This is a genomic window from Halorubrum sp. ARQ200, assembly GCF_005435115.1.
Taxonomy (GTDB): Archaea; Halobacteriota; Halobacteria; order Halobacteriales; family Haloferacaceae; genus Halorubrum; species Halorubrum tropicale.
This window is the reverse complement of record NZ_SGTZ01000001.1, coordinates 110745-218216: the sequence shown is the minus strand read 5'-3', so window position 1 is coordinate 218216 and position 107472 is coordinate 110745. Positions and strand designations below refer to the sequence as shown.

At 69.6% G+C, this 107472-nt stretch carries 124 protein-coding genes, 3 tRNA genes and 2 pseudogenes (2 of these 129 running past the window's edge); 55 read left to right on the top strand and 74 right to left on the bottom strand.

The annotated features are described in order from the left end of the window. Positions 1–405: the 5' end (the start) of a Glu/Leu/Phe/Val dehydrogenase gene (locus EXE50_RS01185; RefSeq protein WP_137704128.1), read on the bottom strand. It extends 885 nt beyond the left edge of the window; 405 of the gene's 1290 nt are visible here — the first part of the coding sequence; it begins with the start codon at positions 403–405; its stop codon lies off the left edge, out of view. 172 nt (positions 406–577) lie between these two features. On the opposite strand from EXE50_RS01185, the gene EXE50_RS01180 reads away from it, so the two are divergent. Beyond that, entirely contained in the window at positions 578–1042 is a 465-nt protein-coding gene (locus tag EXE50_RS01180) for a PH domain-containing protein (RefSeq protein WP_137704127.1), read from the top strand. After that, complete coding sequence (locus EXE50_RS01175) at positions 1039–3045, top strand: PH domain-containing protein (protein WP_137704126.1); 2007 nt, start codon at positions 1039–1041, stop codon at positions 3043–3045. Before EXE50_RS01180 ends, EXE50_RS01175 begins: the two co-directional genes overlap by 4 nt. 22 nt (positions 3046–3067) lie before the next feature. On the opposite strand, the gene EXE50_RS01170 is transcribed toward EXE50_RS01175, so the two are convergent. Further along, positions 3068–4213 (bottom strand): acyl-CoA dehydrogenase family protein, encoded by a 1146-nt coding sequence (locus EXE50_RS01170; protein ID WP_121599005.1) that lies wholly within the window; start codon positions 4211–4213, stop codon positions 3068–3070. 177 nt (positions 4214–4390) lie between these two features. On the opposite strand from EXE50_RS01170, the gene EXE50_RS01165 reads away from it, so the two are divergent. Further along, positions 4391–5452, top strand: a complete 1062-nt coding sequence (locus EXE50_RS01165; protein ID WP_053772204.1) for a phytoene/squalene synthase family protein — start codon at positions 4391–4393, stop codon at positions 5450–5452. Between the two features lie 53 nt (positions 5453–5505). Here the strand turns inward: EXE50_RS01165 and EXE50_RS01160 are convergent, their stop codons facing one another. The 3 genes from EXE50_RS01160 to guaB all read right to left on the bottom strand — a co-directional run bounded on the left by EXE50_RS01160 (position 5506) and on the right by guaB (position 9799). After that, positions 5506–7500, bottom strand: coding sequence for a DEAD/DEAH box helicase (locus EXE50_RS01160; protein ID WP_053772205.1), 1995 nt, complete (start codon positions 7498–7500; stop codon positions 5506–5508). A 63-nt stretch (positions 7501–7563) separates the two neighbouring features. Next, positions 7564–8151: a HalX domain-containing protein gene (locus EXE50_RS01155; protein WP_053772206.1), complete on the bottom strand. Its 588-nt coding sequence runs from the start codon at positions 8149–8151 to the stop codon at positions 7564–7566. A 160-nt stretch (positions 8152–8311) separates the two neighbouring features. After that, a complete protein-coding gene (gene guaB, locus EXE50_RS01150; RefSeq protein WP_053772207.1) occupies positions 8312–9799 on the bottom strand; it encodes an IMP dehydrogenase in 1488 nt (495 codons plus the stop codon). A gap of 523 nt (positions 9800–10322) precedes the next feature. On the opposite strand from guaB, the gene EXE50_RS01140 reads away from it, so the two are divergent. The 18 genes from EXE50_RS01140 (at position 10323) to EXE50_RS01070 (ending at position 21134) form a co-directional block, all read left to right on the top strand. Beyond that, the gene (locus tag EXE50_RS01140) at positions 10323–11333 is read left to right on the top strand and encodes a DUF5794 domain-containing protein (protein ID WP_053772208.1); all 1011 of its coding nucleotides are present in this window, start codon (positions 10323–10325) and stop codon (positions 11331–11333) included. 107 nt (positions 11334–11440) lie between these two features. Beyond that, a complete protein-coding gene (locus EXE50_RS01135; RefSeq protein WP_053772209.1) occupies positions 11441–11665 on the top strand; it encodes a DUF5795 family protein in 225 nt (74 codons plus the stop codon). 139 nt (positions 11666–11804) lie between these two features. After that, positions 11805–11979, top strand: a tRNA-Trp gene (locus tag EXE50_RS17095). A gap of 81 nt (positions 11980–12060) precedes the next feature. Further along, on the top strand, positions 12061–12213 hold the full coding sequence (locus EXE50_RS17280; protein WP_199241410.1) for a hypothetical protein: 153 nt from the start codon (positions 12061–12063) through the stop codon (positions 12211–12213). Then, positions 12213–12596: an SWIM zinc finger family protein gene (locus tag EXE50_RS01130; RefSeq protein ID WP_137704125.1), complete on the top strand. Its 384-nt coding sequence runs from the start codon at positions 12213–12215 to the stop codon at positions 12594–12596. Before EXE50_RS17280 ends, EXE50_RS01130 begins: the two co-directional genes overlap by 1 nt. 269 nt (positions 12597–12865) lie before the next feature. After that, positions 12866–13369, top strand: a complete 504-nt coding sequence (locus tag EXE50_RS01125) for a hypothetical protein (RefSeq protein WP_137704124.1) — start codon at positions 12866–12868, stop codon at positions 13367–13369. A 91-nt stretch (positions 13370–13460) separates the two neighbouring features. Continuing rightward, positions 13461–13694: a hypothetical protein gene (locus EXE50_RS01120; RefSeq protein ID WP_137704123.1), complete on the top strand. Its 234-nt coding sequence runs from the start codon at positions 13461–13463 to the stop codon at positions 13692–13694. Next, positions 13691–13885, top strand: a complete 195-nt coding sequence (locus EXE50_RS01115) for a hypothetical protein (protein WP_137704122.1) — start codon at positions 13691–13693, stop codon at positions 13883–13885. The genes EXE50_RS01120 and EXE50_RS01115 overlap by 4 nt, the downstream gene beginning before the upstream one ends. Then, positions 13882–14127, top strand: a complete 246-nt coding sequence (locus tag EXE50_RS01110) for a hypothetical protein (protein ID WP_137704121.1) — start codon at positions 13882–13884, stop codon at positions 14125–14127. The genes EXE50_RS01115 and EXE50_RS01110 overlap by 4 nt, the downstream gene beginning before the upstream one ends. After that, entirely contained in the window at positions 14127–14321 is a 195-nt protein-coding gene (locus EXE50_RS01105; protein ID WP_137704120.1) for a hypothetical protein, read from the top strand. Before EXE50_RS01110 ends, EXE50_RS01105 begins: the two co-directional genes overlap by 1 nt. 67 nt (positions 14322–14388) lie before the next feature. After that, the gene (locus tag EXE50_RS01100) at positions 14389–14781 is read left to right on the top strand and encodes a hypothetical protein (RefSeq protein WP_137704119.1); all 393 of its coding nucleotides are present in this window, start codon (positions 14389–14391) and stop codon (positions 14779–14781) included. A gap of 32 nt (positions 14782–14813) precedes the next feature. After that, positions 14814–15533 (top strand): hypothetical protein, encoded by a 720-nt coding sequence (locus EXE50_RS01095; RefSeq protein ID WP_137704118.1) that lies wholly within the window; start codon positions 14814–14816, stop codon positions 15531–15533. Positions 15534–15724: 191 nt separating this feature from the next. Next, the gene (locus EXE50_RS01090; protein WP_137704117.1) at positions 15725–17425 is read left to right on the top strand and encodes a hypothetical protein; all 1701 of its coding nucleotides are present in this window, start codon (positions 15725–15727) and stop codon (positions 17423–17425) included. Then, complete coding sequence (locus EXE50_RS17090; RefSeq protein ID WP_158293646.1) at positions 17425–17580, top strand: hypothetical protein; 156 nt, start codon at positions 17425–17427, stop codon at positions 17578–17580. The genes EXE50_RS01090 and EXE50_RS17090 overlap by 1 nt, the downstream gene beginning before the upstream one ends. Before the next feature lie 11 nt (positions 17581–17591). Next, entirely contained in the window at positions 17592–19010 is a 1419-nt protein-coding gene (locus EXE50_RS01085) for a hypothetical protein (protein ID WP_137704116.1), read from the top strand. A 26-nt stretch (positions 19011–19036) separates the two neighbouring features. After that, on the top strand, positions 19037–20134 hold the full coding sequence (locus EXE50_RS01080) for a hypothetical protein (RefSeq protein WP_206750609.1): 1098 nt from the start codon (positions 19037–19039) through the stop codon (positions 20132–20134). Beyond that, positions 20131–20892, top strand: coding sequence for a hypothetical protein (locus tag EXE50_RS01075; RefSeq protein ID WP_137704114.1), 762 nt, complete (start codon positions 20131–20133; stop codon positions 20890–20892). Before EXE50_RS01080 ends, EXE50_RS01075 begins: the two co-directional genes overlap by 4 nt. After that, complete coding sequence (locus EXE50_RS01070) at positions 20889–21134, top strand: hypothetical protein (RefSeq protein WP_137704113.1); 246 nt, start codon at positions 20889–20891, stop codon at positions 21132–21134. Before EXE50_RS01075 ends, EXE50_RS01070 begins: the two co-directional genes overlap by 4 nt. Positions 21135–21332: 198 nt before the next feature. Here EXE50_RS01070 and EXE50_RS01065 read toward each other — a convergent pair whose 3' ends face one another. Beyond that, the gene (locus tag EXE50_RS01065; RefSeq protein WP_137704112.1) at positions 21333–21824 is read right to left on the bottom strand and encodes a hypothetical protein; all 492 of its coding nucleotides are present in this window, start codon (positions 21822–21824) and stop codon (positions 21333–21335) included. A 286-nt stretch (positions 21825–22110) separates the two neighbouring features. Then, a complete protein-coding gene (locus tag EXE50_RS01060; RefSeq protein WP_137704111.1) occupies positions 22111–22743 on the bottom strand; it encodes a hypothetical protein in 633 nt (210 codons plus the stop codon). A 177-nt stretch (positions 22744–22920) separates the two neighbouring features. On the opposite strand from EXE50_RS01060, the gene EXE50_RS01055 reads away from it, so the two are divergent. After that, complete coding sequence (locus EXE50_RS01055) at positions 22921–23574, top strand: recombinase family protein (RefSeq protein ID WP_137704110.1); 654 nt, start codon at positions 22921–22923, stop codon at positions 23572–23574. Positions 23575–23635: 61 nt separating this feature from the next. On the opposite strand, the gene EXE50_RS01050 is transcribed toward EXE50_RS01055, so the two are convergent. Then, on the bottom strand, positions 23636–24115 hold the full coding sequence (locus EXE50_RS01050) for a hypothetical protein (RefSeq protein WP_137704109.1): 480 nt from the start codon (positions 24113–24115) through the stop codon (positions 23636–23638). Between the two features lie 4 nt (positions 24116–24119). After that, the gene (locus EXE50_RS01045) at positions 24120–24773 is read right to left on the bottom strand and encodes a hypothetical protein (protein WP_137704108.1); all 654 of its coding nucleotides are present in this window, start codon (positions 24771–24773) and stop codon (positions 24120–24122) included. Between the two features lie 113 nt (positions 24774–24886). Here EXE50_RS01045 and EXE50_RS01040 point away from each other — a divergent pair, with 113 nt between their 5' ends. Both EXE50_RS01040 and EXE50_RS01035 read left to right on the top strand, forming a co-directional pair. Next, positions 24887–25123, top strand: coding sequence for a hypothetical protein (locus EXE50_RS01040; protein ID WP_137704107.1), 237 nt, complete (start codon positions 24887–24889; stop codon positions 25121–25123). A gap of 15 nt (positions 25124–25138) precedes the next feature. Continuing rightward, positions 25139–25366: a hypothetical protein gene (locus tag EXE50_RS01035; RefSeq protein WP_137704106.1), complete on the top strand. Its 228-nt coding sequence runs from the start codon at positions 25139–25141 to the stop codon at positions 25364–25366. Here EXE50_RS01035 and EXE50_RS01030 read toward each other — a convergent pair. Both EXE50_RS01030 and EXE50_RS01025 read right to left on the bottom strand, forming a co-directional pair. Continuing rightward, positions 25363–25818 (bottom strand): hypothetical protein, encoded by a 456-nt coding sequence (locus EXE50_RS01030; protein ID WP_137704105.1) that lies wholly within the window; start codon positions 25816–25818, stop codon positions 25363–25365. The genes EXE50_RS01035 and EXE50_RS01030 overlap by 4 nt on opposite strands. Before the next feature lie 3 nt (positions 25819–25821). Beyond that, on the bottom strand, positions 25822–26160 hold the full coding sequence (locus tag EXE50_RS01025; RefSeq protein ID WP_137704104.1) for a helix-turn-helix transcriptional regulator: 339 nt from the start codon (positions 26158–26160) through the stop codon (positions 25822–25824). A 348-nt stretch (positions 26161–26508) separates the two neighbouring features. Between EXE50_RS01025 and EXE50_RS01020 the strand changes: the two genes are divergently transcribed. Continuing rightward, positions 26509–27603: a site-specific integrase gene (locus EXE50_RS01020; protein ID WP_137704103.1), complete on the top strand. Its 1095-nt coding sequence runs from the start codon at positions 26509–26511 to the stop codon at positions 27601–27603. 60 nt (positions 27604–27663) lie between these two features. After that, a pseudogene (locus EXE50_RS17970) lies at positions 27664–27957 on the top strand (PIN domain-containing protein); the annotation flags it as partial. Between the two features lie 66 nt (positions 27958–28023). Here the strand turns inward: EXE50_RS17970 and EXE50_RS01010 are convergent. The 7 genes from EXE50_RS01010 to EXE50_RS00975 form a co-directional block, all read right to left on the bottom strand. Beyond that, the gene (locus EXE50_RS01010) at positions 28024–28476 is read right to left on the bottom strand and encodes a DUF6653 family protein (protein ID WP_137704102.1); all 453 of its coding nucleotides are present in this window, start codon (positions 28474–28476) and stop codon (positions 28024–28026) included. Positions 28477–28830: 354 nt separating this feature from the next. Next, positions 28831–29031, bottom strand: coding sequence for a hypothetical protein (locus EXE50_RS01000; protein ID WP_053772211.1), 201 nt, complete (start codon positions 29029–29031; stop codon positions 28831–28833). 59 nt (positions 29032–29090) lie between these two features. Continuing rightward, positions 29091–29303, bottom strand: coding sequence for a helix-turn-helix transcriptional regulator (locus EXE50_RS00995; RefSeq protein ID WP_053772212.1), 213 nt, complete (start codon positions 29301–29303; stop codon positions 29091–29093). A 2-nt stretch (positions 29304–29305) separates the two neighbouring features. Next, positions 29306–29731 (bottom strand): hypothetical protein, encoded by a 426-nt coding sequence (locus EXE50_RS00990; protein WP_233561587.1) that lies wholly within the window; start codon positions 29729–29731, stop codon positions 29306–29308. A gap of 181 nt (positions 29732–29912) precedes the next feature. Continuing rightward, positions 29913–30110: a DUF5800 family protein gene (locus EXE50_RS00985; RefSeq protein ID WP_004598428.1), complete on the bottom strand. Its 198-nt coding sequence runs from the start codon at positions 30108–30110 to the stop codon at positions 29913–29915. Positions 30111–30210: 100 nt separating this feature from the next. Next, entirely contained in the window at positions 30211–30447 is a 237-nt protein-coding gene (locus tag EXE50_RS00980) for a hypothetical protein (RefSeq protein WP_137704101.1), read from the bottom strand. 118 nt (positions 30448–30565) lie between these two features. Next, entirely contained in the window at positions 30566–30742 is a 177-nt protein-coding gene (locus EXE50_RS00975) for a DUF5786 family protein (RefSeq protein ID WP_053772215.1), read from the bottom strand. Between the two features lie 143 nt (positions 30743–30885). Here EXE50_RS00975 and EXE50_RS00970 point away from each other — a divergent pair, with 143 nt between their 5' ends. Together EXE50_RS00970 and EXE50_RS00965 are read left to right on the top strand one after the other, a co-directional pair. After that, on the top strand, positions 30886–31875 hold the full coding sequence (locus EXE50_RS00970) for a polymer-forming cytoskeletal protein (protein ID WP_137704100.1): 990 nt from the start codon (positions 30886–30888) through the stop codon (positions 31873–31875). A 289-nt stretch (positions 31876–32164) separates the two neighbouring features. Next, complete coding sequence (locus tag EXE50_RS00965; protein WP_199241333.1) at positions 32165–33046, top strand: hypothetical protein; 882 nt, start codon at positions 32165–32167, stop codon at positions 33044–33046. Positions 33047–33156: 110 nt separating this feature from the next. Here EXE50_RS00965 and EXE50_RS00960 read toward each other — a convergent pair whose 3' ends face one another. Continuing rightward, a complete protein-coding gene (locus EXE50_RS00960; protein WP_053772218.1) occupies positions 33157–33927 on the bottom strand; it encodes a ribonuclease H-like domain-containing protein in 771 nt (256 codons plus the stop codon). A gap of 146 nt (positions 33928–34073) precedes the next feature. On the opposite strand from EXE50_RS00960, the gene EXE50_RS00955 reads away from it, so the two are divergent. Together EXE50_RS00955 and EXE50_RS00950 are read left to right on the top strand one after the other, a co-directional pair. Next, positions 34074–34787, top strand: coding sequence for a glycerophosphodiester phosphodiesterase (locus EXE50_RS00955; protein WP_137704098.1), 714 nt, complete (start codon positions 34074–34076; stop codon positions 34785–34787). A gap of 24 nt (positions 34788–34811) precedes the next feature. Beyond that, complete coding sequence (locus EXE50_RS00950; RefSeq protein ID WP_053772220.1) at positions 34812–35531, top strand: SOS response-associated peptidase; 720 nt, start codon at positions 34812–34814, stop codon at positions 35529–35531. Positions 35532–35603: 72 nt separating this feature from the next. On the opposite strand, the gene EXE50_RS00945 is transcribed toward EXE50_RS00950, so the two are convergent. From EXE50_RS00945 to EXE50_RS00925, 5 genes are all read right to left on the bottom strand, one after another. After that, the gene (locus tag EXE50_RS00945; RefSeq protein WP_053772221.1) at positions 35604–36458 is read right to left on the bottom strand and encodes a ZIP family metal transporter; all 855 of its coding nucleotides are present in this window, start codon (positions 36456–36458) and stop codon (positions 35604–35606) included. Between the two features lie 104 nt (positions 36459–36562). Next, the gene (locus tag EXE50_RS00940) at positions 36563–38020 is read right to left on the bottom strand and encodes a small ribosomal subunit Rsm22 family protein (protein ID WP_053772222.1); all 1458 of its coding nucleotides are present in this window, start codon (positions 38018–38020) and stop codon (positions 36563–36565) included. 20 nt (positions 38021–38040) lie between these two features. Further along, positions 38041–38814, bottom strand: coding sequence for a prephenate dehydrogenase (locus tag EXE50_RS00935; RefSeq protein ID WP_053772223.1), 774 nt, complete (start codon positions 38812–38814; stop codon positions 38041–38043). A 79-nt stretch (positions 38815–38893) separates the two neighbouring features. Next, positions 38894–40213: an MFS transporter gene (locus EXE50_RS00930; protein WP_137704097.1), complete on the bottom strand. Its 1320-nt coding sequence runs from the start codon at positions 40211–40213 to the stop codon at positions 38894–38896. A gap of 100 nt (positions 40214–40313) precedes the next feature. Next, positions 40314–40991 carry a thioredoxin domain-containing protein gene (locus tag EXE50_RS00925; RefSeq protein ID WP_137704096.1) on the bottom strand — a complete coding sequence of 226 codons (678 nt, stop codon included), beginning with the start codon at positions 40989–40991 and terminating at the stop codon, positions 40314–40316. A 114-nt stretch (positions 40992–41105) separates the two neighbouring features. Here EXE50_RS00925 and EXE50_RS00920 point away from each other — a divergent pair, with 114 nt between their 5' ends. Next, positions 41106–41477, top strand: a complete 372-nt coding sequence (locus EXE50_RS00920) for a DUF5779 family protein (protein WP_137704095.1) — start codon at positions 41106–41108, stop codon at positions 41475–41477. Positions 41478–41515: 38 nt separating this feature from the next. Here EXE50_RS00920 and EXE50_RS00915 read toward each other — a convergent pair whose 3' ends face one another. After that, positions 41516–43132 (bottom strand): long-chain-fatty-acid--CoA ligase, encoded by a 1617-nt coding sequence (locus EXE50_RS00915; RefSeq protein WP_137704094.1) that lies wholly within the window; start codon positions 43130–43132, stop codon positions 41516–41518. A gap of 99 nt (positions 43133–43231) precedes the next feature. On the opposite strand from EXE50_RS00915, the gene EXE50_RS00910 reads away from it, so the two are divergent. The 4 genes from EXE50_RS00910 to EXE50_RS00895 all read left to right on the top strand — a co-directional run bounded on the left by EXE50_RS00910 (position 43232) and on the right by EXE50_RS00895 (position 45827). Beyond that, the gene (locus EXE50_RS00910) at positions 43232–43468 is read left to right on the top strand and encodes a hypothetical protein (protein ID WP_053772228.1); all 237 of its coding nucleotides are present in this window, start codon (positions 43232–43234) and stop codon (positions 43466–43468) included. A gap of 180 nt (positions 43469–43648) precedes the next feature. Next, a tRNA-Met gene (locus EXE50_RS00905) sits at positions 43649–43723 on the top strand. A gap of 224 nt (positions 43724–43947) precedes the next feature. Next, positions 43948–44559 (top strand): translation initiation factor IF-2 subunit beta, encoded by a 612-nt coding sequence (locus EXE50_RS00900; RefSeq protein WP_053772229.1) that lies wholly within the window; start codon positions 43948–43950, stop codon positions 44557–44559. 92 nt (positions 44560–44651) lie between these two features. Continuing rightward, positions 44652–45827, top strand: a complete 1176-nt coding sequence (locus EXE50_RS00895; protein WP_137704093.1) for a Xaa-Pro peptidase family protein — start codon at positions 44652–44654, stop codon at positions 45825–45827. Between the two features lie 10 nt (positions 45828–45837). On the opposite strand, the gene EXE50_RS17275 is transcribed toward EXE50_RS00895, so the two are convergent. The 3 genes from EXE50_RS17275 to EXE50_RS00885 all read right to left on the bottom strand — a co-directional run bounded on the left by EXE50_RS17275 (position 45838) and on the right by EXE50_RS00885 (position 49210). Continuing rightward, positions 45838–45990: a hypothetical protein gene (locus tag EXE50_RS17275; protein WP_167551912.1), complete on the bottom strand. Its 153-nt coding sequence runs from the start codon at positions 45988–45990 to the stop codon at positions 45838–45840. Between the two features lie 87 nt (positions 45991–46077). Then, complete coding sequence (locus EXE50_RS00890) at positions 46078–48444, bottom strand: ATP-dependent DNA helicase (protein WP_137704092.1); 2367 nt, start codon at positions 48442–48444, stop codon at positions 46078–46080. Positions 48445–48553: 109 nt separating this feature from the next. Further along, positions 48554–49210 carry an HAD family hydrolase gene (locus EXE50_RS00885; RefSeq protein ID WP_053772232.1) on the bottom strand — a complete coding sequence of 219 codons (657 nt, stop codon included), beginning with the start codon at positions 49208–49210 and terminating at the stop codon, positions 48554–48556. A gap of 138 nt (positions 49211–49348) precedes the next feature. Between EXE50_RS00885 and EXE50_RS00880 the strand changes: the two genes are divergently transcribed. From EXE50_RS00880 to EXE50_RS00870, 3 genes are all read left to right on the top strand, one after another. Continuing rightward, positions 49349–49798 carry a TIGR00725 family protein gene (locus EXE50_RS00880; RefSeq protein ID WP_053772233.1) on the top strand — a complete coding sequence of 150 codons (450 nt, stop codon included), beginning with the start codon at positions 49349–49351 and terminating at the stop codon, positions 49796–49798. 264 nt (positions 49799–50062) lie between these two features. Further along, positions 50063–50263, top strand: coding sequence for a hypothetical protein (locus EXE50_RS00875; RefSeq protein ID WP_053772234.1), 201 nt, complete (start codon positions 50063–50065; stop codon positions 50261–50263). Further along, complete coding sequence (locus EXE50_RS00870) at positions 50260–50475, top strand: hypothetical protein (RefSeq protein ID WP_053772235.1); 216 nt, start codon at positions 50260–50262, stop codon at positions 50473–50475. The genes EXE50_RS00875 and EXE50_RS00870 overlap by 4 nt, the downstream gene beginning before the upstream one ends. Before the next feature lie 41 nt (positions 50476–50516). Here the strand turns inward: EXE50_RS00870 and dph2 are convergent, their stop codons facing one another. Together dph2 and EXE50_RS00860 are read right to left on the bottom strand one after the other, a co-directional pair. Further along, entirely contained in the window at positions 50517–51560 is a 1044-nt protein-coding gene (gene dph2, locus EXE50_RS00865) for a diphthamide biosynthesis enzyme Dph2 (protein ID WP_053772236.1), read from the bottom strand. A gap of 93 nt (positions 51561–51653) precedes the next feature. Beyond that, entirely contained in the window at positions 51654–52355 is a 702-nt protein-coding gene (locus EXE50_RS00860; RefSeq protein WP_137704091.1) for a hypothetical protein, read from the bottom strand. Positions 52356–52460: 105 nt separating this feature from the next. Between EXE50_RS00860 and EXE50_RS00855 the strand changes: the two genes are divergently transcribed. From EXE50_RS00855 to EXE50_RS00840, 4 genes are all read left to right on the top strand, one after another. Then, entirely contained in the window at positions 52461–53120 is a 660-nt protein-coding gene (locus tag EXE50_RS00855; protein ID WP_053772238.1) for an alpha/beta hydrolase, read from the top strand. Between the two features lie 69 nt (positions 53121–53189). Beyond that, positions 53190–53564 carry a YlbF family regulator gene (locus tag EXE50_RS00850; protein ID WP_053772239.1) on the top strand — a complete coding sequence of 125 codons (375 nt, stop codon included), beginning with the start codon at positions 53190–53192 and terminating at the stop codon, positions 53562–53564. A 99-nt stretch (positions 53565–53663) separates the two neighbouring features. After that, complete coding sequence (locus EXE50_RS00845; RefSeq protein WP_137704090.1) at positions 53664–54362, top strand: P-loop NTPase; 699 nt, start codon at positions 53664–53666, stop codon at positions 54360–54362. Between the two features lie 104 nt (positions 54363–54466). After that, positions 54467–55087, top strand: coding sequence for a transcriptional regulator (locus EXE50_RS00840; protein ID WP_053772241.1), 621 nt, complete (start codon positions 54467–54469; stop codon positions 55085–55087). A gap of 24 nt (positions 55088–55111) precedes the next feature. Here the strand turns inward: EXE50_RS00840 and EXE50_RS00835 are convergent, their stop codons facing one another. After that, complete coding sequence (locus EXE50_RS00835) at positions 55112–55372, bottom strand: hypothetical protein (RefSeq protein WP_053772242.1); 261 nt, start codon at positions 55370–55372, stop codon at positions 55112–55114. Positions 55373–55511: 139 nt separating this feature from the next. Continuing rightward, positions 55512–56447 (bottom strand): peptidylprolyl isomerase, encoded by a 936-nt coding sequence (locus tag EXE50_RS00830; protein ID WP_137704089.1) that lies wholly within the window; start codon positions 56445–56447, stop codon positions 55512–55514. A 175-nt stretch (positions 56448–56622) separates the two neighbouring features. Between EXE50_RS00830 and cyaB the strand changes: the two genes are divergently transcribed. After that, on the top strand, positions 56623–57189 hold the full coding sequence (gene cyaB, locus EXE50_RS00825) for a class IV adenylate cyclase (protein WP_053772244.1): 567 nt from the start codon (positions 56623–56625) through the stop codon (positions 57187–57189). Positions 57190–57204: 15 nt separating this feature from the next. Here cyaB and EXE50_RS00820 read toward each other — a convergent pair whose 3' ends face one another. Continuing rightward, positions 57205–57690 carry a MaoC family dehydratase gene (locus EXE50_RS00820; protein ID WP_053772245.1) on the bottom strand — a complete coding sequence of 162 codons (486 nt, stop codon included), beginning with the start codon at positions 57688–57690 and terminating at the stop codon, positions 57205–57207. Between the two features lie 87 nt (positions 57691–57777). Here EXE50_RS00820 and EXE50_RS00815 point away from each other — a divergent pair, with 87 nt between their 5' ends. Next, a complete protein-coding gene (locus EXE50_RS00815) occupies positions 57778–58653 on the top strand; it encodes a CoA ester lyase (protein WP_137704088.1) in 876 nt (291 codons plus the stop codon). 70 nt (positions 58654–58723) lie between these two features. Continuing rightward, positions 58724–59977 (top strand): Glu/Leu/Phe/Val dehydrogenase, encoded by a 1254-nt coding sequence (locus tag EXE50_RS00810; protein WP_053772247.1) that lies wholly within the window; start codon positions 58724–58726, stop codon positions 59975–59977. A gap of 20 nt (positions 59978–59997) precedes the next feature. Here the strand turns inward: EXE50_RS00810 and EXE50_RS00805 are convergent, their stop codons facing one another. The 5 genes from EXE50_RS00805 to EXE50_RS00785 form a co-directional block, all read right to left on the bottom strand. Then, positions 59998–60711 (bottom strand): diphthine--ammonia ligase, encoded by a 714-nt coding sequence (locus EXE50_RS00805; RefSeq protein WP_137704087.1) that lies wholly within the window; start codon positions 60709–60711, stop codon positions 59998–60000. A 95-nt stretch (positions 60712–60806) separates the two neighbouring features. Next, on the bottom strand, positions 60807–61376 hold the full coding sequence (locus EXE50_RS00800) for a hypothetical protein (RefSeq protein ID WP_053772249.1): 570 nt from the start codon (positions 61374–61376) through the stop codon (positions 60807–60809). Positions 61377–61574: 198 nt separating this feature from the next. Continuing rightward, complete coding sequence (locus EXE50_RS00795; RefSeq protein WP_053772250.1) at positions 61575–61919, bottom strand: glutaredoxin; 345 nt, start codon at positions 61917–61919, stop codon at positions 61575–61577. A gap of 73 nt (positions 61920–61992) precedes the next feature. Next, positions 61993–62625, bottom strand: coding sequence for a transcriptional regulator GfcR (gfcR, locus tag EXE50_RS00790; RefSeq protein WP_053772251.1), 633 nt, complete (start codon positions 62623–62625; stop codon positions 61993–61995). Then, the gene (locus EXE50_RS00785; protein ID WP_053772252.1) at positions 62612–63682 is read right to left on the bottom strand and encodes a glucose 1-dehydrogenase; all 1071 of its coding nucleotides are present in this window, start codon (positions 63680–63682) and stop codon (positions 62612–62614) included. Before EXE50_RS00785 ends, gfcR begins: the two co-directional genes overlap by 14 nt. Before the next feature lie 107 nt (positions 63683–63789). On the opposite strand from EXE50_RS00785, the gene EXE50_RS00780 reads away from it, so the two are divergent. The 3 genes from EXE50_RS00780 (at position 63790) to EXE50_RS00770 (ending at position 65510) form a co-directional block, all read left to right on the top strand. After that, positions 63790–64623, top strand: a complete 834-nt coding sequence (locus EXE50_RS00780; protein ID WP_137704086.1) for an NRDE family protein — start codon at positions 63790–63792, stop codon at positions 64621–64623. 74 nt (positions 64624–64697) lie between these two features. Beyond that, a complete protein-coding gene (locus EXE50_RS00775; protein WP_004598213.1) occupies positions 64698–65051 on the top strand; it encodes a hypothetical protein in 354 nt (117 codons plus the stop codon). A 99-nt stretch (positions 65052–65150) separates the two neighbouring features. Next, the gene (locus EXE50_RS00770) at positions 65151–65510 is read left to right on the top strand and encodes a hypothetical protein (RefSeq protein WP_053772254.1); all 360 of its coding nucleotides are present in this window, start codon (positions 65151–65153) and stop codon (positions 65508–65510) included. A gap of 24 nt (positions 65511–65534) precedes the next feature. Here the strand turns inward: EXE50_RS00770 and EXE50_RS00765 are convergent, their stop codons facing one another. The 10 genes from EXE50_RS00765 to coaBC form a co-directional block, all read right to left on the bottom strand. Then, the gene (locus EXE50_RS00765; RefSeq protein WP_137704085.1) at positions 65535–67334 is read right to left on the bottom strand and encodes a Na(+)/H(+) antiporter subunit D; all 1800 of its coding nucleotides are present in this window, start codon (positions 67332–67334) and stop codon (positions 65535–65537) included. Further along, positions 67331–69493 carry a cation:proton antiporter gene (locus EXE50_RS00760; protein WP_137704084.1) on the bottom strand — a complete coding sequence of 721 codons (2163 nt, stop codon included), beginning with the start codon at positions 69491–69493 and terminating at the stop codon, positions 67331–67333. The genes EXE50_RS00765 and EXE50_RS00760 overlap by 4 nt, the downstream gene beginning before the upstream one ends. After that, a complete protein-coding gene (locus EXE50_RS00755; RefSeq protein WP_137704083.1) occupies positions 69490–71118 on the bottom strand; it encodes a proton-conducting transporter membrane subunit in 1629 nt (542 codons plus the stop codon). The genes EXE50_RS00760 and EXE50_RS00755 overlap by 4 nt, the downstream gene beginning before the upstream one ends. Then, the gene (locus EXE50_RS00750) at positions 71111–71623 is read right to left on the bottom strand and encodes a cation:proton antiporter subunit C (protein WP_053772258.1); all 513 of its coding nucleotides are present in this window, start codon (positions 71621–71623) and stop codon (positions 71111–71113) included. Before EXE50_RS00750 ends, EXE50_RS00755 begins: the two co-directional genes overlap by 8 nt. After that, positions 71623–72333: an MnhB domain-containing protein gene (locus EXE50_RS00745; RefSeq protein ID WP_053772259.1), complete on the bottom strand. Its 711-nt coding sequence runs from the start codon at positions 72331–72333 to the stop codon at positions 71623–71625. Before EXE50_RS00745 ends, EXE50_RS00750 begins: the two co-directional genes overlap by 1 nt. Continuing rightward, the gene (locus EXE50_RS00740) at positions 72330–72920 is read right to left on the bottom strand and encodes a DUF4040 domain-containing protein (RefSeq protein WP_137704082.1); all 591 of its coding nucleotides are present in this window, start codon (positions 72918–72920) and stop codon (positions 72330–72332) included. The genes EXE50_RS00745 and EXE50_RS00740 overlap by 4 nt, the downstream gene beginning before the upstream one ends. Beyond that, a complete protein-coding gene (gene mnhG / locus EXE50_RS00735) occupies positions 72917–73249 on the bottom strand; it encodes a monovalent cation/H(+) antiporter subunit G (RefSeq protein ID WP_053772261.1) in 333 nt (110 codons plus the stop codon). Before mnhG ends, EXE50_RS00740 begins: the two co-directional genes overlap by 4 nt. Then, positions 73246–73551 carry a cation:proton antiporter gene (locus EXE50_RS00730; RefSeq protein ID WP_053772262.1) on the bottom strand — a complete coding sequence of 102 codons (306 nt, stop codon included), beginning with the start codon at positions 73549–73551 and terminating at the stop codon, positions 73246–73248. The genes mnhG and EXE50_RS00730 overlap by 4 nt, the downstream gene beginning before the upstream one ends. Further along, positions 73548–74792, bottom strand: coding sequence for a monovalent cation/H+ antiporter subunit E (locus EXE50_RS00725; protein WP_137704081.1), 1245 nt, complete (start codon positions 74790–74792; stop codon positions 73548–73550). The genes EXE50_RS00730 and EXE50_RS00725 overlap by 4 nt, the downstream gene beginning before the upstream one ends. 196 nt (positions 74793–74988) lie before the next feature. Then, positions 74989–76158 carry a bifunctional phosphopantothenoylcysteine decarboxylase/phosphopantothenate--cysteine ligase CoaBC gene (coaBC, locus tag EXE50_RS00720; RefSeq protein ID WP_137704080.1) on the bottom strand — a complete coding sequence of 390 codons (1170 nt, stop codon included), beginning with the start codon at positions 76156–76158 and terminating at the stop codon, positions 74989–74991. Between the two features lie 662 nt (positions 76159–76820). Between coaBC and EXE50_RS00715 the strand changes: the two genes are divergently transcribed. Then, positions 76821–77039: a hypothetical protein gene (locus EXE50_RS00715; RefSeq protein WP_053772265.1), complete on the top strand. Its 219-nt coding sequence runs from the start codon at positions 76821–76823 to the stop codon at positions 77037–77039. Between the two features lie 69 nt (positions 77040–77108). On the opposite strand, the gene EXE50_RS00710 is transcribed toward EXE50_RS00715, so the two are convergent. From EXE50_RS00710 to EXE50_RS00695, 4 genes are all read right to left on the bottom strand, one after another. Then, positions 77109–77291: a hypothetical protein gene (locus EXE50_RS00710; RefSeq protein ID WP_053772266.1), complete on the bottom strand. Its 183-nt coding sequence runs from the start codon at positions 77289–77291 to the stop codon at positions 77109–77111. Positions 77292–77332: 41 nt separating this feature from the next. Then, positions 77333–78487 carry a DUF63 family protein gene (locus EXE50_RS00705; protein WP_137704079.1) on the bottom strand — a complete coding sequence of 385 codons (1155 nt, stop codon included), beginning with the start codon at positions 78485–78487 and terminating at the stop codon, positions 77333–77335. A gap of 91 nt (positions 78488–78578) precedes the next feature. Continuing rightward, positions 78579–79028, bottom strand: a complete 450-nt coding sequence (locus EXE50_RS00700; protein WP_053772268.1) for an Lrp/AsnC family transcriptional regulator — start codon at positions 79026–79028, stop codon at positions 78579–78581. Between the two features lie 55 nt (positions 79029–79083). Further along, on the bottom strand, positions 79084–79848 hold the full coding sequence (locus EXE50_RS00695; protein WP_053772269.1) for a 4-phosphopantoate--beta-alanine ligase: 765 nt from the start codon (positions 79846–79848) through the stop codon (positions 79084–79086). Between the two features lie 151 nt (positions 79849–79999). On the opposite strand from EXE50_RS00695, the gene EXE50_RS00690 reads away from it, so the two are divergent. Continuing rightward, positions 80000–80236: a hypothetical protein gene (locus tag EXE50_RS00690; protein WP_053772270.1), complete on the top strand. Its 237-nt coding sequence runs from the start codon at positions 80000–80002 to the stop codon at positions 80234–80236. Between the two features lie 62 nt (positions 80237–80298). Here the strand turns inward: EXE50_RS00690 and EXE50_RS00685 are convergent, their stop codons facing one another. From EXE50_RS00685 to ribH, 16 genes and pseudogenes are all read right to left on the bottom strand, one after another. Further along, positions 80299–81999 carry a methylmalonyl-CoA mutase gene (locus tag EXE50_RS00685; RefSeq protein WP_137704078.1) on the bottom strand — a complete coding sequence of 567 codons (1701 nt, stop codon included), beginning with the start codon at positions 81997–81999 and terminating at the stop codon, positions 80299–80301. A 93-nt stretch (positions 82000–82092) separates the two neighbouring features. Next, positions 82093–82965 (bottom strand): universal stress protein, encoded by an 873-nt coding sequence (locus EXE50_RS00680; protein WP_241982606.1) that lies wholly within the window; start codon positions 82963–82965, stop codon positions 82093–82095. Positions 82966–83022: 57 nt separating this feature from the next. Next, the gene (locus EXE50_RS00675) at positions 83023–83463 is read right to left on the bottom strand and encodes a universal stress protein (protein WP_121599050.1); all 441 of its coding nucleotides are present in this window, start codon (positions 83461–83463) and stop codon (positions 83023–83025) included. Between the two features lie 174 nt (positions 83464–83637). Continuing rightward, a complete protein-coding gene (locus EXE50_RS00670; RefSeq protein ID WP_137704077.1) occupies positions 83638–85173 on the bottom strand; it encodes a TrkH family potassium uptake protein in 1536 nt (511 codons plus the stop codon). 114 nt (positions 85174–85287) lie between these two features. Next, positions 85288–86790, bottom strand: coding sequence for a TrkH family potassium uptake protein (locus EXE50_RS00665; RefSeq protein ID WP_121599052.1), 1503 nt, complete (start codon positions 86788–86790; stop codon positions 85288–85290). Between the two features lie 5 nt (positions 86791–86795). Then, complete coding sequence (gene trkA, locus EXE50_RS00660) at positions 86796–88133, bottom strand: Trk system potassium transporter TrkA (protein ID WP_053772275.1); 1338 nt, start codon at positions 88131–88133, stop codon at positions 86796–86798. 65 nt (positions 88134–88198) lie between these two features. Further along, positions 88199–89021: pseudogene (locus EXE50_RS00655) on the bottom strand (mechanosensitive ion channel family protein). Further along, positions 89018–89263 carry a YhbY family RNA-binding protein gene (locus EXE50_RS00650; RefSeq protein ID WP_053772372.1) on the bottom strand — a complete coding sequence of 82 codons (246 nt, stop codon included), beginning with the start codon at positions 89261–89263 and terminating at the stop codon, positions 89018–89020. The pseudogene EXE50_RS00655 and the gene EXE50_RS00650 overlap by 4 nt, the downstream one beginning before the upstream one ends. A gap of 94 nt (positions 89264–89357) precedes the next feature. Continuing rightward, positions 89358–89804, bottom strand: a complete 447-nt coding sequence (locus EXE50_RS00645) for an SHOCT domain-containing protein (RefSeq protein WP_137704076.1) — start codon at positions 89802–89804, stop codon at positions 89358–89360. Positions 89805–89881: 77 nt separating this feature from the next. Continuing rightward, complete coding sequence (locus tag EXE50_RS00640) at positions 89882–90388, bottom strand: DUF5797 family protein (protein ID WP_137704075.1); 507 nt, start codon at positions 90386–90388, stop codon at positions 89882–89884. After that, complete coding sequence (gene gatA / locus EXE50_RS00635; protein ID WP_137704074.1) at positions 90385–91689, bottom strand: Asp-tRNA(Asn)/Glu-tRNA(Gln) amidotransferase subunit GatA; 1305 nt, start codon at positions 91687–91689, stop codon at positions 90385–90387. The genes EXE50_RS00640 and gatA overlap by 4 nt, the downstream gene beginning before the upstream one ends. Beyond that, on the bottom strand, positions 91689–91991 hold the full coding sequence (gene gatC, locus EXE50_RS00630) for an Asp-tRNA(Asn)/Glu-tRNA(Gln) amidotransferase subunit GatC (protein ID WP_053772279.1): 303 nt from the start codon (positions 91989–91991) through the stop codon (positions 91689–91691). Before gatC ends, gatA begins: the two co-directional genes overlap by 1 nt. Positions 91992–92069: 78 nt before the next feature. After that, positions 92070–92498 (bottom strand): DUF5788 family protein, encoded by a 429-nt coding sequence (locus EXE50_RS00625; protein WP_121599055.1) that lies wholly within the window; start codon positions 92496–92498, stop codon positions 92070–92072. A 98-nt stretch (positions 92499–92596) separates the two neighbouring features. Beyond that, entirely contained in the window at positions 92597–93100 is a 504-nt protein-coding gene (locus tag EXE50_RS00620; protein WP_137704073.1) for a universal stress protein, read from the bottom strand. Between the two features lie 130 nt (positions 93101–93230). Continuing rightward, positions 93231–94385 (bottom strand): pyridoxal phosphate-dependent aminotransferase, encoded by a 1155-nt coding sequence (locus tag EXE50_RS00615; protein WP_137704072.1) that lies wholly within the window; start codon positions 94383–94385, stop codon positions 93231–93233. 25 nt (positions 94386–94410) lie between these two features. Further along, complete coding sequence (gene ribH, locus EXE50_RS00610) at positions 94411–94815, bottom strand: 6,7-dimethyl-8-ribityllumazine synthase (RefSeq protein ID WP_053772283.1); 405 nt, start codon at positions 94813–94815, stop codon at positions 94411–94413. Between the two features lie 459 nt (positions 94816–95274). Here ribH and msrA point away from each other — a divergent pair, with 459 nt between their 5' ends. After that, positions 95275–95814, top strand: a complete 540-nt coding sequence (gene msrA / locus EXE50_RS00605) for a peptide-methionine (S)-S-oxide reductase MsrA (protein ID WP_137704071.1) — start codon at positions 95275–95277, stop codon at positions 95812–95814. A gap of 390 nt (positions 95815–96204) precedes the next feature. Beyond that, complete coding sequence (locus tag EXE50_RS00600) at positions 96205–96885, top strand: metallophosphoesterase (protein ID WP_053772285.1); 681 nt, start codon at positions 96205–96207, stop codon at positions 96883–96885. Between the two features lies 1 nt (position 96886). On the opposite strand, the gene EXE50_RS00595 is transcribed toward EXE50_RS00600, so the two are convergent. Both EXE50_RS00595 and EXE50_RS00590 read right to left on the bottom strand, forming a co-directional pair. Continuing rightward, positions 96887–99037 carry a prolyl oligopeptidase family protein gene (locus tag EXE50_RS00595; protein ID WP_137704070.1) on the bottom strand — a complete coding sequence of 717 codons (2151 nt, stop codon included), beginning with the start codon at positions 99035–99037 and terminating at the stop codon, positions 96887–96889. Positions 99038–99155: 118 nt separating this feature from the next. Beyond that, positions 99156–99473, bottom strand: coding sequence for a hypothetical protein (locus EXE50_RS00590; RefSeq protein WP_053772287.1), 318 nt, complete (start codon positions 99471–99473; stop codon positions 99156–99158). Positions 99474–99634: 161 nt separating this feature from the next. Between EXE50_RS00590 and EXE50_RS00585 the strand changes: the two genes are divergently transcribed. Then, complete coding sequence (locus EXE50_RS00585) at positions 99635–100708, top strand: NAD(P)/FAD-dependent oxidoreductase (protein WP_053772288.1); 1074 nt, start codon at positions 99635–99637, stop codon at positions 100706–100708. Positions 100709–101281: 573 nt separating this feature from the next. On the opposite strand, the gene EXE50_RS00580 is transcribed toward EXE50_RS00585, so the two are convergent. Continuing rightward, positions 101282–101352 (bottom strand) — tRNA-Gly (locus EXE50_RS00580). Positions 101353–101570: 218 nt separating this feature from the next. On the opposite strand from EXE50_RS00580, the gene EXE50_RS00575 reads away from it, so the two are divergent. Continuing rightward, positions 101571–102095 carry a DoxX family protein gene (locus EXE50_RS00575; RefSeq protein ID WP_053772373.1) on the top strand — a complete coding sequence of 175 codons (525 nt, stop codon included), beginning with the start codon at positions 101571–101573 and terminating at the stop codon, positions 102093–102095. A gap of 14 nt (positions 102096–102109) precedes the next feature. Further along, complete coding sequence (locus EXE50_RS00570) at positions 102110–102394, top strand: hypothetical protein (RefSeq protein ID WP_137704069.1); 285 nt, start codon at positions 102110–102112, stop codon at positions 102392–102394. Positions 102395–102456: 62 nt separating this feature from the next. Here EXE50_RS00570 and EXE50_RS00565 read toward each other — a convergent pair whose 3' ends face one another. From EXE50_RS00565 to EXE50_RS00555, 3 genes are all read right to left on the bottom strand, one after another. After that, positions 102457–104907, bottom strand: coding sequence for a methyl-accepting chemotaxis protein (locus EXE50_RS00565; protein ID WP_137704068.1), 2451 nt, complete (start codon positions 104905–104907; stop codon positions 102457–102459). 60 nt (positions 104908–104967) lie between these two features. Then, positions 104968–105636, bottom strand: coding sequence for a class I SAM-dependent methyltransferase (locus EXE50_RS00560; RefSeq protein WP_053772291.1), 669 nt, complete (start codon positions 105634–105636; stop codon positions 104968–104970). A 101-nt stretch (positions 105637–105737) separates the two neighbouring features. After that, positions 105738–107472 carry the 3' portion of a type II secretion system F family protein gene (locus EXE50_RS00555; RefSeq protein ID WP_137704067.1) on the bottom strand. It continues 467 nt past the right edge of the window, so the window shows 1735 of its 2202 coding nt (coding positions 468–2202); the start codon falls outside the window, past its right edge; the stop codon is at positions 105738–105740.

Here is a 107472-nt window from a genome sequence, read left to right as displayed (position 1 = left end):
GCCGATCATCCGGCGGATCCCCTCGGTGTACCGCCGGGTGAGCCGTTCGAGGTCGCGGTCGGTCAGGTCCTTCGGCTCGCAGATCACGCCGCCCTTCGCGCCGCCGTAGGGGAGGTCGACGAGCGCCGTCTTCCACGTCATCCAGCCGGCGAGCGCCTCGACCTCGCGCTGGGTGACCGACGGGTGGAACCGGACGCCGCCCTTGAACGGGCCGCGGGCGCTGTCGAACTGACAGCGGTACCCCTCGAACACCTCGACTTCGCCGGACTCCAGCTCCACGGGGAGCGTCACCTTCAGCGTGCGCTCCGGGTGCTTGAGCCGCTCGAACACCCCGTGGTCCACGTCTGCGTACTCCTCGGCGCGGTCCATCTGGGCGAGCATGTTCTGGAACGGGTCGTCGGCCATGGCCGGCACGACTCCGTCGCCCGTGATATCGGTTTCGGCAAGTATCGCCTTCGAAAGAGATCCTTTCGCATGGTTGTCGGGCCGAGTTCCACCGGGCGGTTCCGACCGGACTTATACGTCGGGCCCCGCAATCGCCTCCCATGACACACGGACGTGCGACGGGGGACCGTCGATGACGGCACAGACGCTCCACCCCCGAATCCAGATCGTGTGGGTCCTCCGCGCGGTGCTGCTCTCGGCGCTCGTGACCGCCCCGTTCGCCGGCGGCGCGTACCTCGAGTACCTCCCGCGATGGGCGCCGGTCGCAGTCAGCGCCGTCGTCCTGACGCTGACCGTCGGACACGCGCTGCTCCGGTACCGTCGCTGGAGCTACGAGATCCGCGAGGACGCCATCTACCTCGACCGCGGCGTGCTCACGCAGGTACGGACGACGGTGCCGCTGGTGCGCATCCAGCACGTCGACTCGCGTCGCGGGCCGATCGAGCGGACCGTCGGGCTCGCCTCCTGCGTGGTGTACACCGCCGGGTCGCGCGGCGCCGACGTGCGGATCCCCGGGCTGACGCCGGACGGCGCGAGCGACCTCCGCGAGGAGCTGAAGCGGCTGGCCATCCGCGCCGACGGGGAGGACGCGGTGTGAAGCTGGCGCCGCAGTCGGTCCCGTACCGCGCGCTCCAGAAGGCGGCCGGAACCGCCGTCGCGCTGTTCGTGATCGTGAACAGCGGCGGGTTCGGCCTCCCGCTCGCGGTCGGCGGCGGGGCCGCCATCCTCCTCGCGATGTTCGCCTACGAGGTCGCGTACTACCGCCGGTTCGAGTACGTCCTCACCGAGGACACGCTCGACATCTCCTCCGGCGTCATCTCCCGCCGCGAGCGAGAGATCCCGTACCGACGGATCCAGAACGTCGACGTGAGCCGGAGCGTGATCCAGCGCGCAATCGGCGTCGCCGCGGTCGACTTAGAGACCGCCGGCGGCTCCAGCACCGAGGGGTCGATCCGGTTCGTCACGCCCGACGAGGCGACCCGGCTCCGGCGCGAGGTCCAGCGCCGGAAGGCCGGAGGCGCGCGGCCCGAGGAGGCCGGCGAGGAAGCGGCGACCGACGTCGACGCGGTCGAGGCCGGCCGCGAGGACGCGTTCGCGCCCGACGAGGAGGAGCTGTTCGCCATTTCGCCGGGCGAGCTGGCCCTTGTCGGGGCGCTCTCGTTCGACGGGCGCCTGATCGGGCTCCTGGCGTTCCTGAGCTCCGGGTCGTTCCCGGTGCTGTCGAGCTTCCTGCCGGAGGCGTCGGCCGCCGCGCTCACCGCGACGGCGTTCGTCGGCGTGGCGGCGCTGTTCATCGCGTCGTGGCTCATCGGCGCGGGCGTCGCCTTCTCGAACTACTACGGCTTCCGGCTCGCGCGCGCCGGCGACGAACTCCGGTACGAGCGCGGACTGTTCCGGCGGTACAGCGGGTCGATCCCGACCGAGAAGGTCCAGACGCTGCGGATCACGGACAACCCCGCCAAGCGCGCGCTCGGCTACGCGAGCCTCTCGATCGAGACCGCGGGGTACGCCCCCGGACAGAGCGCGGAGTCCGGCAACCAGTCCGCGGTGCCGATCGCCGCGACCGACCGCGTCTACCGGCTCGCACACGAGATCGAGTCGTTCGGCACCCCCGAGTTCGAGCGGCCGCCGAAGCGGATCCGGTGGCGGTACGTCATCCGGTACGCGCTGATCGTCGGCGTCCTCACGGGGATCGCGTACGGCGTGAACTGGTACGCCTCGGCGGCGCTGCCGTGGTACGCGGTCGCCGCGCTGCTCCTCGTCGCGCCCCCCGCGGCGCACCTGAAGTGGAAGCACCGCGGCTACTGGGTCGGCGAGGACCACCTGCTCACGCGGAACGGCTTCTGGAGCCGGACCGTCGCCGTCGTCCCGTACTACCGGATCCAGAACGTGATCGACAGCCGGACCGTGTTCCAGCGCCGGTGGGGCGTCGCGACGGTCGTCGCCGACACGGCGGGGACCGGTTCGCTGACCGGCAGCGACGCCGCCGCTGTCGACTTCGAGGTGGCCGAGGCCGAGGCGTTAGAGGAGACGCTCACCGAGCGCCTCGCGACCGCCGTCGCGGAGCGGCGCGGCGCCGGGACCGACCGCTTCGAGTGGGTCGACGGAAACGTCGACGCCGACGAGAGCGGCGACGGCGACGGCGGCCTCGACGGGGACGCCGGCGAGCGCAACGCGGGCATCGACGGCCCCGCCGAGCCCGGCGCCGACGGGCCCGACGCGGACGTCGACGAGGCGGCGTCCGACCCGACGACGGCGGTACCGGACGCCGACGAGACGACGGACGGCGACGCGCACGACGTCCCCGAAGACGGCGTCGTCCGCCCGGACTTCTCGCCGAGCGACCGCGACTACTCGGAGCCCGCGGAGCGCATCGACACCGGCGAGTACGCGGTCGACCAGAACCCGTCGGACGCCGACGTGGCTCACGGGCCGAACGCGGACGGCGGTCGCGACGGGACGAAGGCGGACGACGACCGCGACGGGGATGGGAAAAGAGACCGCGACGACACGGAGGTCGGTCGGAGGGACGCCAACGGCGACGATCCTGAGGGTGATGGGGACGACCCCGAGGGCGACGGCGCCGATTCGCGGACCTGACCGACGGGACCGATTCGCGGTCCTACTCGTCGAGCAGCTGCTGGGCGATCGTGTTGCGCAGCACTTCGCTCGTCCCCTCGTAGATCTCCGAGAGCTTCGCGTCGCGGTAGAAGCGCTCGGCGGGGAAGTCCTTGGTGTAGCCGTAGCCGCCGTGGATTTGGATCCCCTCGTTGGCGACCTCGCGGGCGATCTCCGAGGCGTACAGCTTCGCCTGCGCGGCCTCCTTGATGTAGTCGTCGTCGCGCATCTTCAGGTCGGCCGCCTCGTGCATCAGCAGCTCCGCGGCGCGGGCCTTCGTGTCCATGTCCGCGAGCTTGTGCTGGATGGCCTGGAAGTCGCTGATCGGGCGGTCGAACTGCTCACGCTGCTGGGCGTACGACTTCGCTTCGTCGAGCGCGGCGCGCGCGATCCCGACCGACCGAGCGGCGATGGTGATCCGCCCGCCGTTGAGCGTCTTCAGCGCGTGGACGAACCCCTCGCCCTCCTCGCCGAGCCGGCGCTCCTCCGGGATCCACATGTCGTCGAACCGCAGCTCCGCGGTCGGACACCCCTTGTCGCCGAGCTTGTCTTCCGTCCCCTCGACGACGAACCCGTCGTCCTCCTCCGGACGCACGATGAACGACGAGATGCCCTTCCGACCCGCGTCGGGATCGGTCTTGGCGAACAGCGTGACCGTGTCGGCGACGGAGCCGTTCGAGATCCAGAGCTTCCCGCCGTTGACGAGGTAGCCGTCCCCGTCGCGCTCCGCGGTCGTCGACATCGCGGGCACGTCCGACCCGGCCTCGGCCTCCGAGAGCGCGAACGCGCCGATGTCCTCGGCGGTGTTCAGGGCGGTGAGGTACTCCTCCTTCTGGGCCTCGTCGCCGAACTCGTAGAGCATGTTCCCGGCCAGCGACGTGTGGGCCGCGACGACGGTGCCGAGCCCGCCGGAGCCGCGGGAGATCTCTTCGAGCCCGATGGCGTAGCTGTGGTAGTCGAGGCCGGCGCCCTCGTACTCGACGGGGAACGGCATGCCCATCAGCCCGAGGTCGGCCATCTCCTCGACCAGGTCCGCGGGGAACTCGTCTGTCTCGTCGATCTCGGCCGCGCGCGGGACGACCTCCTCGTCGACGAACTCCGCGACGGTGTCGCGGATCTGACGCTGCTCTTCGGTGAGCGTGAACTCCATGTCGGAGCGTTCGGCCGGGCGGACTTAGCCGTTTCCACACGGTTGTACACGGGTCGGCGGTTCGTCGGCGCGGACGGGGACCGAGTCGTGCGGTTTCGGCGCCCCGAGCGGCGATCGGCGCACGGCCGCCGTTCCACGAGGGTTTTTATGCGTTGTGCCGTAAACACTGGCAACTGAATGAGCGGACGAGAACACGCCCCCGCCGAGGCCGACCTCGCGTGGTGTCACGAGGCGGTCCAGGGGGTCTCGCGGACCTTCGCGCTGACGGTCGACGTGTTAGAGGAACCGATGGCGTCGCAGATCTGCGTCGGATACCTCCTCTGTCGCGTCGCCGACACGGTCGAGGACGCCGGGCACATCCCGCCGGACGCCCAGAGCCACGTGCTGCGGACGTACCGGCGAGCGATCGACCCGGACGACGAGACCGACATCGCCGAGTTCCGCGAGACGGTCGACGAGTGGCTGCCCGCGGAGCGCGACGACGACTGGACCGTCGTCGCCGAGGCGCCCACGATCGCCGCGACGTTCGAGGAGCTCGACCCGGAGGCGCAGGCGGCCATCGTCCCGCCGGTGCTGGAGATGGTCGATGGGATGGCGATGTTCGTCGACCGCCACGCCACCGAGGGCGGGCTCCGCATCGACGACCGCGACGAGTTAGAGCAGTACTGCTACTACGCGGCCGGCACGGTCGGCAACCTCATCACGAACCTGCTCACCCGCGGCGACGTCGCCGAGGAGCGCGCGAAGCGGCTGCGGGAGACCGCCGAGGAGTTCGGCCTCCTCCTCCAGTTAGTGAACGTCTCGAAGGACGTGTACGACGACTACACCGAGGAGAACAACGTCTACCTCCCCGCCGAGTGGCTGGAGGCGGAGGGCGTCGACCAGGAGCGGGTCGTCCACCCCGAGAACCGCGAGTCGTCCGCGCGCGTCGTCGACCGCACCGCCGACTACGCCCGCTCGTTCCTCGACGACGCGCAGGCGTACTTGGAGACGATGCCCCTCTCGAACGGCAACACGATGGAGGCGTGGACCGTCCCGTACCTGCTCGCGGTCGGCACCCTCCGCGAGCTGGGGAGCCGCCCGGAGGACGCGCTCACCGAGACCGGCGTGAAGGTGTCCAGACAGGAGGTGTTCGCGGTGATGTCGGCCGCGAGCGGCGTCGGTCGCGACTCGCTGGCGGAGCTGCGACAGACCATCGCGCGGACTCCCTTCCACCGCGCGGTCGGGTCGGCGGACTGAACTCCCCCGGGCCGTCGCCGAACGGGGGTCGTCGTCTCGTTATCGTCCCGCACTCACAGGCGCGACCGCGCCCGCGACACCGCCGGGACGCGAACCCCGATGGTCTCTCCGAGGGCCTCGGCCGCGCTCAGCAGCCACTCCGCGCGCTCGACGCGCGAGTCGAGGTCGCCGGGACCGATCCGGTAGCGGTCGACGAGCTCCTCGACCGTCGCGCCGCCGATCCACTCGTCGAGGATCCGCGCCGTCTTCACCGACTCCAGCCACCCCTCGAAGTCGTCCGGGTCGGTCATGTCCGTGGTGAGGCGGGCGGCGTTCCGCCGCGCGAACCGGTAGACGTCGGCGCGCTCGGCGTTGCCGAGGTAGGTGTCCTGCATGTCGGGCGTGTCGCAGATCACCTCGAAGGCGGTGAGCGTGGTCGCCTCCGGGAGGTCGGCGGCGGCGCGGAGCCCGGCGACGATCCGCTCGCCGGTCTCAGGGCGGACGTACTGCTTCGAGGTCGTCTCCCCGACGGCCGTCGCGACGAGCCGGTAGTCCTCGACGCCGCCCGTCTCCCGGGCGACCATCCCGGCCGAGACGAGGTCGTCGACCGCGACGGCGACCGCGTCGGCGAGGCCGCCCGCCCCGGTCTCCCGCGCGTAGAACGTCCCCTCGAACACGTCGAGGATCTCCGTCTCGGTCGCCGCGAAGTCCGTCGCTACCGCGGCGAGGACGTGCGTGCGGAGCGCGCCGGGGTCGGCGAGCTGCGACTCGACGGCCTCAGGATCGCCCTCGACGTAGCGCTCGCGGACCGCCTCGCGCGTGTCGGCGTCGGCAACGAGGACCGCCTCGCCGTGAGGGTCGAGCCCCGGCCGGCCCGCGCGGCCGCACATCTGGTGGACCTCGAGCGTCGGGATCCACGACATGCCGCCCTCCCCGTAGCGGCGCTGGTCGCGGACGACGACGCGGCGGGCGGGGACGTTGACCCCGGCCGCCAGCGTGGGCGTGGCGCAGATACAGGCCACGTCCCGCTCGCGGAACGCCGACTCGACGACCGCGCGGTGGCCCGAGCGGAGCCCGGCGTGGTGGAACGCGACGCCGGCGCGCAGGCAGTCCGCGAGCTGTCGGCCGGTCATGGTGCCGTCCACGCCGGTCGCCTCTTCGGCCGCCGCCGCGGCCGCGTCCTCGACGCCCAGCGCCGCGGCGAGGCCCTCCTCCGCGAGCCGCTCCGCGAGGTCGACCGCCTCGCGCCGGGAGCGGACGAACGCGAGGCACTGGCCCCCGTCCGCGACCGCGTCGGCGACGAGCGCGGCGGTGACCTCGGTCGCGTCGGGGTCGTCGGTGTCGTCGGCATCCCCGTCCCGGGCCTCGCCGCCGTCACCGTCGCCGGCGGTCTCGTCGGGGCCGACGTCGACCGAGAGGCTCGTGCCGTCGTCGAACCCGACCTCGCCGCCGACCGCGACGCCGGTCCGCAGGTCGACCGGGCGCCACTCGGACTCGACGAGGGCGGCGTCGAGCCAGTCCGCGATGGCGTCGGGGTTGTCGACGGTCGCCGACAGCGCCACCGTCTGAAGGTCGGGGTTCCGGCGGCGGAGGGTCGCCAGCGTCACTTCGAGCGTCGGGCCGCGCCGCTTCGCGCCGAGGAGGTGGACCTCGTCGACGACGACGCAGGCGAGCTCGTCGACCCAGGAGGCGCCGTTGCGGATCGCGGAGTCGACCTTCTCGCTCGTGGCGACCACCACGTCGTTGCCGGCGAGCGCCTCGCCGGTCGCGTCGAAGTCGCCGGTGGAGATGCCCACGTCGACGCCGGGCAGCGCCGCGAACGTCTCGTACTTCTCGCGGGCGAGCGCGCGGAGCGGACAGACGTACAGGCCGGGGCCGCCGGCCGTCAACAGCGCGAGCTGGGCGACGAACGTCTTGCCCGACGCGGTCGGTACCGCCGCGACGACGTCGGCCCCCTCGCAGACGCCCGCGTCGACCGCCGCGCGCTGGGGCGGGTACAGCTCGCGCACGCCCCGATCGGCGAAGTGGTCGACGACGGGCTGAGACAGCGGCAGGTCCCGGACGCGCATGTACCGCTCGTTCGGCGGGACCGGTGATAAAGAGTCGGCGGAATCCCCCTCGGCCGCCGCGGGTTACGCGTCGGCGTCGAAGTCCTGAAAGAGCTTCTCGTAGTCCTCGTCGTCGCTCGCGACCGCGTCGCGCGACTCGTCGGCCCGCTCGCGCAGCTCCTCGATCCGGTCGGTGAGGCGCTGGTACTCCTCGTTGTCGGCGAGGTCGTTGGCGCTCTTCTCGGACTCCAGCATCGCTTTCTTCGAGGTCAACGAGAACAGCTCCTGGACCTCCGAGTCGTACTCTCCGCGCCGCAGGAGCCCCTCGACGGTCTCGCGGAGCGTGTCGCTCGTGACGGGCTTGACGAGGTAGTCGTCGAACCCCATCTCCAGGATGTCGAAGTCGGGCTCGACGGCGGTGACCATCGCGACCCGGCAGTCGATGCCGCGGTCGCGGACGGCGGTGAGGACCTCGTCGCCCGAGAGGCCGGGCATCCGGCGGTCGAGGAGGATCGCGTCGACCTCGTTGTCGGCCTCGTCGAGCTGATCGAGCGCCTCGCGGCCGCCGTACGCGGTTCGGACGCGGTACTCGTCGCCGAGCCAGGCGGCGTACAGGTCGGCCAAGTCGGGTTCGTCCTCGACCACGAGGACCAGCGGCGGTTGCTCACTCATGGGTGACGGGAGCGAGGGGGTGTTCGCTCACACGTTTCGTCTCGCCGCTGGCTATATTAAAATACCTCTTCGACGCTGGGGTCGATCGGCGGCGCGGCCGGTCGCGACGCCGTCCGGTCCGGCCTCGGAGCCGGTCTCGCCCGCCGCGCGGCCTCCGCGGTTACTCGCCCGGGCTGTAGTTGGGCGCCTCGTCGGTGATCATCACGTCGTGCGGATGGCTCTCGCTCTGTCCCGCCGAGGAGACGCGGACGAACTCCGCGCGCTCGTGGAGGTCGGGGACGGTCGCGGCGCCGACGTACCCCATCCCGGAGCGCATCCCGCCGGTGAGCTGGTGGAGCTCGGAGGCGAGGCTCCCCTTGTACGGCGTCGCGGCCTCGACGCCCTCCGGGACGAACTCCTCGTCCTCGTCCTCCTCCTTGAGGTAGCGGTCGCCGCCGCCCGACTTCATGGCGCCGACGGAGCCCATCCCGCGGTACTGCTTGTACTTCTTCCCCTGCATCGTGATGACGCGGCCGGGCGCCTCGTCGGTGCCGGCGAAGTACGAGCCGAGCATCACCGCGTCCGCGCCCGCCGCGATGGCCTTGATCGCGTCGCCGGAGTAGCGGATGCCCCCGTCCGCGATGACGGGCACGTCGTGCTCGGCCGCGACGTCCGCGACCTCCGCGACCGCGGTCATCTGCGGCATCCCCGCGCCGCTGACGACGCGCGTGGTACAGATCGACCCGGGGCCGATTCCCACCTTCAGGCCGTCGGCGAAGTCGACCGCCGCCTCGGCGGCCTCGCGCGTCCCGACGTTGCCGACGACCACGTCGGCGTCGACGGTCGCTTTGATCGCCTCCGCGGAGTCCAAGACGTTGAGATTGTGCGCGTGGGCGCAGTCGATGAAGATGACGTCGACGCCGGCCTCGTCGGCCGCGACGGCGCGCTCCTCCTCGAAGGGGCCGACGGCGACGCCGGCGAGCAGGCGGCCGCGCTCGTCGCGGGCGGCCTCCTCGTGTTCGCGGCGCTGTAAGATTCCCTGCATCGTCACCAGGCCGACGAGCCGCTCGTCGCCGTCGACGATGGGGACGCGCTCGATCTTGTGGTCGTACATCAGTTCGAGCGCCTCTCGCGCGTCCACGTCCTCCGGCGCGGTGATGACTTCGTCGGTCATCGCCTCGCGGACGGCGTCGTCCTCGCCGACCTCCAGGTACGGGCGGATGTCGGTGCCGGAGATGATCCCGAGGACGGTGTCGTCCTCGGCGACGACGGGCGCGCCCGAGACGCCCTGCCGCTCCATCACCGCGTCGGCCTCGCGGACGGTGTCGTCGGGCGAGACGGTGACGACGTTCTCACGGCGGATGACGAGCTCGTGGGCGCGCTTGACGCGCTCGACCTCCGCGGCGGTCTCCTCGACGGTCATGTTGCGGTGGAGGACGCCGAGCCCCCCCTCTCGGGCCATCGCGATGGCGAGGTCGCTCTCCGTGACGGTGTCCATCGCCGCAGACAGGACGGGAACGGTGAGTTCGACGTTCTTCGACACGCGGGTGGAGAGGTCCGCGTCGTCGGGCTCGACGCGGCTCTCCTTCGGTCGGAGCAGCACGTCGTCGAACGTCAGCGCTTCCGGAACATCGAGCTTCGCCGAGAACCGGCCAGAATCTGTCGCCATATAATCCGTCACAAGCGCCCGATAAAAAGCGTTGCGAGACGGCACGGACGTGGTGGTTGCTCACAATCAAATCCACGTTATATACAGAATCGTGCCTATTTCGGCGGATTCGGCTGCGACCGCGGTCGGATCGGAGGCGGTGACCCCGATCGTTCGGTCCGCCCGACGGCCGCAGTTCGGGAACCGAGAGATGATCGGTGATGATCGGGGAACGTCGACGTATCGTCATCGAAGCGCTACCATCGCCGTCGAATCATCGTGTCGTGCGGACACGTCTCACACAACCTTTAACGCGACCAAAACTCATATATTAGGTATGGACTCCGACAGTCCCGTGAACGCGCGCATCGCCGGCCAGCCGAACGCCGCTCTCGGCGCCCGCTTTACAGCCGGCAATCCGCGCAAATCCTTTACATGGGCTCGTCGGACCCTTCGCGGCGTGGACTCCGCGTGCTGGTCCTCAGACCATCGCGAGTCGCACGCGTCCCACCGCCACCCCGTCGGTCAGGGCTATCGTCCCTAAATGAGCACCTCACGTCACCCGGTCGCCCTGCGGCTCGAACAGCAGGTCGGGAGCGCGACGAAGCTGCTCGCGACGGTCATGGCCCTGCCGCTCGTCGACGGTATCTTCCCCGCGCTCGTCGTCGCCGGCGTCCTCGGATCTGCCACCGGCGTCGTCGAGACCGGCATCCTCATCTTCGGCGGCTCCGCGACCGCCGCGGTGATCCTCGCCGAGATGGACGGCTCGCGGCGGGAGATGGCGACCTCCGTGCTGCTGATCGGCGCGGTCATCATCCCGGTCGCAGCCGTCGAGGCCGCCCTCGCGCCGACCCTCCAGGGGCTCCTCGACCTGTCCGTCTTCGAGCGGTTCGCGGGGCTCGTCATCCTGACCATCGCCGCCAAGACCGCCAGTTCGGAGGTCGGCGAGTTCCTGCCGAGCCCCGGCGTCATCATCGGTCTGGGTCTCGTCGCGAGCTTCGACCCGTCCGGATTCGCCGTCGAGACCTCGACCGAGTACGTGGTCAACGGCACCGCGGCCGCCGCCGTGGGCGTGGCGTTCGCGCTGTCGATCGCGCTGCTCTCGCCGCACCTCCGCGGCCGCGTCGACATCGACCGGTTCCGGTTCGGCTCCGCGGTCGCGCTGGGCGTGCTCGCCCTACCGATCCTGCTCGGCCCGTTCGACCTCATGCAGACGGACGCGCCCATCGCGCTCGCGGTGCTGGCGGTGACGACCCTGTTCGCGTACGACCCGAGTGCGGACGGCGAGGCGAGCGTCGCCGGCGACGACGCGCCCGACGACGACGCGCCGACGAGCGACCCCTCCGAGTCGGACGAGGGCGACGCGGCCGACGTCGGCGGGGAGTCGGACGCGGAGGCCCCGAGCGATCCGCCGCTCGACGCCCCGCCGGAGGGCCCATCGACCATCGTCGACGACGACGTCGCCGTCCTCGCGAACGGGGGCGACGGGCGAGAGACCGACGACGACGGCGCGGACCCGTTCGCGGACGACGACTCCCGCGCGCCGTGGCTGTGACCGGCGGGTAGCCGCCCGCGGACGGCCGCCCGCCTGAGCGCTTCTCCCGTCGCTCCGATCGCCGCGCGTGTCGCCGGGGTTTAGGCACTCGGCCCCGAACGACCGGTATGTCGAACCGCGTCGTTCAGGGGCGGATGGTGACGCCCGAAAAGCTCGCAGAGCTGGTCGAAGGGGAGCCGGTGCTGGAGGCCGAGTCGATCACCGACGCCGACCGCGACTGCCCGGACTGCGGCGGCGACGTCATCTCGGTCGGATACATGCCGAGCGTGACGGAGTTCGTCACCGGCTACAAGTGCCAGGACTGCGACTGGAGCGCCGACGACCGCGACTGAAACGCTCGACCCGACCCACCCGACGAGCGGCGGGACGGGCAGAGGGCGTCCGGAGCGGAAGCTCCCCGCCGTCCCTCGATCGCTCTCGATCGAAACCCCTTTATCTGCGTTTCAGCAAACTGTTGATGCGAGATCACGCGGGGCTGTGGCCAAGCCAGGCATGGCGACTGACTCCAGAGGCTTGCGCCCGGGACGACACTCCAGACTGATATACCGAGCGGCCGACTGATCATCGGTCGTGTTGACGACCCTCTGGAGTTCCGAGGCGCACCGGAGATATCAGTCGATCGGGGGTTCAAATCCCTCCGGCCCCATTTCCATCTTCAAAGTACCGCAATATTCCGGAGAGAGACCTCTCCGAGCAAACACACGTCGACGGTCGCACGGAGGAGCTCATGAGTCAGTCGACGCTCCCCGACGCCGTCGAAATTACCAACGACGACGAAACGCCGGAGGACTGCGACTGCGAACACCTCAACCCGGAGCGGCTCCCGTGCTGGGACTGCGTGCTTAACGGCCGCAAGGAGATCCCGGAGGTGACCGGTTGATGATGGACCGGCTCACCTTCAGCGAGCTCCGAGAGACGAACGAGGAGCGGTATCTCAAGGTCGACCTTCTCGAGGCATCGATCATCAACGACGACAACCCGGAGCGCTTTGTGGTCCGGCGAGAACCGGAGAGCGACGCTCACGTCGTCGAGCTCGTCGAAGCATACGACGAGTCGTGGGGGCGGTGTTCATGCGACGGCTACGCCTACCACGACGGACCCTGTAGCCACCTGTCGGCAGTCTGGCGGGCGGAGCTCGAGGGGATGCTCGAGATCCCGACCGCCCGGCCGACGGGGATCCACGTCGAGATCCACGGGGCCCAGCAGGAGATCGCGGACGCGGTCGACCGTGCTCCGGTCGCGACAGACGGGGGTCGACGATGATGGCTGTCACACAACCGGGCGGATCCACCGGCTCTGTCATACAGGCAGATCGAGGGGTAGACGGCCAGAGCCGGCGACAGTCAGGAAAATCGCCCGTTTGTCACACAGACGGGGGGGCCCTCGGAAAACGGTGCCCACGTGACGCGCCCCTGCGGGGGCGCGCGAACAGAGCGCCGCGCGCGAGGGGGCGCATTATGCGCCGCCCGAGCGAGCACGCAGGCGAGGCAGAGGCGACGGAGACCACGGCGGCGGCGACGGAGGAGATCTGAATGAGAGTCAACGTGCGGATCGACGACCCGGATATTGTGGAGGCGCTTGAGGATGCGGCGGACGACTATGGGAGCAAGTCGCTGGCGGTGAGGATCGCGCTCCGGAAGGCGTACATTGGCGACGACCTCGAGGATGCGGCGGAGGAGGGGGCGGCAGGGGTACATGAGCTGTCGGCAAAGCAACTCGAGGCGCACCGGGAGCTCCGAGACTGGGCGGGTATCGGTGGATGGATAGAGCTGGAGACGGCGGAGTCGGTGCTGGCGAACAAGCTGAACATCCCGGCTCGAGCGGTCAGGAAGACTCTCATCAGCCCGCTCAAGTCAGAGGGAGCGGTGAAAGTGTCGCAGAGCACGTCGGCGGTCCACGTGGTTGTGGGCCAACTGCCAACGACGTCCGAGACGAGCGAGGCGGTCGATGCTACCAACGCCTCAGACGAGCCGGCGGTGGCGACGGACGGCGGGGCGACGTGGGAGGAGCTCGAGGCGGCGGAGGGCGGCCGATGAGTTCATGGCCGTGCCCGCGGTGCCTCGCGCGGTCGTCGCCGTCAACGACGACGTGCCGGCGGTGCGGGCTGGAGATCCCGGAGGGCGGTCGATGAGCCGCCCGAGTAACGTCGTCGGGAAGGCTCCGAACGTGGACCTCCGGGGTCAGACGGGCCCGGATATCCTCGAGGGGCGGCGGTCGGACGAGCACCGGGTCGTGAATGTAACGTGTTTAACATGCGGCCTTGAGGATCAGCTCCTCATGGAGCCGGGACGAACGCACCCGTGGTCGCACGACGCCCGCAACGCGAGCCACATGGTCGAGTACCACGAGGTGGGCCGATGATGGGGCCCGCGCAGGGAGCGGCGACACAGGAGCTACCAACGCCGCCGTTCGACATCGACGCTCACCTCGAGGAGATCGCTCGAGCGAAGGAGCTCGAGGAGCCGGGACGGACAGAGTGGGACGCGCGGCTGGCGGCGCGGCGAGACGAGCCGACAGGCGCAGAGGTAATCGACATGCTGGAGGATCTATGAGACACCGACACCAACGACGGCGGCGGGGGACAGAGGCAGGATCGACGGCGGTCGTGCTCGGAGGGGCGTGGCTGGCGCTGGCGGTGCTGTGGGCGCTCAACATAGCCACGATGCGGCTGGCGGCATACGCACCGCTGCTCGAGCCAGGGCCGGGAGCAGGGACGTGGCTGCTGGCGGGGACGACGGTGGCGCTGGCGACGGTGACGGCGGGAGCGGCGCGGCACGTGTGGGGGCTGATCTGATGGAGCTCGACGACCTCGAGGGGCTGGTGGCGTTAGACGACCGGACGGTGACGACGACGGGGAGCTCGGCGCTGGTGTCGATACCCGGCGCGGCGTCCCTCGGGCTCGTTGACAAGTCGTCGACGACCGCCTCGGTATCGGTGCGACAGTTGGACGACGAGATAGTGGTGACGGCTCGGATAGCGCTCGATTAGATCGGATTCAATCGAGTTCCATTTTTTGGGTGGTACTTGACCCGCGCCTCGGTAGCGGCGAGTACCGATGGTGAAAGGTAAAATCGACACACCGGACCTGGCGGCGCTGACGGCGCTGCCGATCTTTGCGGGGATCGAATTGGGCGTTTGGAGTCTCGAGCTCGACGTATTCGGCGGGTTCTCGTTCAACCAGACACTCGCGACGCTGGGCGGGGCGGACATCACTCTCTCGTTCGTCGCAGTGCTGGCGTCTCTCGCGGCGCTCGTCGCGCAGGGGCAGCTGTCGCGCGGCGACTTCGGCGATGAAGAGTGGTATGTAATCGCCGGATCGATGGCGATCGTGCCGCTGACGGTCTTCGTGCCGGCCGTACAGGCGCTCGTCGGGATGGCCGACGTGGTCCCGCTCGTGCTGTGGACCGTCATTAGCGGGGCGGCGGTCTACATCTCGTACCAGGGATGATGAGAGGCGCAATCAAGGCGCTCGTGGCGCTCATGGTGCTGGTCTCGGGGCTCGGCGTGGGGTCCGTGGCGGCCGAGACGCCGGAGCAGGCGCTCCAGGTGGTCATCGAGGAGATCGACGCTCAGGCGGGCGACACGGTGACGATCACGGTGGAGGGGCCGACGGGCAACACAGCCGACATCAACCGGACGATCGTCGACGTGGCGGACCCGACGATCATGGGGATCTGGCTCGGAGTCGACGAGCTCGAGGCGGCAGGCATCGACATAACGACGATCGACACCCCGGCCGATTACTTCATCACAGCGACTCATGACGAGTCTTCTGTCGACTTTGTGGACGTCTACGCCGCGGCCGACACGCTCGAGGAGACGGTGGCGGTCGCCAACACGACAGAGGAAATCTCAGTCGACTACACGCCTAACGTCTCAGACGATACGGCGCAGGTCGACCTCTACAACGCCAGCTCAGGCGCGTACGTCGCGACGATCGTCGACGAGCCGGCGGCCAACGTGACGGCAGGCGAGGCGGTCACCGGCACCCTAGACCTGACGACACTGTCGCTCGAGGAGGGCGAGTATATCGTCCGCCCAGTTAATCCGGCACCCGGCTCGGAGATCGTCGTCGGAGTGTTCGACGAGGCGGCTGGCGGCGGCGGGACGAGCTCGGGGAGTGGCCTCGAGGGAGACACGTCGATCTACGTGATCGGCGCGGTAGCAGTCGTGGGGCTGTTGCTGATCATGCGGGACTAACACCCCTCAGACACCCATTTATGACAGGATCAGACGCAGATGGACGAGAGGCAGAGACTTACCAACTATCCCGACGCGGGCTCATGCGGGCGGGAGCGGCGGGAGTGACGGCAGTCGGGATCGGTGCGACGGCGACGACGCCGGCAGCGGCAGACCCGCTAAGACCCAACACGACGGGTCTGTACCCGTTGATGGCGCTCAGAGCAGTTTACGGCCACATCTTCGGCGGAGGCGGCAAGCCGACTCCGACGGCGGACGAGGTAAACGGCGACATCACGGCGCTCCGATCCAAGCAGGTGCTCGAGACCAACGACCGGGAGCAGCAGGCGCTCGAGCAGCTCCGGTTTGATTACGGGATCGGGGGCACGGCGCAACCACTCGAGACCAACGCCGGAGCGGCTCTGTGGTCGGCCGTGGAGGACTCGATCGCGCGCTCGAGGATCGACGCGCTGCCGGAGACGGAGGCGGTCGACCGGGCTCAGGTGGCGGTCGACGAGCAGGCATCGATCACGTCGTGGAACGTGATCGACCTGTGGAACTCCTACTTCATCGACGCCGATCGCGCGGAGGCGATCAAGGCGAGCATCGAGGATCACGGGGTGGCAACACCCGAGACGGGGTCGTTTACCACGCATGGCTCGAGCTCGGGGACGGCCGACGTCTCTCTCATCGAGCCGATCGTCGAGACGAGCTCGGGCGTATACGTCTGGACGGAACCGCTGTCGGAGGTGACACCGGCGTGGCTGTCGCTTGAGGGGGTCGAGGATCAGACGGGAGACACGGTCGAGGTGGCGGACCTGTATGTGGTCCGGTACGCGGTCGATGGAGAGGTGGTCGACATCACGGACCCATCGACATCGCCGCCGCCGCTGGTCTCAGATCACCCCGACTACGCGGCGGAGACGATCGTCGAGCCGCAAATCTGGCAGCAGATGCTAGATCTGCTATGGACGCTCAGAGACGACGTGACGGCTAATCTGACGAGCACGGTCGACTCGATTTACCTGCGGCTCGACACGGGGGACCTCAAGCCGACAGACATCATGAGCGCGCAGACGCTCCTGACGGAGTTTGACGACGGCCAGGGCGAGCTGTCCCCATCGGGAGCGGTGGCGGCCATGGCGGCGCGCGGGTACTCGATGCCGGAGGACTTCGAGAGCGCGGTCACGATCGCCCACCCAGGCGTGGAGGGCGAGATCACGGGCTGGCTGTTCGTCGACGCAGCGGTGGACGGACTCGTCGCGACGGCGGGGACGACGATCCAGCCAGATCAGTACGACGGGGCCCAGATCGTCTATTTCTCGGAGGTAGACAGCTCCACCGAGACGGCGATGCTGTCGGGCGAGGAGCCGCTCGAGATCGTCGATTACTCGGGAGAGACCTCGGAGACCGTGAGTTACCTCCCGCGCCCGGCGGGCTCGAGCTATAACGACGATCGGATCTGGTTCGGCGACTCCGAGCTGCCGGATCGGTTCGGGGTCGACATGTCGGATGCGATCAGGATCACGGACGAGTCAGGCACCACGGCGGTCATGGGTGCGGGCAACTTGTCAACGTCGGGATTCCGGGCTGACGCCCCGGACGCGGCGGCCTTCGAGCTCGTCTTTGACCCGTCGCTCGAGGACTCAGATGGTTTCTCGGTCGAGCTCGTCTCCGGACTCACGTTTGACGACCGCTCGCAGCAGTTTGTGAGTGACCCGACCGATCCGGCTCAGACGCGCAAGCGCCTCGAGGGGATTGAGGGGGCGTGGGGCGAGATCAAGGTCCAGATCGAGACGATCGAGGGCGCTGGCGGAGGCGGCGGAGGCGGCGGAGGCGGCGGCTGGGGACCGGTCGCACTGCTGGCGGGTGCGGCGGGTGCGCTGGCGCTGCTGCTGGGAGGTGGGCGCTAATGGCGGCTCCGGCGCTGCTGCTGGCGGGTCCGGTGGCGCGGCTCGTCGGAGTGGTGCTGCTGATCGGGGCGGTCGTGCTGATCGCTCCGGAGGCGCTCGAGTCGCTCGAGGGGATGCTCAACGACGCGATCCGGTCGATCGCACTCCCGTTCTAACCTCTCCTCTCATGTTTTCCAACAAATCGACGATAGCGGCTCTGACGTTGGTAATTTGCCTGCTGTCGGTGGTCCCCCTCGCGGCGGCGACTCCGGCTCCGGCGACTCCGGCGGCGAATGAGACGGCGGTCGACGACGGCGGCCAGGGCGACGACGACAGCATCATCCACCAGTTTAGCTCCGGCGAGGAGCTCGTCGACGTGACGTTTAGCGACGGGGAGGCGGCGGTGACGCTGAGGTCTCCGGAGTCTGCGACGACGATGGCGGTCTCGGAGGGCGTGATGGACGGGTCGGGCTCGTTTAGTTACGAGCAGATCCGCCTGATGCCGGGAGAGGAGCGGACGCTCCGTCTCCCCGTCCGTGAGGAGGCGGTGGCGGTGACGACGAGCTCTGCGGGCTACTACTACGAGGGCGACGTGGGCTTGTTGGTCGTCTCGTCGACGCCGACTGAGGAGCTCCTCCAATTGGCGGCGCTCTCGGGCGTCTCCGGCTCGGTGGTGGCTCTCGGGATAGTGATCGGGATGCTGCGCCGGCGTCACGAAAACAGCTATAAGGAGCTGTTTAGCGACGAGCGGGTGCGGATCGAGGAGGATCCGATAGAGGGGATCTGGGAGTGGGTGCTCTCGTCGCTCAAGTCGACGGCGCGCTCAAAGTACCAGTTGGCCCTCGCGGCCGCAGCGGGCGCGTACGGGCTCGCGGTAGCGACGGGGGTGGTAATGGGCCCCTTTGAGACGTGGACGGCTCTGAGCGACTCACAGCGGCTCCTCGTGGTGGGGACGCTCGCGGCGACGATCGTGGCGCTCCTCCCGGTGTATCTCCTCGTCGCACGGATTTGGGATCCAAATCGGGAGTTCGTGCTAGATCTAGACAGCAGAGACGTCTATGCGGCGGCTGGCGGGGACAAGTCGGGAGGGATCGCGGCATACTCGGCTCCACCGTCGCGGATCGCGGACCTCGAGGTGGATGGGAGCATGACGACGGTATCGACGCCGGGGGGCCGGTGCCACCTCGTGCGGGAGCTCGAGCCGACCGCCAACACGGCGGCAGCAAATCCGCCGTACCTCGAGGACGACCGGGAGGTGTCGCTTGAGGCGAGCAAGATCGAGCAAAACCGGCAGTCTCTCACGGACCTAGCGACGATCGGGCGGGACCTACTGGCGAGCATGACGACGTTTAGAGTCACCGCCGACACCGCGGCTATGAAGGACATCGATGCGGGGCTCAGAGAGACGGTCTCGGCGGGGTCGGACTCGCTCGAGGACGTGCTCAGGGACGCGGTCGCGGGGACCCGCTACGAAGGCACTTACGACACGACGACAGCGATCGACAGCGACGACACACATGAGGATACCAACGACGACAGCGACGGCGGCGAGCGGAGAGACGACGACGGCGGCTCAGAGGATACCAACGGAGGGGACGAGTCGTGAGTAACGGCGGATGGAAGTCGGCAGAGGTGGCCGACACGCTCCGGAGAGGCGACTTTGAGGCATCGATCGATGCGGTGCTTAGCGACGACGAGCTGGCGGGCGACGTGATGCTCCGGCTCGAAGACCAGGGGATCGAGGATGGACCGCTGGGGATGCTTCTCCGTCGGCAGACGAGCTCCGATATGCTCCGGTCGGCGCGGCGGTCGAGCGACGTGGCGAGCATGTCGGCGGCGACGGGGCTGAGTGACTCGCGGGTCGAGGCGACAGGGTACGATCTGTTGCTCAAGCGGTGTAAACCGGCGGCTCAGCAGATCTTGATAAAGGGCCCTAAGGGGAGCGGTAAGACGGTGCTCGGGATCGACATCGTCCGGCGACTGTTTGCCGAGTTTGACGGCGAGCTCTCCGTGGCTACCAACGTCAGGGGACCGGACGAGCACGAGGCAGTGACCTTTGTCGAGACGATGAGCGGGTTGCTCGAGTGGGTCCGAGACACGAAAGGCGAGAAGATAGCGCTCATGGACGAGTGGTCGACGACGATGAACGCCCACGCGCACCCCGGCGGCGACGTCCGGTCGACGGTGAGTCGGTTTGTCAACGCGCTCCGGAAAGGGACGGGAGGGAGCACGAGACTGCTGATAATCGGCCACGAGCACGACACGGACATAGCGGCGATCCTGCGGACGCAGGCGGACGTTGTGATCCACAAAGCGGGGAAGGCGGACGAGGGGCTGGCGGATCAGGCGGCGGTGTACGACGGTTGGCAGAGCTACGTCAAAGACGACGAGGCGCTCAAGATCCGCGGTCTCGCAGACGTGCCGGCATCGTCGACGTGGGGAGCGGACACGAACTATTTTGCGTATTTCGAGCCGGACCTCGATGCTCCTCGAGAGCAGATCAAGCGAGGGAAGCTTGTCAAGGACTGGCAGCAGTATCAAGACGAGGCGCAGGAGGAGCAGGAGAGCGATCTCGAGCGTATCAAGTGCCGAGGGAGTAAGAGTGGCGGCGGTGGGTGCGGACAGCTTACGGACCACGTGAGCGGGTTCTGTGGGTACCACCGCGACCAGTGGAACGGCGACGACGACCCGCGGCGGGTTACCAACGACGAGGGAGACGACGACACATGAGTACGATAGTGACGCGACGGATCGAGGGATCAGGCCCCTACGCTTACAGGGTGACTTACCGGTCGGCGGACGGGCGACACCACTGGGAGTACCTCGGGCCGGTCGGCGCGGTCGACCCGGAGGGGCTCACAGATGAGGAGACGGCGCAGCTCCGGGAGGAGGGCTTTGGGCTGGCGAGGCATCGGGTGACAACGAGTCACGACCTCCGGCGGCTCGAGGTAGCCAACGGGCTCCGCGATCGGCTCAAGGAAGGCGTGCTGGCACCGACAGACGATCGTCGGTCGACAGTCGTGGAGCTGGCGGAGGATGCGCCGACAACCGCCCGGCAGCTGCTTGAGGCGGAGGCGGAGGATATGGTCCAGGAACTCGATAAGGGAGCCGGACAGGCGGCTCTCACTGAGGCGGAGAAGGGACGGATCGACTTTACGGAGACGACGATCCCAGAGGCGCAGGCGGCGAAGGCGGCGATCCTCGATGAAGGGATTGACGATTGGACCTCCGTGTGGTCGGAAGACCTGACGGGAGTCGGAGAGGCGCGACAGGCGGCTCGAGACAACCGGCAGAGCATCGGCGGCGACCGGCTCGATAACGAGGAGGGGCCGGACGAGAGAACGACGAGCAACGACGAGATGCGCTCCGAGGCAGAGAAGCAGGCGCTCAAGTACGCGAAGGAGGGGGACGCCGACGCCCGAGCGTATCTCCTCGAGGAGCGAGGATGGACGGCTAGCGAGATCGAGACGACACCGGTGGCAGCATGACCGACAACAGCGATACTACCAACGATGGAGGCGGCGGACGGACGAGCATGACGCTGGCCTGTATCAAAGGCCGAGAGGAGACGCGAGAACGGCTCAGAGAGCTCGGATTCAGCGAGGAGGAGATCGCCACGATGGAACGACACCACGGCCCCGTCGAGCTGGCTCGAGGCGTGACGGACGGGCTCCGGTGGGTGCGGGAGAGGGACGACGATGTGACGACGATCGTCGGCGGCGAGTCGTGAATTACCAACGAGTGGCCCGCACGGCTCCTCGAGGATCGGCCGCCTCGCGCGCCCGCACGCAGACCGGGGGAGAGATGCCCCCCCCACACCGTTTTTCCAGTGTCCTTCCAACGTCTCCCACACACCGTTTTTCTAGCGTTTTCCCGTAGTCCTGAATACACAGTCGTTCACAAGCGATATAAAATCGGTATTAGTCTACTAAGCAGGTACTGCGATCAACATCCCAAAGTAACTGTAAATGGTGTTCTCTGAATCGCGTATGTTAATTTTAAGACTCTTTTCTTCATCGATTTCAGCGGTACTCGTTCCTATGCTGGTCTTCTCAATGAGGTTACTATCGCGGTCACGCCAATTGACGTCACCGGAGATCTCAACAGGTCCCCCAGAGCCGTTAGATATGATGATTTCTAATGAATATCCGGTACCGGTGGCTGTGAGTGCCGATTCAGCAGAGACGTTTTTTGCGGGACCAACAACGTCAACTACACCGATAATATTTGAACTAGAACTGGATTGGCTCTCATCAACTGAAGAACGATCATCTTTCGAACTGGAAGTGGATTCACTCTCAGTACTGGGGCCGGGCTCATCCCCACCAAGGCACCCAGCGGTGGCGGCTAAAGAACTGACGGCAACCACTTTCCCGGTCGACTTGAGTACACTGCGTCGTGTGTCTATTTTTTTAACCACTGTATTTAGCTCCGCTTAATCAGCATATTTAAACTCTACTTACGGATTATCAGAAAAGATAGTTTGGATGATGTTTCTTCCTCTCTACCACGACCTCTAAGTCGCTTAACTCCCTGACAATAACTCAAACCCTTCACACCGTCTTTCCAGTGTTCCCAATCAGCTCCATTATTCATAGACCCCCCTCATTATTCATCACCCCCACACCGTTTTTCCAGTGTTCTATGGACATACCTATCCACTGTCAAAGTGGACAGATCATGTAACATAGATCAGTTTGGTGCGATCAATTCTCGGAATCGTTGGCAAGTTCTATCCCATCAAACCGACGAACCAGCAAACGCAGATCAGAATCATGCTCTCTACCGGTGATTACACAGGCGGTTTCGTATTCGTTATTTTCTGAGATTTCTGCGATCCTATTCATCATATAGATATTACGCTCAGCGTGAACCGCAGAGAGATACGCAATTATGACTGAGATAGCACCAGTAATTAGTGAAACTATAGCAAGGAGGATCCCAATAATTCCAAAGGGGAGATAAATGAGAACAGCAGGCATAACTAGCAAGGACCAGTTTGCGAGACCCCAATCACGATATTGAGATCCTATTATTGAGTGAACAGGTTTGTCAACGTAGTATGGTTCTAAATCATATTCCTCTTGAAAGTATTCGACAATCTCCTCATCTGTTTTGAGAAAATTCGAGAATAACCAAATGAATTTTAGCACCGATTTCAAGCCCACGAGTAAAAGCGGAGCAGCGACCCAGTTGATCGCCACCTCTTTTTTTCTGTGATTTGAGACTCTGTCCTCTAAGAAGACAGCGTCAGGCTCTCCTATATTGTCCTCAATCGCTTCCACTCGGTCTTCAACATCTGTACCAACATGAGTTCCACCGCTAATGTAGATCTCCATGTATTCTGTTTAGAAATGAATTATAATCGCACTTATCTTTCGGGTTTTCTGAATTAGTGAGAGTGTTGGTGTATTTGGGATCCATTATTCATCGACCCTCTGTGAGAATACGGGTGTTATCTCACAGGCTGTTAGAAATAGCCCGTCTTTAACTACTCTCTACCTGTGGGAGAAGACATGGGTCAAATCGGGATCTACGTGCGGGTGTCAACAGAGGATCAGAGTGTGGAGCGACAACTCGAGGCGACGACAGAGTATGCGGATAGTCGGCTTGATGCGGGAGTCGACGAGCTCGAGATCTACAGAGACAAGTCGACGGGAACGGACACGGAACGGTCAGGGTACCAGTCGATGATGGCCGACCTCGAGGAGCTCGAGACCGTCGTCGTCAAATCGATCAGTCGGATCAGTCGTTCGATCCGAGACCTAGATCGGACGGCAGAGCGATTTGAGGAGGCAGACACAGAACTACGGATCATCGACGAGGGCCTCGAGCTCAAGCCTGGCGACGAGGATCCGTATCAGACGGCGCTGTTCCAGTTGTTAGGCGTCTTTGCGGAGCTTGAGGCAGCGATGATCAGGATGCGGACGAGGGAGGGGATCGCGGCGCGACAAGCTAACGACGACTATCACCACGGGAGAGCCCCGCTCGGATTCGAGAAGGCGGACGGCCGGCTGATAGAGGGGAAGAACTACGATCACGTCGTTACCGTGCTCGAGATGGTCGCTAAAGATGAGATGAGCAAACGCCAAGCGGCTCGGGAGCTCGACACGACGCGGTCGACGATCGGATCGGCGCTCGAGGAGAGACCGGGGTTATACGGTCTCTGAGAGTCGTGTGTGGATTCCAGCGAAGTAACTGATTATCGCTTGGATTCCGCTCCGCGACCGCTCAGATATCTGGCCCAAAATTGGCGAGCCACTCAACCTCGTCTCGGTTATCTCGGTACCTTCGTACGTGGGTTGAAACTTCGCTCCGCTTATCGAGCCCCAGCTCGTCTTTGACTTCCTGGTGCGTTCTACCCGCCTCAATTAGGGCGACGACCTGCGCCTGTCGCTTTGCTACTCCGCCCTTCTCCCGAAGCTCATCGGCGCGGTCTTCCCACGTCTGTTCAGAGTTGTCGCTTGACCAACCGCAATTCGGGCACGTTACAATACCAGTGCCCCGTTCCGCCACAGCCACGTCGCAGTAGCACTGGCGGCAATGGACACCCGTGTGGTAGGCGTAGTCGTCGGTGATGAATATCGGCGACACGTGTGGATCAGCCGGATCGCCATCTCCGAACAGCGGCTCTGCGTCCTCTGGAACGAACGCCTCGATGTCGTCGGAGATCGACGTTCCGAGTCGGGATTCGTAATCGGTTTTGCTCATTGGTTTAGTAGGTGTGGGTTCGTCGGGTCTCGATCTCGCCCTCAGGCGTTGCGACTCGGGTCACGTGATCGAGGTTGCACTCTTTCGAGGAGTCGTTGCAGTAAGTCGTCGTTTTGCTGATGACGACTTCTTCCCCGATCTCGGCAGATTCTTCGAGAGCATCTTGATCCTTATCTTCGTACGCGAGTAGTTCGTCGGTGGGCTCCGGTTCGCTGTCCTCGCGGAGTTGCTCGATCTCGTCTTTGTTCTCCCCAACAGGGATCTGGGGCTTCTGCCGGTCGCCCTGAACGCGGTGGACTCCGAGGTTCAGCACGTCAATGCCCTTGTACGTCTCAACGAACGCCGACGTTCGGTCGATGTTGATCGCGGGGGACTCGACGCCGACGAACAGCGTACCGTTTTCGGCGGTCACGGTGACGTCTGCGCCGCGCTCGGTCGTGAACGTGACCTCGTCCTGTCCGCCGTCAGCGACCGCAACGGGTGCGCTGTCGGTCTCGGCAGGGGAGACCTTTCGCCAGGTCACGAAGTGTCCTTTCGCGTTCCGCACGACGTAGACATCCTGTCCGTTCCACGTTTCGAGCGTTCCGAGTTCTTTGGCCGGGTCGTTCGCTGTTTCAACTTTGGTGGTGAGTTCTTCAGTCGTCATCTGTCTTGCCACACATAGGTGTATGGCAGTATGCCACTTAACCCTTGCCATACAAATCTGTGTGGCATAGACATATCTCATTGGTAACATTATAAGTCCCATTTGAACACTAATCAGGCGATAACGTGTCGGGGGCCGCAGAACGGGACGATTCGACGGACGGGGTTCATATTGACTTCTCCGAGACTGTCCACATCGACGGCCGACTCATCGAGGGAGAGAACTACGATCGAGTCGTGACCGTGCTCGAGATGGTCGCTAAAGATGAGATGAGCAAACGCAAAGCGGCTCGGGAGCTCGATACGACACGGTCGACGATCGGATCGGCGCTCGGGGAGAGACCGGAGTTATATGGGGTCTGAGGTTCGTGTGAGGATATGAACAAAGAAGAATTTGAGGAGGCGCTTGAGGAGGCAAAAGAGAACAATTTTGAATTGGGTGAGCCAGAGGAGGGGGGAAGTTTCGAGGAGGGTGGAGAGTTACAGGATCCGTTTGAGGAGGCAGATCAAAACAATTTCGAGCTGGGTGAACCAGAGGAAGACGGGGATTTCGAGGAGGGTGGAGAGTTTCAGAATCCATTTGAGGAGGATTCAAGCGACAACTAGAGCAGCTGAATCGGTAAGCCGATTAGAATAAGTATTACACCAACCGTCCGAATCTTGGTTTTCCCGTTTCGGATTGACCGATCAATCTGATACCGGAGCTTGTCGAACGTTTGTTCTTCAATCCCCGAGATCTCCTCATCGCCTTCATAGGCTCGAACTGTATGGATCATCCCTCTTCCCCCCACTTCTGCGGTACCTGCTAACACTTTCAATTTAGTTATATTTCCATCCAGTTTGTTCTCTTTACTGACTAGCGTATTCAGCTCTTCAAGCGTATCATCAAATCCAGTATCGGAGTTTTTGAGCTCCCCCGCTTCTAATTCTTCTAGTCCCCTCAGCAATCTTCCTGGTCTATGTAGTGGCTCAAGATAGGCAATTCCCGGAATCGTAATAGTGAGCGCCCCTAGAAGGTATACAATGCTCCCGACAACCACTGGGTCAATCTCATTCATGAACTACTCTTGAGAGATCTTATCTAACAAATCAAGATACATCGCCTCATAATTTCGAACTCCCCGCTCAGGATCTATATCCTCCATGAATTCCCCTCTCTCAGCATCATAGCCCCCAGCTAGGTAGTATCTCCCTTCTCGGGTGATTGTATAGACGCCATTCCCGAGAGAATTCAATAGATCGTGTTCTGATAGAGTTCGGAGCCTCCTCGAGATATGCTGTTTAGATACGTGAACGTAGTCAGATCGAGCGATCTCTGAGGGTGAGCCGGATCCGTTTTCCTCGATATACTCGAGCATCCGATCGTCCCATATCGTCATCCAATCTCCCGATTTTCGCATACCAGGTCTAATGTGCCATGGTCGATAAAAGGTGACAATATAATTTATCGGAGACACCAGTAACTATATGTGACACAGGCTCATCTGTGTGGGTGCCCACCGATAGCTGGGATACGAGACACTGTTGGTCTGTGATGACCGGGCCCGCTGGCACGGGCCCGTTGAGGTGGCGCAAGAACGCATGTACCGCGCCACGACGGGGCCACAAAAGCCCCACCGATTTGAGGCACCGACACCACTAACAAGTATCGACGACGGCCGCTGCGCCGTCTGTCACGGTCCCGCGGACGGAATCGACGCGATCCTCGAGCTCCCGACCTGCCGAGGATGCGCAGCTCGGAGGAGTCGATGAGTCGGGCGACACGGCGAGACTCTCCCGACCTCAAGATCGAAGAAGCGATCGAGAAGTTCGTCGCTCGGAATCGACCAGACTGGAAGGGAGAGACCGAGCGGACCTATCGCAAGAGCCTCGATACGTTCGAGACGTTCGCCGAAGAGGCAGAGATCGACACTCTCGGCGACATGGATCTGTGGTCCGTCGGGGATTACACGGATTACCTACTCGGTCGCGATTACGCCAAGATCACGATACAGAGTAAGCAGAAGCAGACACGTCGCTGGATCAAGTGGCTCGAAGGGCAGGGACTTGTCAACGTCGGCACGCACCTTGCGATCGAGCCCCTCAAGCTCGAGGACGCAGAGCAGACGAGCTCGGACACTCTCGAGCCGGAGGAGATCAAGTCGTACCTCGTTTACTACCGCGAGGCACCCCAGTGGCGGGCGACCCGGCGACACGCGCTCCTCGAGGTAACCGGCCACGTCGCACCCCGTCGCGGAGGTATCAGGGCTCTCGATGTCCGGGATTGGGATTCGGAGGAACGGACGCTCTCGTTCCGGAATCGCCCGGAGACCGGGACGCGACTCAAGAAGGGAGACCAACACGAGCGCAAGGTCGTGCTCGCTCCTGAGCCGGCTCAGATCCTCGATGAGTTCGTGGCAAAGCATCGACTCCGAAAACACGACGAACACGGCCGCTCCCCGCTCTTCGCGAGTCGTCAGGGCCGGCCGACAAAGTCGACGATAACGAACTGGATCTATCAGGCAACGCTCCCGTGCGTCAAGCAGCAGTGCCCTCACTCCCGAGAGCCGCATAAATGCGAGTGGGCGGCTAAGCAGACGATGGCCTCTCAGTGTCCGTCGTCGTCGAGCCCGCACCCGATCCGTCGCGGGTCGATAACGTGGCAGCTGAACCTCGGTCGAGACCTCGAGGACGTAGCAGAGCGAGCAGCGACGACGCCGGACGTGCTTAGGCGGTATTACGACAGGCCCGACCTAGACGCCGCTCTCAGGCGGAGGATCACCGACTTCGAAGGGATCGACATCACGGAGCACAGCGAGCCGACCGACATCGACGGCGAAATCAACGACGAAGAAGACCGATAATGACCCGACAAGACCGCAGTAATCACTCCGATCAGTCAGCGAAGCGGGAGACCGGTATCCCTCCGGCCCCATAGCGGTCTCCACTCTAACGTATCACTTCTTAGTAATAGGTATTCGAGGAAAAACAGGTCCGTAGCCGGGGAGGAGAGCACGCGCCTCCACGTCGAATCGCTGACGGCGGACGCGTTCGCGACCGCGAAGGACATCTTCCGGCAGCACGAGCGATCCTCGTTCGTCGACGCCTGTATCGTCGCGTACATGCAGGTCGAGGGGCTGGGCTACCGCTACGCGTTCGACGGCGACTTCGACGCCGCCGAGGACGTGTACCGCCTCGACGTCGCGGCCGACCCGTAACGGCAGGAGTGACCGAGGGGCAGCAGATGCTACTCGCTCGCGGTCGTCGACGCTGACCAACGATCGCTATCGCTCCTCCGGTCGGTCACGGGCGTCGTACCGCCGGACCAGCGCGCCAACATACCATAACTTCAGCGCCATCGAGAGCGCGCCGGCGAGGCCGGCCCGGAAGGGGCGCCGGCGGTACGCGGCGACGAACGCGTACACCGAGACGGGGACGTTGAGCAGGTTGAGCCAGTTCGGGTACGTGATGTCGAAGACGCCCGCCTTCTGTTCGCGCGTCCACCAACGTTCGGCTAACACCACGCGGGTCATCCACGCGTCGTCGTCGTCCGGCGGCGGGAAGAGGATCGGATTCGCCACAGTGAACAGGAGTGCGGCGCCCGCGAATCGCCACTTTCGGTGATAGACAGCGAAGAGGAGCGCCGGCAGTAGGACCGTTCGACTCCAGCCGCTCTTCGGATTGGAGTGACGACGCCAGAACCGTTCTTCAAAATCGTCCGGCAGAGTGGGGGCCATGGTCGGGATTTCTCTCCGAGCGATCAAATAGTTTCCTTCGAGGCAGAGGGCGTCTTACCACATCCGGACGGGGTCGCTCACGTGGCACTGCGACCGCGGGCTCCCGATCGGCGTGGTCAGCGAGCGCGCCGACGCGGACCCGGACACGTTCAAGCGCTACTACCACAAGGCGGACCGGCACCGGAAGTCGCAGAACGTAGAGAGGAGTACACCGCGGACCTCGATATCGCCGGGACCGGCGAGGAGGACGCCGACTCATGACGACGACCGCGGTTCAGGTCCCTGTGGCCCCAAACTCTGCTGCCGCGTCCGGCGAGGCGACCGACACCGACGACGAAAGCGAGTCGACCCGGGTCAGCGACGCGCCACGATCCGCCCGGCCATGAGGCCGACGAGCCCGATCATACCCGCCATCGCGAGGTAGAGTCCCAGCCCGATCAGTTCGCCGTTCGCGCCGTTCACGCCCGCGAGGCCCAGGAACACGACGGCGATGACGGCGTGGAGCGCGAACACGCCGGACGGGACGTTCACTCCGAGATCGAATCCGATGTCCATGTCGTTTGCTTCGGCGGGCGTCGGAAAAAGTCGTCCGGTCGGACCGCGCGACGGCGGCGCTACGATCGCGGCTCGTCGGGCAGGTCGAACACGTCTTCCACGCGCGCGTCGAACTCACGTGCGATGCGCCAGGCCAGCTCCAGCGAGGGGTTGTACTCGCCCTTCTCGACGTAGAGGACCGTCTGCCGAGTCACGTCGACGCGGTCGGCCAGCTCGGCCTGCGTCAGGCCGGCCTCCTCGCGGAGCTCGCGGACGCGGGTGTCGAACTCCACGGTTACGCCTCCACGCCCCGCCGCCGCACCCAGGCCCGTGTCCCGTGAGCGACGGAGGAGACGCAGATCGCGACGGCGGCCCAGACGACCACGACGCGGGCCTGCGCGTAGGCGGTCTGTGCGATACCGTCGAGCCCGCCCGTCGCCTGTAGCGCGGACCCGACGAGGAAGACGGCGAGCGAGGCCCCGAACAGCAGCATCGCGGCGCGGCTCGCGGCGGTCCGCGTGATCGCTCGGGTGCGCTCGTCGGTCGGCGTGTACCCGACGCGGTCGGCGACCGTCCGGCTCACCGGGAAGAACGCGACGAACAGCACCGCGCCGCTGGCGATGATCGGAGCAGATTCCCGGGCCAGTCCGAGGTTGAGCGTCAGCACCGTGACGAGCATGTGAACGGCCCGTCCGATGCGGTACTTCGTGCGAGGTCGCATTCGGTTGTCACCTCTATGTGTTAGTTCGATCTAACGTTATATATTTCTTACTCCGATCGGCGAGACTGGCACCGTCGCTCGCGAGGGGCAGGTCAGATCACACAACGAGAGCGGATTCGACGAAGCGGTACCGACTCGGTGTCGTCAGAGGAAGGCCCGGCGAACGAGCAGCCGGCCTCCGCTACAGCACGTCGCCGATCCGGACCGGCTCGCCGTCCAAGTCCGGATCCTCGGCGACGATCGTCAGCACCTCGTGGTCCGTGACGTCGCGGTACGACTTCCCGGTCGCCTCCTCGATCAGCGTCTTCTCTAACTCGAACTCGGTGCCCTCGTAGACGACGTCGACCCCGCGGTCCGTGAACGTCAGGTCCGTGCTCATCGGTTTAGAGTACTCCGCGCGAGGTGATAAGGAACGCGCACCGCCGGAGGCGGTCGTCGCACGTCGGGGACACCGGTATCGACCGCGCGCCACGCGGATCTCAGGTGGCGTCGCAGGCTGCGTCGTGGCCTGACTCGCAGAGTCGTTCGAGCATCTCACACGCCTGTCCGTTCCCGCTCGCGCAGAGTCGACGCGCGAGCGCGACCGTCGCGGCGGAGGCCTCGTCGCCGTGGTCGGTGTCGGCGGTCTCGGACCGGTCCCCGCGTCGCCGTCGGTTCCGGCGACCGCGGCGCGTCCGGCGGCCGACCCGACCCACTCGGTTGCGGTTCCGTGCCATATGGTACCGAAGCAGCTGGAGGATCATAAATCCGAACTGGGCGTGCGAACGACACGCACACCCGCGACGACGACTCGCGCCCGCGGCCCAAGGAGCGCAGCTGAGGAGAGGTGGGGACTCAGTCGTCGTCGTCGCGCATCTCGGAGAGGCGGCCGACGAGGTCGTCGGTGTCGGCGTCGCCCTCGATGGTGACGTCGCCGTCGTGGTCGTTCTCGTGGACGTTCACCGCGTCGTCCTCGTCGGTGTCGACGTCCTGATCCGTCTGTTCGCTCTCGTCGTACGATCCGAATCCCATGGGCGAGATACCGACGGCGCACTGAAAAGCGCGGCGACAGGGGGCCGCCGCGGGAGGCGTTCACGTTCCGCGCGGCGCTCGCGTCGTCCGACGCGTGTCCGACGCCCCGCACCGTTTATACGCTCGGGGCGACTGCTCCCGGTGTGTCGCTGCGAGGAGACGGCCCGATCGAGGAGCTCGCGATCCCCTCGGAGACGACCGTCGAGGAGCACGACGTCGTCGTCGACGGCGACGTGCTCGTGGGCGGGCAGTCGACCGTCGGGCTCGGCGTCCGCGGCCGCAACGTCGCGATCGGCGAGCGCGTGCGCGTGGGCGACGACATCGAGGCCGAGGGCGACTGCCGGCTCGACACCTGGTGTTCCGTCGACGGCAACGTGCTCGTCGGCGAGGACGCGTACCTCGGCGAGCGGGTCACCGTCACCGGCCGGTTGATGGTGTCGGGCAACCTCGACATCGGCGACGACGTGACGGTCGAGGAGGGGTTCGAGGCCAACGGCTGGATCGTCATCCGCAACCCGGTGCCGACGATCGTCTTCTACTTCATCGTCCTCTCGCAGCTGCTGCGCGTCGGCGAGACCGACGCCGCCGACGAACTGGCGGAGGCGCTCGCCGACGGCGACGACGTGCGGGATCCGCTGTTGGTCCCGCGGAACGCCGAGATATCCGACGACGCGTGGCGCGTGTCGACGCCGGCCACCGTCGGCGACGACTGCCGCCTCCACGGCAACCTCCGCGCGGCGTCGATCCGCGTCGGCGAGCGCAACGAGGTGTTCGGCTCGCTGCGCGCCCGCGAGGACGTCACCGTCGGCGCCGACACGGTCATCCACGGCGACGTGACGACCCGCGGCGGGACCGTGACCGTCGAGAGCGGCGCGCGCGTCCTCGGTGACGTCTCCGCGGGCGATCTCGTGGTGTACGACGGCGCGGAGATCCAGGGCACCCTCCGGGCGCGCGGCGAAATGAAGCTGATCCAAGAAGCGGAGCGGGCGAGCGAAGACGACGGGGTCGAGTCCGATGTACCGGACGAGGCGGCCGCCGAAGCCCAGACCGACGCCGCGGACGCCGAGGAGGCCGCGACGGTGACCACCGACGCCGGCGCGGCGCCCGGGACGGTCGAGTCAGACGACTCCTGACCCGTTGCGCCGGACGTGTTTTACCCGCCGGGGACGCAATTCAGAATGCGGTTCTTAGCGACGAAAGCGGCGTTTTTCCCGCAGGTATTTTTCAGACAGTTTATGCCGGAACCCCCGCGGCGATCGACGTTTAACGCGGTTTTATCCGATTTAATTTCACGTCAGTTCTAAACGACACAAGGCACTTACAACAGGCACCGAAAGCCTCGGGTGCGTCATGAGCCGACCTCTGACGGCGACCCGCCGCGCGACGCTGGCGGGACTGGGTGCGATCGTCGCATCGGGAAGCGTGACGGGTGTCGCCGCGGCCGCGGAGAGCGACTGGACCGTCGAGGCGACCGAGACCGACAGCACGCTCCACGACGTGGTGTCGGCGAGCGCCGGCCGCTTCGCGGTCGGCGGCGGCGGCGTCCTCACCGCGCCGGCGGCCGAGGGCTGGCGGACGCTTCGCGCCGGCGGCCCGACCGGGAACGGCAGCAACCTCTACGGGGCCGCCGTCACCGACGACGGCGAGCGCGTCTGGTTCGTCGGCGCGAGCGGCGCCATCGGCGAGTACATCCCCGCGACGGACACCCTCGTGGACCACTCGGCGCCGATGGACAACACGAACAACTACAACGCCGTCGCCGTCACCGGGCGGGCCGGCGAGGCGAACGTCTACGTCGCCGGCGACTCCGGGAAGATCTACTACAGCTTCGAGAACGGCGCGGCGGGGACCTGGGACTACGTCACGCCGGGCAGCGGCTCCGCGCTCCCCGCGATCGACTTCCACGGCCCCCGAAGCGGGCACGCGGTCGACACGAACGGCCGCGTGTTCGTCACCGACGACGGCGTCACCTGGAACGCCATCGGGATCGAGGACGCCGACGTGACGTTCTACGGCCTCGACAGCGACGCGCCCGACGACGTCGCCGTCTCCGGCGGTAACGGCGCCGTGCTGACGTACGACGGCGCGAACTGGACGCCCGACGCGCTCGGCGACGCCGATCTCGTCGATGTCGAGACGGACGGCGAGGCCGGCTACGTCGTCGGGAGCGGCGGCGTCGTCCAGGAGCTCACCGCCGACGATCGGTTCGCGCTCGACACGCCGACCGGCGAGAACCTGAACGCGGTCGACGTGGACGGCGACGCCGTCGTCGTCGGCAACGGCGGGATCGTCCTGCGCCGGTAACCGCTTCGGCGGCTCCGACCGCGTCGGCGTCGACCCCGCCGGCGTCGACCGAGGCGGCGGCTCCCATCGCGACGGTCCATACCCGCCGTTCGCGACCTATCGGGTCCCTCTCAGTCGCCGTCTCCGTCCGGGGCGGTGACGAACACCTCGTCGTCCAGGCGGTCGCAGACCGTGTCGGCGAGCGTCCGAAGGTTCACGGTGTCCTCGCGGTTGTACGAGACGAGCGTCTCCAGCGCCTGGTCGCTCCCCCGCTCGTACTCGCGCCAGAGCCGGACCGCGTCCCGGCCGGAGATGTCCGGGCGGTCGCGGTCGATCCCGATCTCCCTCTCGATGGGCTTCAGCCCGCCCGAGAGGCCGATCCGCTTCGCGGGGTACATCAGGTCGAGGTGGGGGGTGTCGATCTCGACGTCGAAGGAGGTCTCCAGGAAGGGCACGTCGAAGCGCGCGCCGTTGAACGTCGCGAGCAGGCTGGCGTCCGCGAACTGCTCGCGGAGGCGCCGCGCGGTGAGGTCCTCGCCCGCGACGAGCGTCGTCGTCTCGCCGCCCTGATGGAAGCTGACGGTCGTCACGCGGTCGCGCCGCTCGTCGAGCCCGGTCGTCTCGATGTCGAAGAAGCAGGTCTCCTCGCGGAAGTTCTCGTAGAGCCGCCAGCGCTCGCCCGAGGGGAACGCCCGGTCGAAGTAGGCGGCGTCCCCGTCGTCGAGCCGCGCGAGCGCCTCCGCGATGAACGACTCGATCCGGTCGGCGGTCGTCGCGCCCACGCCCGCCACGTCGACGGCGGGGTCGAACGACTCCCACGTCGTGACCCCTCGCTCCCAGAGGCGCCGTTCGGTCGTCTCGCCCACCCCCTCGACGGGGATGAAGCTGTTCTCGATGCGCATGTCCGTCCCCGAGCGGCGCGCGGGCAAAAAGCCGACGGGAGCGGCCGCGCGGCCGACCGCGAGCGAAGAGCTAACACGCCGCGGTACCGATGCGAGCCCGTGAACGACCGATCGAACGAGGCGACCGATACGTCGAGGGGGGCCCGATGAAGCGGGCGGGCCCCGACGGCGTCGCGCTGATCGGCCACCGTGGCTGCGCCGGCCAGTACCCGGAGAACACGGTCGCGGCCGCCGAGCGCGCGGCGCCGCACGTCGACGCCGTCGAGGTCGACGTGCGCCGGTGCGCCAGCGGCGAGCTCGTCGTCTTCCACGACGCGGACCTCGACCGGCTGACCGGCGCGTCCGGGCGCGTCGCGGACACGGACTGGAAGGCGCTGCGCGAACTGACGGTGCTCGACTCCGGCGAACCGATCCCGCGGCTCGGCGAGGCGCTCGCGGCCGTCCCCGAGGGGATTGGCGTCAACGTCGAAATCAAGGAGCCGGAGACCGCGCTCGACGCGCTCGCCCTCGCGCGGCGGACCGACACCGAGGTGCTGTTCTCGTCGTTTCGCCCGGAGGCGCTGGCGTCGCTGCGCGACCGCGACCCGGCGACGGACCGCGCGCTGCTCGTCGCGGACGCGGCCCCCGAGCGCGCGGTCGAGCGGGCGACGGAACTCGGGTGCGTCGCGGTCCACCCGCCGATCGACCTCGCGACCGAACCGGGCTTCGTCGAGAGGGCGCACGAGGCGGAGCTGGCCGTGAACGGGTGGACCGCGGCCGATCGGGTGGACGCCGAGCGACTGGTCGCGGCCGGCGTCGACGGGGTCATCGCCGACCGGTGGGACCTGCTGCCGGAGGCCGACCGGTCGTCGCGGAATTAAGTGGTCTCGCGGCAAGCGATCCGTATGTGCGGCCGCTACACCCTCTTCACCCCCGCCGCCGACCTCGAAGACAGGTTCGGCGCGGCGTTCGGCGACCACGAACCCAGCTACAACTGCGCGCCCGGGCAGTCGCTCCCCGTCATCCCTGACGCGGACCCGTCGGCGGCGACGCGGATGGAGTGGGGGCTGACGCCCTCGTGGGCCGACGAGTCGTTCGACCTCATCAACGCCCGCGCGGAGACGGTGCGGGAGAAGCGGAGCTTCACGGACGCCTTCGAGCGCCGGCGCTGCCTCGTCCCCGCGGACGGCTTCTACGAGTGGGTCGGCGGCGACCGCGGGTCGGGCAAGACCCCCTACCGCGTCGCCTTCGAGGACGACCGGCCGTTCGCGATGGCCGGCATCTACGAGCGGTGGGAGCCGCCGACGCCGGAGACGACCCAGACCGGGCTCGGCGCGTTCGGCGGGGGGTCGGGCGGAGGGGAGAACGAGAAGAGCGACGACGGACCGATTGAGACGTTCGCGATCGTGACGACGGAGCCGAACGACCTCGTCGCCGACCTCCACCACCGGATGGCGGTGATGCTGGAGCCGGGCGAGGAGGAGGCGTGGCTCCGGGGGGATCCGGACGAGGCCGCCGCCCTGCTCGACCCCTACCCGAGCGACGAACTGACCGCGCACCCGGTGTCGACGCGGGTGAACTCCCCCGCGGTCGACGCGCCGGAGTTGATCGAGCCGGTCGGGTGAGTCGCGTCCGCCGGAGTCGGTCCGTCGGGTACGGACGCGCCGTCCGGGGGGACGGCCTCAACGGAGGCGCGGTCAGGCCGCCAACGAGATGTCCAGGTACAACATGGTGATAACGCCGACCATGAGTCCGAGGGTCGCCACGCGCTCGTGGCCGCTTCGGTGCGTCTCGGGGATGATCTCGTCGGAGATGACGAACAGCATCGCCCCCGCGGCGAACCCCATCGCGTACGGCAACAGGGGCGCGACCGCCGCGACGGCGACGGCTCCGAGCACCGCCAGCGGAATCTCGACGACACCGGCGCGTATCCCCGCGAACGCGGCGTAGATTCGGCGGTCGAGGCCGGCGTTAATCGCCGCGACGGAGACGGCCAGCCCCTCGGGGATGTTCTGGATACCGATCGCGAGCATCAGCGACAGCGCGCTCCCGAGTTGCGCCGGATCGCCGGCGGCCGCGCCGAACCCGACGCCGACCGCGAGCCCCTCGGGCATGTTGTGTAGCGTGATGGCCAGGACGAACAGGACCACCCCGGTTACCCGGTCGTCGCTGACCGGTAGCGTCTCTCCGGGGTTCGCCGCGTCCATGCGACGAGAACCGGTCAGCAGGAAGTGGGCGTGGGGAATCAGCGCGTCCGCCCGATCCAGAAACAGAGCGCCGACCCCGACGCCGATAAGCGTCGGGATCGGGTTACCGCCGGAGTACTCCTCGACGCCGGGGATGATCAGGCTGGTGAACGCGGCGGCGAGCATGACGCCGGCGGCGAAGCCGAGCATCCCGTTGAGGGCTCGCTCGGACGGGCTCCGCCAGACGAGGACCAGCGACGCTCCGGCGAGGTTCAGCAGCGCGATGATGACGCCGCCGACGAACGCCTGTGCTACCGAGGAGGTACCGGCGATACGGACGAACGCCTCGGTGATTTCGACCGCCATCTGACAGCGATAACACGGGGGGGTTGATAAGTCTACACCGGAGACGGTCGCCCGTGGCGCCCGGTGACGAAGCTGCGCGCCCGTTCCCCACGCCCTCCGCCGGCTCAGCGGGCGACCAGGTCCACGACCGTCTCGTCGTCGACGACGACGTTGTACGCGCCCTCGTCCTCGTTCCAGAGGACGAGCCCGTTCTCGACGAAGACGACGGACCCGTAGCCGGCCTCGCGGAGGTCGCGGTTCAGCGCGGTCTCGCGGGTACAGACGAGGTAGTGGTCGGTCGCCTGGGAGCCGTCGCCGACGCGGTAGACGGCGTTGTCTCCCTCGCTCAGGTCGTGGCTGAGCTTCACCGCGAGCAGGTTCACCCGGTCGGTGACGTGCCGCTCCGACTCGGCCATGCGCGCGCACCGCTCCGCGCTCGCCTCGACGTCGACGCGCCGACGGCCGTCGGGGCGGAGGATCGAGTAAGCGAACTGTACGTCGACGTTGACGAACTCGCCCGGCTCGTCGGTCTCGCCGCGCGCCGCCGCCTCGTCGAGCCGGCGCTGGAACGGCGGGACCGCGAGGTCGGGGGCCACGTCGAACGACCAGCCCGGGTCGGTCGGGACCGCGTCGGGCCACAGGCGGAGCGCCGGCGAGTATATCTCGGCGTCCCGACCGGGGTGGCCGCCGGACGCGACGACCTCGCGCTCGACCCGGCGGAGCCCGGTCGCGGTGTTCCGGTCGGCCGGCGCGAACGCGACGACGCTGCCCTCGGGCGCGAGCGCGTCGACCGCGGCGCCCGCGACCGCAGCGGGGTCGGCGAGCTCCGAGAGGACGTTGCCGAACAGCACGAGGTCGAACGGCTCGTCGGTCGCCGGGGCGGGCTCTTCGCCCCCCTCGAGCCCGAGGAACGACTCGGCGGTCGTCTCGTGGACCGTCGCGCGGAAGTTCCGGCCGGTCTCCTCCAGCAGCCGGTCGAGGACCTCCGTCGCCGCGCTCGGCTCGACCGCGTGGTAGTCGACGACGGCGTCGTCCGGGAGGTAGTCGTGGAGCCCGAGCGCGGGCCCGCCGACGCCGGCGCCCACGTCGAGGACGCGGAGCGTGCGGTCGAGCAGGCCGTTCTCAGTCAGGTCGTCGAGGACGTACCCGACCGTCGCGTAGTACGCCGGGAGGTGGTAAACGGCGTAGCCGAGCGCCGCGACGCGGTCGTACTCGACCTCGTTCTCGTAGAGGTAGTCCGTCTTCATCCGGCGGACGCGCTCGCGGAGCTCGGCGCCCGACTCCCCGCGGTGCCAGTTCGCGCCGTACTCGCGGACCAGCAGGTCCTCCAAGGCGAACGAGTACTCGTCCGGGAGCGATTCGGGCGCCCAGCCCGGCGGGTCGACGGGCGCCTCCTCGACGGGGACGAACGCCCCGTCCTCGCGCTCGCGGAGCCGGAGGTCGAACGCCTCCTCGCGGAGCGTCTCGCGGACGACCGCCGGGTGCGGCGTCCCTTCGATGTACTCCGCGATCTCCTCGGGGTCGATCGGTCTGACGTTGCGCAGGTAGTTCGCGTTGTTCCGGACCGCGGTTCTGTCGATCATTGGTGTCTCGTCGCGTCGTCTCACTCCAGCCGCTCTCTCCCCTCGCGGTCGCCGCGGGCGCGCTCGTACAGGGCGGCGAACGCCTCGTCGTCCGCGTCCGCGATCGCCGCCGCCGCGTCGGCCACGTCCTCGGCGCCGTCGAAGGCGCGCTGTATCTCGGCGTACACCGCGGGCGACCCCTCGGTGACGGTGTCGGCCACGTCGTCGAGCGCGGCCGACACTGGGGTGTGGAACTCCTCGCGGACCGGCTCCGCGGCGAGCCGCCACGCGAGCACCGCCGCGTGCGCGCCCGCCTGAACGGTCTCCATCGCGCCGTCGTGCTCCGCGGCGGTCGTCTCGAAGACCTCGTTGCCGCCGGCCTCGATCGACGCGGTGAACGCCTCGACCGCCGGGCCGGCCTCGTCGACGGCGACCGCGACGTTGCCCGGGACGCGCGGCGGCGCGAACAGCGGGTGGTAGCTCGCGCGTTCGAGGCCGGGAGCGTGCTCGCGCATCGCCGCGAGCGCGTCGGTCATCTCGCCGGAGACGTCGACGATCGCCCGCTCGGCGCGCGGCGCGTACGCCTCGACCGCCGCCGGCACCGCCGACATCGGCACCGCGAGGCAGACGGCGTCGTGGACGGAGTCCCCGTCGGCCTCGACCGTCCGGGCGTCGCGCCCGGCCGCGGCGTCGGCCGCGACGGTCGGGTCGCGGTCGGCGAACGCGACGCTCGCGTCGACGGGCGCGGCGTCGGCCGCGACGGTGTCGGCCGCCCAGCGCCCGATCTCACCGGCGCCGACGACGAGGAGGTCCATCGGTTACGAACATGCAGGCGGCGAGTCGGTTAAAAGGACTCGGCTCGCCGCGGCGAGGGCGCGGCCCCTCGGTCGTCGCTCACCCCTCCGCGCCGACGCGCCCGAGGGCTCCGGCGCCGGGCGCGATCGACCGGACGGCCGGGAGCAGCGCGAGCGCGATCAGGAGTTCGAGGCCGCCGACGGCCAGGAACGCGGGGGTGTACCCGAACGCGTCGGTCGCGCTCCCGCCGATCAAAAAGCCCGCGAGGAACCCGAGGGACCCGAAGACGTTGAACAGGCCCATGGCGGCGCCGCGGACCTCCGGCTCGACGAGGTCCGTGACGAGCGCCATCGTCGCCGGCGCCATCAGCGCCCCGCAGACGCCGACGAGGACCATCAGCGCGGCCGCGGCCGGGTAAACCGGAGCGACGCCGACGCCAACGGTGACGACGCCGTACGCGAGCGACCCGGCTACCACGGGTAGGAACCGTCCGATCCGGTCGGAGAGCGCGCCGAACGGCGACTGTAGCAGGGCGAACGGCACGAAAAAGAGCGCGAGCGTCGCGCCCGCGCCGGTCGCCGACAGGCCGAACGTCGCCGGGTCCTGGAAGTAGTACACGCCGACGAGCGCGAAGAACCCGGCCGTGAGCCGGTCGACGAACCCGAACGCGAGGGGGACGAGGAGCCCCGGGGTCCGGCGAGCGCGCGCGAGCACGTCGGCGAAGCCCGCCGTATCCCCGCCGTCGCCGGCCGCGCCCGCGTCGCTGCCGCGGCCGGTCGGGGCCCGGTCGTCGACCGTCGCCGACAGCAGCCCCGCCGCGGCCAGCACGGCCCCGCCGGCGTACACCGGGTAGAGCGCGCCGAGGTCGGCGAGCCAACCGCCGACGACCGAGCCGACCGCCGCGCCGAGGCCGATCGCGAGCCCGGCGGCGCCCATGTTGCGCCCGTTGCCGCCCCGTAAGTCCATCAGGAGGGTGATGGACAGCGAGAACGCCCCGATCGTCAGGGCCCCCCCGACGACGCGGACGAGGAGCGCGGCACCGAAGCCGAGCCCCAGGGCCGGCAGCGACGCGAGCGCGACGTACGACCCCGCGCCGCCGAGCGCCCCGACGACGATCAGCGGGACCCGCCGCCCGAGCGCGTCCGAGAGCGCGCCCCAGACGACCGCGAACGACACGAACGCGCCGCACTCGGCGACCAGGAACCACATCCCGGCGTCGATGCCGGCGGGCGCGCCGAGCGCGACGACGAGGTCGGGCACGCCCGGGTAGAGGAGGACCTGCGAGATCAGCACCGCGAGGACGACCGCGCCGAGCCGCCGGCGGTCGGCGGCGTCCGCGTCGCCCCCGACGGCGTTCGCGTCGACCGAGCGGTCGCCGGCGGCGGCCTCGGTCGCGGGGGAGGGGTCGGGGTCGCTCATCTGCGTATAAAACGGGTCGAACGGTCAAAAGACCGACGCTCTGGGAAGATCCACTCGGAGACGGGCCGCTCGCGGCGCTCTCCGGCCGGTCGGCCGCACCTCAGAGTTCGGACTCGATCGCGGCGGCGATCGACTGGGCCCCGTAGCCCTCTTCGACGGGACTGCCGTTCACGAAGATGCTCGGCGTCCCCTCGACGCCCATCGACGCGCCCTCCGCCCGGTCGTCGGCCGACGCCTGGCCGAACGCCGCGAACCGGGCGTCGGACAGCACCGCACAGGGGTCCGCGCCGGCGGCCTCCGCGGCGGCGCCGAGCGTCTCCCCGCTGTATCTCTGCTGCGACTCGTAGGCCGCCGTGGCGAACTCGAAGAACGCCTCGTCACCGTTCCGGGCGCCGACGCCGCGGGCCGCGCTCGCGACGGGGACCGCCCACGTCTCGTCGACCGGGATCGGGAAGTCCCAGTGCTCGTACCGGATGTCGCCGGGGTCGATGTACTCGTCGCGGATGACCGGGAAGTGGTCGAGCTTGTAGCTCGCGCAGTGCCCGCAGGTGAAGTCCTCGAACGCCTGAACGACCACGTCGGCGTCCGTGTCTCCGAGGGTCGGCCGGTAGTCGAGGTCCGGGTCCGACGGCTCCGTCAAGTCGCAGTCGTACTCGCCGGTGTCGAGTTCCACGCCGCTGAGGTCGAGGGTCGTCCCCCCGCCGCCGAGACACCCCGCCGCGCCGACGACGCCGACCGACGCCGCGCTCGCGAGCAGGGACCGCCGCGTGCGTTTCATATCGTCTGCTGGGATCGGCGCGCACTTAACCGCTCCGCGACCGGGCGGCGGTCGGTGTGGGGCGAGGCCGCCCCGCTCCCGAACGCTTTTGCCGCCGCCTGTCGACCCCCACGTATGAGCGACTGGGACCTCGACCTGCGGGACGCCGAGGCGAAGATGGACGAGGCGTTCGCGGCGGCGGGCGACGTCGTCCTCGGCGTCTTGGACGGCACGACCGACCCGGAGGAATGGGTCCGCAGCGTCGACTACGGGAACACCCTGGTGTTGTCGATAGACGGCGACCTCAACGAGCTCGCCGCCCCCTTCGCGCGCGACGTGAAGGACATGGACGGGGAGCTGATGCACTTCCGGGGCTTCCTCGTCGTCACGCCGCCGGGCGTGAGCATCGACACCGACCGCCTGAGCGACTCCGGCGGCGAGGAGGCGAGCGGAGCGGACGACGCCGAGGCGGGCGACACGGACGAAATCGACGAAGGCGAGGACTGAGTCCGGGCCGAACGCCTCCCGACCGCGGCGAGCGACCGCTACCCCTCGCCGACCATCCGCTCCTCCTCGTCCCACTCGCGCTCGCGCAGCTCGTACTTCTGGATCTTCCCGGTCGCGGTCGTCGGGAGCTCCGCGACGAACTCCACCTCGCCGGGCGTCTTGTAGTCCGCGACGCGCTCGCGGACGAACGCCTTGAGCGCCTCGGGCGTCGCGGCCGCGTCGTTCGGGTCGCCGCCCTCTGGGACGACGAACGCCTTCGGGGTCTCGCCCCAGCGCTCGTCCGGGGCGGGGATGACGGCCACGTCGGAGACGACGTCGTGTTCGAAGAGGGTGTCCTCCAACTCGATCGAGGAGATGTTCTCCCCGCCGGAGATGATGATGTCCTTCTTGCGGTCCTGGATCGAGACGAACCCGTCCTCGTCGACGACGGCGAGGTCGCCCATGTGGTAGTACCCCTCTAACCGCTCGGAGAACGCCTGCTCGGTGGCCTCGGGCTTGTTCCAGTAGCGGTCCATCACCTGGTTACCGCGGACGACGATCTCGCCGATCGTCTCGCCGTCGGCGGCGACGTCCTCGCCGTCCTCGTCGACGACGCGCACGTCCGTGCCGAGGTAGCCGATCCCCTGGGTCTTCTTCACCGCGAAGCGGTCGTCGGCGCCCTCGTCGAAGTGGCGCTTCGCGTCGGAGGTGGTGATGAGCGGGCCCGTTTCGGTGGCGCCGTACACGTGTTTGAGATCCCACCCGAACTCCTCTTCGACGGTACGGATCGTCGCCTCCGGCGGCGCCGCGCCCGCGGTGGCGACCCGCACGTCGTTGTCGCCGGTCGTCTCGCCGCCGTGTTCGGCGTAGTGGTCGCCGAGCATGTTGAGGACGGTCGGCGCGGCACAGAAGTACGACACGTCCTCCTCGCGGATCCGCTCGAACGTCTCCGCGACGTCGACGCCGCGGGTACAGACGTGCCGGGCGCCCATCCCCGTGATCGCGTAGATGTGGCCCCAGCCGTTGACGTGGAACATCGGCAGCGTCCAGAGGTAGACGTCGTCGTCGGTGATCTCCTGGTGGATCGAGATGAGGTACGCGTGGAGCGTCTCGGCGCGGTGCGTGCGACAGACGCCCTTCGGGTCGCCGGTGGTCCCCGAGGTGTAGTTGATCGTGATCACGTCGTCCTCGTCCATCTCCGGGCGGTCGTAGGCGTCGGGGTCGGCGTCGTCGAGCGCCGCGTCGAACGACTCCCAGTCGCCCTCGACCGCGTCGGCGTCGTTCGTGAGGAACGTCTCGGTCGGCACCTCGTCGCGGATCGCCTCGACGTTCGCGGCGTACTCGGCGTCGGCGTAGATGGCGTCGACGCCCGCGTCCGAGAGCATGTACGAGAAGTCGCCCGGCGTGAGGCGGTAGTTCAGCGGCGCGTGGATCGCGCCGACCTGCATCGCGCCGTAGGCGGCCTCCAGGTGGTAGTGCGTGTTCGGGTCCAGCACGGCGACCCGGTCGCCCTTCTCGATGCCGCGAGCCTGAAGCGCGGCGGAGAATCGGTCGGCGCGGTCGCCGAGCTCCGCGTACGTGTACCGCGTCCCGTCGACCGCCAGGATCGCTTCCTCGTCGGCGTAGTGGCGGCGCGCCCGGTCTAAGAAGTCCGTCGTCAACAGCGGCTTGTTCATCGTCTATCACTATCGATGATGTGTAAAATCATTTGCGGCCGCCGCAAGGGAGCGACAGTCGCGGGAGGCTTTTCACGGTCGGCCGCGCAGCGTGTGGAGATGACCGACGAGACCGGCGGATCGCCGCTCGGCGAAGGGTACGTGATTCCGATCGCCGGGCTGCTGGCGTTCGCGTTCGCGCTGATGGCGGGGCTCACCGCGCAGCGGGCGCTCTCGGGCGACCCCGCCGACGTCGGGGTGACCGTCGGCCTGGCGCTCGTCGCGGTCCTCGCGCTCCGGATCCGCACGAAGGCCGTCGCGGCGCGGGAGGGCGACGCGGAGGAGACCGAGGCGTGACGGGCGGGAGATGAGTGAAACAAGCAGGGCAAGCGTGGGACAGGGGCGGGACAGGAGCGGGGATGGGCATCGATCACGGCGGCCGGCGCGAGGGCGCGCGACCGCCGTGGACGCGTGGACGAATCGCACACCGGCGGCGGGATCAGAACCCTTAACAGTCGCACGCGATTTTGCTACGGTAGCGGGATGGGATAGCCAGGAGATTCCGCCGGGCTCATAACCCGGAGATCGGTAGTTCAAATCTACCTCCCGCTATTTTCTGTCGACGACCGTGAACGCCGAGCGTAGCGAGGCGCGAGCGCCGTCGTCGACGAGATAGCCTCGGAGAAGGCTTGAACCAGGGAACGGAGTGGCCGTGGTTCAAATCTACCTCCCGTTACTTCTGGCCGACTGTCGGCATCCTACTGCTGGCTCCGCCCTTCGGAGTCGCGGCCACCGAACCCGGAAGCGATTTCCGTCGCGCTGTCGTTTTCACGCGTATGGATTACGAATCGAGCCTCGACCGCGCGATGGATGAGGTACCGGATCTGGGCGGCTCCGACGAGCGGCTGTCGGTTCCGGACCCGGAATGGCAGAAGGACGGGGCGTTCACCCGCCTGACGAACCTCTCCGCGATCGCCGACGCGCTGAGCCGCGAGCCCGAGCACGTCCACTCGAAGATCCAGCAGGAGCTGGGCACCGCCGGACAGTACGAGGACGGCCGCGCCCGCTACAGCGGGAACTTCCGCGAGCGCGACTTCCAGGCCGCGATCGACTCGTACATCGAGTCGTTCGTCACCTGCTCGGAGTGCGGCCTCCCGGACACGCGACTGGAGACCGAGAACCGGACGCCGATGCTCCGCTGTGAGGCCTGCGGGGCCTTCCGGCCGGTGGCGAAGCAGAACACCTCCAACACCCAGCGGCAGGAGGACGCCGTCGAGTCGGGCAACACGTATGAGCTCGAGATCGTCGGCACCGGCCGCAAGGGCGACGGCGTCGCCGAGCGCGGGGAGTACACCATCTTCGTCCCCGGCGCGCAGGAGGGCGAGACCGTGACCGCCTACATTAAGAACGTCTCCGGCAACCTCGCGTTCGCCCGCCGCGAGGACTGAACCGCCGGCTCGGCCGCCGCACCGGGAGCGTCCCCGCGGGGCCGCCGTTCCGCTACCCGACCGTTTATCGGCCCGTTCGCACATCTTGAGGCATGGCCACGAAACTCCCCGAGTCGGCCTTCGACGACCGGCTCGCCGCGGTCCGAGACCGCCTCGCGGCGACCGACGCCGACGCCGCGACGTGGGTGGGCGCGACGGCGATCGAGTACCTCACCGGCTTCCACCACATCCAGACGGAGCGGCCGGTGGTCCTCGCGGTCACCGACGACCGCGTCGAGATCACCGTGCCGCGGCTGGAGGTCGAGCGCGTCGAGCCCAACCCGCGGATCGACGCCGTCCATCACTACTTCGATTACCCCGGCGGCGAACCGGTCTCGGTCGCCGTCGAGATGCTGGACGGGCTGGGCGCGGACGCCGTCGCCGCGGACGCGGACGGGCCGCCGGGCGTGATGGGGTACGAGGGTCCCGCCTTCTCCGAGTCGCTCGACGTCGAGACGCAGTCGTGGGTCGACCGGATGCGCTGGGCGAAGTCCGACGCCGAGGTCGACCTGATCCGCGAGTCCGCGAAGTGGGCGAACCTCGGCCACCGCTACCTCGCCGACTACTCCGAGCCGGGCGCGCACCCGGCGACCGTCTCGCAGCGGGCGTCGACCGACGCCTCGCGCGCCATGCTCGACGCGCTCGGGGACAACTACGCCGTCCGCGTCCGCGGCGACGGCCCGGTCCACGCCGGCTACATCTCCGGCGAGGAGACCGCGCTCCCGCACGGCCACACGCCGAACGAGCGGCTCGCCGAGGGGGACGTGCTCGTCACCGGCGCGACGGCGAACGTCGACGGCTACCGCTCCGAGCTGGAGCGGACGATGTTCGTCGGCGACTACGACGACGAGCAGGAGCACTACTTCGAGCTGATGTTGGAGGCGCAGACGCTCGCCATCGACGCGCTGGGCCCGGGCGTGCCGGTCGCCGAGGTCGACCGGGTCGTCTGGGAGTACTTCGAGGAGCAGGGCGTGACCGACCTCGCGCAGCACCACGTCGGCCACAACATCGGCCTCGGCGCCCACGAGCCGCCGTACATCGACCGCGGCTGGGGCGAGCGGTACGACGGCGACGACGCGGTGATGGCGCCCGGACACGTCTACACCATCGAGCCCGGCCTCTACACGGACGAGTACGGCTACCGGCACTCGGACACGGTCGCGATCACCGAGTCGGGAACGGAGCGGCTCACCAACTACCCGCGCGACATCGACTCGAACGTCGTCTGAGCGCGGGCGCTCAGGCGATCCGCTCGACGGCGACCCGGTGGCCGGTGTCGGCGACGTGGTCCCGACCGAGCGCCTCCGCGTCCGTCGAGGCGTCACAGAGGCGTTCGAGGGGACACTCGCGGCAGACGACGTGGTAGCGCTCGGCTTCGAACGGGGAGTACATACCCCCTATACTCTCTCCCGGAGCATAGTTACGAGCAGCGTACCACCCCGATAGCAAGTCCCTACCACGCGGCGAGGGGCGCCCGCGTCACTCGGGCGTCGCCGAGGAACGCGACTCGAACCGGTCGAGGGCGACCTCCAGCATGTCCGGGCTGACGGGCTGATACTCCTCGCGCTCGTGTTCCGGGAGGAACTCCCTGACGCCGTTCCACGAGTCGCGGGCGTAGCGCGCGTCGAGCAGGACGCGGACGCCCCGCTCGTCGGGCCCGCGGATGACGCGACCGACAGCTTGCCGGGCCTTCCGGACGGCGGGGACCGTGAGCGCCGTCTCGAACCCGGACTCGAACCGGCGGTCGTAGGCGGTGATGACCGCTCGCGTCTGCGGCCGCGCCGTGTTGATGATCGGGACGCCGCAGACGACGGCGGCCGCGAGGCGGTCGCCGCGGTAGTCGACGCCCTCGGTGAGCGTGCCGCGGAGGCTCGTCACCAGCACCTTCCCCTCGCCGGCGAAGAAGTCGTCCTTCAGCGACTCCGTCTCGCGGTCGCCGGAGGACTCGTCGAGCAGGACCGGCTTGTCGAGCCGCGCCGAGAGCGACTCGGCCATCCACGTCGCCTCGGCGTAGCTCGGGGTGCCCACGAGGACGTTCCCGTCGCGGCGCGCGACCGCGGCCGTCGCGTCGAGGTGGGCGAGCCGCGTCGGGTTCTCCTCGCCCGGCGCGCCGCGGTTCTGGTGGGTGAACTTCGGCGCGTCGACCGCGAGGCTCGCGCGGTTCTCCGCGGGGAACGAGAGGCCGTACGTCCGCTCGACGACCGGGCGACCGCGCTCCGCGAGGTGGTCGAGCCCGGTCACCTCCCGGAAGAGGTCCATCGGCTCCAGCGTCGCGCTCATGAGGACGCCGCCGCCGAACTCCGCGAGGCGGTCGCCGATCGGCTCGCTCGGCAGGCAGTTGTGGAGCGCGAGCCGCGCGTTGTACGCCCGGCGCCACGAGTCGGGCGGCTCCGTCTCGTCGAACGTCCGTTCGAGCTCGATAGCCCGGAAGAAGTCGGTGTGGCCCTCGCGGTACCAGGCGTTGAGGGTGCGGCCGACGCCCGGGGCCGCGCGCTGCTTGTCCTCCTCCTCCAGCGAGTCGAGGACGCGCTTGACGACAGCCCCCACCTGCTCGGCGCGCGCCCAGACCTGCTCGCCGTACCCCTCGCGGTCCGCCCACGCCGTGATCTCGTCTTCGCCCGGCTCCTCGGGGTCGCGGAGCGGGATCGCCTCGTCGTCGAGGTCGCGCATCGACGCCCGCCAGTCCGGGCGCTCGCGGTCGAGGTGCGCGGTCACGCGGCGGTCGAGTTCGCCGCGGAGGTCGGCGTAGAACTCGCGGACGGCCTCGATCTCCTCGACGGTCACGTCCGCGTCCGCCAGTTCCCCTCGGACGAGCGCCGCGTCCTCGGACTCCGCGCCCGCCGACTCGAACGAGAGCGGCTGGACGACGCGGGTGAGCTCGTTCTCGGCGTCGCGGAGGCTCGCGTCCGCGACGGCGTCGCTGACGAGGTCGCGGACGCGCGGTTCGAGCATGTGGGCCTCGTCGCAGACGACGAAGGTGGAGTCGTCGAGGAGCGCGCCGGTGAACGTCCCGGTGGTCACGGGGTCGAACGCGTGGTAGTAGTTGCCTATCACGACCTCGACCTCCGGGACGAGCGCGCCCATCACCGAGTGGGGACAGGAGCCGTGTCCCGCGGCGAGCCGGACCAGCTCGTCGGCGTCGACATGGCCGAGCTCGGTGACGTCGAACGGGACCGCCTCGGCGGGGTCGCCGTCGTCGGGGAGGTCCTCGAGGAAGCCGGCGTAGAACGGACAGAACTCGACGTCGTCGTACTCCTCGGTGTCCGGACGGTACGGGGTGGGCTCGCCGTCGACGGAGAGGTAGTCGGCGGCGGGCCCGTCGGCGGGCGAGCCGGCGTCGGCCCCCGAGTCCACGAGCCCGACCTGCTGGCTGCGCGCCTCGCTCACGAGGTTCGAGGTCGTCGTCGCGCCGCCGTCGCCGACGAGGTTGCGGGTTCGCTCGCGGAGCCCCTCGCAGCGCTCGTAGACGTTCTCCCGGTCGATCCCGCCGCGGTTCTCTCTCGCGTACGGGCAGACGTCCGCCTTGCCGACGAGGGTGAGCCCGGAGACCGGGTCGTACCCGTCGGGGAGGTCGTCGTTTATCGTCCGCAGGTCCGTCTCGAACTGGCGCAGCTGCTGTTTGACGCTGGTGAGGACGAAGACGCGCTCGAAGTCGGAGTCCGGGTCGCGGACGCGGTCGAGGCCCGCGGTGAGCGCGAGCATCGTCTTCCCCGTCCCGCAGGCGCCCTCGAGGGCGAGGAAGCCGCCGTCGGCGGCGGCCTCGACGGCGGCGTCGATGCCGTCTGCCTGTTCGGGGTACGGTTCGGAGTGGCCGAAGAGGTCGGCCCACGGGGGCGAATCGGTCACGAGGGCGAGTTACGCGCCATCCGAGTTAAACGCTTCATCGGCGGCACGGCGCGCGCGGTCCGCGACGCGTCGCTGTCGAGGGTGAGGGTGGCGCGGGGGCGGGGCGGCCTCACTCCACGATGTCGTGGAGGTCGGAGAGCCGCTCTATCTCCCAGGTCGGCCAGACGTTCAGCTCCCAGTCGCGGCGGTGGGGACGGCGGATGAACGCCGAGTCGATGCCGGCGTTCTCGGCGGCGCGCACGTCCGACTCGTTGTCGCCGACGAACAGGGCGTTGTCGGCGTCGAGGTCGCCGAGCGCCTGGTCGATGTAGTGGGGATTCGGCTTGCGGAGTTGGAGCGAGTGGATCGTCGGCTCGCGGCCGTACGCGGCCCCCATGCGGTCGAAGCCGTCGAAGTGGTCGACGAGGAAGTCGACGGTCGCCTGCTGGTTCGACGAGACGATCCCCATCTGGACGTCGAGGTCCTGGAGCTCGTCGAGGTCGTCGTACGGGGTCTTGCGCCCCTCGCGGGCCTCCTGCTGTTGGGCCCGCGACACCACGTCGTCGCGCGTCCGCCAGAACGACCCCGGATCGAGGTCGTACGTCTGACAGACGGTGCCGACGCTACCGGGGGTCGCACCGATGGTCATCTGCTCTACGTCGTCCGGATCGGGCTCCTCGACGCCGCACTCTTCGAACGCGTCCCGGGTCGCGTCCCGGAGCACGTCGAAGCGCGTGCGGCCCACGAGGACACCGTCGTTGTCGAACACGACGGTATCGTACGTCATAGCACCCATTCACGGTGAGGCGGGATAAGGGTTTCAGTGGCGGTCTCACCGGCGAGAATCGACGCGAGGCGGTCGCTCTGCGCCGATCGAACGGGTCCTCCGGTCGGTTTTACCCGATCGCGGGGCGTGGGTCCCCGCATGCGCGTCAGCGTCATCGGCGGGAGCTCGGTCGGTCCGGAGACCGCGGCGGTCGCGGAGGCCCTCGGCGAACGGCTCGCGGAGCGCGGCCACGTCGTCGTCTGCGGCGGGCTGGGCGGCGTCATGGAGGCGGTCTGCCGCGGGGCCCGCGCGGCCGGCGGCGAGACGATCGGGATCCTCCCGACGGACGACCGCGCGGACGCGAACCGGCACGTCACGACCCCGATCGCGACGGGGATGGGCCACGCTCGCAACGCGCTCGTCGTGATGAACGGCGACGCCGCGGTCGCGGTCGACGGCGCGGGCGGCACGCTCTCCGAGATCGGGCTCGCGCTCGCGCAGGGGCGCCCCGTGGCCGGGCTCGACACGCACGCGGTCGACGGGGTCGAAGCCGTCGACTCGCCCGCGGCGGCGGTCGAGTACGTCGAGCGGGCCGCGCGGACGGACTGACGGGGTAGGGTCGACGCCTGACCGCCGGTCGGGTGTGTTATCAGAGACGTCCGGGGCGGAACCGCGGTGTACAGCTCCGGCACCGCCGGTGGCTCCGACCGAACCGCTCGCAGTTCGCCACGCCTCGACGAGCGCACCGGCGCTCGGCGACGTCGGACCCGTCTCAGCCGTCACCGAACGTGGCTGCGGAGTCGACTCCGGGCACGTACTCTCGTAATTAGATGTAATTAAGATTTATCAGGCCGCGGCGAAACGGATCCGGCAATGAGCGACTACACCACGATCTCGCTGCGGAAGGAGTTCGTCGCGGACGTGGAGGCGTACATCGAGGACGAGCCGTTCGGCTCGGTCAAGGAGTTCGTGAAACACGTCGTCGTCCAGGAGATGGAGTCCGACGAGGGCGTCTCCGAGGCGGAGGCGAAACAGATCGCGCAAAAGCTCCGCGAGCTGGGGTACATGGAATGAGCGGGCGGCACCGGTCGGCCGGGTCGAGCGCTCTCGACGAAATCGAGCGCGCCGACCTCCTCCTGCTCGCCATCCCGCTCGCGTTCTGCGCCGCGTACGCGGCCGCGTCGCTCGTCGCCCGCGGGTACACGGTCCCCGTCGCCGGCGGCTCGCTCGCGGCCGGCGCCCTCGTGGTCGACGGGCTCTTCGTGAACCCGCCGGACGAGGCGTAGTCCGGGCTGCCAAAAAGGCCGAAAGACGCTTGCGAGCCGGCCTACCAGGTGTCGTGGAACGTGTCGAACTCGATCGAGTCGAGCGGCTTCTCGCCGATGGCGGCCTCGTACTCGCCGGGCGTCAGCATCGGCTTGTGGAAGCGCGGGCCGTCGTCCGTCGTGATCCGCGGACAGCCGGTGTTGACGAACGCGTCCATGTCGAAGTTGCGCAGGCGGTCCGGCGTCACCTCGTCCATGGTGATCAGGTAGGCGTTCTCGTTGTTGTCGACGATCTCTTGGGCCTTCTCCCAGCGGCCCTGGCCGATCTTCGTACAGAAGATGACGCCCCACTTCTCGGCGTCCATCGCCTTGTGGACCGCGGCGTATCGCTGCTTGAGGAACTGGTCGTGCTCGGCGATCGACACCGCGTTGTTGACGGGGTCGGCGATGATCACGCGCTTGTCCGGGTGCTCCATCGCGAGCCCGACCGGGTGGAACTTCCCGCCGCCGACGTACAGCACCTGCTCGGCGTCGATGTCCGCGGAGGCGTAGTTACAGCCGAGCACCTGCCCCTCCTTGGTGAGGCGGTCGTCGCCCCGGCGGGTGTGGACCTCGTAGCCGCGCTCCTCTAACCAGTCGGTCATCTCCTCGAAGCGGTTCATGTGCTGGGCCGTCGTGACGAGCCCCACGTCGGCGTCCTCCTCCGGCGGCGCCAGCTCCTCGGCCAGCGCGTCCTCCATGATCGGGAACGGGTCGACGTTCGAGAAGAGGGGGACGTAAACGATGCTGTCGGACTCCTTCATCGGCGTGTGGCCGAAGTGGACGAACACGTCCGTCCGCCGCATCAGGTACGTGTCGAGGTCGCAGGCGCCGTAGCAGGGCTGCCCGGAGAGCATGAACGTCACGTCGTCGGGCGCGACCTCGCGGAGGTCGTCGGCGACCTTCGGGCCGCGGCGCTTCAGTCCCTCGGGGAACTGTAGCCCGACCTTCGAGGCGTCGCGTTCCTCGATGGCCTCGAGGATCCGGTCGAGTTCGTAGTCCCACTCGCGGTCGTGTTTGAGGGCCATCCCCGTCTTCGTCAGGTCGCCCTCCGTGGAGCCGCTCATGTCGAGCGAATTGTGCGGCAGGACGGTTAAACGGCGCGTTCGACCCCGAGCGTCGTTCCGGGCGGTCGCGACCGTCGCTGCCCCGCCGGGAGTTCAGGGGCCGTCGCCGGCGAGCAGTCGGGCGATCCACGCCCTCGGGCCGGGGAGGACCGCGCCCGCCTCGACCGCGACCGGATCCCGGTCGACATCGAACGGCGCCCGCCCGGCGTCGTCGCGTGCGGCGTCCCGAGGGGACCAGACTAACTCGGTGTCGGACTCGCGCTCGGGCGCGTCGCCGCGGACCGTCCACCCGGGCTCGCCGCGGACGGTGAGGCGGTCGGCGGCGAGGTACCGCGCGCCCTCGCCGCCCACGACGAACGGAGTCGAGGGCGAGGCGGGCGTCAAGGGGGTGAAGACCGTGACGCCGAGGTGTCGCTCCGTCGCGTTCGGGTCGCGGTAGTCGACGACGAGCGTCTCGCCGTCGAGCCGGGCGCTGAGGTCCCTCGGCTCCGCGACGCCGTCACGGGCCGCCTCGGCCGCGACCGCGCGACGGAGGCTGTCGTTCGCCGCGAGCGCGTCCGCGCCGGCCGCGAGGTCGGCGCGCGCCCGCCAGGTGGTCGAGCCGTTCGCGTGAATCGTGACGGTCAGTTCGCTCTCGCTGGCGACCACGCGCTCGCCGCTCGGCGCGGTCCGGTCGAGGTCGCAGACGCCGCACACCGGCGTCGGCGGGGCGCGGGCGTCGACGGCCGGGACGGCGACCGCCGCGGTCGCGCACAGGAGCAGTGCGACCAGCAGTGGGAGGGCGCGGGGACGCATGCGACCGGAGCTACTCCGGGAGCCGGCAAGTATCCTGTGGCGCCCGAGGGGGCCGCGCTGCCGCGGCCGACGGACCTAACCGCCGCCCTCGCCAACCGCGCACCGATGACCGACGTTCCGCTCGAACACGTTCACGTCGCGCCGGACGGCGAGGCCGACGGCGAGCCCGCGCCCGCCGTCTTCGTCCTCCACGGCCGCGGCGCCGACGAGGAAGACTTGCTCCCCGTCGCCGCCGAGCTGCCGGGCGACCGCCACGTCGTCAGCCTCCGCGCGCCCGACCCGCTCCAGGGCGGGTACACGTGGTACGAGCTCGACCTCTCGGCGGGCGGCCTGGAGTCGAGCCAGCCGGACGCAGAGGACTTCCGCCGGAGCCTCGATCTGATCGTCGAGAGCGTCGAGGGCGCCGTGGACGCGTACGGGCTCGACGCCGACCGGATCGGCCTGGTCGGGTTCAGCCAAGGCGCGATCACGAGCCTCTCGCTCCTCCTCGAAGCGCCCGACCGCTACGCCTGGGTCGTCGCGCTCCACGGCTACCTCGCGGAGTCGCACGCCGACCTCGATCCGGCGGGGATCGACGGCAAGCCGGTCTTCGTCGGCGCGGGCGCCGGCGACCGCGTGATCCCCGAGTCGCGGACGCAGGCGGCGGTCGACCGGCTCGAAGCCGTCGGCGCCGACGTCGCTCACGGGAGCTTCCCGGGCGGGCACGGCATCGGCCCGCAGGAGCTCGAAGCGGTCGTCGAGTTCGTCGGGTCGCAGACGGCGTAGGGCACGCGGGAAACCGACTCGGAGCCCCGGCTCCGGCAGGTTCAAACCGCTCGCCCACGACGTTCCGGTATGAGCGTCGAACAGGTCTCCATCGAGGACCTCGGCCGAGAGCTCGGCGAGCGGATCGCCGAAACTCCGGAGTACGAGCGCTTCGAAGAGGCGAGAGCCGCGGTCCAGCGCGACGAGGAGGTCCAGCAGCGAATCGACGAGTTCGAGCAGCTCCGCGCGGAGTTCATGCAGGCCCGGCAGACCGGGCAGGCGACGAACGCCGAGCTCCAGCGCGTCCAGGAGGCGCAAGACGAGCTCCACTCGATGCCGGTGATGAGCGAGTACCTCGACGCGCAGGACGACCTGGAGGACACGCTGGAAGCGGTCAACGAGGCCATCTCGGAACCGCTCGCGGTCGACTTCGGCGGCGAGGCCGGCGGCTGCTGTCAGGACTGACACGCGGATCGATCCCGTCGGCGACTGCGGCGGAGAACTCACCGCACCGCGGCGCGTCGCCGACCGACTCCCTATCCCGGATCCCGACCCACAATCGCCGTGATAGCCGTCGCCGGCGGGAAGGGCGGAAGCGGAAAGACGACAACTACCCTCGGGCTCGCCCGCGCGCTCTCGCGGCGCGGCGCGCCGGTGGTCGCGGCCGACGCCGACTGGGACCTGCCGAACCTCGCGCGGTTGGCCGCGGAGACCGGCACGGAGTCGCCGGCGGCCGACGCCGGCGGCCACGTCGACGGGACGGGGGCACGGACCGTTCTCGGCGCGGTCCGCGACGCGGCTCCGCTCCGTCCGGACCGCTCGGGCCCGACAGTCCTCGCGGCGCCGGACGCGCCGCGGTCGGTCGACGCCGGCGCGACGTTCGACGCCCTCGCGGGGGCGACGCCCGACGGGGCGCCGGTACTGCTCGACAGTCCCGCGGGCGCGTCGCCGGACGTGGCCGCGCCCCTGCGGGCGGCGGACCGCGCGCTGATCGCGACGCCGCTCAGGCGCGCCGCGCTCCGCGACGCCGCGAAGACGGCGGCGATCGCCCGGCGGCTCGGCTGCCCGGCGGTCGGCGCGGTCGTGATCGGGGAGGCGAGCGTGCCCGACCGAGTGGCGAGCCTGCTCGGCTGTCCCGTCCTCGGGACGGTCCCGGACGGCGGCGGCGCCCCGCTGTCCGACCCGGCCGTCCGGAGCGCGTACGACGACCTCGCCTCGCGGCTCTGCGAGACCGCGGCGGCGAGCGGATGGCAGGTCGCGTGAGGATCGCGCCCACCGGCGACGCCGGAACGGCGGACGACGGGGTCGCGACCGGCCGAGAGGGCCGCCATCGACAGACCCAAGCCTCCACGGGCGGCAGCGATCGTATGGAGACGCTTCCGACTGGGATCTCGGTGCTGGACCGACAGTTCGGCGGGGGGCTCCCGAGCGGTAGCGTCGTCGTGTTGAAGGCGAACCCGGACAGCCAGTCCGAGCTCATCTTGGACCGGTTCGCCAGGGTCCGCCGGTGCCGCTACCTGACCACCGTCCGCTCCGCCGACGCGGTGGAGGCGTCGCTGAGCGGCGACGGCGACGAGGAGACGACCGTCGAGGCCCCGACGGAGGCCGGCGACCTCGACGAGGCCGCGGCGCTGACCGGCGACCTCCCCGAGGCCGGCACGCTGATCGTCGACTCCGTGGAGCCGCTGGAGGACGGCGCGGCGCCGGCGGCGTACGCCGAGTTCCTCGGCGACCTGCGGTCCCGGGTCGACGACGCCGGCGGTGTCGCGCTGCTCCACGCGCTCCGCGGCGGCGAGGACCCGCGGACGCGGCGGGTCACGGAGCAGGTCGCGGACGTGGTGTTCGACCTGCGCACGACCGTCGCCGGGACCGAGATCGCGAACCGCCTCGTCGTCCCCAAGTTCCGGGGCGGCGCGGCCCTCGAAGAGCCGCTGAAACTGAAGCTCACGGACACGGTCGCGGTCGACACGAGCCGCGACATCGCCTGACGCGCTCGGCCGCCCCGACGCGGATTACGGCGCCGCGGACGCGAGGACCACGAGGACGCCCGCGAGGGCCGCCGCGACCGCCCAGTTCCGCGCGGTGTCGAACGCGCCGTACGGCCCGCCCTTCCGCGAGAAGAGGTACAGCGCGTAGACGGCGAGCGGCGCCAGCGTCGGCAGCGTCGCCACGGAGACGACGCCGGTGAAACTCGACAGCAGCGCGACCGCGACCGTCGCCGCGCCCGCGACCCCGGCGACGACCGCGTCCTCGCGCGCCCGTTCGATCTCCATACTCGGTGTGGACGCGGCGGCGGCCAAAAGGGATCCGTTCGCCGGACGCCCGCTCTCCGCCGGGTCGTGCGACTCGTGCGCGCCGGGGCCGCGGCTCGGCGAGAGAAAAAACGGCCGAACCGAGGCCGGCAGAAGCGCGTTACTCCTCGTCGATCTCGTCGACGATCTCGTCGGCGTCGACGTCGACGTCCTCGAGCGCCTCCTCGATGTCGACGTCGCCGGCGCCGGCGCCGCCCATGCCGCCCATCATGCCGCCGAGACCGCCCATGCCGCCGCCCTCGATGACCTCCTCGATGACCACGCGGTCGAGGTCGAGGCGGTCCATGAGGTCCTGCGCGATCTGCTGTTTCTGGAACATCCACTGCTGGTTCATCTGCATCGCCTGCGTCGCCGTGACGTAGAGGACGTCCTTCTCGACCTCCTCGGTCTCGACGGTCTCCTCGCCGTCGTCGTCCTCGGTGACGGTCTCCTCCTCCTCGGTCTCCGTCTCGATGCGGACCTCGGGCGCCTCCTGGAGGTACATGCCGAGCATGCCGGACGCCTGCTCCTCGCGGTCGTCGATAACTTCGATGATCTCGTACTCGTACTCGAGGTCCTCGCCGGCCAGCGGGTGGTTGAAGTCGACGCGGGCGCGCCCGCCGATGATCGTCTCGAGGTGGCCCTGCTGGTTGTCGATCTGGACCTGCGCGCCGGGGTAGCGGCTGTCCTCCGGGATCTTGTCGGCCTTGACCGTCTCGACCTCGTCGGGGTCGTACTCGCCGAAGGCGTCCTCGGCGGGGACGTCGACCGTGCCTTCGTCGCCGACGGTGCCGCCGATGAACGCCTCCTCGACGGAGGGGAACACGTGGCCGGCGCCGAGCGCGATGATGCGGGGCTCGAACTCGTACTCGTCGACGTCGATCTCGGCGTCCTCGGCCGTCTCCTTGTCGGTCGTGTCGATGACGCGGTCGTCGTCGGCCGTGCGGATCGTGTACGCGACGCGGACGAAGTCGCCGTCTTCGAGTCCGTCGGCGTCAGTCTCGGTCTCGGTCTCCTCGGCCTCCTCGGCCGCGTCCGCTTGCTCCTGATCGCTCATACCTGAAGGTCACCTGTTACACCCTTAAGAAGCACGGTTCGGCCCGAAGCCCGCCGGCGAACGGGAGACAGCGGCGGGTCGGCGGACGACGCGCCCCCCCAACGGCCGGCGGTGCCGTCCCGGACCGCCGCGGAGTCCCGCGCCGCTTATGAACGCCCCGGCCGCACCCTCGAGCATGTACGAGGTCGAGATCAAGGTCCCGGCCGACCTGGACGCGACGCGGGAGCGCCTCCGGGAGGCCGGCGCCGAGCGCGTCGACGCCCGCCGGCAGCGGGACACCTACTACGACGCGCCGCACCGCGAGTTCGCCGAGACCGACGAGGCGCTCCGGATCCGCCGCGAGGTCCCGCTCTCGGACGGCGCGGCGACCGACGAGGAGACGGCGACGGTCACCTACAAGGGGCCGCTCCTCGACGACGCCTCGAAGACGCGCGCCGAACACGAGACCGGCGTCGACGACGGCGAGGCCCTCGACGCGGTCCTCTCGGGGGTCGGGTTCGAGCCGGCGGCGACCGTCGAGAAGCGGCGCGAGTTCTGGTCGTACGACGGCTTCACCGTGACGCTCGACGCCGTGACGGGCCTCGACGAGTACGTCGAGATCGAGCGGGCAGTAGAGACGGAGGCCGAGGTCGACGCGGCGCGCGAGGCGGCGGTCGCGGCGCTCGACCGGCTCGGCCTCGACGCGGCCGAGCAGGTCCGGACCTCGTACCTCGGGCTGCTGTTGGCCGCGGCGGACGACTGAGGCCGAAGGACCGCGTCAGTCGTCCCCGTTTCTCCCGTCGTCCGCCGGCCGCTTCTCCGAGAGGACGGTCCGCTCGAACTCGCAGACGAGGACGTCGTCGTCCCCGTCGACGATCTTGAACGCCTCCACGCGCATCGTGACGACGCCGCGCTCGCCGTCGCTCGTCTCCCGCTTGTCGGTGACCGTCGACCGCGCGCGGATCGTGTCGCCGTGGAAGACGGGGTTCGGGTGTTCCACCTCGTCGTACGACAGGTTCGCGACGATGGTCCCGTCGGTCGTCTCCGGGATGGAGAGGCCGACCGCGAGCGACATGGTGTACAGGCCGTTCACCAGGCGCTCGCCGAACTGCGTCTCGGCGGCGAAGTCGGCGTCGAGGTGGAGCGGCTGCTGGTTCATCGTCATGTCGCAAAAGCGCTGGTTGTCCGCCTCGCTGATGGTCCGCCGCTTCGCGTGGTCTATCGTCTCGCCGACCGCGAACTCCTCGTAGTACAGTCCGGGCATGGCCGCCCGCTCGGCCGGCGCAGTGAAATCGGTACCGCTCTCGGCTCGGCCGGCGGCTTTTAGCCGTGCGCCCACGGACCTCCGCACATGCCACGCCGAAGCCTGCTGTTCTCGCCCGGCGACAGCCCCGACCTCATGCGGAAGGCGCCCGGGGCCGGCGCCGACGTGATCTGCTTCGACCTCGAAGACGCCGTCGCTCCCGGTCGGAAGGACGAGGCGAGGGCGGCGGTCCGCGACGTGCTCGCGGACCCCGCGTTCGACCCGGACGCCGAGGTCTGCGTCCGGCTGACCGCCGAGTCGCCCGCGGCCGACCTCGACGGGGTGCTGGGGACCGGCGAGGGCGAGTCGAGGGAGAGCGGACCGGACGGCGTCCGCCTCGACGCGGTGATGCTCCCGAAGGTCGAGGCCGCCGACCGGGTCGAACGCGTCGCCGCGCTGTGCGCCGAGCGCGGGCGCGACCCCGCCGTGTTCGCGCTCGTCGAGACCGCCGGCGGCGTGCTCTCGGCGCAGTCGGTCGCGGCCGCGAACGCGACCGACGCGCTCGTCTTCGGCGCCGAGGACCTCGCCGCAGACGTGGGCGCGACCCGGACCGACGAGGGGACCGAGGTGTTGTACGCCCGGGGACATGTCGTCCTCGCCGCGAGCGCGGCGGGCGTCGACGCGCTCGACACGGTGTTCACGGACTTCTCCGACGAGGCGGGGCTCCGCGAGGACGCGGCGTTCGCGCGGCGACTCGGCTACGACGGGAAGCTCGCCATCCATCCCGCGCAGGTGGGCCCGATCACCGAGGCGTTCTCCCCGGACCCCGAGGACGTGGAGTGGGCCGAACGGGTCCTCGACGCGCGCGACGAGGCGGAGCGGGAGGGGAGGACCGTCTTCCAGGTCGACGGCGAGATGATCGACGCGCCGCTCGTCGCGCAGGCGGAGCGGATCCTGGACCGCGCGCCCGACGCCGACCGGTAGCGTCCGCCCGCTGCGGGGATTTTCCGGGCCGTCCGTCACAATTAACCCCCGTCCATCAGCACGTACAGGTATGTCTTCTGAGGCGAACCCGTTCGAGAGTCTGCGAGAGCAGGTGGACGACGCCGCGGCGGTCGTCGACGCCGCCCCGGGCGTCATCGAGCGCCTGAAGAATCCGGAGCGAGTGCTGGAGACGAACCTCACGTTCGAGCGCGACGACGGCTCGCTGGAGACGGTTCGCGCCTACCGCTCGCAGTTCAACGGCGACCGCGGCCCGTACAAGGGCGGCATCCGCTATCACCCGGGCGTCACCCGCGACGAGGTGAAGGCGCTGTCCGGCTGGATGGCGTACAAGTGCGCGGTCGTCGACGTGCCCTACGGCGGCGGGAAGGGCGGGATCGCCATCGATCCGGCCGACTACTCCGAAGGGGAGTTAGAGCGCATCACCCGGGCGTTCGCGACCGAGCTGCGCCCCCTGATCGGCGAGGACCGCGACATCCCGGCGCCGGACGTCAACACCGGCCAGCGGGAGATGAACTGGATCAAAGACACCTACGAGACCTTAGAGAACACCACCGCGCCCGGCGTCATCACCGGGAAGGCGCTCGACTCCGGCGGCAGCGAGGGCCGCGTCGAGGCGACCGGCCGCTCCGTCGCGCTGTCGGTCCGCGAGGCGTTCGACTGGCTCGGTCGGGACCTCGACGGCGCGACCGTCGCCGTTCAGGGGTACGGCAACGCCGGCTCCGTCGCCGCCGCGCTGATCGACGACCTCGGCGCGAGCGTGGTCGCGGTCTCCGACTCCTCGGGCGCGGTCTCGGATCCCGACGGGTTCGACCCCCGCGACGTGAAGGCGCACAAGTCGGAGACCGGGTCGGTCACCGGCTACCCGGGTACCGACGCGCTCACGAACGACGAGCTGCTCACGCTCGACGTCGACTGCCTCGTCCCGGCCGCGCTGGAGAACGCGGTCGACGAGGACCTCGCGACGGACGTCGCCGCCGACTTGATCGTCGAGGCGGCGAACGGGCCGCTCACGCCCGGGGCCGACGACGTGCTCGCCGGGCGCGACGTCCACGTCGTCCCCGACATCCTCGCGAACGCGGGCGGCGTCACCGTCTCTTACTTCGAGTGGGTCCAGAACCGACAGCGGTTCAGCTGGACCGAGGAGCGCGTCAACGACGAGCTCGAACGAGTGATCACGGACGCCTTCGACACGTTGGTCGACACCTACGAGTCGAACGAGGTCGACACCCTCCGCACCGCGGCGTACGTCGTCGGCATCGGTCGGATCGTGGACGCGTACGACCAGGCCGGTAACTGGCCGTAGCGGTCGCCGCCCCCCCGCCCTCACTCCAGCGACGCGTCCCGGATCTCGACGTGCCCCCGGTCGCCCTCCCACACCGCGTCGTAGGTGAGGGCGATGCGCCGGTCCATGTGCGGGCCGTCGACGACGTACGTCTCGAACTCGCCGCCCTCGCCCAGCGGGTGGACCCCGTACTCCTCGCGGAGCGCGAGCAGGTCGTCGAGCGCGTCCGCGTCGAAGCGCCGCCCGAGCCACGACTCGTCGAGCCCGTACGCCGCCACCTGAACGATCCGGATCTCGAAGCCAGCGTCGAACATCGCCTCCGCGAGCTCGACCGGGTCCCGCTGCCACAGCGGCGCGAACAGGTCGATCCCGAGCCGGTCGCACATCGCCTGAATCCGGTTCGTCTGGAACTCGCTCTCGACCGCGCCCGCGGTGACGCCCGCGAGGTCGATGTCGTCGTCGGCCGCGAACTCGCGGAGCGCCGCCTCCATCGGCTCCAGCTCGGCGTCGCCTTGCGCGCCCGCGTCATCAACGTCGTCCGCGCCGAAGTCGTCGGGTGACACCTCGACGAGGTCGATCCCGACGCTCTCGGCCGCGAGCGCCGCGAGCTCCGTCGCCGGCGTGTGGTACATGTACGAGTCGCCGGCGGGGTGGACGGTCAGCAGCCGCGAGACGTCGAGTCCCTCCTCCAGCGCGCGGTACAGCGCCCACGAGGAGTCCTTCCCGCCGGAGAAGAGGCTCACCCAGTTGCTCATGACTCCGGGAGGGAGTCGCGCGGATAAAGGGTCGGCGGTCGGTCCGCGCTGGGACGCGCCGCCGCGAGGCCGCGTCTCGCGGGTCTGACGCGCCGTCAGTCCGAGATGAACTCGTTGTCGCGCCAGTTGACGCCGCCGTCCCCCTCGCCGGTGCCCTGCGGGCTCTCGACGACCTCAATGCTGGCGGGGCGCGGCTCGCCCTCGACGATCCGCGTCGCCTCCAGGTCGCCGTCCTCTTCGGTGATCGCGGTCAGCGTTCCCTTCTCTGAGAGGGTCGCGATCTTGCGGAGCACGAGGAACATCGGGTACTGGAGAGCGGAGTTCTGGAGGACGGTCTCGCGGTCGCCCTTGAAGCAGGCGAACTCGACGAGCTCGGAGGGGATCTCCTCTTCCTCGTCGTCCATCCACTGCGGGCCGCCGGCGCGGGGCGGCTCCTCCTCCCAGACGCGGGTCTCCGTGACCGACGCCTTCAGCTGCGCCGTGGGGGTGTACTTGCTGATCGACTCGTCGTCGGACAGGGCCTTGATGATGAGTGTGTTGTTTCGACGCGTGATGTCGATGTCGTCGATCTCCTCCGGCAGATCGGGGTCTTCGTCGAAGTACGTCTCTACGTCTTCGAGGGGCAGTTCGAGCGTCGAATGAAGTCGGAACACGCGGCCTGTCATTGTTTGTGGGATGCAGTGGGGTCGAACCGGTGGTCACGGCGGCAGCGGCAACGGCTGCACCTGCCCTATGTAGGCACCGTAGGTTTATATGGACTGCCCTTCGAGATGTGCGGATCGGCGCGGCGATCGGACGGGGTCACCGCGACGGGCCCACCGGTATCGCCGCGGGACCGAGTCGAATGTTACGCGGAACCCGGCTCACTCGGCGCCCAGCTCCGCGGCGAGCTCGCCGCGCTCGTCCAGCTCGGCGAGCACGTCGCTCCCGCCGACGAACTCGCCGTCGACGAACGTCTGCGGGATCGTCTCCCAGCCGCTGTGGGACTCGAGCGCCTCGCGGTACTGCGGCAGCGCGGGCAGCACGTCGACGGTCTCGAACTCCTCGACGTGCTGGGAGATCAGTTCGACGGCGCGCTGCGAGTAGCCGCACTGCGGCATCAGGCGGTTCCCCTTCATGAAAAGCACAACGTCGTTGTCGGCGATGGTCGCCTCGACGCGCTCCTCGATCGCTTCCGGGTCGGCGTCCGTTCCGGGGCTGAAGGTCATGACATCTCGTACGCGTCGGCGAGGCAAATGGGTTCCGCACGGGGCGTCCGCGCGCGGGCCGCGGGCGGCGCGCCTACTCGTCGCGGTCGACGCGGACCACGTCGACGAGCGAGTACACGGGGACGCCGTCTATCTCGTCGTACCCCATCTTGTCGACCAAGACGACGCACGCGACGGGCTCGCCGCCCTGCTCGCGGATCGCGTCGATCGACTCCCGCATCGTCGTCCCCGAGGTGATGATGTCGTCGACGACGTAGCAGTCGCGGTTCCGGATCGCGGCGAAGTTCCGCGAGAAGCCGCCGCCGTGCTCGTCGATGTCCCCCTCCTCCCACTGGTGTTTCGCGGGGGCGTACGTGCCGAGGTCGGTGTCGAGCCGGTCCGCGACCGCGGTGGCGAGCGGCGCGCCCGCCTTCTCGATGCCGACCGTCAGGTCGACCGCCTCGCCCTGCTTGACGAGGAGGTCCGCCATCGCGCTCGCCGCGTAGCCGAGGCGGGTCGAGTCGCGCCCGAGCGCCGACCAGTCGACGTGGATGTCGGCGGAGGCGGTCGCGTCGGCCGCTTCCGCGCTCTCGGCGCCGCCGCCGCGCTCGACGAGCCAGCTCGCCGTCTCGCGGGAGACGTTCAGCTCGTCAGCGATCTCGCCCTTCGAGAGCCCCCGCTCCGCGAGCTCGGCCGCGCTGTCTATCAGGTCGTCAACGTTCTTCATACGCGGCGAATTCGACCGCCGTTTTAATAGTCGTGTCGTCATCCGCGAACGCGGCCTCGAAGTCGTCGAGCCCGTGGACGCCGGTCACGAGATCGCCCAAGAACTCGTCCGAGAGGTCCGAGAGCGACTCGACGGCGGACTCGAAGTGACCGTATCCGGAGTTGACGCTGCCGACGAGCGCCTTGTTGTGGAGGACGAACTCGCGGTGGAGCCGCCCGCCGTCGATCTCGAACTCCCAGTCGCCAGGGACGCCGAGCAGCGCGCCGACGCCGTTGGGCGCGAGCGCCTCGATGGTCTCGAACGCGTGCGGGGCGTACCCCGTCGCCTCGAAGACGAGGTCCATGGGCTCGTACGCGCCGGGCACCTCGGGGATCGGCGTCTCGTTGGAGTTCACATACGTCGCCCCCAGCGACTCGATGATATCGATCGTCGGGTCCGGGCGCTCGCGCCGCCCGAGACAGTAGATCCGCTCGAACTCCTCGTCGAGGGTCGCGACGGTCAGGAGGCCGAGCGACCCGTTGCCGAGGACGAGCGCGGACTCGGGCTCCCAGCGGAACGCCGACCGGCTGGCGTACGCGTGGTCGATCGCCTTCTCCGCGATCGAGACCGGCTCGACGAGGAACCCCCACTCGGCGAGCGCGGGCGGGATCTCGACTAAGAACTCCGCGGGGCTGGTGAAGTACTCGGCCATGAACCCGTGCGCGCCGACGATGCCGCGCTCGTGGTACTCCCCCTCCGGCGCCATGTCCGGCTCGCCGCGCGCGAAGTACTCGTTGGCGCCGTTCGGCGGCCGGCGGACCGTCGGAACGACCACGTCTCCGACCTCGAACGGCGTGTCGTTGGGGTCTTCGACCACGCCGACGGCCTCGTGGCCCAGCACGAGGTGGTCCTCGCCCGCGGGCGCCCCGCCGTGCCCGCCGGCGATGACCTCGTGGTCCGTCCCGTCGACGCCGACCCGCAGGGTCCGGACGAGCGCCTCACCGGGCGCGGGCTCCGGTCGCGGCTTCTCTGTCACGACCGGTTCGTCGGCTCCCTCGTAGACGGCTATCGCGTTCATGTCACGACCAAGGCGGTCAGCCACCAAAAGATTTCTTTTGTTGCGAGTAAACCTGCGCTCCGAGTCCCCCCGAGAGAGTTTTCACTCGGTCCGGCGTACGGATCGCCGTGTGTACCCTGACCCTGGCGTGGCGGACGTTCGGCGACGCCCCCGTCGCGCTCGCCGCCACCCGCGACGAGACGCTCGGTCGCCCGAGCGAGCCCCCCGCGGTTCGCGGCCGAACGAGCGGTGACGGCGGCCAGGCGGGCGACGGCGGCCGCGGAACGAACGGCGACGCCGACGGGCGCGTCCGGTACGTCGCTCCGCGCGACGCGGAGGCCGGCGGGACGTGGATCGGGGTCTCCGAGGGCGGCCTCGTCGTCGCCGTCACGAACCGGTGGCTCGACGCCGACCGCGATGGCGACCGCTCGCGCGGGCTGCTCGTCCGCGACTGCCTGACGGCCCCCTCGGCCGAGGCGGCGGTGCGAGCGGTCGAGCGCGAGCTCGACGAGCGCGACTACGACGGCTTCAACCTCGTCCTCGCGGACGAGCGGGCGGCGTTCCTGCTGGCGTACGACGGCGCCCTCGCGGTGACCAGACTCGATCCGGGCGTCCACGTCGTCGGCAACGTCGGCGGCGTGGTCAACGGCGCGGAGCGGTTCGCGGTCCCCGAGCGGCGGCGGGCGTTCGGCGAGGAGCGCGCCGACAGCGCGAGACGGATCGCGGCCGCCCTGGTCCCGGAGCCGGGCGAGGCGGGCGCGTCGTGGCTCGACCGCGCGAGCGGCGTCCTCGCCGACCACGAGTACGGCGCCTGCCTCCACGGCGACGGGTTCGGCACTCGGTCGTTCACCCGGATCCGGACCGGCGACGAGCCCGAGATGGCGTACGCCGACGGACCGCCCTGCGAGACGGCAGCGGAACCGGTGCCGCTCCCGGCCGACTTCGCGACCGGCCGCCGGTGAGACGGCCCCTGTGCGGCCGCGGGACGTGACGATCGGAAAGCCAGTTTTAAGCGATTCGGGGGGCGTGAGAGAGTATGAGCGCGTCCGAAATCGAGTCCGACCTGTCGGCGGACGAGCGCGCCGGCCTCGAACTCATCCGCGAGACCGGCGGCATCCACCAGAGCGACTTCTGGAAGGAGCTCGACGTCTCCTCGCGGAAGGGGAGCCGCATCGCCGAGTCCTTGGAGGAGGCCGGGGTCATCCAGCGAGAAGACACCGTCTACGACGGCCACAACACCTACTACTTAGAGCCCGCGCCGCGCGACCTCGACTTTTCGCTACTGATGGCCGACGACATGCTCTCCCCGTTCATCGGCGAGGAGGAGGTCGACGCGCAGGCCGACGCCTTCTCGCAGTGGATGATGAACCTCGCGTACGAGGAGTACTGAGGCCGACTCCCGGCGCGTCGTTCGCCGCGCCGCGGCCCCCTTCTCTCTGTCTCTCCGCTGCGCCGACCTTTTTAATGTCCCGCGTTAACCGGTCACTCGATGAGACGCGCCCTCCTCCCTGCGCTCGTCGTCGGCCTCCTGGTCGGGGCCGGCGTGTACCAGATCGCGCCCGACGTCGCCGCGTCGCTCGCGACCGCGGCGGTCTACGCCGGCGCCGCCTACTTCTACGTCGCGTTCGACCTCTCGCTGCTCGCGGCCGCGCCGCGGTTCGACGACCGCGCGGACCGAGCGGGGTACGGCCTCGGCCTCTTCGGCCTGAGCGCCAGTCCGATCCTTTTCAGTCACTACGCCGGCGGCGACGACGCCGCGGTCGTCGGACTCGTCGTCGCGTTCCTCGGCGCGGTCGCCTTCCTCACGCTCAGCGAGCAGGCGCGGCGGCTCGACGACGAGGCGACGTGAGCGGCCGGGGCGGCGCGCCCCGGCTCAGCCCAGCAGGAAGGCGAACAGCGCGATTCCGGCCGCGAGCGTCAGGAACAGCACGCTCCGACCGATGCCGGAGCGGATCTCGGTGTCGATCCCGGCCCGCGCGAGCGTCTCCCGCGGGCGTGTCGCGGTCCGCATCGTCGCGCCCGCGAGCGCCATCGTCGCGCGGTCGACGGCGGCCCACAGCTCGGTGACGCCCCACACCGAGCCGCGCCCGACGTAGAACGCCGCCGGGAACAGCACGCGGTCGACGTCCGGCATCCGGTGGGCCAGCCAGCCGAGCGGGCGCTTCAGCGCGAAGAAGCCGACGAACCCGGCGACCAGCAGCGCCGCGCTCTCGGTCAGGTGGCTCCGACTGTACGGCTTGAAGTACACCTCGTCGCTGAGGATGAGGTCGGTGAACGGCATCACCTCGATCAGCTGGGTGTAGAAGACGCCGAAGAAGACGCACGCCCCGGCGGCAAGCACCATGCCGACCGTCTGGAACGGCGTGGCGTCGTCGGGGGTCAGCGTCGCCGAGCCGTGGAAGAACACGTAGTAGCCCAGCTTGATGAACGACATGAACGTCCCCACGCCGCCGAGGACGAGCAGCCACCAGAGCAGCCCGCTGTCTAAGAGCAGGACGTACTCGTGGACCTCGTGGGCGGAGTCGAGCACCATCCCCTTCGAGATGAAGCCGTTGAACCCCGGCACCGCCGTAATCGAGGCGGCGCCGACGAGGTAGACGACGAAGGTGACGGGCATCACCCGCCAGAGCCCGCCCATCTCGCGGATGTCCTCGACCCCGGTCCGGTACACCACGACGCCGACCGCCATGAACAGGAGGCTCTTGTAGAGGACGTTGTTGAACAGGTGCGCGAAGCCGCCGACGACCGCGAACTCGCCGACGGCGGTCGCGAGCCCGAAGCCGGCGAGCATGTACCCGAGCTGCGCCTGAATGTGGTACGACAGCAGGCGGCGCGGGTCGTACTGGAGCAGCGCGAAGAACGCGCCGTAGACGGCCATGAACCCGCCGAGGTAGGCGAGCCACATGCCGCCCTCAGGGAACGCGCGGTACATCACGTAGGCGGCGGTCTTGGTCGTGAACACCGAGAGGAACACCGACGCCGCGACGTGCGGGCGCGGGTAGGTGTCCGGCAGCCAGCTGTGGAGGAAGATGAACCCGCAGTTGATCCCGATGCCGACCGCGGCGAGCACCGTCGCGGCCAGGTGGATCCCGGCCGTCGCCGAGAACAGGAAGATCTCACCGGCCGGCACGCTCCCGAGCATCGACACGCCGTGAACCACCACCGCCGCGAGCAGGATCGTCCCGCCGGTCCCGTGGAACAGCGCGTAGCGGTAGCCGGCCCGCACCGCCTTCCCGCCGTGCTGCCAGACGAGCAGCGTCGAGGTGACGGCCATCAGCTCCCAGAAGAAGATGAGCGTGAGCCAGTCGCCGGCGTAGATCGTCCCCACCGTCGAGGCGACGTACGTCAGCGCGAACGCGGTCACCCACGTCGGCGCCTCGCTGCCGTAGGCGTACAGCACCGCCGCCGTCGCGAGGAAGCCGACGACGACGCCCATCAGCAGCGAGAACTGGTCGACGTTGAAGAACACGACCTCGAAGCCGAGGAACTGCGTCGCGAGGTGCGCGCCGGTGCCGCCGTCGCCCAGCAGCACCGCCTGGACGAAGGTGAACGCCGTCGCCAGCGCCGCGACCGCGTGCCCCGCCCGCCGCGGCAGCGCCAGCACCGCGAGCGCCGCGAACGCGACGAGGACGTACGGCGGAATCGAGGTCAGGAGGCCGACGGGCGCGGTCACGGGCGGACCACCCCCTCGGGGAGCCGCGCGTCGACGATGAGCTCGATCAGCTCCAGGAAGCCCATCTCGTAGGGGATCACGCCGAGCAGCACCGCGAGCGTCATCGCGGCGAGGATCGGCCCGAGCGTGAACCACGTCGACTCGCGTCCGCGGAGCGCGTCGAGCCCCGCGATGTGCTCCCAGCCGCCCGGCGGCGGCCCGCCGTGGTGGCCGTCGTCGTGCGTGTCGGCGTCGTGCCCGCCGTGCGGCTCGTCGTCGTGGTCGCCGTGCGGGTCGTCGGGGCCGCGCCCCTCGTCGTTGACCCGGTCCGCGTCACCGACGTCCGCCACGTCCGCGTCCGCCGGGCTCGCGTAGCCCCGACCGGGACCGAACGGCACGTCGGCGTCGGACGGCCGCTGGTCGACCGCGTAGTCGCCGGTGTCGACGCGCTCGGCCGGCTCCGAAAAGTCGCGCTCGGTCGCCGCGAAGTCCGGCCGGACGACCCCGTCCTCGTCGGTCGGGAGGTCGTCGAGGTCGGCGTCCGGAACCTCGGAGTCGTCGACGCCGTCGGGCGCGGACGAGGGTCCGTCTGCGTCCTCCGGCGCCGGTCCCCCGGCGTCCGCGACGATGTCGTCCACGTCGCCGGCGGGCTCCGCGTCGTCGTGCTCCTCGTCCGCCTCGTCGCTTCCATCGTCCGCGTCGTCACCCGCGCGGCCGCCGTCCGTCGCCGCGACGATCGACCGCGACTCGCCGCCGAGCGGGAAGTCCACGAGGGGCTTCGCGTCGTGGGCGTCCTCCGCCTGGAAGAAGGCGGTGTAGATCACGGGCCAGAAGTACGCGACGTTGAGCACGCCGGAGAGCAGCAGCGCGCCGGCGAGGTAGTACGCGACCGGGGTGAAGTTCATCCCCATCCGCACCCCGCCGATGAGCATGTAGTACTTGCTGACGAAGCCGGCGAGCAGCGGGATCCCCGCCATCCCGAGCGAGGCAACCGTGAACGCCCCCATCGTCAGGGGCATCCGCTTGCCGATCCCAGCCATCTGCGAGATGTAGTCCGTGTGGGTGGACACGTGGATGTTGCCCGCACAGAAGAACAGGGTGAGCTTCATGAACGCGTGCGCCGGGATGTGGAGGAGCGCGCCCACGAGCCCGTACCACCCGAAGAGGCCGAGCCCGAGGATGATGTAGCTCAGCTGGCTGATAGTCGAGTAGGCGAGCCGGCGCTTCAGGTGGTCCTTGCGTAAGGCGATCAGCGAGGCCGCGGTGAGCGTGATCGCGCCGATAGTCGAGAGCACGAGCCCGGCGGTGAAGCCGAGCGGCAGCGAGAGGTCGAAGACGAGCTCCGGGCCGAACACGTCGAGGACGACGCGCGAGACGCCGAACGCGCCGGACTTGACGACCGCGACCGCGTGGAGGAGCCCGGAGACGGGCGTCGGCGCCACCATCGCCTCGGGGAGCCACTGGTGGAGCGGCATGATCCCGGCCTTCACGCCGAACCCGATCGCGAGCAGGAAGAAGGCGAGCATCGCCAGCCCGGGGTCGGCGTTCGCGAGCTCCGCGATGCCGCCCGCGGTGAAGTCGACGCTGCCCGCGAGCAGGTAGACGAGCGCGGTCCCGGCTAAGACGAGCACGCCGCCGCCGAACATCGTGTACGCGAGGTACTTGCGGCCGGCCGAGCGCGCCTCGGCCGTCTCGTCGTGCGCGACGAGCGGGTACGTCGCGATCGACAGCAGCTCGTAGAAGACGAATATCGTCACGAGGTTGCCCGCGAACGCGATGCCCATCGTCGCGGCGAGCGACACCGCGAACGCCGCGAAGTACCGGGTCTGGTTCGGCTCGTCGAGGCCGCGCATGTAGCCGATGCTATAGAAGGAGGTGATTATCCACAGCCCGCTGGCGAGGAACGCGAACAGCATGCCGAGCGCGTCCGCCCGGAGGGCGAACTCGATCGGCGCGCCGACGCCGGGCAGGAACGCGCCGGCCGACCACTCGAAGGTCCGACCGTCGAGGACCGCCGGCAGCATCGAGGCGACGATGCCGAACTTCGCGAGCGACGCGACGAGCGTCCACCCCTCGCGGACGTTCGGCGAGCGGTGCGACGCGACGATGAGGAACGCCGCGACGAACGAGACGAGAACCGCCAGCAGGGGTCGTGGGTCCTGAAGTACAACGTCAGTCATGCGAACACCTCCGTGATGAACGGGCCGAACCACTCCGCGAGCGAGAAGCCGCCGAAGCCGAGGCCGACCGCCGCCACGACCGCCAGCGCGAGCGCGAGCAGCGGCGCCGTCGGCACCCGGTCGGGGACGAGCGACGACCGCGGCGCGCCCTCGACGGGCGCCGGGAGGCCGTCGGCGGTCTTCGCGACGGAGCCCTCGCCGCCGTCTGTCGCGGCGGAGTCGCCCGCGCGGCCACCGCCGGCGGCCGCGCCGTCACCGGGCACCTCGCCGTGGTCGCCCGGGAGGCCGGCGCCGGCGAAGTAGAACCGTTCGAGCAGCCGCGCGACGTACGACAGCGTGAACAGCGTGCTGACGAATATCGCCGCCGCGACCGCGATCCCGACCGCGCCGCCGCCGGCGAGGCCGGCGTCGACCGCACCAACGCCGATGTACCACTTGCCGAGGAAGCCGATCGACGGCGGGATGCCGACGAGCGCGAGGCCGAGCACGGCGAGCGCGCCGGACGTGTACGGGGCGGCGCGCGCGGCGCTCGCGAGGTCCTCGATCCGCCGGGTGCCGTAGCCGAGCGCGAGCAGCCCGATCCCGAGGAACAGGCCGAACTTCATGATCGCGTGGCCGATCAGGTGGACGATCCCGCCGAGCAGCGCCGTCTCGTTCGCCAGCGCCACCGCCGCGCCGATCATGCCGAACTGCGCGACAGAGGAGTACGCGAACATCCGCTTGAGGTTCGACTGCATCGCGGCGAGCGCGGAGCCCGCGACGATCGAGACCGTCGAGACGACGAGCAGCGCGGTCGCGATACCCCGGTTGGCCGCGAGGAAGTCGACCGTGAACACGGTGTACGTCACGCGGATGAGCGCGTACGCGCTCGTCGTCGAGACCAGCGCGGCGACGATCGTCGTGACCGAGTCCGGCGCCCGCTGGTAGGCGTCCGGCTGCCAGGAGTGGACCGGGAAGATGGCGATCTTCAGCGCCAGCCCCGTGGCGATGAACGCGTAGCTCGCGCGGACCAGCGGGTCGCCGTAGCCGGCCTGCGCGACGATCTGCGCCTGGACGTCGAGCATGTTGAGCGTCCCCGTCGCGAGGAAGACGTAGCCGACGCCGAGCAGGTACAGCGAGGCGCCGACGGTGCCGACGACGAGGTACTTCAGCGAGGCGTACGCGCTCGCCCCCGTGCGGTCGGAGGCGATGAGCGCGTACGTCGTCAGCCCGGTGATCTCCAGGAAGACGAACAGGTTGAACAGGTCCCCGGTGAGCGTCATCCCGGCGAGGCCCCCGACCAGCAGGAGGTAGGCGCTGTAGAAGGGGTTCCCGTGGGGGCCGGCGGCCCGCGCGAACGCGAGCGTCGCGACGGAGACCGCGGCCACGAGCAGCAGCACCGCGACCGACAGCCGGTCGGCGACGAGCTCGATCCCGACCGGCGGGAGGAAGCCGCCGAGCGCGTGGTCGAACGGACCGTTCAGCACCACTTCCGCGGCGATCGCGGCCGAGATTCCCGCCACGGCGGTCGTTCCGACCGCGGCGACCGGCCAGCCGACGTGGTCGTACCGCAGGCCGAGCGCCAGCGGCAGCGTCGCCGCCACGATGGGGACGACGATCGCGAGCGGGAGGAGGACGTCAGTCATCCGTCTCACCCCCCGTCTCGGGCGACTCGACCGCGCCGTCCGCCCCCGACGCACCGGGCGACCGCCGCGACGGGATCGACCCCTCCTCGCGGAGCAGTCCGCGGAGCGTGTCGGTCCGCAGCGTCCCGTACTCGTCGTAGATCCGGATACACAGCGCGAGCCCGACGGCGGTGAGGCTCACGCCCACGACGATGGCGGTGAGCACGAGGACGTGCGGGAGCGGGCTGACGTAGAGGCCGCCCTCCGGCCCGCCGGTCGGGACGATCGGGATCGACCCGCCGTCGACGTACGCCGAGGCGATGAACAGCAGGAAGATCGCCGTTTGGAACAGGTTGAGACCGATGATCTTCTTCACCAGGTTCGGGTTCGCGATCATCATGTAGAGCCCGATACACAGCAGCACCGCGAACGCGACGTACGCGTGTCTCGTCGCGAGCACCTCGACCGCGCCGGTTGCCGAGGCGAGCGTCGAGGCGGCAGCGCCGGCGCCGAGCGGGGGCGACACTAGCGCTCACCCCCGTCGGTCACGGCCGACCCCGGGGCGCCCGGGTCCGACCCCCCGTCGTCTGTCGGGGCGGTCGAGCCGGGGCTCTCGCCCTCCGCGTCGGGCGACGCCTCGGCCGCCGCGTCGCCGCCGACCTCGTCGTCGAAGGCGTCCGCGTCGGCGAACCCGCCGGCGTCGCTGAACCCCTTCGCGAGGACGAAGAACAGGCCCATGAGGACGCCGGCGACGATGGTGCCGATCCCGAGGATCTCGACGCCCTCCATCCCGTACTTGACCGGGTCCGGGATCGGGAGCAGCTCGTACTGGAGGAACGCGCCGCCGAGCGCGACCGGGACCAGCCCGATGCCGGCGAACACGAGCGCGCCGCCGACCGCGAGCGCGACGACGACGGTGTTCGCGAGCCACTGCCGGGTGGCCTCGATGCCGAACGCGAACGCGATCATGAACACGACGGCGGCCACGATGGCGCCGCCCTGGAACCCGCCGCCGGGCGAGCCGGCGCCATGGAAAGTGACGAACAGACCGTAGGTGAACGCGAACGGCGCGACGATCTTCACCGTCGGCATGATCACCTGGCTCTCCGTGTACGGGGTGCCCTGCCGGCTGTCCGAGTCGAGGCGGCCGTCCTCTCGGGGCGGGCGGTCGCGACCGAACCCGCCGTCGGAGTCGGTCTCGGCGTCCCCGTCGGGACCGGCGTCTGTGCCGCTCATGCGAACACCTCCCGATGGAGGACGATGAGGGCGGCGATCCCGGCCGCGAACACGACGACGGCCTCGCCGAACGTGTCGAACCCGCGGAACGCCGCCAGTACGGCCATCACCGCGTTCTCGACGCCCGTCTCCGCGTACGTCTCCGCGATGTACCACTGGGTCACGTCCGGGTTCGACCAGATCGGCGCGTCCGCGGACCCGACCGCCGGGATGTCGGCCATCGTGAGCATCAGCCCGGCGAACAGCAGGCCGGCCGCGCCGGCCGCGGGCAGGTTCACGGACTCGAAGGCCGCCTCGTGGTCGATTCGGGTGGTCTTCGCCAGCGTGAGCAGCAGCAGCACGGTCGTGACGCCGGCGGAGATGGCGGCCTCCGTCATCGCCACGTCGGGGGCGCGGTAGAACGTGTACAGCGCGGCCATCCCGAGGCTGTACGCGCCGAAGATGATCACCGCCGCGAGCACGTCGCGCGCCAGCGCGGTGAACAGCGCGGTCAACACGACGAAGACGAACAGGCTCGCCTCGACGGCGGTGACCTGCGCGACGACGGGCGCGCCGAGGGGGCCGGCCGCCGCGAGCGCCCCCGTCATCGGCGGTCGTCCCCCTCGACCCACGGCACGATTCCCTCCTCGAAGGCGGCCCGGGCGATGGCGTGGGCCGCGGTCGGGTTCGTCACGAAGATGAAGAACAGCAGGAGCACCGACTTGAAGCCGGCCCCAGCCAGCCCGACGGTGAGCGCGACGGCCGCGAGCCCGAAGCCCGCGCCCAGCGTGTCGGCCTGCGAAGCGGTGTGCGCCCGCGAGTAGACGTCCGGCAGCCGGAGCACGCCCACCATCGAGACGAACGAGAAGAACAGCCCGAACAGGGTGAGGGCCACGATCAGCCAGACGCGGGCCGTCTCCAGCGTCGCGGCGGTCACAGCACACCACCCCGCTCGACGGTGAACTTCGAGATGGCGATGGCCATCAGGAAGTTGAGCAGCGCGTACACTAAGGCGATGTCGAGGAACGTCGGCTCGCCGAGCGCCGCGCCGAGGATGGCGAGGATGACGACGGTGTTCGTCCCGAGGACGTTCACCGCCAGCACCCGGTCTTGCATCGTCGGCCCGACGACCGCGCGGTAGAGCATGCCGACCGCGAGGACGGCGAAGCCGGCGGCCGCGACGAGCAGGAAGTCGCCGAGCGTGTAGCCGGCCGCGAGCGGCGCGTCGACGAGGCTCATCGGTCGATCACCCCGTCGGCGTCGGTCGCGTCGGCCGGCGACTCGGCCTCACCGCTCGCCTCGGTCGCCTCGACCGCGCCGCCGTCCGCGGCGGCGATAGGCAGTTCCTCGGTCGCCTCGTCGCCCTGGAGGATCGCCACGTCGTCGCGCTCGCGCGGCGTCGGGAGCCGCGCCGACCGGCGCCCGTAGTAGACGAACCGCGTCCACCGTTCGAGGGAGCCGTCGAACAGCCCCTCGCGGGCCCACGGGAGGAGCGAGTGGACGTAGAGGTCGCTGTCGCGGGCCCGGACGGTGAGCGTCCCGGGCGTCAGCGTGATCGAGTTCGCGAGCGTCATCAGCGGGAGCCCGCTCCCGACGATCACGCGCATCCGGTTGAGCGTCGGGTCGATCGGGAGGCGCGGGTCGAGGATGACCCAGGCGACGACGAGGTTCGCCTTCACGATTTCGAACAGCAGCACGGGGACGTATATCAGCCCCCGGACGATCCGCATCGGGGTCCGCGGGATCGCCGGGTTCGAGTCGAGGCTCACCCGCGAGAGGGTGATCGAGACGACCGCGGCGGTGGCGAGGCCGGTCACTAAGTCGAACCAGTAGGTCGGGTCTCCGAGGAGGAGGTAAAACGCCAGCGACAGGCCGAACAGCGCCACGAACCGCCCGGTCGTGGCCTCGGTCCGGAACCGCTCGCGGCGCGTCGGCCGGTCGACGGGGGCTGTCTCGACCGACAGCGGGGTGTTCGAGAGCGCGAACTCCAGCGGCTGGAGCAGCGTCGTGTTCCCGACCGGTGTGTACTCGGGGTCCAAGACGACGCGGTCGGCCCCGTTGGCCTCGGCGTACTCCGCGAGGACCCGGACGTAGTCGTCGGCGCCGAACAGGTAGTCGTCGTCGCCGAGCACCGCCGAGACGACTTCGACCTCCGAGGCGGCTTCCGCCTCCGAGTCGTCGAGGTCGGCGGTCGCCCACGACGTGACCCGTTCGAGCACGCGCTCGGCCGCGGCGGCGCGCTCGTCGCTCTCCGGGTCGCCGTTCCGCCACGAGGCGAGCTCGACGAAGTGGACCGCCGAGGCGCCGTCGGCCGCGGCCGCCTCCGCGACGTGAGCGACCGTCGAGCGGAGCGTGGAACTCGGCTCGACCGGAACGATGACCGCGCCGGCCGACGCCGACTCCGCCGCCGCGGCCGTGGCGTCGGCCGTCGGCGCGTCGTCGTCGGTGACCTGGCCGGTCGGAGGGTCGCCGTCAGCCACCCACCACACCTCCCACGGAGCCGTGCGTGACCGTCTCGTTACACATGGGTTACTCTATCCGTGTGGTTACCCTACCGCCCCAAAACAGTTTGTATCCGCGGTGACCCTGCCGGAGGCGGGCGATCCGGTCCGCACGGCCCGCGGCCCGCGCGAGGGCGTCGCGAGCGCTCACGCGAGCAACCGGGCCGGCCGCCGCTCACGCCGACGCGTCGAGCGTCGCCGCGAGCCGGTCGGCGATGCGCCCGGCGACCGCGTCCTTCGACCCCGCCGCCTCCGCGGGCTCGGTGCCCGCTTCGCCGACCAGCAGGACGCGCGTCTCGTCGTCGCCCATCACGCTCGCGTCGTTCGCGACGACGAACGCCAGCCCGACGCGGTCCCGGATGCGCTCGGCCTCCGCGACCATCGCCGCGTCGTCGCCCGACGTCTCGGCCTTGAACCCGACGATGGGGAGGTCCGGGTACGCCTCGCGCACCGAGTCGATGAGCTTCGGGGTGGGCTCTAGGTCCAGCGACAGCGGCGACCCGGACCGGATCTTCTCGCCGACCGCGTCGGCGGTGAAGTCGGAGATGGCGGCCGCGGAGACCAGCGCGTCCGCGGTCGCCGCCGTCCGCCGGCAGGCGGCCATCATCTCGTCCGCAGTCTCGACCGCGACCACGTCGGCGTACGGGACCTCGGGCCCGTCCTGGACGAGCGTCACCCGCGCGCCGCGGACGTACAGCGCCCGCGCGACCGCCCGGCCGGTCTTCCCGGACGCGCGGTTCGTCAGGATGCGGATCGGGTCGATCCGCTCCTTCGTCGCGCCCGCGGTGACGACGACGTGCGTCCCGGCGAGCGTCTGCGGCGTCGTCGCCCGCGCGACCTCGGTGACGATGTCGCCCTCGGCCGCGATCTTCGCCTTCCCCTCCTCGATCCGGGGATCGGCGAAGCGGACGCCCCACGACTCCAAGCGGTCCAGGGCGTCCAACACCCCGGGGTGGTCGTACATCGGCTCGTGCATCGCGGGCGCCATCACGACCGGCACGTCGGCGCCCAGGGCGGTCGTCGCGCAGGTCGTCACGGGCGTGTCGTCGACCGCGGCCGCGACCTTCCCCGCGGTGTTGGCGGTCGCGGGCGCGAGCAGCAGCACGTCGGCCCACCCCTCGCGGCCGCAGAGCTCGACGTGTTCCACGTCGCCAGTGATCTCGGTGACGACCGGCTCGTCGGTGGCGAAGTCGACCGCCCACGGGTGGACGATGTCCGTCGCCGCCGGGGACATGACGGCGCGGACGCTCGCGCCCTGTCGGCGCAGTTCGTGCGCGAGTTCGACGACCTTCACCGCCGCGATGCTCCCCGAGACGCCGAGCGCGACGTTGACCCCGTCCAGCATTACCGAGTCCGTTCCGCCCCCGACGGCTTATATGATGCCGTTGCGGAGCGGGGTCGGGTAACCGGCCCCAGTGCGTTCCCCAGAAAATCATTTATAAAGGGATTTGGTGGCGCGTGCCTGCGAGCGACCGCCACCGGCGGCCGCGAGTCAGCACGCGCGAGGGAGTCGGCCGACCGTAGGGAGGCCGACGAGGCTGGGGAGGCGCGAGGCGCTGTGCGGGTGCGGTCGGGCGGGACTCGAAGGGGCAGTCGCGAGGCGGGCGCAGGCGATGTAAGCACCGCAAGGAGCGAGTGTAACGAGCGACGGAGGAGCGCAACGAGCGTGCGCCCGCCTCGCGACTGGGGCTTCGGTGGTGTTCACGTCAGTCAGCGGTTCATAAGCCGAGTCGTACAGCCTCGCGACTGGGGCTTCGGCGGCGTTTGTGGCGACCGCTAGTATATAAATGGAATCAGCATTAGGCCGAGCTTCCGGGGCTACAGGGACGGTCGCCCGTCGTCCCACGCACCGCCGTGTATAGCTGAGTGGCTGGGGTATCACGGTAATGCCGCCGTTGAGATCCACGACGGAAGAGCTGGTCGCGCCCCGTCGCGATCGACTGCTGAATTCACGAATCGTACGGTGTAGAGAAAATTATTTACACAGACATATTTTCATTATTATCTATGCCCTCCACGAGTCCCACCTGGTTCCACGGGTACGTGGACTGGTACGTCCGGGGCGTGATCTGGTTCGTACAGAGTGCGCTCGTCGGAGTCGTTCTACTAGCGGTTCTCGGCACCGGCGGACTCTCCGGGGTCGTCAGCACGGCGTCAACCGGACTGATCACGGCGCTCCTCCTCTTCAGACAGGTCGATAAGCACATCCGACAAGAGATGAAGTGACCGGAGCGCGCGCACCGCCGAAATCCGCCACGTGTGGCCCGTCTCGGTCAACCCGTAATCGCTGCGTGCCTACCGCTCGGCGAGTTCCAAGACGACCGCGCTAATCAGAGTCGCGCCACCGATGCCGATACCGGCCGACGTGACGGAGTTCCCGTATCCGACGGCGCTCGCGACCGCAGCAGGGACGAAGATCCAGAAGCCGGTCTGGACCGCGAGCGTCCGAGCCGAATGATCGACGATCTTGGAGGGCATGCGTCGTCATTCCGCTAGAACACACGAATTTCTTCCGGTCCTCAAACACCGAACGTCGCGCGCAGCATGTCCCGCGTGCCGGGCCCGAGCCCCACGGCCAACACCGTGATGAGCAGCAGCAGCGTGTAGCGCGGCGACTCCTCGTACATCTCGCCGTTGAACACCCAGACGACGAACGTCGCGGCCGCGAGCTTCACGAGCAGGAACGGCCACGCGTCGCCGGTGACGGAGACGATCGACTCCGGCAGCAGCCGCCCGGTCCAGTCGACGATCAGCGCGTTGACGACGTGCTTCGGGACGAGGTTCGCGGTGCCGGTCAGCGCGGGCATCCAGTTGAGCCCGATCACGTTCGCGACGCCGTCGATCGCGTGTCCCCAGATGATCACGATCCCCGCGGCGCCGGTGCCCTGGCGGATCGTCGCGATCCGGCGCGTCGCCAGCGCCCACGTGACCGCGGTCGCTGCGGTCGCGATGACGAGCGTGGGGACGAGCACCTGCGGGTAGAAGGTGACGTAGCCGGTCGTGGCCGCCAGGTACGCGAGGTAGCCGACCGCGAGCGCGAGCCCCGCGGTCCCCAGCGCGAACAGCGGCCGCGCGTAGTCGTCGACGACGCCGCGGCGTTCGAGGCCGTACGCCGTCAGCACGCACGCGAGGGTGAACAGGAACACCGTGAAGTAGATGAACGGGCTGATCAGCACCGCACTCGCCGGGAACGCGATCAGCGGGTCGACGCCGGCGGCGGTCGCGGCGACGCCCGCGTCCTCGACCGTCCGCATCGCCCCGCCGAACAGCATGAACGGGAACAGCGCGTAGAAGAACCGGAGCTCCGTCGCGATGTCGAGCCGGCGGAGGAGGAAGACGACGCCGATCAGCATCGCCAGCAGGATCACCACGTAACTCACCGTCGAGAAGGTCGTGTACCCCGGCGCCGCGACGACTTCGCCGGCGCTCCGCGCCACCTCGCACGCCGCGCTGCTGTCGAGCAGTTCCGTGCCGCCGGCGTCGCGGACCGCGCACTGCGCGCCCTCGCCGTCCGCGACCACCGGCCCCCAGAAGTAGCGCCAGAGGAACCGGTCGTAGACGACGCGGGGGAAGACGACGGATCCGACCGCCAACAGCGCCGTGACGCCGCCGACGACCGCCGCCCACGCGCGCTCCGGCGACGGGTCGAACCCGTCCGCGAGGCCTGTGCTCATGGTCACCGTTCGGGGAGGTCCCGAGTTGAGGGTTCCGGTCGCGCGCGACGCGGTCGATCGGTCGGGCCGCGGGGCGCCCCGCCGCGCCGGCCTACAGCGGCGGCCCGGCCCGCTCGTAGTCGGTGCCGAGGATGACCATCGTCTGCGAGCGCGAGAACCCCTCGGTCTCCGCGATCCGCTCGAACATCAGCTCCCGGAGCCGGTCGGTGTCGGCCGCGACGACCCGGAGGATGACGTCCCACTCGCCGGTGGTGAGGTGGATCTCGCGGACGCCGTCGATACCGCGGAGGCGTTCGAGCGCGTCCTCCTCGCGGCCCTGCTCGACGCGCAGGCCGACGAACGCGCCGACGCCGTACCCGACCGCCTTCGGGTCGATGTCGGCGTGGTACCCGCGGATGACGCCCGCCTCCTCGAGGCGGCTGACCCGGTCGTGGACGGTCGCGCTCGACATGTCGATCCGCCGCGCGACCTCCGAGAACGGGGTCCGCGCGTCCTCCTGGAGGATTCGCAGGATCGCCCGGTCCGTCTCGTCGAGTTCCATATGGGAGCGTACGGGGGGCGGAGGCTTTTGCTTTCCGGCGGGAGGAACGCGCCGCCTACGAGCCGTCCGCGTCCGCGAACGACCCCTCGCGGATCGCCGCCTCCGCCGCGTCGAGCGCGGCGGCGGCGTCGAACTCGTCGACGATCCCGCGGAGCGCCTCGGGCGTCGCGTCCGCGAGGTCGCGCGCGTGTGCCGCGACGTTCGGCACGGCCCGAATCAGGTTGTCGATTATCGGCACGTCGGCCGTGCGCGGCGAGCGGCTTCCGGGGTTGAGGTCGATCACGATCTCCGTCTTCCCCATCGCGTCGAGCGCGGCGGCGCGGTCGCCGTCCTCTAAGGGGACCACGACGACGTCGGCCGCCTCGATCCCGTCGGCGTCGACGACGCCGCGCGCGTGGTCGAGCCCGGGGATCTCGCCGTCGCCGGCGAGTCCCTTCACCTCGTCGGCGCCGTGCTGGCGCAGGTGGTCGGCGATCCGCCGGACCCGCTCGTCGGTGTGGTTGAACAGGTTCACCTCGAGGTCGGCGGCGACCGCCGCGGCCAGGTCGACCGTCTCGCTCGGCGCGAGGGCGGCGACGTTGCCGTTCACCGAGATCACGGGGCGCTCGGCGAGCAGGAGCGTCGCGGCCGCGGCGCGCGCGGCGGCGTCGGCGCTCGGCAGCGTGCGCTCGCCGAGGAGGTAGTCGAACGCCTCGCCGCGCCCCTGCGCGATCAGCCCCTGCTTCGAGGTGATCCCCTTCTCGACGCCCGCCTCGATCCGGTGGCGCGTCACGAGCGACGCGTACCGCGGGTGGTCCTCGGGGACCGCCGTCTCCGTCATACCCGAGGGAGGCGACGGATCGATTAAAATGGACCGTTCGCGGTCGACGCCGCCGGGCCGCTGCTACTCGCCCGCTCGCCGGCCTCGCTCGCCCCCGCCGCGCCGAACGGATGGCACAACTAAGTTTCTGGAAACCGAAACGCCGCGCGTGATGAATCGGACTGGGAAGTACACGGTCGTCAGAGCGTGTAACGACCACGGGGCGATCACGCTCCGTGAATACCCGCGCAACGGGACGCTGTACGTCGTCGAGTACGACGACCCCGACGTGGAGGCCGAGCTGTCGTCGCTCGACGCCGGCTCGGTCGTCGAGCTCGACCTCCGACGGGCGGGGCGCCGAGGGAACGCGTGGTGCGCGGAGTCCGCGCGTCCGGTCGAGACGGCGTAGTTCGCAGTTCGCGGAGCCGCGCGGCCGACCGACCCGTCCGGTTTCGTTCTCCAGTTCCGCCGTCAGGCGACGCCGATCCGCTCGCGGTACGCGCCGTGTTCCGCCTCGAACACCTCCATGATCTCGCCCATCGTCGCGTACGCCTTGACGGCCGTGACGATCTCGGGCATGACGTTCTCGCCGGCCGCGACCGCGTCGCGGAGGTCGTCGAGCGAGGCCGCGACCGCGTCGTCGTCGCGCTCGGCCTTCACCGACTCCAGCCGGTCGAGCTGCCGCTCGCGGGTCGTCTCGTCGACCTTCAGCAGGTCCGGGCGAGTGTCCTCGTCGATCTCGTAGGCGTTGACGCCGACGACCGTCTCCTCGCCGTCGTCGACGCGCTCCTGGTACTCGTAGGCCGACTCCTGGATCTCGCGGTGGAAGTACCCCTGATCGATGCCGCGGAGGACGCCGTCGCGCACGGAGCCGTCGCCCATCTCCCGGATCTCCTCGATGTAAGCCATCGCCTCAGCTTCCGTCTCGTCGGTGAGGCTCTCGACCGCGAAGGAGCCGCCGAGCGGGTCGACGATGTCGGCCGCGCCGGACTCCTCGGCGATGATCTGCTGGGTCCGGAGCGCGACGCGGACCGCCTGCTCGGAGGGGAGCGCGAGCGCCTCGTCGAAGGAGTTGGTGTGGAGGCTCTGGGTGCCGCCCAGCACGCCCGCCAGCGCCTGAATCGTGACGCGCGCGACGTTGTTCAGCGGCTGCTGGGCCGTCAGCGACTGCCCCGCGGTCTGGGTGTGGAACTTCAGCTGCTTCGAGGCGTCCGCCTCCGCGCCGTACCACTCGTCCATCACGGTCGCGTAGATGCGGCGCGCGGCGCGGAACTTCGCGACCTCCTCGAACAGCGAGTTGTGCGAATTGAAGAAGAAGGAGAGCTGCGGGGCGAACTGGTCGACGTCGAGCCCGCGGTCGAGGCACGCCTCGACGTACGCGAACCCGTCGGCGAGCGTGAACGCCAGCTCCTGGACCGCCGTCGACCCCGCCTCGCGGATGTGGTAGCCCGACACGGAGATGGGCTTGAACTTGGACGTCTCCGCGACCGCGAACTCGATGGTGTCGGTCACCAGGTCGAGGGAGGGCTCCGGCGGGATCACCCACTCCTTCTGCGCGATGAACTCCTTGAGCATGTCGTTCTGGAGGGTCCCGCGGAGCTCCTCGCGCGGGACGCCGCGGCGGTCGGCGAGCGCGACGTACATCGCGTAGATCACCGGCGCGCTCGGGTTGATCGTGAACGAGGTCGACACCTCCGCGAGGTCGATGCCGTCGAACAGCACCTCCATGTCGCGGAGCGTGTCGACCGCGACGCCCTCCTTGCCGACCTCGCCGAGCGACATCTTGTCGTCCGAGTCGATCCCCATCAGCGAGGGCATGTCGAACGCGGTCGAGAGGCCGGTCTGCCCCTCGTCGATCAGGTAGCGGAACCGCTCGTTCGTCTCCTCGGCGGTGCCGAACCCCGCGAACTGGCGCATCGTCCACGTGCGGCCGCGGTACATCGTCGGGTAGACCCCGCGGGTGTACGGCTCCTCGCCCGGGAACCCGAGGTCCTCGTCGTAGTCGAGGTCGGCGACGTCCTCTGGGGTGTACAGGCGGTCGACCTCGCGGTTCGAGACGGTCGCGAACCGCGACTTCCGCTCCCCGTGGCGGTCGAGGGTGGGGTCGAGCGTTGCCGCCTCCCACGACTCCTTCGCCTCGCGGATCGCGGAGAGCTCCTCGTCGTCGTACATACCGCCCGTTACCCGCCGGTCGGGTATAAATATTCATTATATTTTGGAGGGCCGGCGGCGCGAGCGACCCCGGAGACGACTGCCTCACCGCGCTCAGCGACCCCCGAACAGCCGGTCGCGGAGCGACCGCGGCGTGGGACGCTCCGCGAGCAGCACCGGCACCTCGAGGGCCTCGACGGCCGCGAACGCGAGCGACCCGCGGACGATCCGGGAGAGGAGGCCGCGCTCCGTGGCGCCGACGATCACGAGGTCGTACCTCTCGCCGACGCGGCCGATCGCCGCCTCCACGTCGCCGGTCTCGACGCGCAGGTCGGCGTCCCCGAGGCCGTGCCCCTCGGCCCAGCCGGCGAGGAACTCGCGGCCCGCCGCCTCGTCGCCCTCCTCGACGACGTGTAACAGCGAGACCTCGGCGCCGACCGCCGCCCGGAGCGCGAGCGCGACCTCGGCGGAGAGGTCCGACGACGGGCCGCCGGCGGTCGGCACGAGCACGTCGGCGGGGTCGAGTCGCCGCCCGTCGAAGACGAGGAAGTCGCAGGGGAGGTCGCGGGCCAGCTCGTCCAGCGAGCCCTCGACGCGCCCGCCCGCCAACCGCGCCCCGCCGTAGCCCATCACTACGGCGTCGGCGCCGGTCGCCCGCGCGGCGTCGAACACCTCCTCGATCCCGCGGTGCGAGAGGATCGTCTTCGTCTCGACCGGCGCGTCGAACGGCGCCGCGTCGGCGACGGCCGCCGAGAGCAGCTCGGCGGAGGACCGGTCGAGCCGCTCCCGGTTCGCGGCCGCGTTCTCCAGCGAGGTCTGGTCGGGGACGGTGACGACGTGGACCGCGAGGAGGCGGGCGTCCCGGCGGTCGGCCACGGCGCCGGCGAGCGCGACGAGCGCCGCCTCGGTGCGCGGGTTCGAGAGGGCGACCATGACGACGGGGCGGTCGTCGCCGCTCCCCGTCGGCCGGTCGTCGCTGTGCGGCATCGGTCGATCCACCGCGTCAGCGCGCCGACGACCCGCTCTCGCGGGCGCGACGGCGGCTCATTCGTCCGCGTCGGCGCGGGGGAGCGCGATCACGGGCACCGGCGCGTCGGTCGCGATCTCGGCCGACAGGTCCCCGGAGAGGAGCTGGACCAAGCGGTTCCCCCCGCGCGGCTGGTAGGCGATCGCGCTCGCGTCCACCTCGTCCGCGGCGTCGAAGATCGCCTCGACCACGTCCCGGGCGTAGGCCGTGTGCTCGGCGGCGTCGGGGAACACCGTTCTGACCGCCGCGTACGACTCGGCCGCGAGCTCCTCCGACTGCTCGACGGGGGTCTTGTCCGGGACGCCGTCCCCCTTCTCGACGACGTGAAGCGCCGTCACCCGCGCGGGGTCGTAGGGGTCGAGCGCCCGCGCCGTTCGCAGCGCGTCCTCCTCGTTCGCGACCGGGAGGAGCACGTGCCCGAGCAGGTCCTGGCCGCCGGTGTCGTCGGGTCCGTCCATGCGAGGTAGTACGGCCGGCGGCGCTTAAGAAGGTGACCTCGCGTCCTCGGGCGTCGCGTCGTGCGGCTCGCCGGTGACGCACCGCGCACCCATGGAGGCGCGCCGGGGACCGCAGCGCGGTTCACGAGGTACGCCGGCTACACACCGCGCGGTCCACCCGGACGCCCCGAGAGTCTACTGCTCGTCGACGCCGGCGACGAACAGCGCGAGCACGGGGACGATCTCCAGCCGCCCGATCCACATCAGCCCGATCATCAGCAGCTTCGTCGTGTTCGGCAGGAACTCGTAGCTCCCGAACGGACCGAGCGGGCCGAGCCCCGGCCCGATGTTGCCGATCGTCGCGAGCGACGCCGCGAGCGCCTCCGTGCCGGTGAGCCGCTCGCCGATCCGCGCCGTGTCGAGCTCGATGAAGACGGCCGAGAGCGCGAACACGAGGAAGTACAGCAGGGTGAACACGAGGATCCCGCGGATCACGTCCTCGTCGACGACCTCGCCGCCGAGCCGGACCGGCCGGACCACGTCCGGGTTCGCCGTCGTGTACAGCTCGCGACGGAGCGTCTTCAGCAGGATGAGCCAGCGGATCACCTTGATCCCGCCGCCGGTCGACCCGGCGGAGCCGCCGATGAACATCGCGAACAGCAGGAGGAACTGGGTCTGGGTGTCCCACTCCGCGAAGTCCGCGGTCGCGAAGCCGGTCGAGTTCATCAGCGACGCGACCTGGAACACCCCCTGCCGGAGCGCGTTCTCCGGGACACCCTCCGTGACGCCGCCGATGTCGGTGGCCGGCGCGCCGCCGTAGAACAGCCCGACCGCGAGCACGGCCGCGAACGCGGTCACCAGCCCGAGGTAGATCCGGAACTCCGTGTTCTCGAACATCTCCCGCGGGTCGTCCCTGAGCACGTACCAGAACAGCGCGAAGTTCACCCCGGCGATCACCATGAACGGGACGAACGCCCACTGCACCACCGGCGAGAACGCGCCGATGCTCTCCGCCTCCGGCGAGAACCCGCCGGTCGGGAGCGTGGAGAACCCGTGGGCGAATGCGTTGTACAGGTCCATCTCCGGCGCGTACCCGGTGCGACCGAGCAGCGCCAGTATCGCGATCAGCGCCACGGTGAACGCGAGGTAGATGAGCCAGAGCGCGCGGGCCGTCTCGACGATCCGGGGGGTGAGCTTCTGGAGCCCCGGCCCCGGCGCCTCCGACTCCATCAGCTGGGCGCCGTTGACCGCCAGCTGCGGCAGGATCGCGATCATCAGCACGATGATCCCCATCCCGCCGAGCCACTGTGTGAGCTGCCGCCACATCAGCACCGCGTGGGAGTGCCGCTCGAAGCTGATCTCCGCCGTCGCGGTCGCGCCCGTCGTCGTGAAGCCGCTCATCGACTCGAATAGCGCGTTCACGGGGTGCGCGAGCGCGGAGTGGGTCCCGTAGCCGGCGATCACGTACGGGATCGCGCCGACGACCGCGGCAGTGAGCCACGCGAGCGAGACGACCGCCAGCGCGTCCCGGGGGCCGAGCTCCGGCTCGTCGTCGAGCCGTTCGAGCCCGGCCCCGACCGCGACAGCGACCGTCATCGACGCCGCGAACGCGAGCGCGTCCTCGCCGTAGATCAGCGCGACGACGAGGGGGACGGCCATGGACGCCGAGAGGAGCTTCACGATGCTCCCGGTGTAGCTGAGCGTCGCCCGCGCGTCGATGGTCCGTGTCACGAGTGTTCCTCGGGGGTTCCGATACCCGTCGTAGCAGGCCGGCGCGACAAGAAGCCGTCGATGGGCGGACCCGCCGCGGGCGGCGAACGGCGGACCGCAGCGGGTCAGCGCCGGTCAGGAGGTCCAGAACGCCTTCGTGAACAGCACGAGGACGGGGATGATCTCGATCCGGCCGATCCACATCAGCACGACCATCACGGCCCGCGTGCTCAGCGGGAACGTCGCGAAGGTGCCGTACGGCCCCGCGTCGCCGAACGCCGGCCCGATGTTGAGGAACGTCGTCGCCGCGGCGCCGAGCGCCTCGAACTCGGTGACTCGGACGTTTCCTCGCTCGGCGTCGACGACGATGACCACGGCGAGCAGGAAGAACAGCACGATACTGAGGAGGAGGTACGCGTAGATGTCGCGGATCGCGGCCTCGTCGATCGCCTTCCCCGAGATCCGGACCGGCCGGACGGACTCGGGATGGATCGCGGTGTAGAGGTTCCGCCGGAACGACTTCAGCGCCACCAGCCATCGCAGCGACTTGATCGAACACGTCGTCGATCCGACCATGCCGCCGATGAACATCCCCATGAACAGCATGTGCTTCGCCGCGGGCGCCCACTGCACGTAGTCGGTGCTGGCGTACCCCGTCGTCGTCACGATGGAGGCGACGTTGAAGACGGCGTGGCGTATCGTCGCCTCGGCGCCGAACGTGGTGCCAGGATCGAGGAACAGACCCACGGCGACGATCGACGCGAGCGTGCCCATCGCGCCGATGTAGAAGTGGAACTCCTCGTTGCGGAGGAGGCGCATCGGCTCGCCGTTGATTGCGAAGTAGATGAGGACGAAGCTTGTCGAGCCGATCACCATGAACGGGACCACCGCCCACTGGATCAGCGGGTGAAACGCCCCGACCGAGAGCGGCTCCGGCGAGAAGCCGGCCGTCGCGACCGAGGTGAACGCGTGCGCGACGGCGTTGTACAGGTCCATCTGCGGATCGACGGCGAGGCCGAGCAGGAAGTAGACGACGATCGCCAGCCCCGTGAGCCCGAAGTAGATCCCCCAGATCAGCTGCGCCGTCCGAGAGATCTTCGGCGTGAGCTTGTTGACGTCCTGGGTCTGTGACTCCGACTCCATCAGCTGGGCCCCGCCGACGCCGATCTCCGAGAGCACCGCGGTCGCGAGGATGAGGATGCCGAGCCCCCCGAGCCACTGGATCACCTGCCGCCACATCATGACGGACCGCGAGTGGAGTGAGAAGTCGCGCAGCACGGTCGCGCCCGTCGTCGTCAGCCCGCTCATCGACTCGAACATGGCGTTGACCGGGTGCGCGACCGTGCCGACCCCGGCCACGACGAATGGGATCGCGCCGACCGCGGCGACGAGGAACCAGATCAGCGCCACCGCGAGGAACGCCTCCCGCGGCCCGAGGTCCGCCGCCGGGTCCCGCGTCGACCGGAACGCCGCGCCGAGCGCGAGCGAGACCGCGATCGCCGCGAGGAACGGGACGGGCGACTCGCCGTAGTAGAACGCGATGAGGAGGGGGAACGCGAGCGGGACGGGGAGGGCGGCGAGGACGTCGCCGGTGAGTCCCACGCTGGCCCGCCACCCGACGCGGATGCTGGTGCTCACGGGACTCAGGCCATCGAGGCGATGTCGCTTACGGAGTCGGCCTCCACGAGGAGGATGACGTGGTCGCCGGCCTGAAGCACCGTGTCACCGCGGGGCGTGACCAGCCGGCGGTCCCGGGTGATCGCGCCGATGACGAACCGCGCGTCGCTGTCGGCGACGATCTCCGAGATCGGCCGGCCGACGAGCCCGCACCCCTCGGTGAGTTCGAGTTCGAGGACCTCCGCCTGGTCGTTCTCCAGCACGGCGATGTTCTCCGCGACGCTCTCGTAGGTGAACCGCGTGATCTCCTCGGCGGTCACCGTGCGGGGGTTGACGGCGATGTCGATGCCGATCTCCTCGAAGACGGTGACGTAATCGGGGCTGTCGACGACGGCGATCACGCGGTCGACGCCGAGGCGCTTGGCGAGCACGGAGATGAGCAGGTTCTTCTCGTCCGAGCGGAGCGCCGTGACGACGATGTCGGCCTCGTCGACGTGCTCGCGGGTGAGGAACTCCGTGTCCGTCGCGTCGTGCTCCATGACGACGGTTTCCGGGAGGTTCTCCGCGAGCCACCGCGCGCGGTCGGGGTCCTGCTCTATCAGCCGCGGGCTGAAGTCGCGCTCCTCCAAGAGCCGGGCGGTCTGGTAGCCGATCTCGCTGCCGCCGACGACCACGATCTCGTCGGCGCGGTCGGGCGTCGCCTCCGGCGCCACGTCGGTCGCGAACGACTGGACGCTCTCGGGGCTCCCGATCACCACCGCGCGGTCGCCGACGGCGATGTCGGTGTCCCCGCGGGGGATGACCATGTCGCCGTTCCGGAACAGGCCGACGAACGTGAGCGACTCGAAGCGGTCCGCCTCCGAGACGGTCTGTCCGGCGACGGGGCTCCCCTCGGCGATTTCGAACTCGGCCATCTGGACGAGGCCGCCGGCGAACGGGTCGACGTCGACGGCCGCCGGGAGCCCGATGACGCGGACGATGTTCTCCGCGGTCAGCAGGTCCGTACACACCATGAAGTCGACGCCGAACGCCCCCTCGCTGCCCTCCCACGTGCGGAGGAAGTCGGTGCTCTTGACGCGGGCGATCGTGAACCCGTCCCCGAGCGTCTTGGCGGTGCCGCAGGCGACGAGGTTCGTCTGGTCGTCGTCGGTACAGGCGATGACCATGTCCGCGCGGTGGACCTCGGCGGTCGACTGGATCTCCGAGGACGTGCCGTCGCCCGCGATGGTGAGGACGTCGAGTTCGTACTTGAGCTGTTCCGCGCGGTCCGGGTCGACATCCACGACGACCACCTCGTGGTCCGACGCGAGACTCGCGGCGATGCTCGTCCCGACCTCGCCGGCCCCGATGACGACCACGTACATGGGCACACCCAGTTACCGGACCCTCAAGTTCGTTACTATCGGCCCCGCCGGGCGCGGCCGCTTCGTCAGTCGTCCCCGCCGAACGACGCGGGGTCCGTCCACTCGTTGCGCCCAGAGACGGTCCGCTGCGGGAAGGGGATCGAGATCCCCTCCTCGTCGGAGCGCGCCTTGACGACCTTCACGTAGTCGGCGCGCGCCTTGACGAAGTCCGCCCGCGAGGAGTCGTCGATCCAGATCCGCGACTGGAGCCCGACGTAGGAGTCGGCCAGCTCGGTGAGCCGGACCGACGGCGCCGGGTCTTCGAGGATGGCGCCGCTCTCCTCGGCCTCCTCGACGATGATGTCGGTCGCCTTCTCGACGTCGTCCTCGTGGGCGATCCCGAAGACGCACTTCAGGCGGAGCGCCTTCTTCGCGACCGGGTTCTTCACCACGTCGCTCGTCAGGGCGTGGTTCGGCACCGTGAGCAGCTCGTTGTCGAACGTGCGGACGCGGGCGACGCGGAAGGAGATGTCCTCGACGACGCCCGAGTTGCCGTTCCGCTCGGTCCGGTCGCCGATGCGGAACGGCTTGTCGGTGTAGCTGAACACGCCAGCGACGACGTTCTTGATCACGTCCCGGAGCGCGAAGCCGATCGCGAGCGTGACGCCGGCGAACAACACGAGGAACGCCAGGATCTTCTGGAGCGGGCGCTTGGCGTGCTCGTCGAGCCCCCGCCTGTCGAAGACCCGCTTCACGGGGGGTGACGGCCGCCTCCTAGAGCAGGTACGTCGCGACGGCGACGAGGAAGATGGCGGCGTCGACGACGAGTTCCGTCACCGGTCCGAGGTACGGTCGGAGCGTCCCCGCGACCGCGACGACGCCGGAGGGCCCCGCGGCGGCGCTCGTCAGTGGAGCACTGCCGTGTTCCCGCGCGTCTCGATCAGGTCGGCGCCGACCGCGTCGGCGAGCTCCTCGGCGAGCTCGTCGGTCGTGGTACCCCCGCGGGCCGCGCGGAGGAACTTCACCTTCACCAGCTTCCGGTCGTCCAGCTGGTCGGCCAGCTCGTCGACGACCGAGTCGATGCCGTGCTTCCCGACCCAGACGGTGACGTCGAGGTCGTGCGCCTCCTTCCGCAGTTCCTGGTCGCTCATACGCGGTCGAGTCGGTCGCGCGCATTGAAGCTTGAGGTTCGGTCGCGCCGGGCTCGCCGCCGCGACACCGCCCGCCGCGACGCCGTCGCCCCGATCACCGCTCGCGTTCGACGTCGCGCTCCCGGTCGGCGGCCCGGTTCCGCTCGGCCCACTCGGCGGCGTCTTCGGGGGTCTCGGTCTCTAACAGCCGGTCGAGCTTCCGCTCGAACTGCTCGTCGGTGAGGTCGCCGTTCGCGTAGCGGGTCCGCAGCCGTTCGAGGGCGTCCGCGGTGTCGGCGGACTCGTCGTCGCTGTCCGCCGCCTCGCCGTGTCTGCCCCACAGGGGATCGGTCTCGTACTCCTCGAAGTCGGACTCTCCGCCCTCCTCGTCGAACAGCATCGAGACGACCGGAACGATCACGATGTAGCCGAACAGCATGAACCCGAGCCACCAGTCGAACCCGAGCAGGAGGGCGGCGAGCCACGTCCCGGTGACCGTCGTGGCGGCGATGCCGCTCGCGTTGCGGCGGAGCCGGTCGCGGAGGGTCTCGTCGTCGGCCATCGCCGTGACGGTCTCCGTCGCGGTACAAAGTCGTATCGCCGACCGGCGACGACCGGACCGCCTGGGGGACGGAACGCCTACGACTCGATTTCGACGGTTATCTCGTCGCGGTCGACCGCCAGCCGGAACGTCGGCACGGTGCGGTAGACGACCTCGACGACGTTCTTGCGTTCGAGGCTGCGGAGCGCGCGCCGCACCGCGTCGACTTCGGGGTCGACGTCGTACGCCTCTCGGAGCGCGTTCAGCACGCCGACGACGGACTGCGAGCGCTCGTCGGGCCCGGCGAGCACGTCGACCACGCGCGACGCCAGCTCGGGGACGCGGATCGTCTCCGGCACGCCGCCGCGAGCGACCGCGTCGGGCTCGACGCCCGGCTTGACGTCGACGAGGTCGTTGGCCTCCGCCGTGGCGCGGATCAGGCTGTCGTCGTCGCGGTAGTAGTACTCCTTCAGGTGGGTCTCCAGGTAGCCGTGGACCTCGCTGCCGCTCTCCATCTCCCACGCGTCCTGGAGCTCGCCGTTCTTCGTCGGCTGGAGGCGGACCACGTCGGCGAGCCGGTCGCGTTCCTCGTCGGTGAGGCTCATCGCTCCTCGACCGCGCTCGCGGCGCGGACGATGGCCTCCTCGCCGAACTTCGGGCCGACGAGCTGGAGCCCGACCGGGAGCCCGTCCGCCTCGCCCGCGGGCACGGAGATCGCGGGGAGGTTCGCGAGGTTGACCGGCGTCGTGTTCGCGTCCGCGAGGTACATCCGCAGCGGGTCGTCGAGGCTCTCGCCGAGCTCGAAGGGGAGGACCGGCATCGTCGGCGACGCGACCACGTCGACGTCGTCGAAGGCGTCCTCGAAGTCCCGACGGACCCACGCGCGGGCGTCCTGCGCCTTCTCGTAGTACTTGTCGTGGTAGCCGGCCGAGAGCGCGTACGTGCCGAGCAGGATCCGGCGTTTGACCTCCGCGCCGAACCCCTCCTCGCGGGTCTCCGCGAACGACTCGTTCCAGTTGCCGTCCGCGTCGCTCCGGTGGCCGTACCGGACGCCGTCGAAGCGCGCGAGGTTCGAGGAGGCCTCCGCCATCGCGATCACGTAGTAGGCCTGGACCGCGTGCTCGACGGAGGGGAGCGAGATCTCGGTCGTCTCCGCGCCCTGCGCCTCTAGGTCGTCGATCGCGGCCTCGACCGTCTCGACGACGCGCTCGTCGGCGCCCTCGAACAGCTCCGTGGGCACGCCGACCGTCAGGCCCGCCACGTCGCCGTCCGCGGCCGCGGCGTAGCTCGCGTCGGGGTCGGCGCCCTCGACCTCGCGCAGGTCGCGGGTCGTCCCGTCGTTGGGGTCGTCGCCCGCGATGACGTCGAGCGCGGCGGCCGCCTCCTCGACGGTGTCCGCGATCGGGCCGATCTGTTCGAGGGAGTTCGCGTACGCGATCAGGCCGTACCGGGAGACGAGCCCGTAGGTGGGCTTGATCCCGACGACGCCGCAGAAGGCGGCCGGACAGCGCACCGAGCCGCCGGTGTCGGAGCCGAGGGCCACGTCGGCCTCGCCCGCCGCGACCGCGGCCGCCGAGCCGCCGGAGGAGCCGCCCGGGACGCGGTCGGTGTCCACCGGGTTCCGAGTGGGGCCGAACGCGGAGGTCTCGGTCGTCGTCCCCATCCCGAACTCGTCCATGTTCGTCTTGCCGACGACCGTCGCGCCCGCCTCGGTCAGGCGGTCGACGACGGTAGCGGAGTAGGGCGGGACGTAGTCCGCCAGCATCTCCGAGCCGCAGGTCGTCCGGATCCCTTCGGTGGAGATGTTGTCCTTCACGGCGACGGTTTTGCCCGCCAGCGGGCCGTCGGCGTCCGCGTCGCCCTCGATCGTCGCCTCCGTGACGAAGGCGTTGATATCGGCCGCCATTACGACACCTTCGGGCCGACGAAGAAGCCGTCCTCCGTCTCCTCGGCGTTCGCGAGCGCCTCCTCCTGGGAGAGCCCCTCGCGGACCTCGTCCGGGCGCATCACGTTGACGAGTTCCTCCTCGCGCTCCGTCTCCGGGACCTCGTCGAGCGCGGCGAAGTACTCCAAGATGTCGCCGAACTGCGCCGCGAACTCGTCGACCTCCTCGTCGGCGAGCCGCACCCGCGCGAGATCGGCGACGTGTCTGACCTCCTCGGCGTCGACGGCGGCCTCGCCGTCGTCCGACGCTGCGGTGTCGCTCATACCCGAACGTACCACGCGGGCGGCGAGTAAGGGTTTCGGAAGGGGGCCGGCGACGCCGGGTCGTGGCGGGACCCGGAATCACCGGACCTGATCGACGAACGCGAGCCAGCGCTCGTGGCCCGCCAGCGTGTCGGCGTGGTGCTCGTCGGCGAACCCCGGCCGGCGGATGCCCTCCAAGGCGTTGAGCGCGCGGTCGATGCCGACGACCTCGTCGGCGAGCGCCTCGGCGGTCTCGCGGCCGAGGGGGTCGCTCTCCAGCCGCTCGACGCGCCGCGCCCGCTCGGCCCTGAGCGACTCGCGCGCCGCAGTCACCTTCCGGTCGAGCGCGGGCGGGACCGCGTCGACCTTCCGGGTCTCGACGATGAACGCCGACAGGTCGACGGCGCTCCCGTCTATCTCGACCTCGTCGGGCACGCTCGCGCCGACGGTCGCGCTGGGGCTGTTCACGCGGTCGAGGAGGGCCTCGCGAACGCCGTCGTCGATCGCCGTTCGCTCCGGGTCGCTCATGGGTTCGCGTGGGCGACGGAGCCGGGAAAAATCATCGGCCGCCGGTCGGATCGGCCCGCCGGCGTCCCGCGTCCGCTTCGGTCGTCCGGTCCGTCGCCTCACTCGTCCTCGTCCGCCCGCACCGTCATCACCGGCACGTCCGAGAGCCGGACGACCTTCTCCGCGACGCTGCCGAGCAGGTACCGCTCGACGCCGGTCCGGCCGTGCGTCCCCATCACCACGAGGTCGGCGTCGGCCTCGTCGGCGTAGCGCAGTATCACCGAGTGGGGCGTCCCCGACTCGACCGCGGTCGTCAGGTCGACCTCGCCGGTCGAGGCCTGGATGAGCGCCTCGGCGTGGTCGGTGAGTCCGGCCTCGACCTCCTCGGGGTCGGGCCCGCCCCCGTGCCGTCCGATGTAGCCCTCGTCGGGCGACCGCCCGCTCATCGCCTGCGGGTCGTCGTCGAGGAACGCCCCGCTCAGGCCAAGCCCGCCCTCGCGGGTGTCGATCACGTGTAACACGTCCACGCTCGCGCCGAACTGCGACGCGAGCGCCCCCACGTGCGCCGCCGCCGCCTCCGATCCGGCGCTCCCGTCGGTCGGGTACAGTATCCTGTCGTACATCGTACCACCAAGTTGAAACTTCGAGGAGCGGGGTGAAAAACGCATCGCAGCCCCCGTTCGCGGCCGATCCGCGAGTTCGTCCGGTCGGCGAGCGGGTGAGACCGCGGCGTCCGCGGGCGGGCTGGCGGGGTTACAGCAGGTCGTTCGAGACGAGGCGGTCGACCGCGTCGCGCAGTCGCTCCTCGCTCGCGGCGTAAGAGATGCGGGCGTAGCCGGGGGCGTTGAACGCGCTGCCGGGGACGCAGGCGACGGCCGCCTGCTCGATCGCCGCCTCGCACCACGCCTGATCGTCGTCCGCGACGGGGATCATCATGTAGAACGCGCCGTCGCCGACGTCGACGTCGACGCCGTGCTCGTCGAACAGGTCCACGAGGAGGTCCCGGCGGTCGGCGAAGGCGTCGCGCATCTCCTTGACCGACGCCTCGGTGTTCTCCAAGGCCTCGATCCCCGCGCGCTGGACGAAGTTCGTGGCACAGGAGACGGAGTGGGAGTGGAGCTTCCCCGCCTCGCCGACGAACTCGTCGGTGGCGTGGAGGTAGCCGAGCCGCCAGCCGGTCATCGAGTACGCCTTCGAGAAGCCGTTGATCGTCACCGTGCGGTCGGCCATCCCGTCGAGGCTCGCGAGCGAGACGTGGTCGGCGTCGTAGACGATGCGCTCGTAGATCTCGTCCGAGATGACGGCCACGTCGTGCTCCACGGCGAGGTCGCGGACGCCCTCCAGGGCCGCCTCCGAGAACACCGCGCCCGTGGGGTTCGACGGGGTGTTGACGACGAGCAGCTCGGTGTCGTCCGAGACGGTCTCGGCGAGCTCGTCGAGGGCGGGCTCCAGCTGGAAGCCGTGCGGCGCGAGGTCGACGCGCGAGAGGTCGGCGCCGGCGAGCTTCGCCATCGCCTCGTAGGAGACCCACGCCGGGTCGAGCAGGACGACCTCGTCGCCCTCGTCGATCAGCGTCTGGAACGTCTCGTACAGCGCCTGCTTGCCGCCGGGGGTGACGATCACCTCGTCGGCGTCGGCCTCGATCCCGTTGCCGCGGAGCTTCTCCGCGATCGCCGCCTTCAGCTCGGGCACGCCGTTCGAGGAGGTGTACCCCGTGTGGCCCGCGTCGAGGGCCGCCTTCCCGGCCGCGACGACGTTCGCCGGGGTGTCGAAGTCGGGCTCGCCGACCGAGAGGTCGACGATGTCCGCGCCCTCGGCCTCCTTCTCCGCCGCCAGGTTCGATATCGCCAGCGTCGCGCTGGGCTCTACGCGTCCGATCCGCTCCGAGAAGTCGTATGCGTCGCTCATGTGTCGTGTGTGATCGTCGTGTCCGTCAGTCGAGTTCCGTCGCGAGGTCGATCGCGGCCGCGGCCGCGTCCGCCCCCTTGTCGATCCGCTCGCGCGCCTCCGCGCCGGACATCCCCGGGCCGCTCACGCCGAAGGTGACCGGCGTGTCCCGGTCGAGGCTCACGTCGGTGAGCTTCTCGGCGGTCGCGTTCGCGATGACGCGGTCGTGGTCCGTGTCGCCGGTGACGATGGCGCCGACGACCGCGACGGCGTCGACGTCGTCTCGGCGCGCCAGCCGGTCGGCGGCCAGCGGGCTGTCGTACGCGCCCGGCACGCTCAGTTCGTCGACGACGACGGCGTCGCGGTCGGCGGCCGCCTCGCGGGCGGCCTCGGCCATCGGCTCCGTGACGGAGTCGTTGAACCGCGCCACCACCAGTCCCAGCGAGACCATACGCGACGTGGAGCGGGCGACGGCAAAGGTCTACCGTTCGACCGCAGGGTTGCCGGGCGAACGCGTTCGGGACGGACTGGGGCGGTCGACTGATCGGTCATGAATCGACCTGCGGTGGCGCGTGCCTGCGAGGTCGCACCGCGGCCGAGCAGCACGCGCGAGGGAGTCGGCCGACCGCAGGGAGGCCGACGAGGCTGGGGAGGTGTGAGGTGCGGTTGCGGTGCGGTCGGGTGGGGCTCGAAGGGGCAGTCGGGAGGCGGGCGCAGGCGACGCAAGCACCACAGGGAGCGAACAGAGTGAGCGACCGAGGAGCGCAGCGAGCGTGCGTCCGCCTCCCGACTGGGGCTTCGAGGTGTTCCCCGACGAGTTAGCAGCGATCGGTTATGAATAAACGAACGAGTCGAGTCTCGGCTTTCCGGCCACGCGCCATTAATACGTCTCCGACGCCAACACGAGTCCATGACCGACACCGAGACCGCGACGGTCGGCGGCGGCTGCTTCTGGTGCGTCGAGGCGGCGTTCAAGGAACTCGACGGCGTCGAGCGCGTCACCTCCGGCTACGCCGGCGGCCACGTCGAGGACCCGAGCTATCGGGAGGTGTGTACCGGCAACACCGGCCACGCCGAGGTCGTTCAGGTCGAGTACGACCCCGAGGCGCTCTCTTACGAGGAGATCCTCGAGATCTTCTTCACCGTCCACGACCCGACCCAGCTGAACCGACAGGGGCCGGACGTGGGCACCCAGTACCGGTCGATCGTCCTCTACCACGACGACGAGCAGCGCCGGATCGCGGAGAACTACGTGGCCGCGCTCGACGAGGAGGGCGGCTACGACGAGGAGGTCGTCACGGAGGTCGAGCGGCTGGAGACGTTCTACCGCGCCGAGGAGAAACACCAGGACTACTTCGAGAAGAACCCGGCCGACGCCTACTGTACGATGCACGCGCAGCCGAAGGTAGAGAAGGTCCGCGAGCGCTTCCGCGAGAAGGTGAAGGCGTAAGTGACGGGACGGAACACCGCCGAAGATCCAGTCGCTCACTTATAAATAGCTGAACGCGGACCGCCGGTGAACACCGCCGAAGCCCCAGTCGCGAGGACTCGCGCGGCTCGTTGCGCGCTTCACTCGGTCGCTCACTGCGTTCGCTCCCTCGTTCAGTGCTTACGTCGCCGTGCTTCGCCCTCGCGACTGCCCCTTCGAGTCCCACCCCGCACCGCGACCGCACCTCACGCCTCCCCAGCCTCGTCGGCCTCCCTGCGGTCGGCCGACTCCCTCGCGCGTGCTCCTCGCGGCCGCCTTCGGCGGCCACTCGCAGGCACGCGCCGGGATCCCAGTACAAGTCCTCGCGTCGCGCCACAACCTATTCCCTCTCGCCGGCCGAACCCATCTCCGATGAAGGTCGGCCTCATCTCGGACGTTCACGCGAACCTCCCGGCGCTGGAGACGGTCCTCGACGACATGCCCGCCGTTGACCGGATCTACTGCGCGGGCGACGTGGTCGGCTACAACCCGTGGCCGGCCGAGTGCGTCGAGCGCGTGCGCGAGGTCGCGGCCGCGACGGTCCGGGGGAACCACGACCGCACCGTCGAGAGCCCGCACCGGTACAGCGCCAACCGGATGGCCGAGGCCGGCCTCGAGCACGCGAAGGCGTCGCTGTCGGCCGACCAGCGCGAGTGGATCGACGCCCTCCCGCGGACGGAGACGTTCGCCGGCGACCGGTACCTGCTCGTCCACTCGCACCCCGCCGCCGAGCGCGAGGACGCCTACGTCTACCCGGAGGAGTTCCCGAACCTCGACCGGCACATGGGCGAGTACGACGGGATCGTCCTCGGCCACACCCACGTTCAGGGGTGCCGCGACGTGGCCGGCGGCTTCGTGTGCAATCCGGGCAGCGTCGGCCAGCCGCGCGACGGCGACCCGCGGGCGGGCTACGCCGTCCTCGACACGACGGCCGACGGAACCGACGCGGTCGAGACGTATCGCGTGGAGTACGACGTTGACCGCGTCGCGGAGGCGGTGCGCGAGGCCGACCTTCCCGAGACGACGGCGGAGCGCCTCTACGAGGGCGAGTAGATCAGGCGTCGTCGTCGCGGTCGCTGATCTCCACGCCCAACCGCTCGTAGCAGAACGCCCACGAGTCCGTCTGCTCGTCGACCACCATTGAGGTCGGCTTCCCCACGCCGTGCCCGGTCGCCGACTTCGTCCGGAGGAGGAAGGGCCCGCCGTCGGCCTCGTTCTGGAGCCGCGCGGTCATCTTCCGGGCGTGCGAGGGGTGGACGCGCGTGTCGCTTGCGGCCGTGGTGAAGTAGACAGGCGGATACGACTCGTCAGCGTCGACGTTGTGGTACGGCGAGTACGCGCGGAGGTACTCGAACGCCTCCGGGTCCTCCGGGTGGCCGTACTCCGTCGTCCACGACTCCCCGAGCAGGAAGCGGTGGAACCGGAGCATGTCCAGCAGGGGGACCGCACACTGCGCGGCGGCCCACAGGTCCGGGCGCTGGGTGACCACCGCGCCCACCGAGAGCCCGCCGTTCGACCCGCCGGCGACCGCCAGGTGGTCAGTGTCGGTCAGCCCGGACGCGCAGAGCGCCTCCCCGGCCGCGACGAAGTCGTCGAAGGTGTGCTGTTTCTCCGCGAGCATCCCGGCCTCGTGCCACGGCTCGCCGTACTCGTACCCGCCGCGGGCGCACACCGCCGCAAACGCGCCGCCGTCCGCGAGGAACGGCAGCCGGAACCGGCCGAACGACGGGGTGATACTGTTCCGGAAGCCGCCGTAGCCGTACAGCAGCGTCGGGCGCGGGCCGTCGACGGCGGCGTCCTCGCGGTAGCAGACGAACACCGGCACCTCGGCGCCGTCCGTCGAGTCGACGAACCGCTGTTCGACAACGAGGTCGTCAGGGACGGGGAGGTCGACGGAGTCGACCTCCGTCGACGCCAGTTCGGCCTTCGCGTCCGCCCCGCCGTCGAGGTCGAGCGCCCGGACCGCCGGCGGCCGGTCGAAGCCGGTGAGCCCGAAGAACGCCTCGGGCGCGTCGCGGTTCCCGGAGACCCACGTGACGGAGCAGTGCGACGGCAGCGACACGTCGCGCAGGTGCGTCCCGTCGCGGTCGTGGACGGAGAGCCGCGAGTGGGCGTCGCGCTGGCGGTGGACGAGGAGGCGCTCGGGAGTCGGCGCCACCGACTGGATGATCCCCTCGCCGCCGGGGAGCAGCTCGCGGCACTCCTCGAAGGAGAGGTCGCCCTCGCGGAAGCGGTCGACCGAGCAGGCGAGCACCCGCCGCCGGGGCGCGCCGTGGTCGGTCGAGACGAACGCCGTCCCGTCGTGGAACTGGACCGACGTCTCGGCGTCGGTGTCGGTCAGGACGGGGCGGAGGTCGCCGTCGACGTGGACGTACCACTCGGTTCCCCCCACCATCTCGGAGAAGGCGACCGCGAGCAGCCCGGAGTCGGGGTCGACCGTGACCCGCGGCCAGACGTGCTGGTCGTCGTGTTCGAGCAGGAGTTCCTCCGCCTCGGGACCGTCCGCGAGCCGGAACCGGCGGATCTCCTTGTCCATCTGCGCGCCGTCGGCCGCGCCGCCGGTCGCGACGTAGACGACCCCCTCGCCGTCGGCCGTCCAGGCGAGGCCCCCCGCGTTGACGCGGCCGCGCTCGGGGAGGACCGCGACCTCCTCGACGCCCGCACCGTAGCCTCCCGAGCCCTCGGATGCCGGCGATTCAGTCGGGTCGGGCACCGACAGGACTCGCACGTCGTAGTTCTCGTCGCCGCCCTCGGTGACGCCGACCGCGACGCGCTCGCCGTCGTGCGACGGGACGTACCACGCCATCGACCGCGGCGGACGCCCCTCGTCGCGGTTCGCGGCCCAAGCGTTCGGGTCGACGAGGAGGCGGCCGTCGCCGTCGGGGGCGTCGCGGACGACGAGGCGGGCGTGGTCGGCCCCGGGCTCGCGGACCGTCGCGAAGTAGCGCCCCTCGCGGACGGCGATCGGGCCGTAGTCGGCCACCTCGACGAGGTCCTCGAAGCGCGGGCGGAGCCGGTCCCGGAGCGCGTCGTCCAGCGTCTCGTCGACGTGGGCGTTCTGGGCGTCGACCCACTGGTCGACCGCCTCGCCGTCGCCTTCGAGCCATCGGTACGGGTCGTCGACGTCGACCCCGTGGAGCGTCTCCGTGACGACCTCGCGGCGCGTCTCCGGCGGAGAGCGGGCCGGAGCGGATTCGCGTGGCATACGGATCGGTGTCGCCGGCGACGCAAAACCGCTGGGGTCGCGGCGGCCGAGGCCGCCGATCCGCTCGCGTCGCGGGGTCCGAGGCAGACGCGTTACGGCCGAGCCACGGCCGGGTCCCTCACGGCCACAGGCCCGCGACGAACAGCAGGTTCCGCGCGGCGACGGCCAGCGAGAGCGCGCCGACGCCGCCGCACATCAGGGTGGCGACGAACCGTCGCGTGCCGCCGGCGACCGCGACCGGGAGCCCGATGACGGCCATGCCGACGGCCTTCGTGAGGAGCATCCCGCCGAGGAGGCCGAACCGGGAGATGAACAGGCGGCCGACGGGCGACCCCTCGACGTACTCGCTGCCCGAGAGCGCGACGTAGGTCGTGCCCACGTCGGCGGCGATCCCGACGAGGAGGAGGCACACGGCGAGGGCGAGGCGAGTGACCACTGACCGAGCGAACGCGGTACGCACCAATAAACCTCCGGACGGGGGGCGGAAGCCGTCGCGGTCGGGCGTCGATCCACCTTCCGGCGCGGAGCGAACGGGGTTGGCCGCGGGACGCGCACAACAAGACGGTATTTAACCCGGTGGGTCGCCTACGAGCGGTAATGAGTTCGTCCGACGACGAGTACGAGATCGCGGTGGTCGGCGGCGGGCCGGCCGGGCTGACGACGGCGCTGTACGGGGCCCGACTGGGCCACGAGACGGTGCTGATCGACCGCGGCGGCGGCCGCGCGGCGATGATGGCCGACACGCACAACGTGATCGGCGTCACCGAGGACGTCTCCGGCAACGAGTTCCTCGCCACCGGGCGCGAGCAGGTGGAGTCGTACGGCGGCACCTTCGAGCGCGGCTTCGTCACCGAGGTCGAGCGCACCGACGACGACCGGTTCCGACTGGAGACGAACGACGCCGAACTGGTCGCGGACCGCGTCGTCCTCGCGACCGGGTTCTCCGACGAGCGCCCGGACCCGCCGCTCCCGCGGACGGGCAAGGGGCTCCACTACTGCCTCCACTGCGACGCCTACATGTTCGCCGACGAACCGGTGTACGTGATGGGCCACGGCGAGGCCGCCGCCCACGTCGCGATGATCATGCTCAACGTCACCGACGACGTGGACGTGCTGACCCGCGGCGAGGAGCCGACGTGGAGCGAGGAGACCGCCGCGCAGCTGGAGGCGCACCCCGTCGACGTCGTCACCGAGGAGGTCGAGGGCGTCGAGAACGACCCCGACACCGGCTGGCTGGAGGCGCTGGAGTTCGCGGACGGCACGCGCCGCGAGTACCGCGGCGGCTTCGCGATGTACGGCTCCGACTACAACACCGTCCTCGCCGAGGGGCTGGGCTGCGACCTCAACGACGACGGCACCATCGCCGTCGACGACCACGGCCGCACCAGCGAGGACGGCGTGTTCGCGGTCGGCGACATCACGCCGGGCCACAACCAGGTGCCGGTCGCGATGGGCCAGGGGGCGAAGGCCGGCCTCGCGATCCACAAGGAGATCCGGGAGTTCCCGCGCTCGACCGAGGAGATCGCGCGCGACGGCCCCGTCGGCGAGGACGAGGTGCCCGCCATCCCGCCCCACCTCATGGCGACCGCCGTCGCCCACGAGGGGCACGCGGGCGGGCCGCGCGAGTCCGCCGAGGCCGAGGGGGCCGAGGCGCCGGCCACCGACGACTGATCGCCGCCGACTTTTCAGCGGAACTCGTCGAGAGAGACTCCGGACCTCTCGCAGAGCGCACTGCGCGCGTCCGATGGGATCCAATTCCCACGGAGGCGTCTCTCGGTTTGTCCGAGAGCTGCGCTGGCCGGGGCTCTCGCGGGCGGTGCGAGGTGCGAGGGACGCGAGCACCCCGATTGCGAGCGAGAGGTCGGGGGGCGCACTCACTCCTTCGTACGCCAGTCGGGATTTGAACCGGAACCAGACGTGCTCGCTCGCTGCGCGCGACTGATACGGTTCAAATCCCGCGGCAGTTTCTCTCACTACGTTCGAGAGATGCGCCGGCCGGGACTCCCGCGAGCGAGTGGGAGTACGGGCGGCGCACGAACGAAGTGAGTGCGCCGGCCGGGATTTGAACCACGGTCGCTCGCTCCGCTCGCTCTCTGATTCAAATCCTTCTGCGCATCCTGACGCACGGACTCACTCGTCGCAGTCGTTTCCGGTTCGTTGTGTCCGAGAACTGCGCCGGCCGGGACTCCCGCGAGCGAGCGAAGCGAGCGAGTGGGAGTACGGGCGGCGCACGAACGAAGTGAGTGCGCCGGCCGGGATTTGAACCCGGGCCATGAGCTTGGAAGGCTCAGGTCCTACCACTAGACCACCGGCGCTCGCGTCGGTCGATGACGCACCTACACGTAGGCGGAACGGCTTTCATAAGCGTTCCGTGTTCTGACGGGACGAGCCGCGACCGTGACTGGCAGTAGTACTTAAAGGCCCCTGATACTGTGGACCCCTCCCAGCGCGTTAGAACGCTTTTCAGCGGCTTAGAAATCTGTTCGGCACCTATGTGGGTAGCCACCCAACGTACACCCGTGAGGTGACACCGATGTCATACCAATCGAGCAATCCGCTGGTCGGCGAGGTCGAGTTCGCGCTGGAGGGACCCTGGGCGACGTACTGGATCGCGTTCCTCCGCGTCGTCACCGGCTGGTGGTTCTTCCACGCCGGCGTGACGAAGATCATCACAGACGGGTTCGCGTACAGCTACGGCCCGGCGTACATGCAACAGATGAGCGGGACGGTCCTCGGCGGCATCCCGGTCTGGATGGGGAACAACCTCGCGTGGCTCATCGAGCCCGGTGTGCCCCTCTTCGAGACGCTCATCGGCCTCGCGCTGATGGCCGGGGCGCTCACCCGCTTCGCCGCCTTCGGCGGGGTCATCTTCATGATCCTGTTCTGGGTCGGCAACGCCGGGTTCGGCCACGGCGTCGTCAACAGCGACCTGATGGGCCTGCTGCTGTTCATGACGGTGATCGTGCTCGCGGCCGGTCGGTACTACGGCCTCGACGCGATCATCGAGGACACGGAGCTCGTCAAACAGAACCCCAAGCTGCGGTACCTGCTCGGTTAACGAGGTGACCGAAAATGACAGACATCATCGACAAGGCGGCACGGGCGTTGAGCGCGGGACTGATGCTGTTCGGCATCGCGGTCCTCGGACTGGTCGAGACGCTGGCCGGGCAGCCGTTCGCCCCGGTCCCGATGAAGAACGAGGCGGGCGACGTGGTCGCGACGCCGCTGATCGCGCCGGAGATCCGCACCGGCTTCGTGCTGGCCGGCATCGCGGTGCTCGGCCTCTACGCGGCGTACCGGCTCGTGGCGCCGCTCCCGGGCGACCGGGGCGTCAGCCACGAGTCGATGGCGGACTGAATCGCGCGGGAACCGCCGACCGCGACGACACCGGCGGAACGCGCCGTCGCGGACGACGACGGTCACTCTTCTGTTGAACGCGCGCGCTCGTCGAGCGACTGCTCCGATCCGGCTCCAGTCTCTGTCTCCGAGCCGCTCGCGTCGGTGTCGGTGCCGCCGTCCGTGCTCGCGGCCGCGGCGTCCGACGCCTCCTCGTCGGCGCCGAACGAGAACGCGGTGTCGGCGTCGAGCGCCACGGCCCCGGCGTCGGCCGACGCCGCGGCGTCGCCGGCGGCGGCCTCGTCCGCGTCGACCTCGAAGTCCTCGGTCATCTCCCGCAGGTCGCGGGCGCGCTCGTGGAGGTCGTGCGCCTGCTCGGAGACCTCGCCGAGCGTGGCCGCCTGCTCCTCGGCGGCGGACGCGACGGTGGTCGCCTCGGCGGTGGTCTGCTCGCTCACGCCCGCGAGCTCGTCGACCGCGCCGGTCACCTCGTTGACCGACGCCGCCTGCGCGTCCATCGCCCCGGAGATCTCCTGGACGCCGTCGTCGGCCTCGCTCACCCGTTCGGAGACCTCTTCGAGCGCGTCCTCGGCGTCCTCGACGACGCCGACCCCGTCGTCGACCCCGTCGCGGATCGCGGCCATCTCGTCGACGCTCTCGTCGGTGCGCTCGCGGAGGCTCTCGATCAGGGCCTCGACCTCGGCGGCGGACTCCTGGGTCTCCTCGGCGAGCGACTTCACCTCCTCGGCGACGACCGCGAAGCCGGAGCCGGCCTCGCCCGCGCGGGCCGCCTCGATCGAGGCGTTGAGCGCGAGCAGGTTCGTCTGGTCGGCGATCTCCGAGATCGTCTCGACGATCTCGTCGACCTCCGCCATCTCGGACTCGAGCCGCTCGATCGTCTCCGCGGCCGACTCCGAGCGCGCCTCGATGCCGTGGAGCTCCTCGACCGCGTCGGCCGCCGCCTCGCGGCCCTCCTCGGTGAGCGCGTCGGCCTGCCGGGAGGTGGTCGCCACCTCGTCGGCGGAGGCCGCGACCTCCTCGACGGTCGCCGACATGTCCTCCATCTCGCCGGCCACCTCGGCCAGCCGCCGACTCTGCCGCTCCGCGCCGGCGGATATCTCGTCGACCGCGTCGCTCGTCTCCCGGCCGGCGGCCGCGGCCTCGTCGGTGCCGTCGGTCACCGCCTCGCTGCGGTCGGCCACCTCGACGGCGAAGGCGTCGACCTCCGCGATCGCGGCCTCCAGTTCGTCCATCGCGTCGTTGAACTCCGCGGCGATGTCGCGGAGGGCCTCGGGGTCCTCGGGGTCGGCCTCCAGCCGCGCGGTGAGGTCGCCGTCCGCGCAGGCGGCCATCGTCTCGCCGAAGTCCCCGGCGCGCGACTCCAGCCGCTCCGCGAACGCCTCGCTCTCCGCCTTCGCCGCCTCGGCGCGCTCCCGCTGCGTCTCCGCCGACTGGATCTGGTCGCGCAGCGAGTCGCGCATGGTGGCGAACGCCGCGGAGAGGTCGCCGAACTCGTCGCGCCGCTCCGTGTGGAAGTCGACGTCGAGGTCGCCGTCGGCCAGCGCCGTCGCCCGCGCCCGGAGCTGGTTCAGCTCTGCGACGGTGCCGCGGCCGAGCGTCAGGCCGAGCAGCCCGAGCCCGACGATCGCGACGCCGACGATGAGGAGCAGGTTCCGACCGATCATCCCCGAGAGGGCGTACGCCTCGGAGAGCGGGACGTGGACCGCGACGTACCATTCCTCGGTCTCCAAGGGCGCGTACGCGACGAGGTACTCGCCGCCGTCGGCGAAGCTGAACGTGGCCGACGGGAGGAACCCGACGGCCCGCGTGTCGTCGAGCATCGCCGAGCGAACGTCGGTGTCGTAGCGGATCCCGGAGACGTAGTCGGCGTTGCTCGCCGCGATCCGGCCGTCGGGCTGGACGATGGTCGTGAACGCGCTCTCGGTGGGCTGACGGAAGTCCTCGGTGACGGGGGCGAGCGAGATCTCCATCACGAGGTACTCCCGCAGCGGGGTCGACGCGACGTACGCGATCCGGCGCTCGCCGTCGACCATGTAGGTGGGGCTCGTGAACACGTCGTCCGCGAACAGGAGGTCGTCGTCGAACCACGCCTGCGAGGTGACCGACTCGCCGGCCTCTCGGTCGGTGCTGGCGAGGACGGCGCTCTCGTCGCGGTCGACGAAGTGGAGGGCGGTGACCGACTCGGCGGTCCGCGAGAGGTGCGAGGAGAGGTAGCTGTCGACTTGGGCGGGGTCCTGGGAGAACGCGTGGTTGTCGGCGATCTCCGTGAGCACCGAGCGGCGGTCGCTCGCCCAGCCGTCGAGCTCCGTGGCGCTCAGCTCCGCGACGGCCGTGTAGTCCCCCTGCGCGTTCGATTCGAGCTGGTCCGTCGTCTCGGCGTACGTGACGGCCCCGACGGCCCCGATGGCGAGGACGACGACGACGAGGGCGACGAGGAACTTCGCGAGGTAACTCCGGGCGACCGCGTCGGGCGCGACCCGACGCAGGACCCGTTCGAGGAAAGTGTCAGCCATTACCATCAGGCGGTCGACAGGGACTATTTAATCCACCCCCTGCGGTATCTCTCGTGATAATCAGCGGTCCGGCGGCGACGCCTCCGCGTAGCAGTTCCCGCTCGAAACCGTCACGTGGTGCGGTTCGAGGTCGCTTTCCGCGAGGTCGGACTCGAACTCGGACGGCGAGTAGATGTGATAGTACCGGGGGACCGTCTCGCCGCCCGGCAGCGTCCAGTCGACGGTCGTGTCGAACCCCTCCTCGCGGTCGAAGCGGTCGTGCGCCGTGCTCCACGCGCTGACGAGCGCGACCCCGTCCGGCGCGAGGACCCGGGCCAGTTCGTTCAGGCTCTCGACGCGGGCGTCGCGGGGCGAGAGGTGGTGGAGCGTGGCGACGTAGACCGCGAGGTCGACCGCGCCGTCGCGGACCGGCAGCGCGGCCGCGTCTCCGTGGACGAACGCGGTCGCGTCCGCGTACCCCCGCTCTCGGGCGCGGGCGACCGCCTCGTCGAGCAGCCCGCCGCTGAGGTCGACGCCGACGGCGGTCTCGGCGCGCGCCGCGAGCGCCTCCGTGTGCCGCCCGTTCCCGCAGCCGACGTCGAGCGCGACCGCCCCCGACCGGCCGTCGAGGAACGACTCGACCTCCGGCCAGGCGTACTCCCGCGTCTTCGAGAAGTGCGCCGCGATGCGGTCGTACGTCGCCCGCGGGTCGCCGGTCGACCCCGCGTCGCTCCCCGGATCCGAGTCCATACGCCCCCGTCGACCGCGACCGGTTTAGCTCGTGCGGCCGCGGCGGAGTCCGTCCCGAGCGACGGCGCGTCGGCGCGACCGGCCCGACCGGGACCGCGGCGTCACGCCACGCCTATCGCGGCGAACGCGACGAGCGTGAGCGCGAGCAGCACCACGACGTGTTTCACGCCGTCGCGGACCGACCCCTCCCCGAGCTGGCCGGCGACCAGCCCGGAGCAGACCGCCTGAATCGACGCGGCGTGGAAGAACAGCTGTTCGTAGACCGCCACGTCGATGTCGCCGATCCCGTCCGTGATCCCGCCCGGGCCGCTCGGCACCCCGGTCCCGGCGTCCGGGAGCCCGCCGGTCCCCGGGACGCCCGCCGCCTCGATGGCGGGGATGAACGAGACCGACAGCGCCGCGATGATGCCGAGGAACACGAGGAAGGAGATGTAGATGACGATGAGGTAGGTGAGCATCACCTGCCGGCGCTCGCGGCGGAGGGACCAGGTCGCGCGCGACTCGTCGGCCGCGATCCGGAGGACGGGCCCGACGTCGCCGCTCGCCCGGATCGCGTTGGTGACGAGCGCGACCGCCCGGGAGGTCATCGGGGACCGGACCCGGCGCTCCAGCCGGCGCAGCGCGGTCGAGACGTCCGCCCCCCAGTCGATGTCGCGGCGGGTCCGGCGCAGGTCCTCGGTCAGCGCCTCCAGGTTCGAGTCGGCGACGCGGCGGACGCTGCCGACCACGGCGGTCCCCGCCTCGTTGACGCTGGCGAGGCGGTCGAGGAAGTCCGGCACCGCGGACTCGACGCGCCGGACCCGGCGCTTGCCGGACTCGTAGGCCACCGCGTACGCCGCGAGGACGAGCGCCGTCGCGACGACGATCGGTCCGTCGATCTGGTCGACCATCTCCACGGGGGTGCCGAGCGTGACCGGGAACGCGAAGACGAGCAGGCCGACCACCGCGACCGGGACCGCGGCGAGCGGCACCGTCCGCGGCGAGTCCAGCACCGTCTCGACCGGCGAGGCGGCCAGCCGCCGCACCCAGCGGAGTCGGTCGTAGACCCGGAGCCGCTCGCGGTTCTCGGCCCAGCGGCCGGCGCCCGCGTCGGTCGCGCTCGGCCCGTCGCTCGGGGCGCTCGCCTCCCGGCCGGCCGCCGCGCCGCCGTCGAACCGCTGGGAGCCGCCGCGGTCGCCCGGTTCGTCCGTCGCGTGGCGCACTCCGGTGACCGACGGGGTGTCGGGGTCGTCGAGCGACGACGCCGCGACGGTCTCGGTGCCGCCGACGCCCTGCGTCACGCTGTCGACGTAGACGACGAAGCCGAAGGTGGCGAGCGGCACGCCGAAGTAGACGACGACGCGGAGGAGCGGGAGCGTGTCCTGTAAGACCAGCCCGATGACGACGAGGATGGTGATGAAAAAGAGCGGGCCGGCGACGAGCGCGGTCACGTACGCCTCGGCGAACGTCGAGAGCAGCTCCAGGTACTGTTCCTGTTTGGCCTCCGCCTCCGCCTGGTAGCGCTCGTACTGGTCGTCGAGGAACGACGACACCGACTGCCCGGTGCCGAGGACGGAGGCGAGGTTCTCCGAGAAGTCCGCCAGGTCGTCGCTGGGCGTCCGCCGCGAGATGCGCTGGAGCGCGGTGAGCGCGTCGGTCCCGAAGGCGTTCATGTCGCGCACCGCGACCGACAGCTCCGTGGCGGCCTCGCCGTACACCGCCTCGTTCTGCGCGAGCGTGTCCATCACCCGCGGGAACGCCATCCCCGAGCGCGAGAGCGCGTACATGAACGCGACCGTCCGCGGCAGGGTGGCGTCTATCTCGGCGGCGCGCGCCGCGGCCCGCTGGTCGAGCAGC

What these genes read in the sequence shown, in the direction of transcription:
- EXE50_RS00860 (WP_137704091.1), bottom strand. Translation starts at nt 52,355, where the DNA reads ATGCGTCCCCGCGCCCTCCCACTGCTGGTCGCACTGCTCCTGTGCGCG.
- EXE50_RS00810 (WP_053772247.1), top strand. Translation starts at nt 58,724, where the DNA reads ATGTCTTCTGAGGCGAACCCGTTCGAGAGTCTGCGAGAGCAGGTGGAC.
- EXE50_RS00960 (WP_053772218.1), bottom strand. Translation starts at nt 33,927, where the DNA reads ATGCGCATCGAGAACAGCTTCATCCCCGTCGAGGGGGTGGGCGAGACG.
- EXE50_RS01100 (WP_137704119.1), top strand. Translation starts at nt 14,389, where the DNA reads ATGGTGAAAGGTAAAATCGACACACCGGACCTGGCGGCGCTGACGGCG.
- EXE50_RS00685 (WP_137704078.1), bottom strand. Translation starts at nt 81,999, where the DNA reads ATGTACGACGACGAGGAGCTCTCCGCGATCCGCGAGGCGAAGGAGTCG.
- EXE50_RS00595 (WP_137704070.1), bottom strand. Translation starts at nt 99,037, where the DNA reads ATGCCACGCGAATCCGCTCCGGCCCGCTCTCCGCCGGAGACGCGCCGC.
- EXE50_RS01050 (WP_137704109.1), bottom strand. Translation starts at nt 24,115, where the DNA reads ATGAGCAAAACCGATTACGAATCCCGACTCGGAACGTCGATCTCCGAC.
- EXE50_RS01170 (WP_121599005.1), bottom strand. Translation starts at nt 4,213, where the DNA reads ATGGAGTTCACGCTCACCGAAGAGCAGCGTCAGATCCGCGACACCGTC.
- EXE50_RS00880 (WP_053772233.1), top strand. Translation starts at nt 49,349, where the DNA reads ATGCGCGTCAGCGTCATCGGCGGGAGCTCGGTCGGTCCGGAGACCGCG.
- EXE50_RS00585 (WP_053772288.1), top strand. Translation starts at nt 99,635, where the DNA reads ATGAGTTCGTCCGACGACGAGTACGAGATCGCGGTGGTCGGCGGCGGG.
- EXE50_RS00740 (WP_137704082.1), bottom strand. Translation starts at nt 72,920, where the DNA reads ATGACGGGGGCGCTCGCGGCGGCCGGCCCCCTCGGCGCGCCCGTCGTC.
- cyaB (WP_053772244.1), top strand. Translation starts at nt 56,623, where the DNA reads ATGTACGAGGTCGAGATCAAGGTCCCGGCCGACCTGGACGCGACGCGG.
- EXE50_RS01035 (WP_137704106.1), top strand. Translation starts at nt 25,139, where the DNA reads ATGAACAAAGAAGAATTTGAGGAGGCGCTTGAGGAGGCAAAAGAGAAC.
- EXE50_RS00625 (WP_121599055.1), bottom strand. Translation starts at nt 92,498, where the DNA reads ATGAGCGACCCGGAGCGAACGGCGATCGACGACGGCGTTCGCGAGGCC.
- EXE50_RS00645 (WP_137704076.1), bottom strand. Translation starts at nt 89,804, where the DNA reads ATGGCCGACGACGAGACCCTCCGCGACCGGCTCCGCCGCAACGCGAGC.
- EXE50_RS00950 (WP_053772220.1), top strand. Translation starts at nt 34,812, where the DNA reads ATGTGCGGCCGCTACACCCTCTTCACCCCCGCCGCCGACCTCGAAGAC.
- EXE50_RS01030 (WP_137704105.1), bottom strand. Translation starts at nt 25,818, where the DNA reads ATGAATGAGATTGACCCAGTGGTTGTCGGGAGCATTGTATACCTTCTA.
- EXE50_RS00885 (WP_053772232.1), bottom strand. Translation starts at nt 49,210, where the DNA reads ATGACGTACGATACCGTCGTGTTCGACAACGACGGTGTCCTCGTGGGC.
- EXE50_RS00700 (WP_053772268.1), bottom strand. Translation starts at nt 79,028, where the DNA reads ATGGAACTCGACGAGACGGACCGGGCGATCCTGCGAATCCTCCAGGAG.
- EXE50_RS00900 (WP_053772229.1), top strand. Translation starts at nt 43,948, where the DNA reads ATGGATTACGAATCGAGCCTCGACCGCGCGATGGATGAGGTACCGGAT.
- EXE50_RS00795 (WP_053772250.1), bottom strand. Translation starts at nt 61,919, where the DNA reads ATGACCTTCAGCCCCGGAACGGACGCCGACCCGGAAGCGATCGAGGAG.
- msrA (WP_137704071.1), top strand. Translation starts at nt 95,275, where the DNA reads ATGACCGACACCGAGACCGCGACGGTCGGCGGCGGCTGCTTCTGGTGC.
- EXE50_RS01020 (WP_137704103.1), top strand. Translation starts at nt 26,509, where the DNA reads ATGAGTCGGGCGACACGGCGAGACTCTCCCGACCTCAAGATCGAAGAA.
- EXE50_RS01025 (WP_137704104.1), bottom strand. Translation starts at nt 26,160, where the DNA reads ATGCGAAAATCGGGAGATTGGATGACGATATGGGACGATCGGATGCTC.
- EXE50_RS00935 (WP_053772223.1), bottom strand. Translation starts at nt 38,814, where the DNA reads ATGGACCTCCTCGTCGTCGGCGCCGGTGAGATCGGGCGCTGGGCGGCC.
- EXE50_RS01155 (WP_053772206.1), bottom strand. Translation starts at nt 8,151, where the DNA reads ATGAGTGAGCAACCGCCGCTGGTCCTCGTGGTCGAGGACGAACCCGAC.
- EXE50_RS00930 (WP_137704097.1), bottom strand. Translation starts at nt 40,213, where the DNA reads ATGAGCGACCCCGACCCCTCCCCCGCGACCGAGGCCGCCGCCGGCGAC.
- EXE50_RS01090 (WP_137704117.1), top strand. Translation starts at nt 15,725, where the DNA reads ATGGCGCTCAGAGCAGTTTACGGCCACATCTTCGGCGGAGGCGGCAAG.
- gatC (WP_053772279.1), bottom strand. Translation starts at nt 91,991, where the DNA reads ATGAGCGACACCGCAGCGTCGGACGACGGCGAGGCCGCCGTCGACGCC.
- EXE50_RS00745 (WP_053772259.1), bottom strand. Translation starts at nt 72,333, where the DNA reads ATGAGCGGCACAGACGCCGGTCCCGACGGGGACGCCGAGACCGACTCC.
- EXE50_RS01085 (WP_137704116.1), top strand. Translation starts at nt 17,592, where the DNA reads ATGTTTTCCAACAAATCGACGATAGCGGCTCTGACGTTGGTAATTTGC.
- EXE50_RS00560 (WP_053772291.1), bottom strand. Translation starts at nt 105,636, where the DNA reads ATGGACTCGGATCCGGGGAGCGACGCGGGGTCGACCGGCGACCCGCGG.
- EXE50_RS00895 (WP_137704093.1), top strand. Translation starts at nt 44,652, where the DNA reads ATGGCCACGAAACTCCCCGAGTCGGCCTTCGACGACCGGCTCGCCGCG.
- EXE50_RS01095 (WP_137704118.1), top strand. Translation starts at nt 14,814, where the DNA reads ATGGTGCTGGTCTCGGGGCTCGGCGTGGGGTCCGTGGCGGCCGAGACG.
- EXE50_RS01075 (WP_137704114.1), top strand. Translation starts at nt 20,131, where the DNA reads ATGAGTACGATAGTGACGCGACGGATCGAGGGATCAGGCCCCTACGCT.
- EXE50_RS00955 (WP_137704098.1), top strand. Translation starts at nt 34,074, where the DNA reads ATGAAGCGGGCGGGCCCCGACGGCGTCGCGCTGATCGGCCACCGTGGC.
- EXE50_RS00620 (WP_137704073.1), bottom strand. Translation starts at nt 93,100, where the DNA reads ATGTACGACAGGATACTGTACCCGACCGACGGGAGCGCCGGATCGGAG.
- EXE50_RS00775 (WP_004598213.1), top strand. Translation starts at nt 64,698, where the DNA reads ATGAGCGCGTCCGAAATCGAGTCCGACCTGTCGGCGGACGAGCGCGCC.
- EXE50_RS00925 (WP_137704096.1), bottom strand. Translation starts at nt 40,991, where the DNA reads ATGAAACGCACGCGGCGGTCCCTGCTCGCGAGCGCGGCGTCGGTCGGC.
- EXE50_RS01140 (WP_053772208.1), top strand. Translation starts at nt 10,323, where the DNA reads ATGAGCACCTCACGTCACCCGGTCGCCCTGCGGCTCGAACAGCAGGTC.
- EXE50_RS01055 (WP_137704110.1), top strand. Translation starts at nt 22,921, where the DNA reads ATGGGTCAAATCGGGATCTACGTGCGGGTGTCAACAGAGGATCAGAGT.
- EXE50_RS00805 (WP_137704087.1), bottom strand. Translation starts at nt 60,711, where the DNA reads ATGAGCAACTGGGTGAGCCTCTTCTCCGGCGGGAAGGACTCCTCGTGG.
- EXE50_RS00755 (WP_137704083.1), bottom strand. Translation starts at nt 71,118, where the DNA reads ATGACTGACGTCCTCCTCCCGCTCGCGATCGTCGTCCCCATCGTGGCG.
- EXE50_RS00680 (WP_241982606.1), bottom strand. Translation starts at nt 82,965, where the DNA reads ATGCCGCACAGCGACGACCGGCCGACGGGGAGCGGCGACGACCGCCCC.
- EXE50_RS00675 (WP_121599050.1), bottom strand. Translation starts at nt 83,463, where the DNA reads ATGGACGGACCCGACGACACCGGCGGCCAGGACCTGCTCGGGCACGTG.
- EXE50_RS00940 (WP_053772222.1), bottom strand. Translation starts at nt 38,020, where the DNA reads ATGATCGACAGAACCGCGGTCCGGAACAACGCGAACTACCTGCGCAAC.
- coaBC (WP_137704080.1), bottom strand. Translation starts at nt 76,158, where the DNA reads ATGCTGGACGGGGTCAACGTCGCGCTCGGCGTCTCGGGGAGCATCGCG.
- EXE50_RS00870 (WP_053772235.1), top strand. Translation starts at nt 50,260, where the DNA reads ATGAGCGGGCGGCACCGGTCGGCCGGGTCGAGCGCTCTCGACGAAATC.
- dph2 (WP_053772236.1), bottom strand. Translation starts at nt 51,560, where the DNA reads ATGAGCGGCTCCACGGAGGGCGACCTGACGAAGACGGGGATGGCCCTC.
- EXE50_RS17280 (WP_199241410.1), top strand. Translation starts at nt 12,061, where the DNA reads ATGAGTCAGTCGACGCTCCCCGACGCCGTCGAAATTACCAACGACGAC.
- EXE50_RS01000 (WP_053772211.1), bottom strand. Translation starts at nt 29,031, where the DNA reads ATGGACATCGGATTCGATCTCGGAGTGAACGTCCCGTCCGGCGTGTTC.
- EXE50_RS01135 (WP_053772209.1), top strand. Translation starts at nt 11,441, where the DNA reads ATGTCGAACCGCGTCGTTCAGGGGCGGATGGTGACGCCCGAAAAGCTC.
- EXE50_RS01110 (WP_137704121.1), top strand. Translation starts at nt 13,882, where the DNA reads ATGAGACACCGACACCAACGACGGCGGCGGGGGACAGAGGCAGGATCG.
- EXE50_RS00800 (WP_053772249.1), bottom strand. Translation starts at nt 61,376, where the DNA reads ATGACAGGCCGCGTGTTCCGACTTCATTCGACGCTCGAACTGCCCCTC.
- EXE50_RS00835 (WP_053772242.1), bottom strand. Translation starts at nt 55,372, where the DNA reads ATGGAGATCGAACGGGCGCGCGAGGACGCGGTCGTCGCCGGGGTCGCG.
- EXE50_RS00820 (WP_053772245.1), bottom strand. Translation starts at nt 57,690, where the DNA reads ATGCCCGGACTGTACTACGAGGAGTTCGCGGTCGGCGAGACGATAGAC.
- EXE50_RS00830 (WP_137704089.1), bottom strand. Translation starts at nt 56,447, where the DNA reads ATGAGCGATCAGGAGCAAGCGGACGCGGCCGAGGAGGCCGAGGAGACC.
- EXE50_RS00730 (WP_053772262.1), bottom strand. Translation starts at nt 73,551, where the DNA reads ATGAGCCTCGTCGACGCGCCGCTCGCGGCCGGCTACACGCTCGGCGAC.
- EXE50_RS00975 (WP_053772215.1), bottom strand. Translation starts at nt 30,742, where the DNA reads ATGGGATTCGGATCGTACGACGAGAGCGAACAGACGGATCAGGACGTC.
- ribH (WP_053772283.1), bottom strand. Translation starts at nt 94,815, where the DNA reads ATGGTCTCGCTGGGACTGGTGGTGGCGCGGTTCAACGACTCCGTCACG.
- EXE50_RS00945 (WP_053772221.1), bottom strand. Translation starts at nt 36,458, where the DNA reads ATGGCGGTCGAAATCACCGAGGCGTTCGTCCGTATCGCCGGTACCTCC.
- EXE50_RS00570 (WP_137704069.1), top strand. Translation starts at nt 102,110, where the DNA reads ATGACAGACATCATCGACAAGGCGGCACGGGCGTTGAGCGCGGGACTG.
- gatA (WP_137704074.1), bottom strand. Translation starts at nt 91,689, where the DNA reads ATGGCGGCCGATATCAACGCCTTCGTCACGGAGGCGACGATCGAGGGC.
- EXE50_RS00565 (WP_137704068.1), bottom strand. Translation starts at nt 104,907, where the DNA reads ATGGCTGACACTTTCCTCGAACGGGTCCTGCGTCGGGTCGCGCCCGAC.
- EXE50_RS00850 (WP_053772239.1), top strand. Translation starts at nt 53,190, where the DNA reads ATGAGCGTCGAACAGGTCTCCATCGAGGACCTCGGCCGAGAGCTCGGC.
- EXE50_RS00785 (WP_053772252.1), bottom strand. Translation starts at nt 63,682, where the DNA reads ATGAACGCGATAGCCGTCTACGAGGGAGCCGACGAACCGGTCGTGACA.
- EXE50_RS00615 (WP_137704072.1), bottom strand. Translation starts at nt 94,385, where the DNA reads ATGAGCGACGCATACGACTTCTCGGAGCGGATCGGACGCGTAGAGCCC.
- EXE50_RS00980 (WP_137704101.1), bottom strand. Translation starts at nt 30,447, where the DNA reads ATGGCACGGAACCGCAACCGAGTGGGTCGGGTCGGCCGCCGGACGCGC.
- EXE50_RS00600 (WP_053772285.1), top strand. Translation starts at nt 96,205, where the DNA reads ATGAAGGTCGGCCTCATCTCGGACGTTCACGCGAACCTCCCGGCGCTG.
- EXE50_RS17275 (WP_167551912.1), bottom strand. Translation starts at nt 45,990, where the DNA reads ATGTACTCCCCGTTCGAAGCCGAGCGCTACCACGTCGTCTGCCGCGAG.
- EXE50_RS00815 (WP_137704088.1), top strand. Translation starts at nt 57,778, where the DNA reads ATGCCACGCCGAAGCCTGCTGTTCTCGCCCGGCGACAGCCCCGACCTC.
- EXE50_RS00705 (WP_137704079.1), bottom strand. Translation starts at nt 78,487, where the DNA reads ATGAGCACAGGCCTCGCGGACGGGTTCGACCCGTCGCCGGAGCGCGCG.
- EXE50_RS00710 (WP_053772266.1), bottom strand. Translation starts at nt 77,291, where the DNA reads ATGCCCTCCAAGATCGTCGATCATTCGGCTCGGACGCTCGCGGTCCAG.
- EXE50_RS01130 (WP_137704125.1), top strand. Translation starts at nt 12,213, where the DNA reads ATGATGGACCGGCTCACCTTCAGCGAGCTCCGAGAGACGAACGAGGAG.
- EXE50_RS01180 (WP_137704127.1), top strand. Translation starts at nt 578, where the DNA reads ATGACGGCACAGACGCTCCACCCCCGAATCCAGATCGTGTGGGTCCTC.
- EXE50_RS00985 (WP_004598428.1), bottom strand. Translation starts at nt 30,110, where the DNA reads ATGAGCACGGACCTGACGTTCACGGACCGCGGGGTCGACGTCGTCTAC.
- EXE50_RS01060 (WP_137704111.1), bottom strand. Translation starts at nt 22,743, where the DNA reads ATGGAGATCTACATTAGCGGTGGAACTCATGTTGGTACAGATGTTGAA.
- EXE50_RS00650 (WP_053772372.1), bottom strand. Translation starts at nt 89,263, where the DNA reads ATGAGCGACCAGGAACTGCGGAAGGAGGCGCACGACCTCGACGTCACC.
- EXE50_RS01120 (WP_137704123.1), top strand. Translation starts at nt 13,461, where the DNA reads ATGAGCCGCCCGAGTAACGTCGTCGGGAAGGCTCCGAACGTGGACCTC.
- EXE50_RS00715 (WP_053772265.1), top strand. Translation starts at nt 76,821, where the DNA reads ATGCCCTCCACGAGTCCCACCTGGTTCCACGGGTACGTGGACTGGTAC.
- EXE50_RS00910 (WP_053772228.1), top strand. Translation starts at nt 43,232, where the DNA reads ATGACCGACGAGACCGGCGGATCGCCGCTCGGCGAAGGGTACGTGATT.
- EXE50_RS00920 (WP_137704095.1), top strand. Translation starts at nt 41,106, where the DNA reads ATGAGCGACTGGGACCTCGACCTGCGGGACGCCGAGGCGAAGATGGAC.
- EXE50_RS01070 (WP_137704113.1), top strand. Translation starts at nt 20,889, where the DNA reads ATGACCGACAACAGCGATACTACCAACGATGGAGGCGGCGGACGGACG.
- EXE50_RS01160 (WP_053772205.1), bottom strand. Translation starts at nt 7,500, where the DNA reads ATGCGCGTCCGGGACCTGCCGCTGTCTCAGCCCGTCGTCGACCACTTC.
- EXE50_RS00770 (WP_053772254.1), top strand. Translation starts at nt 65,151, where the DNA reads ATGAGACGCGCCCTCCTCCCTGCGCTCGTCGTCGGCCTCCTGGTCGGG.
- trkA (WP_053772275.1), bottom strand. Translation starts at nt 88,133, where the DNA reads ATGTACGTGGTCGTCATCGGGGCCGGCGAGGTCGGGACGAGCATCGCC.
- EXE50_RS00875 (WP_053772234.1), top strand. Translation starts at nt 50,063, where the DNA reads ATGAGCGACTACACCACGATCTCGCTGCGGAAGGAGTTCGTCGCGGAC.
- EXE50_RS01125 (WP_137704124.1), top strand. Translation starts at nt 12,866, where the DNA reads ATGAGAGTCAACGTGCGGATCGACGACCCGGATATTGTGGAGGCGCTT.
- EXE50_RS00915 (WP_137704094.1), bottom strand. Translation starts at nt 43,132, where the DNA reads ATGAACAAGCCGCTGTTGACGACGGACTTCTTAGACCGGGCGCGCCGC.
- EXE50_RS01165 (WP_053772204.1), top strand. Translation starts at nt 4,391, where the DNA reads ATGAGCGGACGAGAACACGCCCCCGCCGAGGCCGACCTCGCGTGGTGT.
- EXE50_RS00760 (WP_137704084.1), bottom strand. Translation starts at nt 69,493, where the DNA reads ATGACTGACGTTGTACTTCAGGACCCACGACCCCTGCTGGCGGTTCTC.
- EXE50_RS00990 (WP_233561587.1), bottom strand. Translation starts at nt 29,731, where the DNA reads ATGCGACCTCGCACGAAGTACCGCATCGGACGGGCCGTTCACATGCTC.
- EXE50_RS00695 (WP_053772269.1), bottom strand. Translation starts at nt 79,848, where the DNA reads ATGACGGAGACGGCGGTCCCCGAGGACCACCCGCGGTACGCGTCGCTC.
- guaB (WP_053772207.1), bottom strand. Translation starts at nt 9,799, where the DNA reads ATGGCGACAGATTCTGGCCGGTTCTCGGCGAAGCTCGATGTTCCGGAA.
- EXE50_RS00840 (WP_053772241.1), top strand. Translation starts at nt 54,467, where the DNA reads ATGGAGACGCTTCCGACTGGGATCTCGGTGCTGGACCGACAGTTCGGC.
- EXE50_RS00575 (WP_053772373.1), top strand. Translation starts at nt 101,571, where the DNA reads ATGTCATACCAATCGAGCAATCCGCTGGTCGGCGAGGTCGAGTTCGCG.
- EXE50_RS00690 (WP_053772270.1), top strand. Translation starts at nt 80,000, where the DNA reads ATGAATCGGACTGGGAAGTACACGGTCGTCAGAGCGTGTAACGACCAC.
- EXE50_RS01105 (WP_137704120.1), top strand. Translation starts at nt 14,127, where the DNA reads ATGGAGCTCGACGACCTCGAGGGGCTGGTGGCGTTAGACGACCGGACG.
- EXE50_RS17090 (WP_158293646.1), top strand. Translation starts at nt 17,425, where the DNA reads ATGGCGGCTCCGGCGCTGCTGCTGGCGGGTCCGGTGGCGCGGCTCGTC.
- gfcR (WP_053772251.1), bottom strand. Translation starts at nt 62,625, where the DNA reads ATGAAGAACGTTGACGACCTGATAGACAGCGCGGCCGAGCTCGCGGAG.
- EXE50_RS01010 (WP_137704102.1), bottom strand. Translation starts at nt 28,476, where the DNA reads ATGGCCCCCACTCTGCCGGACGATTTTGAAGAACGGTTCTGGCGTCGT.
- EXE50_RS00855 (WP_053772238.1), top strand. Translation starts at nt 52,461, where the DNA reads ATGACCGACGTTCCGCTCGAACACGTTCACGTCGCGCCGGACGGCGAG.
- EXE50_RS01115 (WP_137704122.1), top strand. Translation starts at nt 13,691, where the DNA reads ATGATGGGGCCCGCGCAGGGAGCGGCGACACAGGAGCTACCAACGCCG.
- EXE50_RS00640 (WP_137704075.1), bottom strand. Translation starts at nt 90,388, where the DNA reads ATGAGCCTCACCGACGAGGAACGCGACCGGCTCGCCGACGTGGTCCGC.